126 protein-coding genes, 1 tRNA gene and 1 riboswitch (2 of these 128 only partly in view) are annotated in these 115,343 nt (G+C 30.4%); of the genes, 68 read left to right on the top strand and 59 right to left on the bottom strand.

The genetic code is table 11. From position 1 onward, the window contains the following. A protein-coding gene (locus MHN29_RS13970; protein ID WP_235275168.1) for a DUF5916 domain-containing protein crosses the window boundary here: on the top strand, positions 1-612 show its 3' end. It extends 1,563 nt beyond the left edge of the window; only the last 612 of its 2,175 coding nucleotides appear in the window; its start codon lies beyond the left edge, outside the window; its stop codon occupies positions 610-612. A 72-nt stretch (positions 613-684) separates the two neighbouring features. On the opposite strand, the gene MHN29_RS13965 is transcribed toward MHN29_RS13970, so the two are convergent. The 6 genes from MHN29_RS13965 to MHN29_RS13940 all read right to left on the bottom strand — a co-directional run bounded on the left by MHN29_RS13965 (position 685) and on the right by MHN29_RS13940 (position 5,966). Next, a complete protein-coding gene (locus MHN29_RS13965) occupies positions 685-3,030 on the bottom strand; it encodes a TonB-dependent receptor (protein WP_235275167.1) in 2,346 nt (781 codons plus the stop codon). Positions 3,031-3,192: 162 nt separating this feature from the next. After that, positions 3,193-3,285, bottom strand: a riboswitch (TPP riboswitch). Positions 3,286-3,372: 87 nt separating this feature from the next. Further along, positions 3,373-3,777 carry an alternative ribosome rescue aminoacyl-tRNA hydrolase ArfB gene (gene arfB, locus MHN29_RS13960; RefSeq protein ID WP_235275166.1) on the bottom strand — a complete coding sequence of 135 codons (405 nt, stop codon included), beginning with the start codon at positions 3,775-3,777 and terminating at the stop codon, positions 3,373-3,375. A gap of 1 nt (position 3,778) precedes the next feature. Further along, on the bottom strand, positions 3,779-4,432 hold the full coding sequence (locus MHN29_RS13955; RefSeq protein WP_235275165.1) for an AAA family ATPase: 654 nt from the start codon (positions 4,430-4,432) through the stop codon (positions 3,779-3,781). Next, positions 4,393-5,025: a nicotinamide riboside transporter PnuC gene (gene pnuC / locus MHN29_RS13950; protein WP_235275164.1), complete on the bottom strand. Its 633-nt coding sequence runs from the start codon at positions 5,023-5,025 to the stop codon at positions 4,393-4,395. The genes MHN29_RS13955 and pnuC overlap by 40 nt, the downstream gene beginning before the upstream one ends. Beyond that, the gene (locus MHN29_RS13945) at positions 5,009-5,269 is read right to left on the bottom strand and encodes a thiamine-binding protein (protein ID WP_235275163.1); all 261 of its coding nucleotides are present in this window, start codon (positions 5,267-5,269) and stop codon (positions 5,009-5,011) included. Before MHN29_RS13945 ends, pnuC begins: the two co-directional genes overlap by 17 nt. Positions 5,270-5,339: 70 nt before the next feature. Then, positions 5,340-5,966, bottom strand: a complete 627-nt coding sequence (locus MHN29_RS13940) for a 4'-phosphopantetheinyl transferase superfamily protein (protein WP_235275162.1) — start codon at positions 5,964-5,966, stop codon at positions 5,340-5,342. A gap of 63 nt (positions 5,967-6,029) precedes the next feature. Here MHN29_RS13940 and ahcY point away from each other — a divergent pair, with 63 nt between their 5' ends. Further along, positions 6,030-7,346: an adenosylhomocysteinase gene (ahcY, locus tag MHN29_RS13935; protein WP_150901290.1), complete on the top strand. Its 1,317-nt coding sequence runs from the start codon at positions 6,030-6,032 to the stop codon at positions 7,344-7,346. 82 nt (positions 7,347-7,428) lie between these two features. On the opposite strand, the gene MHN29_RS13930 is transcribed toward ahcY, so the two are convergent. Both MHN29_RS13930 and MHN29_RS13925 read right to left on the bottom strand, forming a co-directional pair. Further along, complete coding sequence (locus tag MHN29_RS13930; RefSeq protein WP_150901288.1) at positions 7,429-7,935, bottom strand: ferritin; 507 nt, start codon at positions 7,933-7,935, stop codon at positions 7,429-7,431. Positions 7,936-8,043: 108 nt separating this feature from the next. Then, on the bottom strand, positions 8,044-8,322 hold the full coding sequence (locus MHN29_RS13925) for a hypothetical protein (protein ID WP_235275161.1): 279 nt from the start codon (positions 8,320-8,322) through the stop codon (positions 8,044-8,046). Positions 8,323-8,510: 188 nt separating this feature from the next. On the opposite strand from MHN29_RS13925, the gene MHN29_RS13920 reads away from it, so the two are divergent. Further along, entirely contained in the window at positions 8,511-10,505 is a 1,995-nt protein-coding gene (locus MHN29_RS13920; protein ID WP_235275160.1) for a hypothetical protein, read from the top strand. 51 nt (positions 10,506-10,556) lie between these two features. On the opposite strand, the gene MHN29_RS13915 is transcribed toward MHN29_RS13920, so the two are convergent. Both MHN29_RS13915 and MHN29_RS13910 read right to left on the bottom strand, forming a co-directional pair. Further along, positions 10,557-11,564, bottom strand: coding sequence for a TlpA disulfide reductase family protein (locus MHN29_RS13915; RefSeq protein WP_235275159.1), 1,008 nt, complete (start codon positions 11,562-11,564; stop codon positions 10,557-10,559). 77 nt (positions 11,565-11,641) lie between these two features. Further along, positions 11,642-13,180 carry a YifB family Mg chelatase-like AAA ATPase gene (locus MHN29_RS13910; protein WP_235275158.1) on the bottom strand — a complete coding sequence of 513 codons (1,539 nt, stop codon included), beginning with the start codon at positions 13,178-13,180 and terminating at the stop codon, positions 11,642-11,644. Between the two features lie 173 nt (positions 13,181-13,353). On the opposite strand from MHN29_RS13910, the gene MHN29_RS13905 reads away from it, so the two are divergent. From MHN29_RS13905 to MHN29_RS13800, 22 genes are all read left to right on the top strand, one after another. Beyond that, positions 13,354-14,034, top strand: coding sequence for a DNA-binding response regulator (locus MHN29_RS13905; RefSeq protein ID WP_235275157.1), 681 nt, complete (start codon positions 13,354-13,356; stop codon positions 14,032-14,034). A gap of 116 nt (positions 14,035-14,150) precedes the next feature. Beyond that, positions 14,151-15,749: a vitamin K epoxide reductase family protein gene (locus MHN29_RS13900; RefSeq protein ID WP_235275156.1), complete on the top strand. Its 1,599-nt coding sequence runs from the start codon at positions 14,151-14,153 to the stop codon at positions 15,747-15,749. 128 nt (positions 15,750-15,877) lie between these two features. Then, on the top strand, positions 15,878-16,036 hold the full coding sequence (locus MHN29_RS13895) for a hypothetical protein (RefSeq protein WP_235275155.1): 159 nt from the start codon (positions 15,878-15,880) through the stop codon (positions 16,034-16,036). A gap of 2 nt (positions 16,037-16,038) precedes the next feature. Next, the gene (locus MHN29_RS13890; RefSeq protein ID WP_235275154.1) at positions 16,039-16,230 is read left to right on the top strand and encodes a hypothetical protein; all 192 of its coding nucleotides are present in this window, start codon (positions 16,039-16,041) and stop codon (positions 16,228-16,230) included. Positions 16,231-16,246: 16 nt separating this feature from the next. Continuing rightward, positions 16,247-16,501 (top strand): hypothetical protein, encoded by a 255-nt coding sequence (locus tag MHN29_RS13885; RefSeq protein ID WP_235275153.1) that lies wholly within the window; start codon positions 16,247-16,249, stop codon positions 16,499-16,501. A 41-nt stretch (positions 16,502-16,542) separates the two neighbouring features. Further along, positions 16,543-16,761, top strand: a complete 219-nt coding sequence (locus MHN29_RS13880) for a hypothetical protein (RefSeq protein WP_235275152.1) — start codon at positions 16,543-16,545, stop codon at positions 16,759-16,761. A gap of 18 nt (positions 16,762-16,779) precedes the next feature. After that, entirely contained in the window at positions 16,780-16,989 is a 210-nt protein-coding gene (locus tag MHN29_RS13875) for a hypothetical protein (protein ID WP_235275151.1), read from the top strand. Between the two features lie 35 nt (positions 16,990-17,024). After that, positions 17,025-17,195 (top strand): hypothetical protein, encoded by a 171-nt coding sequence (locus tag MHN29_RS13870; RefSeq protein WP_235275150.1) that lies wholly within the window; start codon positions 17,025-17,027, stop codon positions 17,193-17,195. A 54-nt stretch (positions 17,196-17,249) separates the two neighbouring features. Next, positions 17,250-19,436: a peptidase domain-containing ABC transporter gene (locus tag MHN29_RS13865; protein WP_235275149.1), complete on the top strand. Its 2,187-nt coding sequence runs from the start codon at positions 17,250-17,252 to the stop codon at positions 19,434-19,436. 94 nt (positions 19,437-19,530) lie between these two features. Beyond that, the gene (locus MHN29_RS13860) at positions 19,531-19,740 is read left to right on the top strand and encodes a hypothetical protein (protein WP_235275148.1); all 210 of its coding nucleotides are present in this window, start codon (positions 19,531-19,533) and stop codon (positions 19,738-19,740) included. 158 nt (positions 19,741-19,898) lie between these two features. Further along, the gene (locus MHN29_RS13855; RefSeq protein WP_235275147.1) at positions 19,899-20,108 is read left to right on the top strand and encodes a hypothetical protein; all 210 of its coding nucleotides are present in this window, start codon (positions 19,899-19,901) and stop codon (positions 20,106-20,108) included. An 89-nt stretch (positions 20,109-20,197) separates the two neighbouring features. Then, positions 20,198-20,431, top strand: coding sequence for a hypothetical protein (locus tag MHN29_RS13850; RefSeq protein WP_235275146.1), 234 nt, complete (start codon positions 20,198-20,200; stop codon positions 20,429-20,431). Positions 20,432-20,582: 151 nt separating this feature from the next. Further along, positions 20,583-20,768, top strand: a complete 186-nt coding sequence (locus MHN29_RS13845) for a hypothetical protein (RefSeq protein WP_235275145.1) — start codon at positions 20,583-20,585, stop codon at positions 20,766-20,768. Positions 20,769-21,048: 280 nt separating this feature from the next. Next, entirely contained in the window at positions 21,049-21,219 is a 171-nt protein-coding gene (locus MHN29_RS13840; protein WP_235275144.1) for a hypothetical protein, read from the top strand. 143 nt (positions 21,220-21,362) lie between these two features. After that, positions 21,363-21,587 carry a hypothetical protein gene (locus tag MHN29_RS13835; protein WP_235275143.1) on the top strand — a complete coding sequence of 75 codons (225 nt, stop codon included), beginning with the start codon at positions 21,363-21,365 and terminating at the stop codon, positions 21,585-21,587. A 27-nt stretch (positions 21,588-21,614) separates the two neighbouring features. Further along, on the top strand, positions 21,615-21,833 hold the full coding sequence (locus tag MHN29_RS13830) for a hypothetical protein (protein ID WP_235275142.1): 219 nt from the start codon (positions 21,615-21,617) through the stop codon (positions 21,831-21,833). Positions 21,834-21,851: 18 nt separating this feature from the next. Continuing rightward, positions 21,852-22,055 carry a hypothetical protein gene (locus MHN29_RS13825; protein ID WP_235275141.1) on the top strand — a complete coding sequence of 68 codons (204 nt, stop codon included), beginning with the start codon at positions 21,852-21,854 and terminating at the stop codon, positions 22,053-22,055. 69 nt (positions 22,056-22,124) lie between these two features. After that, entirely contained in the window at positions 22,125-23,414 is a 1,290-nt protein-coding gene (locus tag MHN29_RS13820; protein ID WP_235275140.1) for an HlyD family secretion protein, read from the top strand. Positions 23,415-23,497: 83 nt separating this feature from the next. Beyond that, positions 23,498-23,704, top strand: a complete 207-nt coding sequence (locus tag MHN29_RS13815) for a hypothetical protein (RefSeq protein WP_235275139.1) — start codon at positions 23,498-23,500, stop codon at positions 23,702-23,704. A gap of 85 nt (positions 23,705-23,789) precedes the next feature. Continuing rightward, positions 23,790-24,029 (top strand): hypothetical protein, encoded by a 240-nt coding sequence (locus MHN29_RS13810; protein WP_235275138.1) that lies wholly within the window; start codon positions 23,790-23,792, stop codon positions 24,027-24,029. A 14-nt stretch (positions 24,030-24,043) separates the two neighbouring features. Beyond that, positions 24,044-24,208 carry a hypothetical protein gene (locus MHN29_RS13805; RefSeq protein ID WP_235275137.1) on the top strand — a complete coding sequence of 55 codons (165 nt, stop codon included), beginning with the start codon at positions 24,044-24,046 and terminating at the stop codon, positions 24,206-24,208. Between the two features lie 6 nt (positions 24,209-24,214). Beyond that, positions 24,215-24,391: a hypothetical protein gene (locus MHN29_RS13800; RefSeq protein ID WP_235275136.1), complete on the top strand. Its 177-nt coding sequence runs from the start codon at positions 24,215-24,217 to the stop codon at positions 24,389-24,391. Between the two features lie 121 nt (positions 24,392-24,512). On the opposite strand, the gene MHN29_RS13795 is transcribed toward MHN29_RS13800, so the two are convergent. The 7 genes from MHN29_RS13795 to MHN29_RS13765 all read right to left on the bottom strand — a co-directional run bounded on the left by MHN29_RS13795 (position 24,513) and on the right by MHN29_RS13765 (position 32,285). Continuing rightward, the gene (locus MHN29_RS13795; protein ID WP_235275135.1) at positions 24,513-26,477 is read right to left on the bottom strand and encodes a cytochrome c biogenesis protein CcdA; all 1,965 of its coding nucleotides are present in this window, start codon (positions 26,475-26,477) and stop codon (positions 24,513-24,515) included. Between the two features lie 26 nt (positions 26,478-26,503). Further along, entirely contained in the window at positions 26,504-27,814 is a 1,311-nt protein-coding gene (gene tilS / locus MHN29_RS13790) for a tRNA lysidine(34) synthetase TilS (RefSeq protein WP_255689446.1), read from the bottom strand. A 57-nt stretch (positions 27,815-27,871) separates the two neighbouring features. Further along, a complete protein-coding gene (locus MHN29_RS13785; protein WP_235275134.1) occupies positions 27,872-29,230 on the bottom strand; it encodes a TlpA disulfide reductase family protein in 1,359 nt (452 codons plus the stop codon). 55 nt (positions 29,231-29,285) lie between these two features. After that, positions 29,286-30,110, bottom strand: a complete 825-nt coding sequence (locus MHN29_RS13780) for an alpha/beta hydrolase (RefSeq protein ID WP_235275133.1) — start codon at positions 30,108-30,110, stop codon at positions 29,286-29,288. Positions 30,111-30,113: 3 nt separating this feature from the next. Continuing rightward, positions 30,114-30,347, bottom strand: coding sequence for a hypothetical protein (locus MHN29_RS13775; protein ID WP_150901119.1), 234 nt, complete (start codon positions 30,345-30,347; stop codon positions 30,114-30,116). Between the two features lie 81 nt (positions 30,348-30,428). Next, complete coding sequence (locus MHN29_RS13770) at positions 30,429-30,941, bottom strand: hypothetical protein (protein ID WP_235275132.1); 513 nt, start codon at positions 30,939-30,941, stop codon at positions 30,429-30,431. A gap of 24 nt (positions 30,942-30,965) precedes the next feature. Beyond that, entirely contained in the window at positions 30,966-32,285 is a 1,320-nt protein-coding gene (locus tag MHN29_RS13765; RefSeq protein ID WP_235275131.1) for an anthranilate synthase component I family protein, read from the bottom strand. 76 nt (positions 32,286-32,361) lie between these two features. Between MHN29_RS13765 and MHN29_RS13760 the strand changes: the two genes are divergently transcribed. The 6 genes from MHN29_RS13760 (at position 32,362) to MHN29_RS13735 (ending at position 37,889) form a co-directional block, all read left to right on the top strand. After that, the gene (locus MHN29_RS13760; RefSeq protein ID WP_235275130.1) at positions 32,362-33,465 is read left to right on the top strand and encodes a DUF2891 domain-containing protein; all 1,104 of its coding nucleotides are present in this window, start codon (positions 32,362-32,364) and stop codon (positions 33,463-33,465) included. Then, positions 33,458-34,684 carry an Nramp family divalent metal transporter gene (locus tag MHN29_RS13755; RefSeq protein ID WP_235275129.1) on the top strand — a complete coding sequence of 409 codons (1,227 nt, stop codon included), beginning with the start codon at positions 33,458-33,460 and terminating at the stop codon, positions 34,682-34,684. The genes MHN29_RS13760 and MHN29_RS13755 overlap by 8 nt, the downstream gene beginning before the upstream one ends. Then, complete coding sequence (pxpA, locus tag MHN29_RS13750) at positions 34,674-35,414, top strand: 5-oxoprolinase subunit PxpA (protein WP_235275128.1); 741 nt, start codon at positions 34,674-34,676, stop codon at positions 35,412-35,414. The genes MHN29_RS13755 and pxpA overlap by 11 nt, the downstream gene beginning before the upstream one ends. Continuing rightward, positions 35,407-36,126, top strand: a complete 720-nt coding sequence (gene pxpB, locus MHN29_RS13745) for a 5-oxoprolinase subunit PxpB (RefSeq protein ID WP_235275127.1) — start codon at positions 35,407-35,409, stop codon at positions 36,124-36,126. The genes pxpA and pxpB overlap by 8 nt, the downstream gene beginning before the upstream one ends. Next, positions 36,119-36,964, top strand: coding sequence for a biotin-dependent carboxyltransferase family protein (locus MHN29_RS13740; protein ID WP_235275126.1), 846 nt, complete (start codon positions 36,119-36,121; stop codon positions 36,962-36,964). The genes pxpB and MHN29_RS13740 overlap by 8 nt, the downstream gene beginning before the upstream one ends. A gap of 127 nt (positions 36,965-37,091) precedes the next feature. Then, positions 37,092-37,889 carry a hypothetical protein gene (locus MHN29_RS13735; RefSeq protein ID WP_235275125.1) on the top strand — a complete coding sequence of 266 codons (798 nt, stop codon included), beginning with the start codon at positions 37,092-37,094 and terminating at the stop codon, positions 37,887-37,889. 75 nt (positions 37,890-37,964) lie between these two features. Here the strand turns inward: MHN29_RS13735 and MHN29_RS13730 are convergent, their stop codons facing one another. The 4 genes from MHN29_RS13730 to MHN29_RS13715 all read right to left on the bottom strand — a co-directional run bounded on the left by MHN29_RS13730 (position 37,965) and on the right by MHN29_RS13715 (position 44,664). Next, on the bottom strand, positions 37,965-40,355 hold the full coding sequence (locus MHN29_RS13730) for a sodium-translocating pyrophosphatase (protein WP_235275124.1): 2,391 nt from the start codon (positions 40,353-40,355) through the stop codon (positions 37,965-37,967). A 114-nt stretch (positions 40,356-40,469) separates the two neighbouring features. Then, entirely contained in the window at positions 40,470-40,997 is a 528-nt protein-coding gene (locus MHN29_RS13725; protein ID WP_150901109.1) for an inorganic diphosphatase, read from the bottom strand. 101 nt (positions 40,998-41,098) lie between these two features. Next, positions 41,099-43,603: a DUF5686 family protein gene (locus MHN29_RS13720; protein ID WP_235275123.1), complete on the bottom strand. Its 2,505-nt coding sequence runs from the start codon at positions 43,601-43,603 to the stop codon at positions 41,099-41,101. A gap of 77 nt (positions 43,604-43,680) precedes the next feature. Continuing rightward, positions 43,681-44,664 (bottom strand): pyruvate dehydrogenase complex E1 component subunit beta, encoded by a 984-nt coding sequence (locus tag MHN29_RS13715; RefSeq protein ID WP_150901107.1) that lies wholly within the window; start codon positions 44,662-44,664, stop codon positions 43,681-43,683. Between the two features lie 210 nt (positions 44,665-44,874). On the opposite strand from MHN29_RS13715, the gene MHN29_RS13710 reads away from it, so the two are divergent. The 10 genes from MHN29_RS13710 to MHN29_RS13665 all read left to right on the top strand — a co-directional run bounded on the left by MHN29_RS13710 (position 44,875) and on the right by MHN29_RS13665 (position 52,953). Continuing rightward, on the top strand, positions 44,875-45,615 hold the full coding sequence (locus MHN29_RS13710; protein ID WP_150901106.1) for an electron transfer flavoprotein subunit beta/FixA family protein: 741 nt from the start codon (positions 44,875-44,877) through the stop codon (positions 45,613-45,615). 91 nt (positions 45,616-45,706) lie between these two features. Continuing rightward, a complete protein-coding gene (locus tag MHN29_RS13705) occupies positions 45,707-46,660 on the top strand; it encodes an electron transfer flavoprotein subunit alpha/FixB family protein (protein WP_235275122.1) in 954 nt (317 codons plus the stop codon). A 143-nt stretch (positions 46,661-46,803) separates the two neighbouring features. Further along, positions 46,804-47,415: a bifunctional nuclease family protein gene (locus MHN29_RS13700; RefSeq protein ID WP_235275121.1), complete on the top strand. Its 612-nt coding sequence runs from the start codon at positions 46,804-46,806 to the stop codon at positions 47,413-47,415. A 14-nt stretch (positions 47,416-47,429) separates the two neighbouring features. Further along, positions 47,430-49,148 carry a NupC/NupG family nucleoside CNT transporter gene (locus MHN29_RS13695; protein ID WP_150901103.1) on the top strand — a complete coding sequence of 573 codons (1,719 nt, stop codon included), beginning with the start codon at positions 47,430-47,432 and terminating at the stop codon, positions 49,146-49,148. 199 nt (positions 49,149-49,347) lie between these two features. Continuing rightward, on the top strand, positions 49,348-49,527 hold the full coding sequence (locus tag MHN29_RS13690; protein WP_235275120.1) for a hypothetical protein: 180 nt from the start codon (positions 49,348-49,350) through the stop codon (positions 49,525-49,527). Positions 49,528-49,627: 100 nt separating this feature from the next. After that, the gene (locus tag MHN29_RS13685) at positions 49,628-50,452 is read left to right on the top strand and encodes a thymidylate synthase (RefSeq protein WP_235275119.1); all 825 of its coding nucleotides are present in this window, start codon (positions 49,628-49,630) and stop codon (positions 50,450-50,452) included. Positions 50,453-50,514: 62 nt separating this feature from the next. Then, the gene (locus MHN29_RS13680; RefSeq protein WP_175578758.1) at positions 50,515-50,691 is read left to right on the top strand and encodes a hypothetical protein; all 177 of its coding nucleotides are present in this window, start codon (positions 50,515-50,517) and stop codon (positions 50,689-50,691) included. Between the two features lie 19 nt (positions 50,692-50,710). Beyond that, on the top strand, positions 50,711-51,199 hold the full coding sequence (locus MHN29_RS13675; protein ID WP_235275118.1) for a dihydrofolate reductase: 489 nt from the start codon (positions 50,711-50,713) through the stop codon (positions 51,197-51,199). 3 nt (positions 51,200-51,202) lie between these two features. Further along, positions 51,203-52,096, top strand: coding sequence for a gliding motility-associated ABC transporter ATP-binding subunit GldA (gldA, locus tag MHN29_RS13670; protein WP_150901099.1), 894 nt, complete (start codon positions 51,203-51,205; stop codon positions 52,094-52,096). Positions 52,097-52,110: 14 nt separating this feature from the next. Next, a complete protein-coding gene (locus MHN29_RS13665; RefSeq protein WP_235275117.1) occupies positions 52,111-52,953 on the top strand; it encodes a S9 family peptidase in 843 nt (280 codons plus the stop codon). Positions 52,954-53,086: 133 nt separating this feature from the next. On the opposite strand, the gene MHN29_RS13660 is transcribed toward MHN29_RS13665, so the two are convergent. Beyond that, entirely contained in the window at positions 53,087-53,800 is a 714-nt protein-coding gene (locus tag MHN29_RS13660) for a DUF6261 family protein (RefSeq protein WP_235275116.1), read from the bottom strand. A gap of 554 nt (positions 53,801-54,354) precedes the next feature. Here MHN29_RS13660 and MHN29_RS13655 point away from each other — a divergent pair. The 4 genes from MHN29_RS13655 (at position 54,355) to MHN29_RS13640 (ending at position 58,271) form a co-directional block, all read left to right on the top strand. Beyond that, positions 54,355-55,419, top strand: a complete 1,065-nt coding sequence (locus tag MHN29_RS13655) for an alpha/beta hydrolase (protein ID WP_235275115.1) — start codon at positions 54,355-54,357, stop codon at positions 55,417-55,419. Between the two features lie 154 nt (positions 55,420-55,573). Continuing rightward, positions 55,574-56,140: a hypothetical protein gene (locus MHN29_RS13650; protein WP_235275114.1), complete on the top strand. Its 567-nt coding sequence runs from the start codon at positions 55,574-55,576 to the stop codon at positions 56,138-56,140. A gap of 56 nt (positions 56,141-56,196) precedes the next feature. Beyond that, positions 56,197-56,799: a hypothetical protein gene (locus MHN29_RS13645; RefSeq protein ID WP_235275113.1), complete on the top strand. Its 603-nt coding sequence runs from the start codon at positions 56,197-56,199 to the stop codon at positions 56,797-56,799. Between the two features lie 80 nt (positions 56,800-56,879). Next, complete coding sequence (locus MHN29_RS13640; RefSeq protein WP_235275112.1) at positions 56,880-58,271, top strand: hypothetical protein; 1,392 nt, start codon at positions 56,880-56,882, stop codon at positions 58,269-58,271. Between the two features lie 127 nt (positions 58,272-58,398). Here the strand turns inward: MHN29_RS13640 and MHN29_RS13635 are convergent, their stop codons facing one another. Further along, positions 58,399-58,755: a hypothetical protein gene (locus MHN29_RS13635; protein ID WP_235275111.1), complete on the bottom strand. Its 357-nt coding sequence runs from the start codon at positions 58,753-58,755 to the stop codon at positions 58,399-58,401. Continuing rightward, complete coding sequence (gene dnaE / locus MHN29_RS13630; RefSeq protein ID WP_235275110.1) at positions 58,756-63,129, bottom strand: DNA polymerase III subunit alpha; 4,374 nt, start codon at positions 63,127-63,129, stop codon at positions 58,756-58,758. A gap of 243 nt (positions 63,130-63,372) precedes the next feature. On the opposite strand from dnaE, the gene MHN29_RS13625 reads away from it, so the two are divergent. The 3 genes from MHN29_RS13625 (at position 63,373) to rimM (ending at position 64,786) form a co-directional block, all read left to right on the top strand. Continuing rightward, a complete protein-coding gene (locus MHN29_RS13625; RefSeq protein ID WP_150901082.1) occupies positions 63,373-63,564 on the top strand; it encodes a cold-shock protein in 192 nt (63 codons plus the stop codon). 174 nt (positions 63,565-63,738) lie between these two features. Next, positions 63,739-64,239: a 30S ribosomal protein S16 gene (locus MHN29_RS13620; RefSeq protein WP_150901081.1), complete on the top strand. Its 501-nt coding sequence runs from the start codon at positions 63,739-63,741 to the stop codon at positions 64,237-64,239. Between the two features lie 16 nt (positions 64,240-64,255). Continuing rightward, positions 64,256-64,786, top strand: coding sequence for a ribosome maturation factor RimM (gene rimM, locus MHN29_RS13615; protein WP_235275205.1), 531 nt, complete (start codon positions 64,256-64,258; stop codon positions 64,784-64,786). A gap of 370 nt (positions 64,787-65,156) precedes the next feature. On the opposite strand, the gene MHN29_RS13610 is transcribed toward rimM, so the two are convergent. Then, a complete protein-coding gene (locus MHN29_RS13610) occupies positions 65,157-65,660 on the bottom strand; it encodes a GNAT family N-acetyltransferase (RefSeq protein ID WP_235275109.1) in 504 nt (167 codons plus the stop codon). 54 nt (positions 65,661-65,714) lie between these two features. Between MHN29_RS13610 and MHN29_RS13605 the strand changes: the two genes are divergently transcribed. The 3 genes from MHN29_RS13605 (at position 65,715) to MHN29_RS13595 (ending at position 69,283) form a co-directional block, all read left to right on the top strand. After that, positions 65,715-66,305, top strand: a complete 591-nt coding sequence (locus MHN29_RS13605) for an alkylphosphonate utilization protein (RefSeq protein WP_235275108.1) — start codon at positions 65,715-65,717, stop codon at positions 66,303-66,305. Between the two features lie 118 nt (positions 66,306-66,423). After that, on the top strand, positions 66,424-67,818 hold the full coding sequence (locus MHN29_RS13600; protein WP_235275107.1) for a hypothetical protein: 1,395 nt from the start codon (positions 66,424-66,426) through the stop codon (positions 67,816-67,818). A gap of 1 nt (position 67,819) precedes the next feature. Beyond that, a complete protein-coding gene (locus MHN29_RS13595; RefSeq protein ID WP_235275106.1) occupies positions 67,820-69,283 on the top strand; it encodes a hypothetical protein in 1,464 nt (487 codons plus the stop codon). A 77-nt stretch (positions 69,284-69,360) separates the two neighbouring features. Here MHN29_RS13595 and MHN29_RS13590 read toward each other — a convergent pair whose 3' ends face one another. Together MHN29_RS13590 and MHN29_RS13585 are read right to left on the bottom strand one after the other, a co-directional pair. After that, entirely contained in the window at positions 69,361-70,416 is a 1,056-nt protein-coding gene (locus MHN29_RS13590) for a nucleoid-associated protein (protein WP_150901078.1), read from the bottom strand. Positions 70,417-70,449: 33 nt separating this feature from the next. After that, entirely contained in the window at positions 70,450-71,049 is a 600-nt protein-coding gene (locus tag MHN29_RS13585; RefSeq protein ID WP_235275105.1) for a ribonuclease HII, read from the bottom strand. A 70-nt stretch (positions 71,050-71,119) separates the two neighbouring features. Here MHN29_RS13585 and MHN29_RS13580 point away from each other — a divergent pair, with 70 nt between their 5' ends. Further along, the gene (locus tag MHN29_RS13580; RefSeq protein WP_235275104.1) at positions 71,120-73,078 is read left to right on the top strand and encodes a putative porin; all 1,959 of its coding nucleotides are present in this window, start codon (positions 71,120-71,122) and stop codon (positions 73,076-73,078) included. A 5-nt stretch (positions 73,079-73,083) separates the two neighbouring features. After that, positions 73,084-73,338 carry a hypothetical protein gene (locus MHN29_RS13575; RefSeq protein WP_235275103.1) on the top strand — a complete coding sequence of 85 codons (255 nt, stop codon included), beginning with the start codon at positions 73,084-73,086 and terminating at the stop codon, positions 73,336-73,338. Here the strand turns inward: MHN29_RS13575 and MHN29_RS13570 are convergent. Further along, on the bottom strand, positions 73,292-73,741 hold the full coding sequence (locus MHN29_RS13570) for a GNAT family N-acetyltransferase (protein WP_235275102.1): 450 nt from the start codon (positions 73,739-73,741) through the stop codon (positions 73,292-73,294). The two genes, MHN29_RS13575 and MHN29_RS13570, sit on opposite strands and share 47 nt — an antisense overlap. A gap of 36 nt (positions 73,742-73,777) precedes the next feature. Beyond that, positions 73,778-75,262, bottom strand: coding sequence for a Na+/H+ antiporter NhaC (gene nhaC, locus MHN29_RS13565; RefSeq protein WP_235275101.1), 1,485 nt, complete (start codon positions 75,260-75,262; stop codon positions 73,778-73,780). Between the two features lie 81 nt (positions 75,263-75,343). Between nhaC and MHN29_RS13560 the strand changes: the two genes are divergently transcribed. Next, complete coding sequence (locus MHN29_RS13560; protein ID WP_235275100.1) at positions 75,344-76,366, top strand: metal-dependent hydrolase; 1,023 nt, start codon at positions 75,344-75,346, stop codon at positions 76,364-76,366. Positions 76,367-76,426: 60 nt separating this feature from the next. Here the strand turns inward: MHN29_RS13560 and MHN29_RS13555 are convergent, their stop codons facing one another. Further along, the gene (locus tag MHN29_RS13555; RefSeq protein WP_235275099.1) at positions 76,427-77,644 is read right to left on the bottom strand and encodes an aminotransferase class I/II-fold pyridoxal phosphate-dependent enzyme; all 1,218 of its coding nucleotides are present in this window, start codon (positions 77,642-77,644) and stop codon (positions 76,427-76,429) included. A 164-nt stretch (positions 77,645-77,808) separates the two neighbouring features. On the opposite strand from MHN29_RS13555, the gene MHN29_RS13550 reads away from it, so the two are divergent. After that, positions 77,809-78,270, top strand: coding sequence for an Lrp/AsnC family transcriptional regulator (locus MHN29_RS13550; RefSeq protein ID WP_235275098.1), 462 nt, complete (start codon positions 77,809-77,811; stop codon positions 78,268-78,270). A 13-nt stretch (positions 78,271-78,283) separates the two neighbouring features. Here MHN29_RS13550 and MHN29_RS13545 read toward each other — a convergent pair whose 3' ends face one another. The 6 genes from MHN29_RS13545 to MHN29_RS13520 all read right to left on the bottom strand — a co-directional run bounded on the left by MHN29_RS13545 (position 78,284) and on the right by MHN29_RS13520 (position 88,825). Next, on the bottom strand, positions 78,284-80,236 hold the full coding sequence (locus MHN29_RS13545; RefSeq protein ID WP_235275097.1) for a DUF3857 domain-containing protein: 1,953 nt from the start codon (positions 80,234-80,236) through the stop codon (positions 78,284-78,286). Next, a complete protein-coding gene (locus MHN29_RS13540; protein WP_235275096.1) occupies positions 80,236-82,200 on the bottom strand; it encodes a DUF3857 domain-containing protein in 1,965 nt (654 codons plus the stop codon). Before MHN29_RS13540 ends, MHN29_RS13545 begins: the two co-directional genes overlap by 1 nt. A gap of 7 nt (positions 82,201-82,207) precedes the next feature. Beyond that, positions 82,208-84,118 carry a DUF3857 domain-containing protein gene (locus MHN29_RS13535; RefSeq protein WP_235275095.1) on the bottom strand — a complete coding sequence of 637 codons (1,911 nt, stop codon included), beginning with the start codon at positions 84,116-84,118 and terminating at the stop codon, positions 82,208-82,210. 68 nt (positions 84,119-84,186) lie between these two features. After that, positions 84,187-85,287: a DUF4407 domain-containing protein gene (locus MHN29_RS13530; protein ID WP_235275094.1), complete on the bottom strand. Its 1,101-nt coding sequence runs from the start codon at positions 85,285-85,287 to the stop codon at positions 84,187-84,189. An 83-nt stretch (positions 85,288-85,370) separates the two neighbouring features. Further along, a complete protein-coding gene (locus tag MHN29_RS13525) occupies positions 85,371-88,457 on the bottom strand; it encodes a M56 family metallopeptidase (protein ID WP_235275093.1) in 3,087 nt (1,028 codons plus the stop codon). Next, positions 88,457-88,825 (bottom strand): BlaI/MecI/CopY family transcriptional regulator, encoded by a 369-nt coding sequence (locus tag MHN29_RS13520; protein WP_235275092.1) that lies wholly within the window; start codon positions 88,823-88,825, stop codon positions 88,457-88,459. Before MHN29_RS13520 ends, MHN29_RS13525 begins: the two co-directional genes overlap by 1 nt. 82 nt (positions 88,826-88,907) lie before the next feature. Here MHN29_RS13520 and MHN29_RS13515 point away from each other — a divergent pair, with 82 nt between their 5' ends. The 3 genes from MHN29_RS13515 (at position 88,908) to MHN29_RS13505 (ending at position 91,701) form a co-directional block, all read left to right on the top strand. Then, positions 88,908-90,347, top strand: coding sequence for a sensor histidine kinase KdpD (locus MHN29_RS13515; RefSeq protein ID WP_235275091.1), 1,440 nt, complete (start codon positions 88,908-88,910; stop codon positions 90,345-90,347). Position 90,348: 1 nt separating this feature from the next. Beyond that, positions 90,349-91,047, top strand: coding sequence for a response regulator transcription factor (locus MHN29_RS13510; protein ID WP_235275090.1), 699 nt, complete (start codon positions 90,349-90,351; stop codon positions 91,045-91,047). A gap of 102 nt (positions 91,048-91,149) precedes the next feature. Further along, entirely contained in the window at positions 91,150-91,701 is a 552-nt protein-coding gene (locus tag MHN29_RS13505; protein ID WP_235275089.1) for a hypothetical protein, read from the top strand. 44 nt (positions 91,702-91,745) lie between these two features. On the opposite strand, the gene MHN29_RS13500 is transcribed toward MHN29_RS13505, so the two are convergent. Further along, positions 91,746-93,134 (bottom strand): dipeptidase, encoded by a 1,389-nt coding sequence (locus tag MHN29_RS13500; protein ID WP_235275088.1) that lies wholly within the window; start codon positions 93,132-93,134, stop codon positions 91,746-91,748. 100 nt (positions 93,135-93,234) lie between these two features. Here MHN29_RS13500 and MHN29_RS13495 point away from each other — a divergent pair. The 6 genes from MHN29_RS13495 (at position 93,235) to MHN29_RS13470 (ending at position 97,894) form a co-directional block, all read left to right on the top strand. Then, positions 93,235-93,316: transfer RNA gene (locus tag MHN29_RS13495), tRNA-Leu, on the top strand. A 56-nt stretch (positions 93,317-93,372) separates the two neighbouring features. After that, complete coding sequence (locus MHN29_RS13490; protein ID WP_235275087.1) at positions 93,373-94,662, top strand: tyrosine-type recombinase/integrase; 1,290 nt, start codon at positions 93,373-93,375, stop codon at positions 94,660-94,662. 173 nt (positions 94,663-94,835) lie between these two features. Continuing rightward, a complete protein-coding gene (locus MHN29_RS13485; RefSeq protein WP_235275086.1) occupies positions 94,836-95,333 on the top strand; it encodes a hypothetical protein in 498 nt (165 codons plus the stop codon). 2 nt (positions 95,334-95,335) lie between these two features. Then, positions 95,336-95,767, top strand: a complete 432-nt coding sequence (locus tag MHN29_RS13480) for a helix-turn-helix transcriptional regulator (protein ID WP_235275085.1) — start codon at positions 95,336-95,338, stop codon at positions 95,765-95,767. Beyond that, positions 95,757-96,230 (top strand): hypothetical protein, encoded by a 474-nt coding sequence (locus tag MHN29_RS13475; RefSeq protein WP_235275084.1) that lies wholly within the window; start codon positions 95,757-95,759, stop codon positions 96,228-96,230. The genes MHN29_RS13480 and MHN29_RS13475 overlap by 11 nt, the downstream gene beginning before the upstream one ends. Positions 96,231-96,979: 749 nt before the next feature. Continuing rightward, complete coding sequence (locus MHN29_RS13470; RefSeq protein WP_235275083.1) at positions 96,980-97,894, top strand: DUF2971 domain-containing protein; 915 nt, start codon at positions 96,980-96,982, stop codon at positions 97,892-97,894. Between the two features lie 307 nt (positions 97,895-98,201). Here MHN29_RS13470 and MHN29_RS13465 read toward each other — a convergent pair whose 3' ends face one another. Next, entirely contained in the window at positions 98,202-98,507 is a 306-nt protein-coding gene (locus MHN29_RS13465) for a hypothetical protein (RefSeq protein WP_235275082.1), read from the bottom strand. A gap of 338 nt (positions 98,508-98,845) precedes the next feature. Between MHN29_RS13465 and MHN29_RS13460 the strand changes: the two genes are divergently transcribed. After that, positions 98,846-99,340 (top strand): hypothetical protein, encoded by a 495-nt coding sequence (locus MHN29_RS13460; protein ID WP_235275081.1) that lies wholly within the window; start codon positions 98,846-98,848, stop codon positions 99,338-99,340. 279 nt (positions 99,341-99,619) lie between these two features. On the opposite strand, the gene MHN29_RS13455 is transcribed toward MHN29_RS13460, so the two are convergent. The 3 genes from MHN29_RS13455 to MHN29_RS13445 form a co-directional block, all read right to left on the bottom strand. Beyond that, positions 99,620-100,597 carry a hypothetical protein gene (locus tag MHN29_RS13455; protein ID WP_235275080.1) on the bottom strand — a complete coding sequence of 326 codons (978 nt, stop codon included), beginning with the start codon at positions 100,595-100,597 and terminating at the stop codon, positions 99,620-99,622. A gap of 99 nt (positions 100,598-100,696) precedes the next feature. Beyond that, on the bottom strand, positions 100,697-101,731 hold the full coding sequence (locus MHN29_RS13450; protein WP_235275079.1) for a DUF4365 domain-containing protein: 1,035 nt from the start codon (positions 101,729-101,731) through the stop codon (positions 100,697-100,699). Positions 101,732-102,020: 289 nt separating this feature from the next. Then, on the bottom strand, positions 102,021-102,233 hold the full coding sequence (locus MHN29_RS13445; RefSeq protein ID WP_235275078.1) for a hypothetical protein: 213 nt from the start codon (positions 102,231-102,233) through the stop codon (positions 102,021-102,023). 380 nt (positions 102,234-102,613) lie between these two features. Here MHN29_RS13445 and MHN29_RS13440 point away from each other — a divergent pair, with 380 nt between their 5' ends. Both MHN29_RS13440 and MHN29_RS13435 read left to right on the top strand, forming a co-directional pair. Continuing rightward, complete coding sequence (locus MHN29_RS13440) at positions 102,614-102,859, top strand: hypothetical protein (protein WP_235275077.1); 246 nt, start codon at positions 102,614-102,616, stop codon at positions 102,857-102,859. A gap of 102 nt (positions 102,860-102,961) precedes the next feature. Continuing rightward, on the top strand, positions 102,962-103,552 hold the full coding sequence (locus MHN29_RS13435; RefSeq protein ID WP_235275076.1) for a hypothetical protein: 591 nt from the start codon (positions 102,962-102,964) through the stop codon (positions 103,550-103,552). A 39-nt stretch (positions 103,553-103,591) separates the two neighbouring features. Here the strand turns inward: MHN29_RS13435 and MHN29_RS13430 are convergent, their stop codons facing one another. Further along, positions 103,592-103,819 carry a hypothetical protein gene (locus MHN29_RS13430; protein WP_235275075.1) on the bottom strand — a complete coding sequence of 76 codons (228 nt, stop codon included), beginning with the start codon at positions 103,817-103,819 and terminating at the stop codon, positions 103,592-103,594. Positions 103,820-104,082: 263 nt separating this feature from the next. Between MHN29_RS13430 and MHN29_RS13425 the strand changes: the two genes are divergently transcribed. Further along, positions 104,083-104,928 carry a hypothetical protein gene (locus MHN29_RS13425; RefSeq protein WP_235275074.1) on the top strand — a complete coding sequence of 282 codons (846 nt, stop codon included), beginning with the start codon at positions 104,083-104,085 and terminating at the stop codon, positions 104,926-104,928. Positions 104,929-105,183: 255 nt separating this feature from the next. Here MHN29_RS13425 and MHN29_RS13420 read toward each other — a convergent pair whose 3' ends face one another. The 17 genes from MHN29_RS13420 to MHN29_RS13340 all read right to left on the bottom strand — a co-directional run. Beyond that, positions 105,184-107,565, bottom strand: a complete 2,382-nt coding sequence (locus MHN29_RS13420) for a zincin-like metallopeptidase domain-containing protein (RefSeq protein ID WP_235275073.1) — start codon at positions 107,563-107,565, stop codon at positions 105,184-105,186. A gap of 7 nt (positions 107,566-107,572) precedes the next feature. Next, on the bottom strand, positions 107,573-108,028 hold the full coding sequence (locus tag MHN29_RS13415; protein WP_235275072.1) for a hypothetical protein: 456 nt from the start codon (positions 108,026-108,028) through the stop codon (positions 107,573-107,575). Positions 108,029-108,032: 4 nt separating this feature from the next. Next, positions 108,033-108,665 carry a hypothetical protein gene (locus tag MHN29_RS13410; RefSeq protein WP_235275071.1) on the bottom strand — a complete coding sequence of 211 codons (633 nt, stop codon included), beginning with the start codon at positions 108,663-108,665 and terminating at the stop codon, positions 108,033-108,035. Positions 108,666-108,683: 18 nt separating this feature from the next. Further along, positions 108,684-109,166 (bottom strand): hypothetical protein, encoded by a 483-nt coding sequence (locus MHN29_RS13405; protein WP_235275070.1) that lies wholly within the window; start codon positions 109,164-109,166, stop codon positions 108,684-108,686. Further along, positions 109,166-109,699 carry a hypothetical protein gene (locus tag MHN29_RS13400; protein ID WP_235275069.1) on the bottom strand — a complete coding sequence of 178 codons (534 nt, stop codon included), beginning with the start codon at positions 109,697-109,699 and terminating at the stop codon, positions 109,166-109,168. Before MHN29_RS13400 ends, MHN29_RS13405 begins: the two co-directional genes overlap by 1 nt. Before the next feature lie 5 nt (positions 109,700-109,704). Next, positions 109,705-110,304 (bottom strand): hypothetical protein, encoded by a 600-nt coding sequence (locus MHN29_RS13395; protein WP_235275068.1) that lies wholly within the window; start codon positions 110,302-110,304, stop codon positions 109,705-109,707. Continuing rightward, positions 110,301-110,618, bottom strand: coding sequence for a hypothetical protein (locus MHN29_RS13390; protein ID WP_235275067.1), 318 nt, complete (start codon positions 110,616-110,618; stop codon positions 110,301-110,303). The genes MHN29_RS13395 and MHN29_RS13390 overlap by 4 nt, the downstream gene beginning before the upstream one ends. A gap of 63 nt (positions 110,619-110,681) precedes the next feature. After that, positions 110,682-111,248, bottom strand: a complete 567-nt coding sequence (locus MHN29_RS13385) for a glycoside hydrolase family 108 protein (protein ID WP_235275066.1) — start codon at positions 111,246-111,248, stop codon at positions 110,682-110,684. Further along, positions 111,248-111,640, bottom strand: a complete 393-nt coding sequence (locus tag MHN29_RS13380) for a carboxypeptidase-like regulatory domain-containing protein (protein ID WP_235275065.1) — start codon at positions 111,638-111,640, stop codon at positions 111,248-111,250. The genes MHN29_RS13385 and MHN29_RS13380 overlap by 1 nt, the downstream gene beginning before the upstream one ends. Before the next feature lie 2 nt (positions 111,641-111,642). Then, on the bottom strand, positions 111,643-112,401 hold the full coding sequence (locus MHN29_RS13375) for a hypothetical protein (protein WP_235275064.1): 759 nt from the start codon (positions 112,399-112,401) through the stop codon (positions 111,643-111,645). Between the two features lie 33 nt (positions 112,402-112,434). After that, on the bottom strand, positions 112,435-112,626 hold the full coding sequence (locus MHN29_RS13370; RefSeq protein ID WP_235275063.1) for a hypothetical protein: 192 nt from the start codon (positions 112,624-112,626) through the stop codon (positions 112,435-112,437). A gap of 2 nt (positions 112,627-112,628) precedes the next feature. Then, entirely contained in the window at positions 112,629-113,540 is a 912-nt protein-coding gene (locus MHN29_RS13365; RefSeq protein WP_235275062.1) for a hypothetical protein, read from the bottom strand. A 21-nt stretch (positions 113,541-113,561) separates the two neighbouring features. Next, a complete protein-coding gene (locus MHN29_RS13360; RefSeq protein ID WP_235275061.1) occupies positions 113,562-113,831 on the bottom strand; it encodes a hypothetical protein in 270 nt (89 codons plus the stop codon). Beyond that, positions 113,832-114,185 carry a TRAM domain-containing protein gene (locus MHN29_RS13355; RefSeq protein WP_235275060.1) on the bottom strand — a complete coding sequence of 118 codons (354 nt, stop codon included), beginning with the start codon at positions 114,183-114,185 and terminating at the stop codon, positions 113,832-113,834. It lies immediately after the preceding gene. 71 nt (positions 114,186-114,256) lie between these two features. After that, a complete protein-coding gene (locus MHN29_RS13350; RefSeq protein ID WP_235275059.1) occupies positions 114,257-114,847 on the bottom strand; it encodes a hypothetical protein in 591 nt (196 codons plus the stop codon). A gap of 2 nt (positions 114,848-114,849) precedes the next feature. Continuing rightward, on the bottom strand, positions 114,850-115,296 hold the full coding sequence (locus MHN29_RS13345) for a hypothetical protein (RefSeq protein WP_235275058.1): 447 nt from the start codon (positions 115,294-115,296) through the stop codon (positions 114,850-114,852). An 8-nt stretch (positions 115,297-115,304) separates the two neighbouring features. Continuing rightward, a protein-coding gene (locus tag MHN29_RS13340) for a transglutaminase-like domain-containing protein (RefSeq protein WP_235275057.1) crosses the window boundary here: on the bottom strand, positions 115,305-115,343 show its final stretch. It continues 1,437 nt past the right edge of the window; only the last 39 of its 1,476 coding nucleotides appear in the window; the start codon falls outside the window, past its right edge — the gene reads right to left on this strand; its stop codon occupies positions 115,305-115,307.

Below are 115,343 nucleotides of genomic sequence, written 5' to 3'. Positions count from 1 at the left end.
AACAATACCTATTTTGATGAGGAAGGAGTAGTATCTCAATCTTCAACGAATATTAATAACGATTTATTATTTAATGATAGCTCCCTAATTTATGGAGGAGTTGAGCATAATTATGTTAACCTAAAGTATGCTTTTGATCCTTTAAGAAATGGAAATTATATACAACCAGGTATTTATAACTATTATCGATTTTCTGCTGGGTATCGAACTACAAGAAATAGAAAGTTAGAATTTGATGGAAGTTATGAATTGGGTAGTTATTATGGAGGTTCTAGAGATCGTTTAATAGCGAGGGTAGATTATAAATTAATGCCTTTAGCAAGATTGTATGTAAGATACGAACGTAATGATATTGATTTAAATGAGTTGGGAAGCGATACTTTCCACTTAGCTAGATTCTCAGGTGAAGTATTCTTTTCTAACCGATTAAATTGGACAACTTATGTGCAGTACAATACACAGTTTGATAATTTCAATGTAAACTCACGATTGCAATGGGAGTACAAACCATTGTCTTATATCTATTTGGTAATTTCAGATAATTTTAATCAAGAAATATCAAGGCAAAATTGGGGAGTAGCTTTTAAAATGAATTATAGGTTCGATTTTTAGTACATAACAAAAAAGAGCCATACAATTGTATGGCTCTTAGGTTTCATAGTTTATTCAAAGCAATTTTCCCATTTAAAATTTTAAGGTTGCACCTATTAAAAAGTTTCTAGTTGCTTGAGGATAGTATCCAGAACCATCTACGGTTGTAGTAGTACCAGGGTTTGTCCAAGTATCGTCATACGTAAAGTAATAACCTCTGTCTACATACTCTTTGTTGAAAATATTGTTTACTAAAGCAGTAAAAACAATCGATTTAAATATTTTGTTTGTTTGAATTTCGTAAACAAGATTTAAATCACTTGTAAAGAATCCTTCTAATACATCTAAATCAGAAACTCTACTATCTAAATTACTCATAAACTGTTTTCCAACATATTTAGATAAGAAAGCTAATTGCAAGTTTTTTACTGGTTTATATACAAGTGCATTTCCGAAAACAATATCTGGAGAAAAAGTAATTGTAGTGTTTCCTAAGTTTTGTAAAACTCCGTCAATTTTAGCGTGATAATCTCTATTGATGTTTTTACTAAAAGCAATATTTGGACGCATGGAAACTTGCTCAGATAATTTAAGATCAGCATCTATTTCTATACCTAATCTATAACTGCTACCACTAGAAGCTCTTAAAGGTTCTCCTGTGTTAGGGTCAATAGCTCCTGTTAAAATTAATTGGTTTTGGTAATCCATATAATATATATTGGTATTTATCTTAGCTACAGGAGTAGATAAACGCCAACCTAATTCGTAATCGTCTAAGCTTTCATGTTTAGAGTTTCCTCCTTCAAAGTCATTTCTATTAGGCTCTCTATTTGCTTTTGCATATGAAACATATAAACTATGCTCGTCATTCACTTTATAAGTTAAACCAGCTTTAGGGTTAAAGAAGTTATAATCTTTATCTACATTAATAGGATCTCTATCAGAAGTTAAACCAGAAGTTTTATAGTTAACAAACCTTCCTTGAATATCTACAAAAGCTTTTAAGTTATCGGTAACATTAAAAGTAGCTTTAGAAAAAATACTTAAATCTGTTTTTTTCGAAGCACTATCATAATAGTGATCTCTGATATTTGCATTTGGAGCTAAATCGCTTCCCCAAATAACTTCTCCATAATGATCGTTGTCATATTTACTATAAGAACCACCAGTAATAATTTCTAAGTTATCTTTTTTATATGTTACGTTTCCGTTTGCAACATAGAAATGATTATCTAACCATCTTCTTACAATAACATCACTTCCATCAACAATTAAATTGTTATAATCAGCAGCATCTCTACCAGCTTTGTATTGTTCAAAATAACCTTTACCACGTGTATAGTTTAAACCAATATTAGTAGACCAGTTTTTATTAATCTTTTCATTCCAGTGTAATTGGTAGTGGTCTTGTTGATAGTTATCAGTTTCGTTATCGTAGGTATAAGGATTGAATCTTCTGTTTGTTTGTAATTGTTTAAGATCAATTCCTGCCCAAGCTTGGAAAGTTTTTTCTTTACCTCCAAAAACTAAAGCTTTAATTAACGTATTATCATCTGTATAACTCCCTTGTAAGAAGTACGATTTTAAATCGGTAAAAGCTTTATCAATATATCCATCAGAATAGATATTAGATAAACGTCCAGCAAATTCGAAATGCTCGTTTACTTTACCAGTAGTAAATTTTACAGTGTGTTTTCTAGTTCCATAAGAACCAAAAGAGTTAGAAATTTCTCCACCAGCTTCTTCAGCAACAGCATCAGTTAATATATTTAAACTAGCACCAAATGCACCAGAACCGTTTGTTGAGGTACCCACACCACGTTGTAATTGTAAACTTTGAGTAGAAGAAGCAAAGTCTCCCATATTTACCCAGAATGTTCCTTGACTTTCTGCATCGTTATATGGAATACCATTTACAGTAACATTTACACGAGAAGCATCAGAACCACGAACTCGAATGTAAGTATAACCAATACCAGCACCTGCATCAGAAGAAGAAACAACGTTTGGTAAATAATTCATTAAAATAGGAATGTCTTGTCCTAAGTTACGTTTTGCAATTTCTTTCTTAGTTAAATTAGAATGCGTTACAGGAGCGTCAGCCTTTACACGTACTGCTGATACTAATACTTCATCTAAAACATTTGCATCAGATGTTAATTGAAAGTTTACTGTTTGATTAGCTGTGATATCAACTTTTTGAGTTATGGTTTTAAAACCAACATACGAAACGGTAACATTATAGGTTCCTTTGGCAAGGCTTAATTTAAAACCTCCTTCAAAATCGGAAGAAGTTCCTTTTTTTAAGCTTTTTACAGCAACAGTTGCCCCTACAAGAGGTTCTTGTTGGCTATTCACTACTTTACCAGATAGGATAAAGTTTTGAGAATTTGCAGTAAACGCTGCAAATAATAGCATTAGAGAAGATAAAATCTTCATTTTTTTAATAAAAGACATCGGTCTCATTTTTTATAAAATAAAATTGAATAAAAAGAGGTAATTATTCGTTGTTTTGGTTTGAATAATTGTTTTGTTACTACAAGATGCTTTCAATGAATATGTTACTTCATTAGTATCAATTACAAGGTAAATTTACCTCTCTTTGTAATAACAATTAAATCCCTAAACAGCATTACCTGTTCTAGGTTCATTGGGTATGATCTCAGCCTATATTGGGCACCCCTTTACGAGAACAGTGCAAAGGTAAAGCTGTTTTTTATAATAGCATACAAACAATTGAGAATTTTTCTAAATAACCAGTTATTTGATAGAAGTAAAAAGCTAATCAAGTCGAGGTTTCTTTCTAAGTGCTTTTTTTAAAGAATGTTGCTTTTTGTTTTCTGCCTTTTTTAAGATTGAACTTCTACTAGGTTTGGTAGCTTTCCTAACCTTAGGTTTCTTTAAACCTTGTTTTATGATTTCAAGAAAACGTTTTGTAGCAAGTTCTTTATTAGTGTGTTGACTTCTAGTTTCATCACAAAAAAGAACAAGGGTATGTTCTTTCGTTAAACGATTAGAGATATTCTTAATCAATAATTGTTTTTCTTCAGAAGATAAAAATTTAGAGTTTTCTAAATCGAAAGTTAATTCAATTTTAGAAGAGACTTTATTTACATGCTGACCACCAGCACCAGAACTACGAATAGCTTTAAAGTTTAATTCTTTTAGCAGTTCTGGGATATACATATTATAAGGAATAATCGGTAGTATCTATGTTCTGATGCATAAAATGCATATCTAAATCTGTTAAAGTATCAGAAAAAGAATATAGGTTTTCTTTCTTGGAAAGGATTTCATCAATAATTTGAACAGCCTTTTTAAAACGTGTTTCTTTATCTCCTTTCAATAAAACATAAGGACGATTGTATTTCTTTAAAGTGTTTTCAAAAGCAGTAAACATTTCTAAACGTTGCTCTGGTCTGTCGCGTAAATCGTCGGCTTCCCAAGGAGTATCAATATAAGTTAAGAAATAAATATCATAAGTATTTTCAACAGCGGCTTCATCAAGAATTGGGTCTACAAAACCTCCATAATATTCTTCAGAGTATACTTTAGTTTCTAATAAATCGGTATCGCAAATTAAAATTTTATCGGCTTTTTTAGCTAAATCGTTTTCTAGTTTTATTTGACCTTCTGCAATAGGAATAATATCTTTTTGTTCACAAACTTTACGTTCATTGTTCCATTTGTCTTGTAAATAATCACGTGCAAATTCAGGAGCCCAAACGGTATTATAATGACGCGCTAATTGTCCTGAAAGTGTAGTTTTTCCAGTGCTTTCTGGTCCGAATAAAACAACCTTTACAAGGTTGATGTTTTGTTGTCTAAGTGCTTTTTCCATGATAAATAACCAGAAACGGCAATAAAGGTGAAAATTAAATATTGAAAACTAGTAAAAGTGAATCCTTTGTATAGATATAGTGGTATAGAAATTAAATCACCAATAATCCAATAGATCCAGTTTTCTATTTTTCTTCTTGCCATTAACCACATTCCAACAAAAAATACGGCAGTGGTAACGGTGTCAATATATGCTGTCCAGTTATTCCATTTGTCGAAATAAGTATACACACCATACACAAAAACTAGTGTTGCTAAAAAAATAATAATACTTGTTTTCTTTTCTTTAGTAGTGGTTCTTGAAATAGGAGTAACATGAGTTTCATCAACTCTACGAGTCCAAATATACCAACCATAAACGCTCATGATAAAATAGTATCCATTTATCATCATGTCGCCTAGTAGTTGCCATTTCAATAGTAAATAAACAAATATAGAGGTGCTAATCATTCCAGTAGGAAAAACCCAAATCTTATTTTGTTTAGAATACCAAACAGATAAGAAACCGAAAATTACAGCAATAATTTCTAGCCAAACATCTAAAGGATCATAAGTTGCATATTGGCCAAAGAGGAAATCAAAAATTTGGTTCATAATCGCTGCGGTCAGATTTTACAATTTTCATTAATAAGATTCCGTTATCTATCAATTCAAATGAATTTTTTAATTCGGAAGTAATCAATTGCATTACTTTATCATAGTCACCATACACCTGAGTGCTTAAAGGATTTTCACGAATGGTTAATCCAGATGCTCTTAACTTTTTTATAAAGTCGATAATAGGCTGTTCAAACTCATTTTGAAGAGGAGTCAAAGTCAATTCAACAGATATTTTCATTGTAAAAATAAATTAGGAGAACAAATATAGTGTAGTATGCTATAATATAGGTTTTTAAAAACCCTAAATTTTAACTAGCATACACACAAGTAAACCCTTCCGTTTCTAAGAAGTGAATATTGTATTCAGAAGTTACACCTTCATATAAAATTTTACCGGTAGTTTGATTGGTATCAAAAGAGAAGTCTTCTATATAAATGTTTTCTAAGAAGAGTAATTTTTTCTTACCATAAATTTTGTACAAACTTTCTTTAGCACCCCAAACAATAGTTAGCTTACTCACCAAAGCATCGTGGTTGGCTATCGATTTATATTCTTCAATAGGAGTGAATTTATGTGCAATTTTTACAATTTTGTCGCGTTGCTTCTCAATATCTATTCCTACAGGCTTTTTACTTGAAATGATAATACCTGAAAAAGTGAAAGAATGCGTAATAGAAATAAAGTTTCCGTCCTTTAAATGTGGTTTACCATACTCATCATACACTAAATCGGCATCAGTATAACCTACTTCTTTTAGCAATTGACGAACACTTAAAAAGCCTCTTCTGTGTAAATCAGACTTCATATTATTAACACGTTCGCTACTACTTTTCGTAAGTTCAATGTCTTTAGATAAATCTTCAAAAGACTCTTCAATCTTCCAAATCAATACTTTAGAAGTGTCGTTTACCGTTAATGTTTTGTGAATAGGCATATTTTAGAAAGTTATTTCGTAATTTTGCAACTCAAAATTTTAGATACATAAATATACAAAAATATGAGCACAAAAACCGCTACATACGTTCCTTACAAAGTTAAAGATATTTCTTTAGCTGATTGGGGAAGAAAAGAAATTGAATTGGCAGAGGCTGAAATGCCTGGGTTAATGAGTTTACGTGAAGAGTATAAAGATGAGCAACCTTTAAAGGGAGCAAGAATTGCAGGATGTTTACACATGACGATTCAAACTGCGGTTTTAATTGAAACTTTACAAGCTTTAGGAGCTGAGGTTACTTGGAGTTCTTGTAACATCTTTTCTACACAAGATCAAGCTGCTGCTGCTATTGCTGCTGCTGGTACTCCAGTATATGCTTGGAAAGGTATGAACGAAGAAGAGTTTGACTGGTGTATAGAACAAACTTTATTCTTTGGTGAAGATCGTAAGCCATTAAACATGATTTTAGATGATGGTGGAGATTTGACAAACATGGTATTAGATAAATACCCTGAGTTAGCAGAAGGAATCAATGGATTATCTGAAGAAACTACTACAGGAGTTCACCGTTTATACGAAAGAGTAAAGAATGGAACTTTACCAATGCCAGCAATTAACGTTAACGATTCTGTTACTAAATCTAAATTTGATAACAAATATGGATGTAAAGAATCTGCTGTTGATGCTATTCGTAGAGCAACAGATGTAATGTTAGCAGGTAAGAGAGTTGTAGTTTGTGGATATGGAGATGTAGGTAAAGGTACTGCTGCTTCTTTCCGTGGAGCTGGTTCTATTGTTACTGTTACTGAAATTGATCCAATTTGTGCTTTACAAGCAGCTATGGACGGTTTTGAAGTTAAGAAATTAGAAACTGTTGTTGGAAATGCAGATATCGTAATTACTACTACAGGAAACAAAGATATCGTTAGAGGAGAGCACTTCGAAGCAATGAAAGATAAGACTATTGTTTGTAATATTGGTCACTTTGATAACGAAATTGACATGGCTTGGTTAAATGGAACTTATGGAGATTCTAAAGTTGAAATTAAGCCTCAAGTTGATAAGTATACAGTAAAAGGAAATGATATTATCATTTTAGCAGAAGGACGTTTAGTAAACTTAGGATGTGCTACAGGTCACCCAAGTTTTGTAATGTCTAATTCATTTACAAACCAAACATTAGCTCAAATCGAGTTATGGAACAATGCTGATGCATATAAGAATGAAGTATATATGTTACCAAAGCACTTAGATGAGAAAGTAGCAAAATTACACTTAGCTAAGATTGGTGTTGAGTTAACTGAATTACGTGAAGATCAAGCATCTTATATTGGAGTAACTGTTGAAGGTCCATATAAACCAGAACACTACAGATACTAAGATATATAGTATAGAGATAGAAAAAGGTTCGTATGAAAATACGAACCTTTTTTATTTTTGTTTTCTTTAATTAATATGCTTTTTAAGCAGTTGGAATACGTTCATCAACCATTTTTAAAGGCATATCATCCATTAGGTCTATCATATCTAAAATATCTCTTACTTTTTCTTCCTCTTCAGCTTGTTCGGTAACAAACCACTGTAAAAAGATTTCAGAAGTAAAATCACCTACTTTTCTTGCAGTTTTAAATGCATGGTGAATAGATTTTGTAACTTCAATTTCGGCATCTAAAGAAGCTTCAAAAACAGCTCGTAAGCTTTCATATTCGTGAGTAATAGTGTCTACTGTTGGAGATAAAGCACTACCACCGTTATCATTAACAAATTTGAATATTTTCATCATATGTGCTCTTTCTTCTTCTGCTTGATTATAAAAGTAAGTAGCACTATTTCTAAGTTCTCTTTGATCGCACCATGATGCCATGGCTAAATATTTAGAAGAGGCTTTTTGCTCCATCATTATTTGATGGTTTAGCAAATCCACTACTTCTACATCTAAAATCATATCTCTTCTTATTGCTGTTTCCATATTATCTTATTTTTAGTGTTGCTGGTAACTAGGATAAAGATACAGAATAAATAGCCTTAAAAAAGGAGCGGAGCTTAATTTAAAAATAGTCTTAGTAAAGGTCTGAATTTATTTAAAAGCAGATAATACAGTTTCTCTTAATTCTAAAATTTGAGGTACATCTAGTAATAAAAGGTGTTTGTTATCGGCAGCAAAAAGAAGTATATAATTATCACCTTCAATAATATTTTCTATAGATTCATAAGAAGAATAGTGAAGTATCTTTTTTCGAAATGCTAGTAATTGACAAAAAGTAAAATCAATTACTTTATAACCCAAATCTAATTGGTAGCAGTTGCGATCTTCACAAGAGATTTTATATAAGGTTTCTTTTACTGAAAAATTCATGTGGCAAAGATAATTGTTTTTAATGAATCTAAAGAAAAATAGTTTAAGATTAAAACTTTAGAAAGGAAGTCTCTTTTTTTGAGTAAGTTTGCTGTTGAAAAAGTGCTATGATTTTCTACTACATAATTTTTTAGATTATTTACAATCTGGCCTTATTTCTATACATTTTATTAATCAAAATAATTACAATGAAAAGAGTAGTTTTTGCAATTGCTATGTTTCTGGGGGGAACAGAGATACAAGCTCAAGATCCTAACGTATTAGTGGGGTTAAATGCCCCAGCAAATGGAATAAAAATTAAAGCGAATTGGCCAGGGCTTAATGGAGGTTGGGCTAGAAGCTTTCAGCTGGTAAATCAAAATGATACGGAGAAATTTATATCGTTTGGAGCTTTAGGAGACATCAATAATGGAGTTTCTTCTTTTGTTTATGGATATATTGGAAAAAATTATGATGATACTTTTATGACGTTTAAACCAAATGGTCATGTAGGTATAGGTACTACTAATCCATCATCAATTTTTCATATATCAAGTAATGCTCCAGTAGTTAAAATTCAAAATAAAAATGAAGAAGGTACTAGTGATAGTTTTTATGGCTGGATTGGAGGTTATGATAAAAACGGTGCTGAAATGTGGTGGTTAGGTGAAGGAAGCACATCTTCTAAACAATTAGGTCTTTTTACCAACAGAGTAGGTTATGATTTAAAAGTTTTTAATAAAGGACAAGGAATTACTGTTAAAGGAGATGGGAAAATAGGTATTGGTACAGAAACTCCTTCTGGAAAGTTAGAAGTAATGGGAGATGGGGTTTTTAGAGCTACAGATAATACTCATGGTTTGGCATTGCATGTAAGAAATACAAGTGGAACCAATTCTTTTACCTTAAGAGGATTTACAACTAAAGGGCAATTAAAAGCGCAAAATGGATTGCATTTTGAAATGGAAGATGAACTAGGAAATACTTGGTTTCATGGGCAAAATGGAGGTAGAGTAGGAATTGGGACAAAAACACCTGGAGCAAAATTAGATGTAAATGGAAATATTAATTTTACCGCATCTCAAGGTGTTTGGCTTACAGGGAAAACAGATACAGGAGGGATTAATTCTTCTACACAATTAAAAACAGGGCATTATCAATCATTGATTAGACAAAAAACAGCGAGTAATCATGTTGTTAATTTAGGAGGAATAGGAAATGTTTTTGGTTTTTTTGGTTTTGATAAAAACAGAACAAGTAATGGTTTTGATCATTCATTGATTATGAATGTTGATAATGGATTTATAGGAGTAGGAACTATTATACCAACGGCAAAATTAGATGTAAATGGAAATATTAATTTTGCTTCATCTCAAGGTATTTGGCTTACAGGGAAAACAGATACAGGAGGGATTAATTCTTCTACTCAGTTGAAAGCTGGTACTTATCAATCATTAATTAGACAAAAAACAGCGAGTAATAATGTAGTTAATATAGGAGGAATAGGAGATGTTTTTGGTTTTTTTGGTTTTGATAAAAATAGAACAATTAATGGAGTTGATCATTCTTTAGTAATGAATACGAATTCAGGAAATATAGGAGCAGGTATTGTTGAACCAAGAGAGAAATTAGACGTAAATGGAAGTATTATAGTAAAAGATGGACATAACCTTTCTTGGGGAAATAAGTACGGTGCTGGTATTCCAACTATTGCAGCTAATACAGCTTCTGGAATTTATTTTTATCCAAATGGAAGTACATTAGGAGCAACCATGAAAATTGATAAAGCAGGAAATGTAGGAATAGGAACATCAACTACAGGAACTCATAAATTAGCTGTAGAAGGATCTATAGGAGCTAGAAAAATTAAAGTAGAAGCATTTCCTAATTGGTCAGATTTTGTATTTGAAAAAGAGTACAAACTACCAACTTTAAAAGAAGTTGAAAATCATATTAAAGAAAAAGGACATTTGAAAGATATACCAAGTGCAGTTGAAGTAAAAAAAGACGGTTTCTACTTGGGAGAAATGGATGCTAAATTATTACAAAAGATTGAAGAGTTAACTCTATATACTATTCAACAAGAAAAAGAAATAGAGACTTTAAAAAATCAAAAATTAGAAATTGAAAAGGTTAAGAAAGAGAATAAAAATCTTAAGAAGAGATTGGAAAAACTAGAAAAATTAGTTAATAAGTTACTATAAAAATAAAAAGCTCGTCAATTGACGAGCTTTTTATTTTTATATAATCTTGAATTAAATATTTAAAGATGTAAATAATTCAATTAATTTAGGATTAGATGGTCTAGGAGCATTTGCAGTTACAATCTTTCCTTGAGGATCAATTAAAATAAAACGAGGAATACTATTCACTCTGTAAGCGTTAGCAAAAGATTTGTCTTTTTTTGCGTATAATTGAATACCTGATAGGTTTTTATCAGCAACCATGTTTTTCCATGTTTGATAATCTTTTTCACTATCAACAGAAATACTTACAAATTGAATATTTTTATTATGATATTGTTTTTCAACTTTTTGTAAGAAAGGTATTTCTTTTTTACAAGGAGGGCACCAAGTAGCCCACATATCTATATAAACATATTTTCCTTTTAAATCATCTAAAGAAGTAGTACCTCCTTTGTAGTTTTCATAGTCTACAAATTTAGGAGAATCAGCCCCTTTGGCTAATTTAGTCGCTACATACATATTATTAGCATGAGTTTTGTTTACATATTGAGTTAAACCTTTGATGTTTTTCTCTTGAGCTGCAACAAAAGCAGAATCTAATTTAGTTTCTTTAATTCTCTTATTGAAAGCGTCAACAAAAGCATTTATTTTAGTGTCAAATTCTTCTTGAGGTAAATTAAAAAGTGCTTGATTTTTAAAAAGCTCTTGTTCTAATAAAGTAGATTTAGCTAAAAAACTACTTTCTGATGCTCCTTCACCTGTATAAGCAATACTTTCATAAAACTCATTACCATTTAAAGTCATGTTAATTACAGCTCCATTTTTTAAATATAAAGCAGTAGCTTTTTTTCCATCAAAAAGGCGGTAAAATCCATCTTCAACATTCATAGTGTCTTTAAATATTCCTTGATCATCAACTTTAATAGTGCGATTAAATTTTAATTGAGGATTAGAAATTAATATAGAATCAGAGTTTTTATTAGTGATTTTTCCTGAAAAAGTAACAAAATTGTTTGGTTCTTTTTTACAAGAAATCATAGCTACTGTCATAGCTATTAAAAAAACTATTTTTTTCATTAGTTGTTAAGTTTAATTTAAGGTTTGTAGCGCACTAAATTACTAATTTTAAATTTAGAGTAACCGTAAATACTAAATTATCCTAACCAACCTTCTCTATCTAAGCTTCTATATTGGATAGCTTCTGAAATATGATGTGATTGAATATCATTGGATAAAGCCAAATCGGCAATAGTGCGAGAAACTTTTAAAATTCTATCATAAGCTCTAGCGGAAAGATTTAGTTTTTCCATAGCTCTTTTTAGTAGTTCATTACTTTCGTCTGATAATTTACAAAATTTACGAATTTGCTTTGCATTCATTTGAGCATTGTAATGGATGGTGTCAAAAGAAGAAAATCGTTTAGTTTGAATTTCTCTAGCTCTAACAACTCTTTTTCTAATTTCAATACTTGTCTCACTCTTTGTATCTTCTGATAGTTTTTTAAAAGGTACAGGGGTTACTTCAATATGAATATCAATTCGATCTAATAAAGGCCCAGAAATTTTACTTAAATAACGTTGCATTTCTGCAGGAGATGAGTTTGCAGGAGAATTTCCATCATTGAAATATCCGGAAGGACTAGGGTTCATACTAGCAACAAGCATAAAACTACTAGGGTAATTTACAGTAAATCGAGCTCTAGATATGGTTACTTCTCTATCTTCTAGTGGTTGTCTCATTACTTCTAAAACACCACGTTTAAATTCAGGTAATTCATCTAAAAACAGAACACCATTATGTGCTAACGATATTTCTCCTGGTTGCGGTAAATTATTTCCACCACCGATAAGAGCAATATCAGAGCAACTATGATGAGGTGACCTAAATGGGCGATTATATTGAAGTCCAGAATTCTTTATTTTACCAACTACAGAATGAATTTTTGTTGTTTCTAATGCTTCCTGTAAAGTCATGGGTGGTAATATGGATGGAAGCCTTTTAGCTAACATTGTTTTTCCAGCTCCTGGAGGTCCAATTAAAATAATATTATGCCCACCAGCTGCTGCAATTTCCATACATCTTTTAATACTTTCTTGTCCTTTTACATCAGAAAAATCAAATTCAGAAGTATCTGCTCGATTATCAAACTCAGCTTGAGTATTAATGCAAGTAGTTTTTAACTGTTCAATACCGTTGAAGTGATGAATCACTTCCATGATATTATTTACACCAAAAACTTCAATGCCATCAACAATAGCAGCTTCCTTTGCATTTTCTTGAGGTAAAATAAAATATTTAAAACCTTCTTCTCTAGCTTTAATTGCAATTGGTAAGGCTCCTTTTATAGGTTGTAAACTTCCGTCTAAAGAAAGTTCTCCCATAATAACATACTTATCTATATCTTCAAATTGTATTTGGTTTGAAGCAGCTAGTATTCCTATAGCTAAAGTTAAATCGTAGGCAGCACCTTCTTTTCGAATATCAGCAGGAGCCATGTTAACTATAATTTTTTTACCAGGAAATTTATAACCATTATTATGAAGTGCAGCTGAAATTCGATAAGAACTTTCGCGTACAGCATTATCAGGTAGGCCAACTAGATGATAACCAATTCCTTTGTCAATATTTACTTCAACAATTATCATTGTAGCATCAATGCCAAAAACAGCACTTCCATAGACTTTTACTAACATAGCTTTTTCTTTTTTTGTTAAATATAAAGAATTTTTTTGAAGGTTTATTTTATGCTTTTTTGTATAAGTGAAATTCTTTCTATAACTTTCAAGTCGTAAAATTAAAGTTATGAGTTAGTTAATAGAATATTATTAGTCTATTATGAAATTAGATCCCCCGAAACTATATTATTATGGAAAAAGAGAAAAAATCTACACTGATTGTAGATAGTTGTCCGCTTATATGTGAAAAGTACAAAGAAATATTAACTCCTTTTAAAGATACCGAGATTTACTTGTTCAATATCGATGTAGCCTATAATTATGAAGGAGCGTTTGATGTTGTTAAAAGAATAATAGAAACAGAGTCATATTTAGACTTTATTATCTTAGAGTTAAAACTTCCACCTACAGAAGATAAAAGAATATTATCGGGTTTAGATTTTGGAATTTTAGTTAGAAAACTACTACCCACAACTAAATTGATTGTATCAACTTCATGTAACGATAATTACATGGTGCATAGTATTTTTAAAAATTTAAACCCAGAAGGGTTTTTAATAAAAAAAGATTTAACTTCTGATAGTTTCCAAGAGGCTATAGCCTCTGTGGTAAGTGAAACACCTTATTACAGTAGGACTGTTTTAAAATTGTTGAGAAAAAAGATTTCAAATGAATATTTATTAGATTCTATGGATAGGAAAATATTGTATGAATTGTCCATAGGTTCAAGAATGAAAGACTTACCAAACTATATACCTCTTTCTGTTGCAAGCATTGAAAAGAGAAAGCGTCAATTGCGTAAGGTTTTTGGTGTTAAAAACAAGGGAGACAGAGAGTTAATATTGAAGGCGAGAGAGATAGGAGTTATATAAAATAATAAAAAGTAAGGTAAAACCTTACTTTTTTTATGGTTTTTTAGAGGTTTTTTTGAAGGTTTAAAAATAGCTTTGGAGAGAACTAAAAATAGCTACTCTAAAAAATTTAACTTTTGAAAGACACATTAATCAATTTAGTACAGAGATTATTACAAAAAAATCGCATATCATTTGATAAAGAAGAATTATCATTTCAAATCCAAAGTCATCCTTCTTATCCAAGTTTACATGCTATAACTGGTGTTTTAGATCACTTCAATATAGAAAATGTTGCTGCCGATGTACCTGTTAATACAGAAACCTTATTACAATTACCCGATTGCTTTATAGCACAAGTAACTACAGAAAAAGGTAAAGACTTAATTGTTGTTGAAAGAAAAAAACTGGATTATACCTTGTATGATTCAGATAATAAAAAAGAAAAACTTTCAGAAAGTGATTTTCTTCAAAAGTTTACAGGAATTATTGTTGCTGTTGAAAAAACAGAAGAAAGTACTTCTGCTAAAACATCTTCAAATATAACAAGCGTTCTTGCACTAGGAGCTTTATCATTGTTAGCACTGTTTATGGTTTATCAAAGTACACCTTCTTTATATACAGTTGCTTATTTATTACTTTCTGTTGTAGGATTGGTAACTAGTATTGCTATTGTAAAACAAGAGCTAGGTTTAAAAACCTCTATTGGTGATGCTTTTTGTTCTGGAGCTGATGACAAAAAGGACTGTGATGCTGTTTTAACTTCTAAAGGAGCTGAGATTATTAAAGGATATAAATTAAGTGATTTTAGTATTCTATATTTTATTGGGTTAACGAGTTTAACATTCCTTCAAATAACAAATCCTGTTATTTCATATACTATAAGTTTAATAGCTATTCCAGTTACATTATATTCAATATACTATCAATATGCAGTAGTAAAAAAATGGTGTTTATTATGTTTAACTATAGTTGGAGTGCTATGGTTACAAGCTTTGGCTCCTGTGTTAACTAATACTTACATCAGTAATTTTATACTTACAGACCTTGTACTATTTGGTTTTGTAGCGGTAGCTACTTGGTTAACTTGGTTCTACATAAAGCCTTTAATCACTGATGTGAATCAATTAAAAAAGGAGAAGATTGAAAATGTAAAGTTCAAAAGAAACTATACCTTATTTGAGAGTTTATTACAAAAAGCACCACAATTAAACACCCGATTAAACGATAGCAAAGAAATTGTTTTTGGAAACCCAAATTCAAGATTAGAAATCGTAATTGTTACCAATCCTTTTTGTGGACATTGTAAGCCTGTACATGAACATGTAGATGCTATTTTAAACAGGTATCAAAATAATGTAAAAATAATCATCCGTTTCAATATCAGTACTAAAGACAACACTAGTGATGTGGTAAAAATCACAAGTCGTTTACTTGAAATTTATAATATACAAGGAGCACCACAGTGTTTACAAGCAATGGACGAGATTTACAGTGGAGAAAAGCCTTCTGTATGGATTCAAAAATGGGGAACGTGTACAGATGCTACAACCTATATTGCTGAATTAGAAAAAGAGAATGTTTGGTGTAAGGAGAATGCAATCAATTTTACTCCAGAAATTTTAATCAATGGAAAATCGTTTCCAAAAGAATACAACAGAACAGATTTAATCTTCTTTATAGAAGACTTAGAAGAAAATAGTCAAGTTGTTATACCATTGAAAACGGTATCATAGAAACAACTTAAAAAAGCAAAGCCCTAAAAAAGGGCTTTGAATTAGAACAAAATTCTCTCGCGAAGAATAGACACAAAGGTGAGTGTCTTTAAATGTTCGCCGCAAAAGTAATTCTTTAAATATTAATTATGAAAAAATCAATCTTAAATCTAGGGAAAGCTTTAAATAAAGCGGAACAACAAACTATTAATGGAGGTAGAAAACAATGTGATAGAAACCATGATGGTATATGCGAAGATTCAGGTAGGCATTGTTCTGAATTTTATTGTCAGTTAATACCTTTTTAATAATGAAAAACTCAATTTTAAATATCGGTAAGGCTCTAGACAAAGAAGCCCAAAAGAAAATTAATGGAGGATTTGGACAATCATGTAACGGTTTTGCAATGTACTATGTAAGTAATTGTGGAGCTTGTGTGAATACTATTTTACCGGGAGCACCAACTTTTTGTAGAAATAATTGCTGTGTAATGGCTTACTAATAAAAAATTAAAATAAATGAAAAAATCAATTTTAAATATCGGAAAAGCTTTAGGTAAAGAAGCTCAAAAGAAGATTAATGGAGGAAATGGACCTTTAGGTTTCTGTGACGCAAATGGAGATTGCCCAGCAGGAACTCATTGTCAGGGTTATGTTTGTGTAAGTAGTGGTTCTACTGGAGGTGGAAATACTGGAGGAGGAAATAACGGAGGAGGAAATTGTGTTCCAGATAGATTTTGTGTTAATGAGTTTGATACTTGTTGTATAGGCTAAAGTTTTAAACTATATAATTAATGAATAAAAAATTAAGATAAATGAAAAAATCAGTTTTAAATATAGGAAAGGCTTTAAACAAAGAAAGTCAAAAAGAAATCTTCGGAGGTAATCCAATTATTTCACCAATTAAGTTTAAATGTTTGGTGAATTCTGGAGATAAAAGATGTTGTACACCAAGTGAATGTGGTGATACAGGAGGTATATGGAGACCTAATGCTTGGGGTTATGGAACTTCAGCTAACTGCATTTGCTTTTAAATTTAAAACACACTAACCATGAAAAAACAAATTTTAAATTTAGGGAAAGCTTTAAATAAAAGTGAACAAAAGAGTATAGAAGGTGGATGGAAAATAAAACCATTTAAATGCTGTGATCCAGCAATGCAATGTTGTACTACAAGTCATTTAGCCCAAAATAACGCAAGTTGTGGCGGTACTTATATTTCTGGATGTCAATACCACCCCGCGAGTGGATGTTGTATATAAACAAAAAATATTATTAATCTTAAAAACACTTAGTTATGAAAAAACAAATTTTAAATTTAGGAAAGACTTTAAATAAAGCGGAACAACAAATTATTAAAGGAGGTAATGGAGAATTAGATCCTTGTAATAGCGCTTCAGATTGCAACGTTTTTCCTGGTCCTTCAGAATGCGTAAATGGAGTATGTATTTATGCTTGGAACCAATAATGTAAAGAAGAGATAAGAACTATTCTTATCTCTTTTTAATTAAAATATTTTTGCTTGAAAAAATTTCCAAACTATAAACAAACCGAGGCCAAGGATTGTGGGCCAACATGTATTAAAATCATAGCTAAACACTATGGTAAAACAATTAACACACAACAGTTAAGAAGCTTAAGCGAAACCACTAGAGAAGGTAGTAGTTTATTAGGTTTAAGTGAAGCTGTTGAATCTATAGGTTTTAAATCTTTAGGGGTAAAACTTGCTTATAATAAATTATTAGAAGCACCATTACCTTGTATTGTACATTGGAATAAAAACCATTATGTAGTACTTTATAAAATAAAAAAAGATACCGTTTATATATCCGATCCTGCCCATGGACTCATTACTTTTACTAAAGAAGAGTTCATACAACATTGGATAGGTAATAATGCTGATGAAAACACTGAAGAAGGAATTGTTCTACTAGTAGAACCTACTCCTAAGTTTTATAGCGAAGAATTTGAGGAAGACGAAAAATTTGGATTCTCTTTCATATTCAAATACTTGTTCAAATACAAAAAATTTATTGTACAGCTAATTATAGGATTGTTAGCTGGAAGTTTATTACAATTAATCCTACCGTTTTTAACACAAAGTATTGTTGATGTTGGTATTGAAAATCAAGATTTAAATTTTGTTTACCTTATTCTATTTGCTCAACTATTCCTATTCATAGGAAAGGCCTCTTTAGAAATTATTCGAAGTTGGATTTTACTACACTTAAGTACCAGAATCAATATCTCTTTGATATCCGATTTCTTTATCAAACTAATGAAATTACCTATTTCTTATTTTGATGTAAGAATGACTGGGGATTTATTACAAAGAATCAACGATCATAAACGTATTGAGAGAATCTTAACTACATCGTCATTAACCGTATTATTCTCTTTTTTCAACCTAATTATATTCAGTTTAGTACTTGGATATTATAGCTTGCAAATATTTGGAGTTTTTGTACTAGGAAGTGTTTTATATTTTGGATGGGTACTTTTCTTTTTCAAAAAACGAAAAGAATTAGACTACAAACGTTTTTCACAAGTAAGTCAGGAACAAAGTAAAGTGATTGAACTTATCAATGGAATGCAGGAGATTAAACTTCATAATGCTGAAAGACGTATGCGTTGGAATTGGGAATATGTACAAGCTCGTTTATTTAAAGTAGCTACCAAGAGTTTAGCCTTAGAGCAAACACAAAGTGTGGGGTCTAACTTTATCAACGAACTTAAAAATATGTTCATCACAGTTTTATCAGCAAAACTAGTAATCGATGGTCAAATAAGTTTGGGTATGATGATGGCCATTAGTTATATCGTAGGACAATTAAATGGACCAATTACTCAACTAATTAACTTTATGAGGGATGTACAAGATGCACAAATATCAGTTGATCGATTAGGAGAAATTCACAACATGGAAGATGAAGAAAATCCAAATGATGAGAAAGTAACTAATATTCCAAACAATGCAGCTATTACATTAAAAAATATCTCTTTCAGATATACAGGCGGATTAGAACCTGTACTTAAAGATTTATCACTAGAAATACCAGCGAATAAAACCACCGCTATTGTTGGAGTTAGTGGAAGTGGGAAAACAACACTAATGAAATTATTACTTGGGTTTTATCAAGTAGACAAAGGAGATATTATGATTAATAACTTCAATCTAAAGAACATCTCACAAAAGGAATGGAGAAGAAATTCAGGAGTGGTTATGCAAGAAGGATACATTTTTAATGATTCTATTGCCAAAAACATTGCTGTAGGAGAAGATTATGTAGATAAAGAAAAGTTAGCTCACGCCATTGATGTAGCCAATATTTCAGATTATATAGAAGGACTTCCTTTAGGATACAATACCAAAATAGGTAGTGAAGGAAATGGATTAAGTACAGGGCAAAAGCAACGTTTATTAATTGCACGATCGGTATACAAAAATCCGAAGTTTTTATTCTTTGATGAAGCAACTTCAGCTTTAGATGCTAATAATGAAAAAGTGATTATGGAAAAGTTAAACACCTTCTTTGCTAATAAAACAGCTGTAGTAATTGCTCACAGATTAAGTACAGTAAAAAATGCACATCAAATAGTTGTATTAGACAAAGGAAATATTATAGAAAAAGGTTCACATGAAGAACTTATCAAATTAAAAGGAAGCTATTACCACTTAGTTAAAAACCAACTAGACTTAGGTAAATAACATTATATAAAGATATTCTCTCGCGAGGAATAGACACAAACCTTGAGTGTCTTTAAATGATCAAGGATTTAATCAATTTTTTAATTATTTAAAAATGAAAAAATCAATTTTAAACTTAGGAAAAGCTTTAAATAAAGCTGATCAAAAAGCAATTAACGGAGGAATGTTTGGAAATGAATGTCCTTGTTCATCTGATTATATAGTGTACTCTGATGGTTCTTGTTCATATGTTTCTAATAACCCTGGATTTCCTTTTAGATGTTTTTCACAAGCCGGTCCTATCAATGGTTTGTGTTGCGAATAATTTAAAAAGGATAAAAGTTTTTTAAGGTTAACTTTTATATGAACTTAGTTAAAGTTTACTCTGAATTATAAATCAACCAGCGTTTTCTCGCGAGAAATAGACATACTCCTTGGTGTCTATAAATGATCAAGGGTTTAATTAATTTAAATCATTATAAAATGAAAAAGAATCTTTTAAAAGTGGGAGTAATTCTCGGAAAAGTAGAACAACAATTAATTAAAGGAGGTAATAGCAATTGCGATTATTATGCAAGAATCAATCTTTGTTTTGCTGATAACGATCCTTATTGTAAACCATGTAACCAAATAGGAAATTATCCAGGAGCAGCATCTTGCGTGAATCTTGATAATGGTTGTTTTGAACTTTAAAAAATATTCTCTCGCAAAGAATAAAAGACATAGTCTTTGAATGTCTATAAATGATCAAAGGTTTAATCAATTTTTTAAATTATTTAAAAATGAAAAAATCAATTTTAAACTTAGGAAAAGCCTTAAGTAAAGCAAATCAAAAATTAATTAACGGAGGAAATGGAACTGCATCACAAGGAGATTGCATGATTTCAGATCCTACTGATCCTTGGGGAGCTCCAATCCTAGTTGGACATGCTCCTTGTGATGGAGTAAGTATGTGTCCAGGGTACCCAGGTTTTCTAGGAGGATTACCATATCCACCTTTATGCTATTCTTTATAATTATTAAAAGAAGTATAACTTCTTTAAGAGGGTTTGTATAATTGAATAGAGAAGAAAGAATATTGTGAAATATTCTATTTAAAATTAATATGCAAACAGGTTACTTATATGTTTGTTATAATCCATAATTAATACTATTAAATTATAAAAAATGAAAAACTCAATATTAAACTTAGGGAAAGCTTTAAATAAATTAGAGCAAAAAATGATCAATGGAGGAGTGGCAATTGCTTGTTTTAGTCATTCAGATTGCCCCCGAGAAATGGGATGTTGTAAAAATGCTCCATATGTAGGTTTATGTATGTTAGGAAGCGATTATAGAAAGTTCTGTAATTAATAAACTAGCATAGTAATAACAGTAAAATTTTAGCAAAGAAAAATCTATAAAAAATGAAAAACTCAATATTAAGTTTAGGAAAATCTTTGTGTAAAACAGAGCTTAAAAGAATAAAGGGAAGTGAAGGAACACAGTGTGTAGAATGGTGTAGCGATGGCACTTGCAATTGCTGGTCTAACTTTAAATTTTGTCCTTACGAAACAGATCCCTGTCCTTTCTAGATAAAAAACTCCTAGTATTTCAATAGCTAGGAGTTAATCAAATTAAAATCAGAATTATAATGAAAAACTCAATAGTAAACTTAGGTAAACTTTTAGATAAAAAAGAACAGAAAGAAATTAATGGAGGTGTTAATTGTTTTGACTGTCAAAGTTATTGTATAGCAAATAGTGGAGGTGATAGAATGGTATATGGTGTTTGTATGGGAGAGTGTATTGCTCAATATTGTTAATTAATAGTAAGTTTTAGGTTTTATTATTTCAACATAGTTTAAACCTAAAATAGCTATAAATATTCTTTCGCGAAGAGTAGACATAAACCTTGAGTGTCTTTAAATGATCAAGGGTTTTAATCAATTTTATAAATTATTTTAAAATGAAAAACTCAATTTTAAATGTTGGTAAAGCTTTAAATAGAGCAGAGCAGAAATCTATCAATGGAGGACAACAATTTTATGGACCATGTTTTGAATGGTGTGCAGATCCTTATATACAACAAAACTATTGGAAACCACTTAATTGTAGCTGTAATACAGGAGGAGGAAATACCGGAGGAGGTAGTAATGGAGGTGGAGATCAAGGACCAGTAGATCCAGTATAAATTGTTGCTTAATCATAGAAGATAATTATGAAAAAAACAATTTTAAATTTAGGTAAATCTTTAAATAAAATAGAACAAAAACGAATTAATGGAGGAGGATTTGTTGATTGCAATCAATTTCCAAGAAGTCTTTGTTTTGGACCTGTACCTGGTTGTTTGCCATGTGATCAATTAATTAATTATCCTGGCGCTATGGGGTGTGTTAGAGTTCATATTGGTTGTATAAGTGACGATATACTTTTATAAATTATTAATAAAATAAATATGAAAAAATCAATTTTAAAAATAGGAGTAGCTTTAAATAAAGCTGAACAAAAATTAGTTAGTGGAGGTTTCAAAACTCAAAGATGTAATACAGATAGTGATTGTTGCAATTTTCCACATAATTCATCTTATGGATATGTATGTAATGCAGGTGCAGGTGTTTGTGTCCCTGGAATTTTTTGGGAAAACCCTTGTGGATTATAATCCCATTAATTGAATAAATTTATGAGAGGTGTTTTTTTAAACACCTCTTTAAAAAATAAATAATAAAATATGCCAAGAGAAATAGAAGACATAGAAATTCGTAGTGAAGAAGTACAAGAAATATTAAGCCAAGTCCCCAATTGGATGATACGTTGGGGAAACACTTTGTTTTTAACATTAATTCTTATGCTTTTATTCATCTCATGGTTTGTAAAATACCCTGATGTAATTACCTCAGAGGTTATGGTTACTACATCATTTCCTCCTGAAAAAATATATGCTAAATCAACAGGACAATTTGAAGTGTTTTTAGCTAATGAAGGAAAAAATGTTTCTAAAAATGAAGTGCTAGCTGTAATCGAAAATAGCGCTTCTTATAAAGATGTTTTATTATTAAAAAACACTGTAGATACTATTAATAGAGACAAGGACAAATTTTCTTTTCCTATTGAAGATCTTCCTCCTCTACTATTAGGTGACATTACAAGTAGCTTTTCTCAATTTCAAAACGATTATACAGAATATCTTTTAAATGAAAAACTAACACCTTTCAAATCTGAAAGTTTTGCCAATACAACTTCATTAATAGAAGCAAAAGGTAGATTAGCAACTTTAATATCTCAAAAGAAAATAGATCAAAAGAAATTAGAAATCCAAAAAAAAGACCTTGAAAGAAGTAAAGGTTTATACGAAGAAGGAGTAATTTCTGCTAAAGAAAAAGAACAAAAAGAAGTAGATTATTTACTATCAGAAAAAGCTTATAAAGGTTTAGAGACTTCCATATCACAAATTAGAGAATTGATTAGTAATTCGGCAAAAAACTTACAAGGAACCTCTATAAAGAAAACACAAAACGACATCCGTTTAAAGAACAAGGCAATTCAATCATTCTTGCATTTAAAAAAGGCTATAAGAGATTGGGAGAAACAATATGCATTAACTTCTTCTATCAATGGAAAAGTATCTTTTTTATCATTTTGGAATAAAAATCAAACAGTAAAAACAGGAGAATTAATTTTTATTGTAATTCCTACAGAAGACAACTCGTTTATAGGAAAGATAAAAGCTCCTGCTGCGAATTCAGGAAAAATAAAAAAAGGTCAAAAGGTTCAAATCAAACTATTAAACTATCCATCGGATGAGTTTGGAGAATTAAATGGAACTATCAATTCAATATCTCCAATACCTGACGAACAAGGAAACTATTTAATAGATGTAAACTTACCTCAGGACTTAAAAACAACTTATGATAAAAAAATAGCTTTCAGACAAGAAATGAAAGGAACTGCAAATATTGTAACCGAAGATTTACGTTTGATAGAGCGCTTTTTCTATCAACTTAGAAATATTGTCAAATAAAATATTCTTTCGCGAAGAATAGACACAAACCTTGAGTGTCTTTAAATGATCGAGGATTTAATCAATTTTATACATTATTTAAAATGAAAAAATCAATTTTAAATTTAGGTAAAGCTCTGAATAAAGTCGAGCAAAAATCAATTAATGGAGGAACGGAAGGTGAGGAAGATAATGGCCCAAATGGACAGGGATGTTATAAATATAGAACGACAGCAGTAAATTGTATAAGTCCATGGATTTATGCTCCAGGATGTGGATGGGTTTGTATGGTTGCACCAGAAGGACCTTAAAATAATATTTAAAAATATTATAATGACAGTGTTTCTAATACTGTTTTATCACCTAAAAATTTATTAAATCTAAAAATCACAAATTATGAAAAAATCAATTTTAAATTTAGGACAAGCTTTAAATAAAGCAGAACAAAAATCAATTGCAGGAGGAGGAATTACTTTTATAGGAAGTAGTTGTTATACATCTATGAGTAGATGTAATAGTGCTATGGCTGCAGCTATATCTCATGGAGCTGATCCAGCTCAAACAAGATGTGAGCCTTGCACATTGCATTGGGGAGCTTCAGGATTTGAAGTTAGAATTTATGGAACTTTATTTTAAAATATAATTGAGTTATGAAAAAATCAATTTTAAGCTTAGGAAAAGTTTTAGATAAATCAGAACAGAGAGAAATTAACGGAGGGAAAGTTATTAATTGTTATAGCAATCCACTTTGTCCACCATACAACGAAGTTGCATGTGTAGTTATAGCTAATAAATTTTGTCACTATTTAGGATAATAAAAAATGAAAAAGTCAATTTTAAACTTAGGGATAGCTTTAAATAAATTAGAGCAAATATCAATTAATGGAGGTAAGCACGAAAGTTGTTTAACACATAAAGACTGTCCAGCTGGACAAGGATGTTGCCCTCAATTAGAACTATGCTTTAGAGATGATTATCCAGGATGTCATTTAATTTAATAGCTTAATAGTGTAAGATAAAAATAAATCTAGCCAAGATTACTGTTACTGACTAGATTGTAAAAAAAAGCCTCTTAATTAAAATTAAGAGGCTTTTTATTTTTTATTTAATAACTTATAATTAGTTGTTGTTAAAACGGTCTAAACCTGTTTTTAACCACTTATAATAAGTTGAGTGATCTGTATATTGTTGAGGAGAGTTAAGTACCTCTAAACTTGGACTCATTAACACATAGAATGGTTGTGAAGCAGTTTTAAAGTTTGCTGCTTGTAAAGTAGCCCATTTATCACCATAAGTTCTAATTCTTTTTACTTTACCATTTGGTTTAATAAAATCAAATTGTTGTTCTTCTGGTAATTTTCTTTCATGATCATCTACGTATAATGAAATTAATACATAATCATCATTGATTAATGAATAGATATCTGGTTGACTCCAAATATTTTCTTCCATCTTACGACAGTTAACACATGCCCAACCTGTAAAGTCTAATAAAACAGGTTTGTTTACAGATTTAGCATAAGCAATTCCTTCTTCAAAATCTTTGAAACAATTTAAATTAAGAGGACATTGGTTGTCTGTTTTATAAATACTATGAAATTTAGGTGGTGCGAATCCACTTAATAATTTTCCTTGATTCCATGCTGGTTTTTCCATAACACCTGGAGCTAAGTATACAGCAGCTGCTAAAGCAGTTAACCCAAGTAAAACTCTAAAGAAAGAAATCTTACCATACTTTTTTCCAATGATACCAAATAAATAAAGAGCCATTAAGAAAGCAATTAATGCCCATATACCAATGAAAACTTCTCTTTTTAATACTCCCCAGTGACCAACTAAATCTGCGTTAGATAAGAATTTAAATGCAAATGCTAACTCTAAGAAACCTAAAACAACTTTTACTGTATTTAGCCATCCTCCAGATTTTGGTAAAGAATTTAACCATCCTGGGAACATTGCAAATAAAGCGAAAGGTAAAGCTAATGCTGTACCAAAACCTATCATACCAGCAGATAATTGCATAGCTCCTCCATTAGTACCTAAAGATCCAGCTAATAAAGATCCTAAGATAGGTCCTGTACAAGAGAATGATACGATAGCTAAAGTTAACGCCATGAAGAAAGTACCAATAATACCTCCAATGTTAGAAGCACTATCCGCCTTGTTACTCCAAGAGCTTGGTAATGTTAATTCGTAGAAACCAAAGAATGATCCTGCGAAGAATATAAGTACCACAAAGAAAAATACATTTAACCAAATGTTAGTTGAAATAGTATTTAAAATTTCTGGGTCTAAAGTATCTAAATAGTGGAATGGTAAACTTAAAAGTCCATAAATTAAAACAATAAAGAAACCATATAATAAAGCGCTACCTATTCCTTTTCCTTTTTTCTCAGAACGCTTAGTGAAAAATGATACAGTTAAAGGTACCATTGGGAAAACACAAGGAGTTAAAAAAGCTAATAAACCTCCTACAAATCCTAATAAGAAAATGTTAAATAAAGTATCACCTTCTTCATCATTAGTTTTTTCAGTAGAACTCTTTAATAAAATTGTGTTTTTTAAGTTTAAGTTCAATGTTTGAGATAAAGACTGACTTTTATCATCAACTTCAGCAACAGTTTGAACTACTTCTTCACCAGTTAATGAGAAAGTAAAATCTTCATCAAAAGGTAAACAGTATTCCTTACATATTTGAGCGTCTAAATTAAGTGTAATCTGAGTTAAACTTGGATCAGAAACAGTAATACGTTGAATTAATCTAGCTTCATCAACAAAAAAGATTTCATCTTTTCCCCAAATTTCACTGAATTCAGTTTCAGTTTCACTTTCCTTAGCTTTACCATTAAGAGTATAACCAGTTTGTCCTTCAGCAGGAGCAATAGTCATTGGTAAAGAAGCATCTTCTGGATTGTATTGCGAGTATAAGTGCCAATCTTCAGCAATTTCTACTTCGAAAATTAAGTCGTATTCGGTGTCCGAAATTTTTTCAACGGTAGGAGTTACAACAATAGGATTGTCATCTGATTGAGAGTAAACCGTAAAACCTATGAACAATAAAAATAGAGTAAAGAATTTTTTCATTCGAGTTAGTTTATAAGGGGTTGTTTTTATATAGTTATTCTTAATAATTGGGTTGTATTGTCAGAAGATAAAAAACGCCTGTCTTGTCGTTTTCCGATAATCCAAATAATTTCATTATCACCTGAACAAAGTAACCAAATGTTTTTTTTGTCAAAAACAGATATCTTTTCGTCTTTAAAATATTTACTTAATTTTTTTTTACCCATCATTCCTGTAGGATAAAAATAATCACCCTTTTCCCATTTTCTTAGGATGAGGGGGTAATTTAATAAATTTTTATCGACATAAATAGTATTTATATCTGTAGATGTCTTTTTTTGAACGTTTTTAAATAATAAGTTAATGGGACTTACTATTTGGGTGTTTTCTTTATAAATGATAACTCGTTCATTTTCAGACGAGCTGTTTTTATTAGTGCGTAAAAGTAATAAAAAATCTCTGTCTTTCAATAAAGTATAGAAATTTGTTGATACTTTCTTACCCGATTGAGCATAAATTAAATTGTAAACATCATCCCATTCAGTAAATTTATACTGCTTTAAAATCTGATATAGATAAGCTTTTGGATTGGAAAAAGATAAAATTTTTTCAATGTCTATTTTTATAATATTCCCTTTGTTAATAAGGACTTCAGGAGATATTTCTTTTATTTTGTCGTCTACAATTTGTTGGGATTGTTTTAAAAATTCGTTCGTTTTGATAAATGAATTTAATAAGCTAGGATTAAGCTCTTTTAAAGTGGGAATAATTTGATGCCTTATTTTATTTCTAAGGTATTTTATTTCAGAATTACTAGCATCTTCTCGCCACTGAATTGCATTTGTTGTGGCAAAATTCTTAATTTCTTCTCTAGAAAAAACCAATAAAGGACGTACTATATTACCATTTACAACAGGGATTCCTGTTAAACCTTCTAAACCAGTACCTCTTGTTAAATTGATTAAAAATGTTTCTAAATTATCATCAGCATGATGAGCTGTTAAGATGTAATCGAAATCATGCTCTTTAGCTAATTGATTAAACCAATTATAACGGAGTTTCCTAGCAGCTAACTGAGTTGATAATTTATGTTTTTTAGCATACTCATCTGTTTTAAATTGAATTGTATGAGTATTTAAGGAAAGTTTTTTTCCTAGATCGTTAATAAAAACTTCATCTAAATCACTCTCTTTACCTCGTAATTGAAAGTTACAATGTGCTAATGAAATATTAAACTTTAACTGATGTAATAAGTGGGTTAAAACAACACTGTCTACTCCACCTGAAATAGCAATTAAAAGCTTTTTTTCTTTTAAAAAAGGAAGGTTGTTATTAATATGTTCAGCTAATCTAAGCAATATAAATAGATAATTTAAAGCCTTTTTAGTTAACTAAAAAGGCTTTGTGTTTTTACTTTAAATTTTTAATTCATCAAATAGATCAATTAAAGCTTTATTAGATGGTCTAGGAGCACTAGCACTAACAATTTTTCCTTCTGGGTTAATTAATATAAAACGCGGAATACCGTTAATACCATAATCTTTAATAAATTTAGAGTTCCAATCATTATCAGCAAATAATTGAACACCACCAAGTTCCTTATCTTTAATCATTTGTTCCCAAAGACCATGGTCTTTTTTAGGGTCAATAGAAATACTAACGAACTCAATGTTTTTATCGTGGTATTGTTTTTCAACTTTTTTTAATGATGGTATTTCAGCTTTACATGGTCCACACCAAGTAGCCCAAACATCAATATATACATATTTACCTCTAAAGTCTTTTAATGAAGATGTACCACCAGCATAGTTTTCAAAGTTTTCAAACGCAGGAGAATCTGAACCACGACCAAGTTTTTTGATTAATTCATATTTTTGAGTTAATCCTTTTTTGAAATCTTCATCAGTAGAAAGTTCCATGATAGCATTGTAAATTCCTTCTGGATTTGGGTTTTCAAAAGAAACTTCATATGCTACACTTTTTAATAAACCATTTTGAATAACCTTACTTTTCACTTTTTTAATAAAGTCAACAGCAGCTTTGTCAAAAGCAACGCTATCTTTTTTTACAGCTTCATCAACTTTAGCATAAAAATTTCTTCCTACTAAATTCTTATAGGCAGCAAAGGTTTTATAGTCTTCTTCATTGTCATAATTTAAATCTTTTGCTAAATCAGGAAAATCTTTAGATACTTTAAAATCTCTGTTTTTAGTAAAATAAGCATGTGCACGTTCATATTGCTTTGCAGTCATAATATGATCATAATTAATGCTTGTTTTTTCTAATTCAACAAATTTTTTGTCTAAGTTGTCAGCAAAAGAATTTAATAATTCTGATTTTTGATCATTTAATTTCTTTAAAAAGTCAGCTTCTTCTGAAGAGAATAAATCTTTAGAAGATAGTTTTTCTTTAGTTAAGAATTTTTGTGCTATAAAATTATTTTCGTTACTACCTTCACCTTTGTAAGTGATGGTTTCATCGAATTTTTTAGCATCCATGTTTAAGGTAATATTGTACCCATCTTGTAAGTAAATAGAAGAACTCTCTTTTCCATCAGAAAATTTAAAGTATCCATTGGCATCAAAAATGGTGTCAGAAAAAGTACCTGTTTCCGAAACATCTATTTCTTTTACCTTTTTGTTTTCGCTATTTATAATAGCTAATAAACCACTGTTTGGATTTTCAATTTTACCAGAAAATAAAACATAGTTCTTTTTTTCTTGTTTACAAGAAATAATAGTTAAAACTATTACTAGTAATAGTAGTCTTCTCATAGTTACTGTTTGTATTAAAGTTTACGCAATATAGTATTTTCAATAACAAGTTTATTTACTTAGTTTTTGAATTTAACCAATTTACAATATCATTAAGCATTTCTTCAGCGCATAAATCATTATGTAATTCATGATAGCCTCCTTGATAAAGTTTTAAAGTTGCGTTGTCGGTATTATTAGCAAATGCTTCGGTTCCTTTATAATCAATAATTTTATCGTCTGTTCCGTGTAATAAAAACATTGGAGTTTTTAAAGAGGCGGCATTTTTTATAGCCCAATCTGCTGAATCGAAGAAAGATAATGAGAAGTTAGGACTTATTTTATCATGTACTAAAGAATCATTTACATATTTATCTACTTCTTCTTGAATACGAGAAATATGAGAAGTTTCTAATTCACTAGGTAAAGTAATAGAAGGAGCAATTTTTTGCATTAATTTTCCAATAGATAATTTCCAAGCTGGTGGTTGAAATGCTAATTTTAGCATTGGACTGGTTGCTATAGTTCCTACTAAATTATGTTTATTACGAAGTGTATAATTAATCACAGTATTTCCTCCCATAGAATGCCCGTATAGAAACATTGGTTTGTTTCCGAAAACGCTTTTAGCTTGTTCTATTAATTTTGAAACACTTTCTAAAACAGCATCAAAACTAGGGTTATGTCCACGTTTACCAGAAGTTTTTCCATGTCCAAAATGATCAAAAGCTATAACTCCAAAATTATTATCTGTAAGTTTTTTAGCCACATGTTGATAGCGACCAGAGTGTTCTCCCATTCCATGAACAAGAATTACCACAGCTTTTACAGTTTCAGGCTGCCAGTATTGGCCAAAAAAAGTTGTTTTATGATAATTAAAATTGAATTCCTGATGTGTCATAATTTATTGTTTTTTTAACCAAACTCTAATTTCTTTTTTTAAAGAAACTTCAGGCTTAGGCAAGGGGATAGTTTTACCAAATTGTTTGCTCCTTTTAAATTTAGAGAATGCAATTTTATGTTGCTTCCAGGCTTCAGGATATAACTCTAAAAACTTATTAAAAAAGCTTTGCTCATTTACTATTCCTTCTATTTTTGAAAGTACTTGTGTGAATTTTTCTTCTTGATCTATAATCATTATTCAGTAAATATAAATAATCTACCTCTTAAACTTAGTAGAGGTTTTTAATTTTGCTTCTAAAGTTTCAGTAGAGGTTATTTATTCTCTAGTGATATCTCCTTTATCTGAAATTTTAAAATAAAGAGTAGAAGGGTTTTCAGAAACATATTCTGTTAACTCAATTCTATTTTTATCAATTTTTGAAGTTGTTTTTAAGATACCATCAGCAATTTCATCATAAGCCAAAACTTGACTGTTAATAATGGTAAAATCTTTATCGTAGTTTACTAACATTGAAATAACTTCACTATTGTTTGGGTAGAAATAGAAAACAACCGATTGAAAATTATCTGATATTTTAGGTAAATATGAAATTCCAATTTTAGCTTTTTCATCATCTAATTGGTCTTCAAAAATAGAAGGTAATTTCAATAGTTTCTGTTCTTCTTTACTTAAAAGTTTCCCTTCTACATGATTGTTAAAGTTTGTGCTATCAATCAGAGGAAGTTGTTTTATAGGGTAATTATTTACAAAAGAATATTTATTGGATTTACAAGCTATTCCACCAATTAATAGAGCTATAAGTGTTAAGGTTTTTAAAATGTTTTTCATAGGGATAAATATAATTAAGTTTAATTAGTTGTTTAATAGAACATATTTCATGGCTTTAGCTTTTAAAAGACATTCTTCATATTCTTTTTCTGGAGTAGACTTGGCAGTAATGGCGCCACCTACTGAATAAGAAACGTATTTTTCGTCACTATTGTATAAAATACTTCTGATTACTACATTAAAATCAAAATTTCCATCAGGAGTAAAGTAACCTACTGTACCAGAATATAGCCCGCGTTTAGTTTCTTCTAATTCTTCAATAATTTTCATGGCTGAAATTTTAGGAGCTCCAGTCATACTTCCCATAGGAAATGTGTCTTTTATTACATCTACAGGATGTGTAGTAATTGCTACTTCTGAAGTTACAGTAGAAATCATTTGATGTACTTGCTTAAAAGAATATACTTTACATAATTCTTCCACTTGAACACTTCCTTTTAAAGCAGTTCTAGATAGGTCGTTTCTAACTAAGTCAACAATCATAATATTTTCCGAACGCTCTTTTTCATCACGAGCTAAATCGAAAGCAATTTTTTCATCTTCAATTTGACTAATTAAACGTTTTGCTGTTCCTTTTATAGGTTGGGAAATAATTTTAGTTCCTTCTTTTTTAATATATCTTTCAGGAGTAGCTGACAAAAGATGTAAATTCTCGTGCTTGAAAAAAGTAGCAAAAGGAGGTTCGGAAATTTCATTTAAATGTGTGTAAACTTCGTAAGGGTTTATGATTGTGTTTTCAGCATAAAATTCTTGACAAAAGTTAGCTTCATAAATATCACCTCTATGAATATGTTCTAAAACTTTAGTGACTTTTTCGTGGTATTCGTCCTTATGAATTCTAAGTTTAATTTTAATATCACTTTCTTCAGGTGAATTATTTTCTTCAATTCTATTATAAATAGGAATAGCCTCGATAATTTCTTCAAAATCTTCTTCTAGTTCATCATCAATCATTTGTAAATAATGAAATTCAACAGTGTTTCCTTTGATGAAAATTAGTTTTTGAGGCTGAAAGAAATACAAGTCAGGAAAATGAAGTCCATCAAAATTATTAGAACTTAGTTTTTCTGTATCGTTTTTAACATCGTAACTGATATACCCGAAAATATAATCTTTGGTATAAGATTGGTATTCTTTTAATTTATCAAAGGCATTATGGTAATCTGTTTTTATAGAAGTAAATTCATCAACAGCAATTGCACAATCAAAAGATGAATATTTTTGTTCGTAATTATTTGAATCTAGCCAAATAGCAGTTTCAAATTGTTGCATCCATGAAAATACTTTTTGCTTAAATATTTTAGGATCTTCTATTTTAAAATTACGTTGAGTTCTTTTAGACATCGTACAAAAATAAGAATACGAAAATACTTTTGTTTTCTTTTTCCTACTTTTATAAAAATCTAATTAATTAAACAGAATGAAAAAAACAGTATTCTTTTTTTTACTTGTTTCTATAATAGCATGTAATACGGCAGAAAAGAAAAAGAAAGTAGCGGAAATAAAAAAAGAACCAGTACCAACTTTAAATTTAGAGCAAGCTAAACGTTTAGTTTCATTACCAATAAATTGTATTGAAGTAGAATATCCTAATAAATTAAATCAGGTAATAGGTGATTCGTTAGATTTACAATCACCAAAAGAATTACACCCAGCATTTTATGGTTGTTTCGATTGGCATTCATCTGTACATGGGCATTGGAGTTTGGTTTCTTTATTAAAACAATTTCCAAGTCTTGATAATTCTGCAGAAATAGAGCAAAAACTACTGAATAATATTTCAAAAGAAAACATTGAAAAAGAAGTAGCTTATTTTCATGGAAAGCATAATAAAAGTTATGAACGAACTTATGGATGGGCTTGGTTATTAAAGTTAGCTGAAGAATTACATACATGGGATAGTCCAACTGCTAGACAACTAGAAGAAAACTTACAGCCATTAACAGACTTAATTGTAGAGAAATATTTTGATTTTTTACCAAAATTAAAATATCCAATTAGAGTAGGAGAACATACCAACACCGCTTTCGGATTAACCTTTGCATGGGATTATGCAAAAACAGTAGGGAATTCTAAGCTGCAAGATTTAATTAAAAAACGAGCAAGAGACTTTTATTTAAAAGATGCACATTGTCCGTTGTCATGGGAGCCTAGTGGTTACGATTTCTTGTCGCCTTGTTTACAAGAAGCAGCAATTATGAAACGTATTATGTCACCAGCTGAATTTAGATTATGGTTTGCCGATTTTCTTCCACAATTAAAAGATAAGAATTTTACATTCCCAGTAGGAGAAGTGTCGGATAGAAAAGATGGAAAGTTAGTTCATTTAGATGGAGTAAACTTTTCAAGAGCTTGGGCATTGAATAGAATTATTAAAGGAATGCCAAATTATAAGCACTTAAAAAATATAGCTAATCAACATATAAATTATTCGTTACCAAATATTGTAGGTGATAGTTATGAAGGAGGTCATTGGTTAGGAAGTTTTGCTATTTATGCATTAAACTCTATCGATAATGATTAAAAAACTATTTCAAAATATAGGTCCTGGAACTTTAGTAGCCGCAGCTTTTATTGGACCAGGAACTGTAACATTGTGTACACTCGCAGGAGTTAATTTTGGAATGAATTTATTATGGGCAATGTTATTGTCCATTATTGCTACCATGGTGTTACAAGAAATGGCAGCAAGGTTGGGGATAATTTCTCAAAAAGGATTATCGGAAGTAATTAGAGAAGAAATAAAATCGCCTTTTTTTAAACAATTTATTACGGTTTTAATACTGTCAGCTATTGTTGTTGGGAATGCATCTTACGAAGCTGGAAATATAAGTGGTGGAATTTTAGGTTTAGAAACAGTATTTGGTAGTTGGTTGTTTTCTTTTGGAGGTTTTACAGTAAATGTAATGAGTTTAATCATTGGAATCATTGCTTTTATTCTTTTATACATAGGAAATTATAAGTTTTTAGAACGAGCTTTAGTTACTTTGGTTATTTTAATGAGTGTTTCTTTTTTAATAACAGCAATTGTAACAAAGCCAAACTTTTTAGAGATTATAAAAGGAATGTTGATTCCTAAATTCCCAGAGAAAAGTTTGTTAACCATAATAGGGTTAATAGGAACTACGGTAGTGCCATATAATTTGTTTTTACACGCTTCTTTAGTAAAAGAAAAATGGAAAACTTCGGAAGATTTATCGTTTGCAAAAAAAGATACAATAGTTTCTATTGTGCTGGGAGGATTGGTTTCTATGGCAATTATAATTTCAGCAGGAGCTATCAATTCATCAGAAATAAATAATGCAGCCGACTTAGCTAAAGGATTAGAACCATTATACGGAAGTTTTTCTAAATACTTTTTAGCATTAGGATTGTTTGCAGCTGGAATTACATCAGCAATAACAGCACCTTTAGCGGCGGCATATGTAGCAAAAGGATGTTTAGGATGGAAAGAAGGATTAAAATCTAAAAAGTTTAGAGCAGTTTGGATTTTTATTTTATTGATAGGAGTAGTGTTTTCTTCTATAGGAATAAAACCAATTGAAATTATCAAGTTTGCACAAATAGCTAATGGAATGCTGTTGCCAATTATAGCAGGAATTCTATTGTGGATTATGAATAAAAAATCATTACTAGGAAAGTATAGTAATACAAAAACTCAAAATATTATTGGGGTTTTAATTTTAGGAATTAGTATATTCTTAGGACTAAAAAGTATTTTAAAGGTATTTAATGTATTCTAAATTATCTATAGATATTAATTGTGATGTAGGCGAAGGTATTGGAAACGAAGCAACTTTGATGCCTTATATATCTTCCTGCAATATTGCATGTGGAGCTCATGCTGGTAGTGTAAAAATTATTGACCAGGTAATAAGTCTAGCGAAAAAACACAAAGTAAAAATTGGAGCACATCCTTCATTTCCAGATAGAGAAAACTTCGGAAGAGTGGTATTAGATATTTCAGAAAAAGAACTTCAATACAGTATAGAAAATCAAATTAATTTACTGAAAGAAAGAGCTGCGTTACAAGGAGAAAAACTACACCATATAAAACCACATGGTGCTTTGTATAATTTAATAGCTAAGAGTAGAGGAGTGGCGCAATTGGTTATAAAAGCAATACAAAATACAAGTCCAGAAGTATATTTATATGTTCCGTATAATTCAGTAATAGCAGAAGAAGCTTTAAAAAATAATTTGCAAATACAATACGAAGCTTTTGCTGATAGAAATTATAATGGAGACTTAACATTGGTGTCGAGAAGTCAAGAGAATGCTATGATTACTGATAGAGAAGCAGTGTTTTTGCATATACAAAGGATGATTGTAAACAAAAAAGTAGCTACAATTACAGGAGTTAAGGAAATATTAGCCGATACTATTTGTGTACATGGAGATACAGAAAATGCGGTAGAATTAGTAAAGTATATTCATACAAAGCTTACAGAAAATAATATCAACGTTGTTTAAAAAGCCAACATATACGTTTTTTGGAGAACGAACCATTTTAATAGAATGGAGAGCAATAATATCAGAAGAGATTATTCGAGATATTACACGGTTTGAGCAGTTTGTAAATTCGGAGAAATCAGAACTTATAGAAGATAGTATTGTAGGCTATCATTCGTTAATGCTTGTTTATAAGGAAGAACCTAAAAAGCAAGAAATAACATCACTACAAGAATTATATGAAGACAGTAGTGTAATTGCAGAAGTGTCAAATTATTTATGGGAAATACCAGTATGTTATGAGTCGCAATTAGGAATAGATTTACAAGAACTAGCAAAAAACTTAGAGTTAACATCAGAAGAGCTTGTACAAAAGCATAGTGCACCTCAGTATAGTGTGTATTTTATAGGTTTCTTACCAGGCTTTTTATATTTAGGAGGTTTAGAAAAATGTTTGCATTTTCCTAGAAAAGCCACACCAAGATTAAAAGTAGCCAAAGGATCGGTAGCAATAGGAGGAGGTCAAACAGGGATTTATCCGCAGGAGAGTGCAGGAGGATGGAACATTATAGGGCAAACACCAATATCATTGTTTGATATTACAAAAGAAACACCATGTTTTGCAAAGTCAGGAGACAAAATTCAGTTTGTACCAATAACACTCTCAGAATACGAAAAGATAGTAGAGCAAAAGGAAAAATATCAATTAACAAAAACACTGTTAGATGATTAAAGTATTAGCTTCTGGAATTTATAGTTCTATACAAGATACTGGTAGAAAAGGATATCGGAAAATTGGAGTGCCAGTTTCTGGAGTAATGGATGCTTATTCGGCACAATTAGCTAATCATTTATTACATAATAACGAAGATGCAGCGCTTATAGAAGTTACTTTTGGAGGTTGTAAACTAGAGTTTTTAACAGATACTTTTATTTGTATTACTGGAGCTGACTTTTCTCCCAAGTTAAATGATGTATCTATTAAACTAAACTCAGTACAAAGAGTTGTAAAAGGAACAATATTATCTTTTGGAAAAAGAAACCATGGGGTACGAACGTATATAGGAGTTTTGGGAGGGGTAAAAACAGCGCAATTTCTTAATAGCCGAAGCTTTTATAAAGGAATCACTCCAAATTTTATATTAAAAAAAGGAGCAGTTCTACCAATTGAAACTGTAAAAAATCAATTGGAAAGAAGTTTTGCTACGGTTAAAGTACAATTAAAACATTTTACTTCTGAAAAGATTTTGTGTTTTAAAGGTCCAGAGTTTAACATGCTCTCTTCTGAACAAATAAAACTACTTCAAGAAACTCTATTTACCATTTCATCAGATAATAGTCGTATGGGATATCGACTTAATGAGATTGTTCCTAATAATTTTGATTCGATGTTAACTTCAGGAGTGTTGCCAGGTATAGTACAATTAACGCCTTCTGGAAAATTGATTGTATTAATGAGGGATTGTCAGGTTACAGGAGGCTATCCTCGTGTATTACAACTTTCAGAAAATGCGATTAATATACTTGCTCAAAAAACTACAGGAGATCAATTGAGGTTTGTTGTTGAGTAAGAGAATTGTTTTAAATTTTATACTTTTAGAGAGCTATAAATAAAGTTGTAATGAAGAGTTATTGAAAGCAATTACCAATTAAATTATCATAAAGAGTAATTCGCTTTCTTTTAAATACGGGGGAAATATGAAAAAATTAATCTTACTATTATCGATTAGTTTATTTTGGAATTGTCAAAAAGGGGGAAGGTTAAAAATTGAAGATTTAAAATTTTCAAATTTAGACCAACAGGCAGTTTTAAAAAATAGCATAAAGAAAACATACTTAATATCAGGTTTTGAATCTGGAAGGTATAAAGAGCAAGATACCATAGGGATTTTAAAGTATAATCAGAATGGAGGTTTAATGGAGAAAAAGATGAAAGGTCTTTTCGGGTCTCAAACATTATATAAATATGACTCGTTGAATTTAGTTAGTAGTAAAGAGTATTCAACGGATTTTGTCGCTGAATTTAAATTCAATTATGAATTTAATTCAGATAGTCTTATTTTATATAAAAAATATAAGGATCCAAAGCATGAGAATCTTAATGGGGAAAAACCTATAGTATCAGGTAAATTTAAATTTAATAAACTTGGTTTTTTAATTGAAAGTTCAGATTATCAAAATAACGATTTAGGGGCAGGGGCAAAGTTTGTTACCAAATATGGATATGATTCTTTAAATCAATTACGTTCTAAAAGAGTTTTTGTTGATTTAAGTAAAGTAATCGATACTACAGCTACATGGCATAGTTTTTACAGAAGTGTTACAGCATTTTATTATACAAATAAAAAAATAGATTCATCAATTACAATCTATGACACAGGTGTTAGGGAAAAAAGAAAAAGATATGATAATAAAACTGTATATGATAAAAATGGCTTAATAGAAAAAACAATACTATCGGACTCTATAGTTACTTTGTATAAACACGAAAGGTAAACCAACTGGTTTAAGATGATAAAAAACCTCACAGTTATTTTACTGTGAGGTTTTATTGTTTATATAGTGTAAAAACTATTCTTTCTTTTCAGTTTTTTGTTTTTCAACTTCTTTTTTATAAATAGTTTCAGCTATTTTTTTAGCATCTTCTTCAGTTATTGAGTTTTTTTCAACTGCTTGTTTTACTTTTTTAAAAGAATTTTTAATAGCTTCTTCATTGTTTTCAGTTGATGTAACCATTGCAGTTTCACCTTCAGTAGATTTCATTTCTACTTTGATTTCTTTTTTAACTTCGTTGGTAGCATGAGAATCTGAAGTGTGTCCACCTAAAATTGGCGCAATTACCAATCCAACTAAACAAGTAAGTTTAATTAAAATATTCATAGAGGGTCCAGAAGTATCTTTAAAAGGATCTCCTACTGTATCTCCAGTAACAGCAGCTTTGTGTGCATCAGAACCTTTGTATGTCATTTCTCCGTTAATTTCAACACCAGCTTCGAACGATTTTTTAGCATTGTCCCAAGCACCTCCGGCATTGTTTTGGAAAATAGCCCACATTACACCAGATACACAAACTCCAGCCATATAACCACCTAATGGTTCAGCACCAAAAACAACTCCAATAATAATTGGTGTAATAATGGTAATTAATCCTGGTAAAATCATTTCTTTTAAGGCTGCTTTTGTAGAAATATCTACACATTTAGCATATTCAGGAGTTCCAGTTCCTTCCATAATACCCGGAATTTCTCTAAACTGACGACGTACCTCGTGTACCATTTCCATAGCAGCTTTTCCCACTGATTGCATTGCTAATGCTGAGAATATTACAGGAATCATTCCTCCAACAAACAGCATAGCTAATACATCGGCTTTAAAAATGTTAATTCCATCAATACCAGTAAAAGTTACATAGGCAGCAAATAAAGCTAAGGCAGTTAATGCAGCAGAAGCAATAGCAAAACCTTTTCCAACGGCTGCAGTGGTATTACCAACAGAATCTAATATATCAGTACGCTCACGTACGTGTTCTTCTAATTCGCTCATTTCAGCAACACCACCAGCATTATCGGCAATAGGTCCAAATGCATCAATAGCTAATTGCATTGCGGTAGTTGCCATCATTGCAGAAGCAGCTAAAGCTACACCATAAAATCCAGCAAAGAAATAAGAACCATAAATAGCAGCTGCAAATAAAATAACCGATAAGAAAGTAGATTTCATTCCTACAGCTAAACCAGCAATAATATTTGTCCCAGCACCCGTAGCACTATTTTGTACAATATCTAATACGGGTTTTTTACCTAAACTAGTATAGTGTGAAGTAACCATAGAAATTAATGCTCCTACAGCCAATCCAATACAAGCAGCCCAGAATACATTCATTGACGAAACGTCTCTTAAACCTTCTCCAAAGAAGTTCATTTGCATTGTTTCTGGTAACATCCATTTAATTAAAAAGAAACTCGCAGCTAACGTGATTAAAATTGAAGCCCAGTTTCCTGTATCTAGTGCTTTCTGTACTTCTGCTTCTTTTGCAGTGTTATCTTTAATTCCAACTAAGAAAGTTCCAATGATAGATGCTACAACACCAACACCTGCTATTACCAATGGTAATAATATAGGTCCCATATTGTTAAATTCATCAGTAAAAGGAGTTGAGGTAGACATGTCTCTAATAACATAATTACCTAATACCATTGCTGCTAAAACGGTAGCAACATACGAACCAAATAAGTCGGCACCCATTCCGGCAACATCACCTACATTATCACCAACGTTATCTGCAATAGTTGCAGGGTTACGAGGATCATCTTCAGGAATACCAGCTTCTACTTTTCCTACTAAATCAGCACCAACATCCGCAGCTTTAGTATAAATACCTCCACCAACACGGGCAAATAAAGCAATAGATTCAGCTCCAAGAGAAAAACCAGCTAAGGCTTCTAAAACAATGGTCATTTCATTGTAAAAGTTTCCTCCTGTAGTTAAAAACTGTCCAATAAATATTAAAAAGAATAAACTTAATCCTAAAACGGCTAATCCTGCTACACCAAGTCCCATTACAGTTCCACCTCCAAAAGATACTTTTAAGGCTTGTGGTAAACTTGTTTTGGCAGCTTCAGCAGTTCTAGCATTGGCGTCGGTTGCAATACGCATTCCAATGTTTCCTGCTAAGGCAGAAAATATAGCTCCTATAACAAAAGCGGGAACAATCATGATACTTGTGGTATCGACTAATTGAGAAATTCCGAACAGTGCCGCGGAGGCAATAATTACAAAAATTAGTAGAAGTCGATATTCGGCGGCTAAAAAAGCAAGAGCTCCTTCTTTAATACTTTTGGAAATGGATTTCATCTTGTCATTTCCCGCATCTTGTTTTTTTACCCAGACCATTTTTATGTACATAAAAATAAGCCCTAAAATTGCCAATGCTATTGGCAAATAGATCATGTTTTGTTTCATGTTTAGTAATTTGATTAGTTATAAGTGTTGTAAATATAACAAAATCAGCGACTAAACAAAAAACCTCTCAGATGCTTCTGAGAGGTTTTTTATAATTTTTATTGAAAACTTTTATTAAATAGTGAAGTTTCCGTTAGCTTTATGCTCACTGTTTTCGTAGCGCTCAAGACACTTATCTAAGATTTCATAAGCCTCATCAGCATTACCCCAATCACCAATATCAACTTTCTTTTTTTCTAAGTCTTTATAAACTTGGAAGAAGTGAGTGATTTCTTTTTGACGGTGTGGATTTAAGTCTGAAATATCATTGTAGTTATTCCAAATTGGATCAGAAACAGGTACACAAACTATCTTCTCATCTGGACCTTTTTCATCAGCCATGTGAAAAACACCAATAGGTTTAACTTCCATTACACACATAGGAAAAGTTGGCTCAGCACCTAAAACTAATACGTCTAACGGATCTCCATCTAAAGCTAAAGTTTGTGGAATGAAACCGTAATCTCCAGGGTACATCATTGATGAAAATAACATTCTATCAAAGCGGATTTTCCCTAAATCAAAATCATATTCGTATTTATTTCTACTTCCTTTTGGAATTTCAATTAAAACATCTACTGTCTTTCTTTCTTTTGCAGTCATATATCTTGCTTTTCTTCGTTTCTAAAATCGGACAGCAAAAGTACTAATTAATTACCGTTTTTAAAGGGTAAATTACTGTTATTTTATGGTTAAAAGAATGATTATAAGCCAGGTCTAATTCCAATACGAATTGCAAACTTTGGAGTTGGAGCAATTGTAGAGCCTGCAGGTAAAGCATAATCAGACCTCCAAATAGCGTCAACTCTTAAGAAACGAAGGTTTCCATATCCAATATTTTCAATACCAAATCCGTATTCATAATACAGTTTTTCAGGAGTATTATAACTAATGTCTGATCGGTTTATAGCTCTGTTTGCATCTGATATGGTTCCGTAAGCTGCTCTAAAAGTAACCAAACTTCTTAGTTTTAATTTCTTGATTAAAGGAATTCTGTTTAAAATGAATCCGTTAAAGTGGTGTTCTAAGTGAGTGGCTGTATAGGTGTCTGTTACAAAATCATAAAAGTTTAACAAACTGAATGTGTTTCTAACTAAAGAGAAAGACTGGTTGGCTGGTATAGGATTTAATAAACTTAAAGGCACAGTTCCAAAAGTTTTACCAGCTTCAAATGTAGCGTCTAAAACTCCAAATTTCCCCAGTAATAGAGGTTGGTTATACTGAAACTGTAACTTGTGATAGTTGTGAGTTCCATCTAAAATTCCACTATGTCCTTTTTTGTAATTTAATATTAGCCTTGGGTAAATGTTTCTTCCAAAACGTCTTTCTACACCATAACCATATACAAATCTTCCAGGAGTATAAGATACATATACATCTGAAGAAACGTCTACAACTCTATCTCTTAAAGCTCCATTTTCATCTAAATAATTAATAGAAAATAAACTTGGAGCAGCAGAAACAATATTAGACCTTGTTAAATTGAAACCTACATGAAGGTTGTTTTTAATTTGAAAATCAACATTAATAGCTACTTTTTTAACTCTTGAAAGAAAACGGTTATTACCACGTGTAAATAGGGCAGAGGTACCAAAACTATTTCCTAAAAGTTGAGTTGTGTTAAAAAGTACACTTCCTAATTGTTCAATGTCATCTTGGTAAGCTAAACCACCAGCAATTCTAGGTTTGTAAGATAAAAGATAACGAGCCTCGGCACCGTACTTAAACTTTTTGTCTTTAAAACCATAAGCGACATGACCGTTCAATCTAAATCTATCGTCTTTAGTTTTAAATGTCCTAAAACCAACACGCGTTCTAAATCCTTCTATTTCGTTTTTAGCAAACGCAGTCCAAAAAGGTCCAAATTGTACACCAAATTTTGTGTTTATATACCCGCTAGCTACAGTATTAATAACACCCGTTAGGTTCTTAATTTGTTTTTTCTGTTTAACTTTTTCTATAAGTTGATATGTCGATTTAGTTTCTTGAGAATCGGTTGAAGCCCAATAAGTACTATCTTTTTCAAATTGATCTGGTCTTATCTTAACGATTTCTTCTTTGTAAAAATTTTCAGCCAAAGGTTTGTCTAGTACATAGTCTTTGAACATGATTGTTTTTTTGATGGTTAAACCTTTGTTGGTTTCACTTTTATCTATAAAGGTAAAATCACCATCATAGGCATTTTTAGTAGGAAGATAAATAGAATCGTTTTGAACTTCGAATTCTTTATCAAATGAAAGTCCTCTTACAAAGTTTAAGTTAATTTCTTTACGAACTTTCATTTTTATTCTTTTGATAGAGAAGTTTTTATCGGCTACCCAAAAGTTTCCTTCAAAAGCTAAATCACCTTCTCTAATAGGGAAGAAGTAAATGTTGTAAAGTTTTTTATCGTTTTTGGTAATACTATCGTATAGCACATAGTCGTATGTAGCGAAACCATCCGTAGATAATGGACTTACAAAAGATCTTTGTAGTAAGGTAATGTTGTTTTTAAATACATCAATATTCTGAAAAGTATTCGACATTCTATCAAAAACAAATCCTTGAGCACCCAATCCTTCAGATTTTTCTGCTTCAATATCATTTCTAACTTCTTTAGTAATATTATTACCATATACATTAGAAACTTCTTCGTTTAAGAATATAGGAATGTAATAGTTTACACCATCATCATCATATTTTACTTCTTGTATAGCTTGCTTGTATTCTTTTTTAAATATTCTCTTCAAAAAAGCGGTATCTAAGTTGTTTATACCTATTTCAATAGCTTTATGCTTTTTAAATTGATAGTAATCAACTAAATCTAAACCATTCTTTCTTTTTCGTTTCCAAATTTCTTGTAAAATTCGGTAAGCAGGATTTTCTTTCTTTTTTAGCCTCTTCTTAGGTCTTGTAACTACAACAACTTCATCTAATTGATTACTCTCTTCTTTTAGTACAATATTTAAAAACCTTGTTTTTTCACTTACACTAAATGTTTGTGTTTGAAATCCAAGAAAAGAGACTTCTACAGTACCTCTATATTTTTTTGTTTTTAAAAAGAATCGACCATCATCATCTGTGGTAGTTCCATAAATAGTATTTTTCATAACTACATTTACATATGGTAGAGGATTGTCGAATTCATCAACAACTTTACCTTTTAATGTAAGTTGAGAGTATAACACACTGGTTATGAATACTAATAATGTTGTAAGTCTTAGTCTCATTTTTTTTATTACTATAAAATCCTTTTGACATGGGTCAAAAGGATTTTAATTTCTTTTCAATTTCTTTTTTTCTTTTCTTATTTGTTAAGGTACATAACGTCCTTAACAGCTTTTACAACATCCTTAGCATTAGGTAACCATTCCTCTAATAATACTGGAGAATATGGTGCTGGTGTATCAGCTGTTGTGATTCTTTTGATAGGAGCATCTAAATAATCAAATGCCTCATCTTGTATTCTAAAAGTAATTTCTGAAGAAACACTTCCAAATGGCCAAGCCTCTTCTAAGATTACTAATCTATTTGTTTTCTTAACAGATTCTAAAATTGCGTTATGATCCATTGGACGAACTGTACGTAAGTCGATAATTTCAACAGAAATACCTTCTTTCGCTAATTCTTCAGCAGCTTTGTAGGCTTCTTTAATAATTTTTCCAAAAGAAACTACAGTTACATCTGTTCCTTCTCTTTTAATGTCAGCAACACCAATTGGGATGATGTATTCTCCTTCTGGAATTTCCATCTTATCACCATACATTTGCTCAGACTCCATAAAAATTACTGGATCGTCATCACGGATAGCCGCTTTTAATAATCCTTTAGCGTCATATGGGTTAGAAGGTACAATTACTTTTAATCCAGGACAGTTAGCATACCAGCTCTCAAAAGCTTGTGAGTGTGTAGCTGCTAATTGACCAGCAGAAGCAGTAGGACCTCTAAATACGATAGGACAATTGAATTGACCACCACTCATTTGACGAATCTTAGCTGCATTATTAATAATTTGATCGATACCAACTAAAGAGAAGTTAAAGGTCATGTACTCAACGATTGGACGATTTCCATTCATTGCTGAACCAACTGCAATACCACCGAAACCTAATTCAGCAATTGGAGTATCAATTACTCTCTTATCACCAAATTCATCTAACATTCCTTTAGAAGCCTTATAAGCTCCATTATATTCAGCTACTTCCTCACCCATTAAGTAAATGCTTTCATCTCTGCGCATTTCCTCACTCATAGCTTCGCAAATAGCTTCTCTAAATTGTACTGTTTTCATACGTTTTATAAGTAGTTGTTTATCAAGAGTGCAAAAATAGTAAAAATAGAACTAAAAAATAGTTTTTTAACTTAAACAAATCATTACCTACATTTGTAGTGATTTCTAGAGAATTAAATAGAAGTAAAAAATTTACTATGCGCGCATAATAAATTAAAAAAAAGACGTAACTTCGTCACTCAAAATTAAGTTTCTTAAAAACAGCAATATATGAAAATATTAGTTTGTATCAGTCACGTACCTGATACTACATCAAAAATTAACTTCACGGAGAACGATACAAAGTTTGATACGAATGGAGTTCAGTTTGTAATTAATCCTTACGATGAGTTCAGTTTAACTCGTGCAATGTGGTTTAAGGAAAAACAGGGGGCAAGCGTAACTGTAGTAAATGTTGGAGGTGCTTCAACGGAGCCTACTTTACGTAAAGCATTAGCTATTGGAGCGGATGATGCAATTAGAGTAAATGCTGAGCCAACTGATGGTTTTATGGTAGCTAAAGAATTAGCTGAAGTTGTTAAAAACGGAGGGTACGATTTAGTTTTAGCAGGAAAAGAATCTGCAGATTACAATGGTCAAATGGTACCGGGAATGTTAGCTGCTTTATTAGATTATAACTTTGTTAACGGATGTGTTGGTATTGAGGTAGATGGAACGAATGCTACATTAGATAGAGAAATTGATGGAGGAGAAGAAAAAGTTTCTTCAACTTTACCAATGATTGTTGCAGGACAAAAAGGAATTGTAGAGGAAAAAGATTTACGTATTCCTAACATGCGTGGAATTATGATGGCACGTAAAAAGCCATTATCTGTGGTGGAACCAACTGGAGCAGCTGCTAGTTCAGCTACGAAAACGTTTGAGAGACCAGCAGAAAAAGGAGCAGTGAAGTTAGTAGATAATGTTGATGAATTAATCGACTTATTACACAACGAAGCAAAAGCAATTTAGTAGTAAAATTTAAAAACTCATTATTAATAAGAATAAGAAGCAACCATTAATTAGCCTTTCTTTCTTATTAGTGATATAAAAAATATAAAATATGTCTGTATTAGTTTTTGCCGATTCATCGGAAGGAAAATTTAAAAAAACTGCTTTTGAAGTAGTTTCATACGGAAAAAAAGTAGCAGAGCAGTTAGGGAGTAGCATGGTAGTAGTAACTATCAATGGAGGAGATGCTTCTGAATTATATGCATACGGTGCTGAAAAAGTAGTGGAAGTAAAAAACGACTTAGCTTCTTTTAATGCAAAAGCATATGCGTCAATCATTAAACAAGTAGCGGAAACTCAAGGAGCAAGCACTGTAGTTATCGATTCTAGTGTTGATGGTTTAACAGTTGCTCCATTAGTAGCAGTAGCTTTAGAGGCTGGATTAGCATCTAACGTAGTTGCTTTACCAAGTAGCACAAGTCCATTTGTTGTAAAGAGAAAAGCTTTTTCAAACAAAGGATTTAACAATACTGAGGTTACTACAGAGAAAAGAGTAATTGGTGTAGCAAAGAATTCTTACGGAGCGCATGAAAACGCAGTAAGCGGTTCAGCTGAGTCATTTGATGCTTCATTACCAGAATTAGGAGTAAAGTCTGAAAGCATTAACAAAGCATCAGGTACTGTTACAATTGCAGACGCAGATGTTGTTGTATCTGGAGGTAGAGGATTAAAAGGACCAGAAAACTGGGGAATGGTTGAAGAATTAGCTGGAGTTTTAGGTGCTGCAACTGCATGTTCTAAGCCAGTTTCAGATTTAGGATGGCGTCCTCATAGCGAGCACGTTGGACAAACTGGTAAGCCAGTAGCTTCAAATTTATACATCGCTATCGGTATTTCTGGAGCAATTCAGCACTTAGCAGGGGTAAATGCATCTAAGGTAAAAGTAGTAATCAACACCGATCCTGAAGCACCTTTCTTTAAGGCTGCAGATTACGGTATTGTTGGTGATGCTTTTGAAGTTGTTCCACAATTAATTGAGAAATTAAAAGCGTTCAAACAAGCATAAATTAATTGGGTAAATTTTCTTTTTACTTAAATTTGAGGTGAACTCATTATTTTTAGTAAATTGTGCCCTCTTAAAAGGCTGTCTAAATTTTAAGCAAAGAGCCTAAAATTAGACAGCTTTTTTGTTATTACGATAATTGATAAATGAGTTTAATTAAGCTGACTATTAAAGGAATTTCGTACAGTCAAACCCAAAGTGGAGCTTATGCGTTAGTATTAAGTGAAATGGAAGGAACAAGAACGTTACCTATTATTATAGGAGCATTCGAAGCACAATCTATTGCGATAGCATTAGAAAAAGAAATTCGTCCCCCAAGGCCACTTACACACGATTTATTTAAAACATTTGCCGATAGGTTTACTATTGCGGTCAAACAGGTTATTATACATAAACTGGTTGATGGTGTGTTTTATTCTAGTTTAGTCTGTGAAAAAGATGGCGAAGAAGAAGTAATTGACACACGAACATCCGATGCGATAGCATTAGCCGTCCGTTTTAATGCACCAATTTACACCTATGAAAACATTTTAGATAAAGCAGGTATTTATCTAAAACTGGATGAGGAACTAATTATTGAAGAAGATTTAGAGTCTGAAGAAATAGAGTTCTCATTAGAAGAGGAAGAAGCGACTGCAAAAGACCGATACGCGAGTTTATCACTACAGGAACTACACGATCAACTAAACGAAGCTGTAGCAAACGAAGATTATGAAATGGCCGCGAAAATTCGCGATGAAATCAGCAAACGTTCTTAAATTAAATATATAAAATGAAGAAATTATTTACTTTCATAATGCTTTGTGCATCAATAGTAACTTTTGGGCAAAGCATAGAGAAAAAGTGGAATTTTTCGTCTATAACTACTACCGATGGAAACTCGGTGGTTACAATAAATCCTTCTGATGTTTTACATTTAACAAAAGGAGATTTTAAGTACTCATTAGTAGCAAAAGATAGTTTACAAGCAGGAGGAAACTATATTCATCAAAACAACTTATTAATTTTTAACTACAAACAACCTAACGACACGGTTCGTTACTATAACGTTGTAGAACTTACAGAGGACGCGTTAACATTATCTGAAAAAAACGTACTGTATAAGTTTACTTCAACACCAGAGAAGGTAGCGGTTGTAGAAAAAGTAGTTGAAGAGAAAAAAGCAACAAGCGCTATTATTCCTAGTCAAGGATTTTCTATGAATAGTTTGTTTAGAGGAGCTATTGGAATGCTTGCTTTATTAGTTATTGCTTTTTTATTCAGTTCAAACAGAAAGAACATCGATTGGAAAACTGTTGGTTTAGGATTGGCTTTCCAATTATTAATTGCTATTGGAGTATTAAAAATACCATTTGTTCAAAAGGCTTTTGAATGGGTAGGTAGTTTATTTGTAAGTGTATTAGATTTTACAAGAGCAGGTAGTGAATTCTTATTTAGCGGTTTAGTATCGGATATGAGTTCATTCGGATTCATTTTCGCATTCCAAGTATTACCAACCATCATTTTCTTTTCGGCATTAACTTCATTATTATTCTACTTAGGATTAATTCAAAAGGTAGTAAAAGGATTGGCTTGGTTACTTTCTAAAGTATTAAAAATATCGGGAGCAGAGAGTTTATCGGTAGCAGGAAACATTTTCTTAGGACAAACAGAAGCACCTTTGTTAATTAAGGCATATTTAGAAAAAATGAATAAGTCAGAAATCTTATTAGTAATGATAGGAGGAATGGCAACGGTAGCAGGAGCGGTATTAGCAGCTTATATTGGTTTCTTAGGAGGTGATGATGAAGCTTTACGTTTATTATATGCAAAGCACTTATTAGCAGCTTCAGTAATGGCAGCACCAGGAGCTATTATTATTTCTAAAATCTTATATCCTCAAACTGAGGAGGTAAATACAGATGTACAAGTTTCTTCAGAAAAAATTGGTTCAAACATTTTAGATGCGATTGCCAACGGAACTACAGAAGGTTTAAACTTAGCCATGAACGTAGCAGCAATGCTATTAGTATTTATTGCATTTATTGCAATGATTAACGGAATCTTAGGATGGGTAGGAGACATTACCAATTTAAATACTTGGATGGCAGAAAATACATCGTATGCTAAGTTTTCATTAGAAGCAATTCTTGGATATGTATTTGCACCATTAATGTGGTTAATAGGTGTAGCAAAAGAAGATATGGCTTTAATGGGGCAGTTATTAGGAATTAAGTTAGCAGCGAGTGAGTTTGTTGGATACATTCAGTTAGCTGAACTTAAAAATGTAGCAAGCGCAACACATTTAACATACAACAAGTCAATTATTATGGCAACGTATATGTTATGTGGATTTGCCAACTTTGCTTCGATTGGAATCCAAATTGGAGGAATTGGTTCTTTAGCACCAGGACAACGTAAAACCTTATCGGAATTTGGAATGAAAGCATTAATCGGAGGTACTATCGCTTCGTTAATGTCGGCAACCATTGCAGGTATGATTATCGGATAAAAAATAACGATATATAAAATATAAAAAAGCTTCAATAGTAATTATTGAAGCTTTTTTATTGACTGATTTTTGATCCCCCTAGTGTTTTCAAGGTGTGCGAGTTAGGACTAAAAATAAATGACTTTAATTTATGTAATTCGCTCATTTTTAACACTTTTTTTGATATATTTATATCACCCGAAATCTTAAATCATAAATTATGAAAAACTTAAAAAATCTAAACGGTTTTAAAGCATTGTCAAAACAAGAACAAGTTCAAATCAACGGAGGTGGAAGAACCTATTGTAAAGGTAGCAACATGTGTTGTTCAAGATTACCTAACGGAGTTGAATTTTGCGACTATGGTTACTGTTTTGGAAACAGGTGTGTATGGGCTTAATAAAAGTTCATAGTTAATAACTTCCTGAAAACAATTTTTTAGGCATCGATATTTTTTATCGATGCTTTTTTATTTTTATACCCAAATTAAAGGGAGAATAATGCAACAATACTTAGACTTAGTAAAGCACGTTTTAGAAAACGGAAATGAGAAAGGCGATAGAACTGGAACTGGAACCAAAAGTGTGTTTGGATACCAAATGCGTTTTGATTTAAGTGAAGGTTTTCCGATGGTAACTACTAAGAAGTTACATTTAAAATCGATTATTTACGAACTTCTTTGGTTTGTAAAAGGCGATACCAATGTTAAGTATTTGCAAGAAAACGGCGTGCGAATTTGGAATGAGTGGGCTGATGAAAATGGCGATTTAGGACCCGTATACGGACACCAATGGCGTAACTGGAACAGTGATGAAATAGATCAGTTAAAAGAGGTAATTGAAACGCTTAAAAAGAATCCGAATAGTAGAAGAATGTTAGTTTCTGCATGGAATCCTTCGGTATTACCGGATACAACAAAATCATTTTCAGAAAATGTAGCCAACGGTAAGGCAGCATTACCACCATGTCATGCATTTTTTCAGTTTTATGTAGCGGACGGAAAGTTATCGTGTCAGTTATACCAACGAAGTGCCGATATCTTTTTAGGAGTACCGTTTAACATAGCATCGTATGCTTTGTTTACCATGATGATGGCACAAGTATGCGGATATGAAGCAGGAGAGTTTATTCACACCTTTGGCGATGCTCATATATATAACAATCATATGGAGCAATTGGAGTTGCAATTATCGCGCGATCCAAGACCATTGCCAACCATGAAAATTAATCCAGAAATTACCAATATAGAAGATTTTACCTTTGACGATTTTGAGCTAGTAGGATACGATCCACACCCTCATATTAAAGGTGTTGTAGCCGTGTAATTTAACTTTATTTTAAAAGGTTTCTTTAGTAAATTTGTAAGAGGAACCAAAAAAGTAATAAAATGACTACAAATATTGATGTTTTAAAGGACGATCTGTACGAAAAAATAGCAGAAATAAATGATGAGGAAATTTTAGTCGCAATAAAGACTTTAATAGATAATGTAAGAACGGACGAGGCTGTTACAACTAAGAGAGATTTAACCGGTTATATTAAGGAATGGGCTAAGAGCATGTAAGGCTCATTAAATTATATTTATGATTACAATTATTGCTGCAATAGCAAAAAACAATGCTTTAGGAAAAGATAATGACTTAATATGGCATCTTCCAGCAGACTTAAAGCGCTTTAAAAAAGTAACGTCGGGACACCATATTTTAATGGGGCGCAATACTTTTGAAAGCATAGGAAAACCTTTGCCTAATAGAACTTCCGTTATCATTACTAGAAATAACGATTATTTTAAAGACGGTTGTCTTATAGCCAATTCAATAGAAGAAGCTTTAAACATGGCAAAAGAAGATTCTGATATCTTTATTATTGGAGGTGCGCAAATTTACCAACAAGCCATAGAAAAAGGATTGGTAGATAAACTAGACATTACCCTAGTACACCACGAGTTTGAAGCCGATGTTTTCTTTCCAACAATAGATCCTACAATTTGGGAAGAGGTTTCGAGAGAAAATTTTAAAGCAGACGATAAAAATAAATACGATTATAGTTTCGTTTCTTACGTAAGAAAATAATTTATGTCAATACAACTTACATCTATAACTAAAACATACGGTACACAAAAAGCTGTTAACGGAATTAGCCTAGAAGCTAAAAAAGGAGATATTGTTGGTTTTTTAGGACCTAACGGGGCAGGGAAATCAACTACCATGAAAATCTTAACAGGATTTATTCAGCCTACAGAAGGTACTGTAATGGTAAGCGATATTGATGTGATTCAAAACCCTATAGAAGCTCAAAAGAAAATAGGATACCTTCCAGAGCACAATCCCTTGTATTTAGACATGTATGTACGCGAGTATTTACAGTTTCAAGCGTCTATACATCAAGTAGCCAAAACCAAAGTAGCGGAAGTAATAGAGCAAGTAGGTTTGGGAGTAGAAGCGCATAAAAAAATAGGACAATTATCTAAAGGATACCGTCAAAGAGTTGGATTGGCAGCAGCTATTTTGCACAATCCAGAAGTGTTGATTTTAGATGAGCCAACTACAGGATTGGATCCGAATCAGTTGGTAGAAATTCGAGAATTAATCAAAGAATTAGGAAAAGACAAAACAGTTTTATTGTCTACACACATTATGCAGGAAGTAGAAGCTATGTGCGACCGTGTGGTGATTATAAACAAAGGTGAATTGGTAATTGATAAACCAATTTCTGAACTAAAAACTAGTAATGAGCAAGTAATTAGAGTAACCTTTGATTATAAATTGGAAGAACAGTTTATAAAGCGATTACCGAATATTACTTCATTTAAAAATACGACAGAAAATAACTGGATTTTATCTTTTGAATCTACTGAAGATATGCGTCCAGTAATATTTGATTTTGCTCAAGAAAACGGATTAAAAATTCTAGGGTTGAATACCGAAAACAAAAATCTAGAAAGCTTATTTAGAGAGTTAACCGCTTAGTTTGTTGGAACTGTATGGAAATTGTAAAAAATATAGTTTTAGAAAGAACCGATAAGAAACCAATTTTGCTGGATGCCTTTTTTTCAAAAGAAACGAGGCAGCAACCTGTGGTAGTTTTTTGCCATGGCTACAAAGGATTTAAAGATTGGGGAGCTTGGGATTTGATGGCAGAATCGATAGCGAAATCGGGATATTGCTTTGTCAAGTTCAACTTTTCTCATAATGGAGGAACCGTTGAAAACCCTATTGATTTTCCTGATTTAGAAGCTTTCGGAAATAATAATTATACCAAGGAGTTGGATGACTTACACGATGTGTTAGATTGGGTTGAAGCTTATTTTTCAGGAAATACTCATATCAATACGAACAATATTCATTTAATAGGTCATAGTAGAGGAGGTGGTATTTCCATTATAAAAGCTTCTGAAGATAATCGAATTCAAAAACTCATTACTTTGGCGAGTATTAGTGATTTTGGAAAACGTACAGCTACCGTTGGTAATTTAAAGGAATGGAAAGAAACTGGAGTAAAATATGTTGTTAATGGAAGAACCAAACAGCAAATGCCACATTACTATCAGTTTTATACAGACTTTAAAGAGAACGAGGCACGATTAAATATAAAAGCTGCTGAAGAAAAATTAGAAATTCCACATTTAATTATTCATGGGGATCATGATACTTCTATTTCAATAAGCGAAGCAAAAGAGCTTAACGAGTGGAATTCAAAAAATGAACTGGCTGTTATAAAAGGAGCAGATCATGTGTTTAATGTAAGACATCCTTGGAATAGTGCTGAGTTGTCTAAGGAATTAGAAGAAGTAGTAGCAGAGATTACTGCTTTTTTGAAAGGTTAATAGTCTAGGTAAAATAGACAACGCCATTACGAAGCAATATTTTATAAAGAACCTTTTTAATGTGGAGCAGGCTACTCTACAAACATTCCAAACGCAATGGCGTAACAATCATTGTTTAAGAAGGGCATTCTTCTTATAGGGGTTGATTGTTCTGAGAATTACTCTCACTGTCCTTCGTCGCAGGCGTGACATCGTTAGGGGTGTTACTTCTGTTGTCTAACACCAAATTGTATTGTTTGGTTAAAACATCTATTTCTTCCAAAAGAGTTGCATAACTTGTATTGTTACCCAATACATTGTGTGCTTGAATATGGCTGATTAAAGTTCTGTAGGCTGCACTTGTAGTAGCTCTTAGCTCGGTAATATTGGTAATAGGATTGGCGGCAGTTTCTCCTACACGTTCAATGTATTTAGAACCAAAGGCTTGGTTAGAGGTTTTTAACTCGTTAACCCAATCGGAAATGTTTATTGCGTTGATAGCAGCAATTAACTCGGGTTTGGTTTCTAAATCGTTGATTAAACTATTAATAATAGCGGTTTCTTCCTGATAGCTTTTTCGGGTAATGTCTTTACCGTAAATATCAATACTAAGTAGAATATTTTTAGCGTGGTCTTGTTGTGTAGTATCATAATGATAGGTATAGCCACTAAGTAGGGTTTTAATCCCTATAAAAGCTTTGTCTCTACGTTCGTCAAACAAAATAATTTCTTGGGTTAAAGCACTGCCTAAACTTTGTAAGAAAGCCTCGTCTATTTGATTGGTTAAAGAGTTTAAAGTATCTCGCTGCTCGGTTAACTCTAAAAGAGCAACATCTTGAAGATTTACTAATACGAGAACGTCTTTCATGTATTGCAGATATTCTCCATTTCGATAGCGCGTAAGATAAGCTGTCGTCATAATAACAAATTTTTAAATTCAATAAATAGGGAGTGGAGAGTACTAGCAATGAATGTTGTCATAGCTAGGACAAAGAAAAGTCAAATATTTGACAAATAAAAGGTTGATTTTTAACAAGATGAATAAAAATTCAACGAAAGTATCAGCGGACTTCGCTGATCCAATAAAAAGCTTGCGAAACCATCAGCGAGCTTCGCTGACGCTTTCGAAACTCTGCAAAAGCTTCCCCGAGCTTCGCTGACGCTCCTGAAATTGTACGAAACCATCAGCGAGCTTCGCTGAAAGAAAAAAAATGAAAAATTGCTGTTTGTGGATTATAGATAAAGAGAAGAAATAGGGTAAAACCTTACTTTGTTTACGGGTCTTCGAAGCTTAATCAAAAAAGTAAATAGTAATTTAGAGATTGTATAACAGTACTTTTATGAGTATATAAATAAATTACGGTAATTAAACCTTTGTGAAAAAACACAGTCCAAGAAAGAAATGTAATTAATGTGTTGGTTATGAATAAAATAGCTTACTTAACAATTTTCGCGGTATTATTATTAACTGCTTGTAGTAAAAATGAACCAATTTTACCAGTAAATGGAATGCCAGTAGTAAAGGCTGAATCCTCTTACACGGTTTTAAAAGAAGAAGATATCACTTATGCTGATGGACTTAGTCATAATGCAACAAGCAATTCCTCTTTTGCAATTCCTCTAAAATTAGATTTGTACTATCCTGATAATAATTATAGCAATAGACCTGTTTTTATGTTTATTCATGGGGGTGGATTTAAAGGAGGAACAAAGACGAAGCCTGAAATTGTAGAGATGGCAAACTATTATGCTTCAAGAGGGTGGGTCTTTGCATCTATAGATTATAGAACGGTAGAAGAACTTGGTATAATACAAGGAATGACTCCAGAACAATTATATACGTATTATAGTGGAATTGCACCTCAAGAATGGATTGAAAATGCTTTGCAAGGAGCAAAGAATGCAGATGAAGTTCAGCAAGCTACTGCTATGTATCTTGCCCAAAGGGATGCAAAAGCAGCTCTTCGTTGGATAGTTGCTAACGCAAACACCTATAACATAAATAAAGATTTTATTACAGTAGGTGGAGCTTCTGCAGGGGCTATCACTACAATTGCTTTGGGAATTTCAAATCAAGAAGACTTTAGAGACGAAATTACCATTAGCGATGATCCAACACTTTCTACTACAAACCTAAATGAATCTTACAAAGTGAGAAGTATGGTTTATTTCTGGGGTTCGAATATAAAATTAGATGTATTTGAAGCGGTTTATGATTTGAATCAATACGACAGGTATGACGGTACCGATCCTGAATTGTTCATGGGGCACGGTACTGCACAGGATCTTGTTACGCCTTATGAAGAAGCACTTGAACTACAAGAGATTTACAATTCTTTGGGTATTTACAACAGATTGGTAACTCTACTACTACCGAATGGCAACCCCGCAGGACATGGAGCTTGGAATGCAGTAGTAGATGGAAAAGGCTTATTCGAATTAACTTTTGACTTTCTAGTTGAGAGACAGAACTTAAAAGTGGAATAAATAACTACCGCTAACAAGATGTATAATGCATATCCCGCTCCCGCTAGTCTCTGACTAGTGGTGAATAGCCTTGCTTTTGAAAATTGCTATATTTACCACTAAAATTTAATTATATAAACTTTAGCTGTTTGTATAAAGAAGTTTGCTGTAACTTATGAAAAAGATATTTCCAATACTGCTATTTTTATTCATTCCTAAAGTTTTAGTTTCTCAAAATTTTAGAGAAATAAAGTTTGAAACAAACTTTACAAATATAGTTCTTGTCCAGAAAGCAATACAAAACAATATAATTTTTAATAAGAAAGAAGCAAAAGGTATTATTGATTCTTTAAAAGTTATTGATCGTAAAAACTTAATGCATAAAATAATCGGGAAGTGGGAGTATGTTTCCTCACGTTGTGAGGATTGCATTCCTTTAAAAGAGGATAGTAGTAAACCGATTAAAAGATATGTTGTAATTACAAAGAATAAAATAGATTTCTACAATCATAAGATTAAGAGAAAGAACTTAACTCAACAACAAAAGATAAAATTTACAGAACAGTTTACTTACTTTACAGACTTAACAGGAGTTGTGTTTTCTGATAAAACTATCTGGTCGTTAAAAACAGATAAAAACAAAGAATATCTTATGATGTATAAAACAGGAAATGAAAGAAAGGATGATAGAACTGTTATTACAAGTGGTTTATCAATTACTTATTATAAAAAGATAGAGTAACTGAGAAAGAATGATGATGAGTTGAAAAAGAATGGCTTTGAAAATATTAAATAACTATGAAAAAGATATTAGTATCACTTCTTATACTTTTCTCAAGTTTAAGTTGTGCTAGTGATTGTAATTGGGGAGGGAATTTTATAAAGGCTTCCAAATATTCCGAGCTTATTGTAAAAGTAAGAGTGCTTGAAAAGTATTATCATTTTGAAGATAATAAAACTATTAATCAGAAAGATAAGGCAGAGTTTGAAGATTATCTTTTTGAAAAAAATCAAGACTTTTATGAATCAATAACAGTGGAGATAATTGAAGTGATTAAAGGAAGAGAGAAACGAAAAATTGTTGAAGTTTTTGGAAGTAATGGTAATGATTTTAAATTAAGTGTTTCAGGATTTAAAAAAGGGAAGTATTATATATTTTCATTGTATAAAACAGTAGAGTCGTCGTATAATTTACCAAATGAAGGAAAAGATGATTATCATATTGACGGATGTTCTGAAAATTATTTGGAGTATTTTCCTGAATCAAATGAAGTTTATGGTTTTATAAAAGGCAGGTCAGATAGAAAAAAGAAGCGTAAATATTCTTACAAAAAACTGAAAAAGAAAATAAAGCAACGTAGCAAAATATATAATGCAGTAAATAAGGGAGGTATACCATAGTATAATACCTACTTATAGGTATTAAAACAAGGTGTATTTCAATATAATTTTGACAGTAACTAATCTAAAAAGCTATTGTCATGAATAAAATTATACTTTTTGTATTACTTTTTTTAGCGGTATCACTTTATTCTCAAAAAAAAGATACCATCATAACTATCAATCCTTTTGGTCTTAATACCTACCCACAAAAAAAGTATAGGTATGGAAATACTGTAAAGTTTAAAATAACCAATGTTAATGTATTTAAACTTAATGGTAGTATTGAAGGAAAAGGAGAAACTCCTGTTTTTGAAATACCTCAAATTTTTAAAGATGTAGAAGGGGGAGGAGCAACTGGAGGTGAAGGGGATATTCAACCAGAAAGAGAGTCAGATCAGCCTATTGAAAGTAAAGATTTAACGAGCTTGAAAAAAAGTCTGTTAGAAAATAAGCAAAAGTTTATTGCAAATCTTTACAAAATAAATAACTATTTGTCTTTTAAAGATCGATTGAATATTGAATTAAAAGATTCTATTTTTATTAGAGATTTAAAGGTGTTAAAAGCTAATGTAGCTTCTTATTATGCAGGGACATTTGACACCAATATTACTGAAGATTTGGAAGAAATAGATAATACTATAGGTGAGTTGTTGGAAAGTTATAGTGCAATAAAACTTGACTACGATTCTATTAATAAAACACTAAAGGCAGAAAACTTCCAGCTGTCTGGAGAGTTAAAAGCAGGTGATAAAAAAACGGTTTTTAAAGTAGAGAAAGCATCGGTAAGTGTTGAAAGGAAAAAGTATTTTGAAAAAGAAATGGCTTATGTAAATAAGCTAAGAGATTCTTTAGTTAAACCAGAAACCCAAAAAATGATTAAAGAGAAAGTGGTTGAAGGCTTAAGTTTGTATAGAAAAATTAAAGAAGAAAGTTTTGCAGTATATACTGATTCATATCAGTTGTTAGATGATATAGTTACTTTAACGCCAAAATTAAAAGATGCCAAAGGCAAGGTTGTACATTCTTTTGAGTCTATTCAATTAAAAACTAGGTATAAATGGAAGGTGAATTTTAGTTCTGGTTATTTGTTAAGTTTTATAGGAGATGAGAACTTTTCATATAAAACAGATATGGGGAAACAAGGAGTACAGAAAGCAGAAACGAGTAAAGTAACGCATGCTTTAGGTGGAATGCTACATGTATATAAAAGTTTTTCGGATGGTTTTCAGCCAGCGCTTTCAACGGGGTTGAGTATGAATTCTAATGGAACTTTAGGTTTTTATGGAGGACTTTCCTTTTTGTTTACAGAAAAGAATAGAATGGTGTTTACATTGGGATATTCACTTACTAATGTAAAAGTACTGGATAGAGGAAATTTAGATAAGAATAATTTGTTTGTAAATACAAATGATTTAGAAATAAGGTATAATGATGTTTATAAAGGAGCCTTTTTTATAGGAGTAACTTATAACTTATCTAAACCAAAATAGTTAATAGTTTAATTATAAGCTGAGTTTTATATTCAGCTTATAATGTATTCAGAGTTTATTGAATAGTTCTAATAACTGATAACGAATTTTATATAATATGAGTAAAGTTGTGTGCTAAAAATTAAGGCTAGCTAGAAAATTTGTTTTTATAATATACCTTTTGCCAAATCCTTTTTAAAATCAAAAAAGTAACAGCTTCTGTATAATCCTCAATAGTTGAGGTACTGATGCTTTTTAAAGTAGTTTCTGAAATATCAATACGATAGAGTAGGTTGTAATATCCATCGGTATTATTCAAGAGTAAGTCTTTTACAGTTTCTTGAAGTTTGTTTTTTAGCTCAACAGGACTGCTTTGGGTGTTGAAAACAATATCTAAACTAACGAGTTCAAAATCTTTATTTAGTTGCTGTACCAATTGTATATATAAAGCCTTATCAACCACGTTGGTTAATAAGGCTATACTATTTTGATACTCTTGAAGCATTTAATTTAACTTGTAATTAATGTGCTGTTCGTCTAGTGTTTTGAGGAACTCACTAGAAATTTTAATCTTGGTGGTTCTACTAGGTAAATTCAGTTCAATTTTTTCTTCGGCATCCCAAATGGTAAAGTGCAAACTTTGCGAACCTCTGTTGATGGCGAATAGATGCTGTAAGTCTTTAATTTTCTCTTCTTTTACTTCGTGTAAAGGCATTTTAATAGTTACCTTTTTACACATTTTATCCATAATGTCGTGCAGTAATAAGAATTCATTAAAGCCAACTCTAGGATCACCTTTTACACCTTCCTTGTTTACCCAACCAGGTTTAATAGTTGATTTTACGTATAAGAAAGAATTCGGAACTAGGAAGTGCTTGAATTTTAGATAATCCTCACCAAAAATTCTAAACTCGAAACTATCATTATAATCTTCCATAGTAAAAGCAGCCCATCCTTTACCTGCTTTAGAAACTCGATGCTGTACATCGGTTACAATTCCAGCAAAAGAAAGTCCCATACCTTCATATCTGGCAATGTCTTTAAAATGTGAAAGAGAAGCGTTACAAAACTTCATTTCGTTTTTGAAGTCATCAAGTGGGTGAGCAGAAATATACATTCCTACTACTTCTTTTTCTCTAGCTAATAGTTCCATGGTTCCCCAAGTTTCACATTCAGGGATAATAGGCTCAGGTAAATCTACATCAGATGCTTCACCAAATAAAGATACCTGAGATGAATTTAAATTCTCTTGGTATTTATTACCAAAACGCAAGGCTTTTTCTATAAACTTCTGGCTTTTTTCGTCTTCTACAAAATATTGTGCTCTATGGGTTTGGGTGAAAGAATCAAATCCCCCCGCTAAAATTAAACCTTCAAAAGCTTTTTTGTTAGCTACACGTAAATCTACACGTTTCGCTACATCGAATACAGAAGTAAAGTTTCCGTTTTCTGTACGTTCGTCAATAATAGCTTTAACGGCAGAAGCTCCCACACCTTTAATCGCTGCCATTCCAAAACGAACAGCGCCTTCTTTGTTTACGGAGAATTTAGAAAAGGATTCGTTTACGTCTGGACCTAATACTTCAAGTCCCATACGTTTACATTCTTCCATAAAGAAGGATACGGTTTTAATATCGTTCATGTTATTCGATAATACCGCAGCCATATATTCGGCAGGATAATGTGCTTTTAAGTATGCAGTTTGGTAAGCAATCCAAGCATAACAAGTAGAGTGTGACTTATTGAAGGCATAAGATGCAAAGGCTTCCCAGTCTTTCCAAATCTTTTCTAAGGCTTTTTCGTCATGTCCATTCGCCATTGCTTGTTTTACAAACTTAGGCTTCATTTTCGCTAGTACCGCAATTTGCTTTTTACCCATTGCCTTACGAAGTACATCGGCCTCACCTTTGGTAAAGTCTGCTAACTTCTGTGAAAGTAGCATTACTTGCTCCTGATATACTGTAATACCATAGGTTTCAGCTAAGTATTCTTCTAGTGCAGGTAAATCGTAAGTAATTTCTTCGTCACCATGTTTTCTTCGAATAAACGAAGGAATATATTCTAACGGACCTGGACGATACAGGGCGTTCATGGCAATTAAATCTGCAAAAACTGTTGGTTTTAGTTCTCGCATGTATTTTTGCATTCCAGGAGATTCGTATTGGAATATACCTACTGTTTCTCCTCGTTGGAATAAAGCATATGTTTCTTCGTCATCAATAGGGAAATTCTCTGGATCAAGCTCCACACCATGACGTGCTTTTACAATCTTTACAGTATCCTTAATAAGGGTTAATGTTTTTAACCCTAAGAAATCCATTTTTAGTAGTCCCGCACTTTCCACAACCGAGTTGTCAAACTGTGTAACGTACATGTCGGAATCTTTAGCCAACGATACTGGTACGAACTTGGTAATATCGTCTGGAGTAATAATTACTCCACAGGCATGAATTCCTGTATTACGAACAGAACCTTCTAGGATTCGTGCTTTATTAATGGTTTCAGCTTCTAATCCATTACCATTGGCAATAGATTTTAACTCGTTAACCATTTCAATTTCCTCAGAACGAAGTTTTTCTTTCAATCCTTTCTCATCAAGAGAGAAGATTTTTTTAAGTTTCATTCCTGGAATTAACTTGGCAATTCTATCGGCCTCAAATAATGGTAAGTCTAGTACACGGGCAGTATCACGTATAGAAGACTTTGCAGCCATGGTACCGTACGTAATAATTTGTGCTACCTGATTGGCACCGTATTTATCAATTACATAATCCATTACACGGCTTCTTCCTTCATCATCAAAATCGATATCGATATCGGGCATGGATACACGCTCAGGATTTAAGAAACGCTCAAAAAGTAAGTCGTATTTAATAGGGTCTATATTGGTAATCCATAAACAGTAAGCTACCACCGATCCTGCTGCCGAACCACGACCAGGTCCTACGGAAACTCCTATATTTCTTGCTTCTCTAATAAAGTCCTCTACAATAAGGAAGTAACCAGGATATCCTGTTTTTTCAATTACTTCTAACTCAAAGTCTAAACGTTCTCTAATGAGTTCAGTAATTTCACCATAACGTTTTTTGGCTCCTTCGTAAGTTAAGTGACGTAAAAAGTTGTTCTCACCTCGTTTTCCTCCATCTTCATTGTCTTTAGCATCTGTAAATTCTTCAGGAATATCAAAGGCAGGTAATAATACGTCTCTGGCTAAGGTAAAAGGTTCTACTTTGTCTACAATTTCTTGAATGTTGATAATTGCTTCGGGAAGATCTGCAAACAAAGTTTTCATTTCTTCCGTAGACTTGAAGTAATATTCGTCGTTTGGTAAACCGTAACGATATCCTCTTCCTCTACCTTTTGGAGTTGCTTGTTTTTCACCATCTTTTACACATAATAAAATATCGTGTGCATTGGCATCTTCCTTACCTAAATAAAAGGTATTGTTAGAAGCAACTACTTTTATATCGTGCTTTTTAGAAAATTCTAAAAGTGTTTTATTTACTACTTTTTCATCTTCTTGTCCATGGCGCATTAACTCAATATATAAGTCATCGCCAAATTGTTCTTTCCACCAAAGTAAAGCTTCTTCAGCTTGTGTTTCTCCTACATTTAATATTTTACTAGGTACTTCACCATAAAGGTTACCTGTTAAAACAATAACATCTTCTTTGTATTGTTTGATAACTTCTTTGTCGATACGAGGTACATAGTAGAATCCATCAACAAAGGCAATAGAAGACATCTTTGCAATGTTATGATATCCTTTTTTGTTTTTAGCTAATAAAACTACTTGGTATCCGTTGTCTTTTTGACTTTTGTTTGTATGGTCTGAACAGACAAAAAACTCACAACCTACAATAGGTTTTAATGGTTTTTGTGTAGGCTCTTCTCCTTTTTCAATAGCTTCTTGATTGGCTGCTTCTACGGATTTGTTGTGTCCAAAGACCGCTTGCACAAAATGGAAAGCTGCCATCATATTACCAGTATCGGTCATCGCTACGGCAGACATGTTATCTTCTCCAGCTGCCTTTACAATATTTCCAATCTGAATAGTCGATTGTAATACCGAATACTGTGTGTGATTATGTAAGTGCGCAAATTGTACATCTTTAAGCGCTGCTAAACCTTCAGAAGTAGAAACAGTAGCTACTTCGCCACTTTCAGCTTCTTTACGCTTACGTATTTTTTCACTTTCCTTTTTAAGGTTTAAGTGTTTTAAACCAATAACCTGAATTGGCATTGGATTAGCTTCCGAGTAACGTTGGAAATAATCAGCAGGAACATCTAATTGTTCTTCTGTATACTGACGTAAACGTATTAACTCTAAGAAACAACGGGTAGTTGCCTCCACATCGGCAGTTGCGTTGTGTGCTTCACCAAATCCAGTTCCGAATAAATGATTGTGTAATTCGGTAAGTGTTGGTAATTTAAATTTACCACCACGTCCACCAGGAATTTGACATAATTGTGCTGTGTGTTCGGTACAGGTGTCTAAAACAGGAAGTTCTGTTAAGTTATTTTCAACACCTAAACGATGAAATTCACATCCCATGATATTGACATCGAATCCAACATTTTGACCAACAACAAATTTTGTTTTGCCTAGTGCTTCATTAAATAACCTTAAACCTTCATCTAAAGAAATTCCTTGCTCAAGAGCTAAATCGGTAGAAATACCGTGAATACGTTCTGCATCATAAGGAATGTTGAAACCATCTGGTTGAATAAGGAAATCGTTATGCTCTATTACATTCCCCAATTCGTCATGTAATTGCCATGCGATTTGTATGGCTCTAGGCCAGTTATCGGTATCAGTTATTGGGGCATTCCAACTCTTAGGTAATCCAGTAGTTTCTGTATCGAAAATTAAATACATCTATCAGCTTAATTTAATGAAGTGTTCTTTGTAAAAAAACAGTGTGTAAAAATACGAAGAATTTATGGTGTAATCTTTAGAAGTTATTAACGATAAAATTTAATAAAAGGTAAAATGTTGAAATACTGGATGGTGCTTATTTTTAATGTTATCTAGGTGTTAAGTTTTTAAAATAGCTAATAAAAAGTGTTTGATAATCAATTAATAAAGGTATCTTTAGTATTTAATATAATATTTTTTACAATGAAAGAAGGAACAGTAAAGTTCTTCAATGAATCTAAAGGCTTTGGGTTTATTACAGAAACAGGATCAAACAAAGAACATTTTGTACATGTATCAGGATTAATCGATGAGATTAGAGAAGGTGATACTGTAGAGTTTGAACTTAAAGAAGGAAGAAAAGGATTAAACGCAGTTAGCGTTAGAGTGCTATAAAAATGTCTCCGAAACTTATTTTTTCTTAAGAGCTTGTTTTTCAGGCTCTTTTTTGTTGTAATAATATTTGTTTTTTTCTTTTTAATGAAAAAAAAGTCATATTTTTGCGCCCACTTATCACGAGATGGTAAGATTTATTAATAATCAAGGTCGCGTACCTTAAAAATTAAAATTATGCCTGTAAAAATTAGATTACAAAGACACGGTAAAAAAGGAAAACCATTTTATTGGGTAGTAGCTGCTGATTCAAGAGCTAAAAGAGACGGACGTTTTTTAGAAAAAATCGGAACTTACAATCCAAACACTAACCCTGCAACTATTGATTTAGATGTTGATGGTGCTGTAAAGTGGTTACAAAATGGTGCTCAACCAACTGATACTGCTAGAGCAATTTTATCTTATAAAGGTGCTTTATTAAAGAATCACTTAGCTGGTGGAGTACGTAAAGGTGCTTTAACTGAAGAGCAAGCTGAAGCTAAATTCAACGCTTGGTTAGAGGAAAAAGCTGGAAAAGTAGCTGGAAAAGCTGATGGTTTAGCAAAAGCTCAAGCTGATGCTAAAGCTAAAGCATTAGAAGCTGAAAAAGCTGTAAACGAAGCTCGTATTGCTGCTAAAGCTCCTGTTGTAGATAGTGAAGATGCTGCTACTGAAGGTGGTGCTGATAGCGAAGAATAAAACTGTATAGACGATGCTGCAAAAAAAGGATTGCTTTTATCTTGGCAAAATCGTTAAAAAACATAGTTTTAAGGGAGAAGTTGTAATCAAATTAGATACAGACGAACCCGATCTTTATAGAAATTTGGAATCAGTTTTTGTCGATTTAGGCAATAATCTGGTTCCTTTTTTTATTGAAAAATCTTCTTTAAGTAAGAGTACTATGTTTCGCGTCAAATTTGAAGACGTAGATTCTGAGCAAGATGCAGACGCTATTATGCGTTCTGATATATATTTACCATTAGATTTATTGCCAAAACTTTCTGGAAATAAATTTTATTATCACGAGGTTATTGGCTTTAAAGTAATAGATGCTTCTCATGGAGAGGTAGGGGATATTGTTAGTATTAACGATTCTTCAGCTCAACCTTTGTTTGAAATAGAAGGTACTAATGGTGATGAAATTTTTATCCCTATGATTGATGAGTTTATCAAAAAGGTAGATAAAGAAAATAAAATTGTTGAAGTTGCTACCCCTGAAGGGTTAATTGATTTGTATTTAGAGTAAAATTTCTGGAGTGAAGTTTTATAAAAAAAAGGGGACTTTTTAATAAGACAAAAAAAGGGGAATTTTTGAATTTTTAAGATTAAATGTTTTTTAATCTTTGAACATCGGTGATTTGATAAGAGATACCGTTGAAGTTTTTCTTGATAATCACACTCTCTAGCCAGAACATAGAACCACTATGAAATAAAGGTAGAATAAGAAATTTCTTTAATTTCTTTTTGCTAAAACGAGTAGATTTTTCTCTTGATAAATTGATTTTCATATAAGTAAGGTTTTATAAAGGTTATCTTTTATGGGGAAAAAATCTATGGCAAATATGAGTATTTTTTTAAAGAAATAAAAAAATGAACAATTAAAAAATAGTATAATTTTAAAAAGTATATTCAAATACTTTGTCTTCACAATTATCGAATACTTTTTTTAATCCAATATATTTAAAACCTAGTCGTTTTAATAGCTTTTGTGAAGCTTCATTATGAGGCATTGTAAAGGCGTATACTTTTTCTTGTCGAAACTTATTTTTAACATATTCCATAAATAGTTGAGTTGCTTCGGTAGCGTAACCCTTTCCTCTGGCCTTCGGTAAAAAGGCATAACCAATATCAATAAATTCCAATTTTTCTCGCTGTAAAGCGGTAGAGGTACCTATTGGCTCGTTAGTGTCTTTTAAAATTACGGTAAAGAAACCCAAGCCATCTAATTTTGAGTTTTTTAAGAGGGTGTCTTTTAAATAAATTTCAGTTTCCTCAACTGTTTTTAAGTTTTTGTCGCTTATAAATTGAATCCAATCAGGGTCGTTAAAAAGCTCAAAATAAAAAGGAGCATCGCTTACTTTAGCTTCACGGATAATAAGTCTTTTACTTTCTAAATGCATCTGATAAAGATAAAATAAAAATGTACTTTTACACACCTTAATTTAGAGTATAAAATGAGTTTACTACAGGAGTTAGAAGAAAGAAGTGGAAAGCAATGCGAATTATGTGCTGCAAAAGATAATTTATCAATTTATGAAGTGCCTCCAGTATCTACTGGTGGAGTAGATGGGAGCTTGTTAGCATGTGCTACTTGCATTGAGCAAATAAATGATGTTGAGAAAACAGATGCTAACCATTGGCGTTGTTTAAATGATTCTATGTGGAGCGAATTTAGAGCAGTAAAAATTGTTGCTTGGCGAATGTTATCTAGACTTCGTAATGAAGGCTGGCCGCAGGATTTATTAGATATGTTGTATTTAGAAAATGATGATTTACGTTTTGCTAAAGAAAGCGGTGATCATTTAGATGAAAGTGAAAAGATAATTCATAGAGATGCTAATGGGGCTATTTTACAAGCAGGAGATTCTGTGGTTTTAATTAAGGACTTAAAAGTGAAAGGATCTAGTATGGTTGCAAAACAAGGTACGGCAGTACGTAGAATTTCTTTAGATCGTGAAAATGCTAAATATATTGAAGGTAAAGTTGGGGCTACTCAAATAGTAATTGTAACAGATTACGTGAAAAAAATGACTGAAAAAGAATAGGTTTAGTAAAACTAAGCCTATATTTTTTACCTTTGCATTACAATAAATTGAAAAAGCTGAGAAAATAAATTGCTATAATCTCAATCAAAAATACTTATTAAATAAATCATAAATTATTATGAGAAAGACAATTTTTACAATTGCTATGCTTTGCATTGCAATTAATAGTACTGCTCAAACATCTGAAATTAAAGAAGAAAATGGAAATGTAGGAATAGGGACTTCTACACCTGCTACAAAATTAGAGGTAAAAAGCAACGAGTTTAAACAATTATTATTATCAAATCATGGAACTGAAAAGTTTTATTTGGGATCAGTTTGGAATTCGGTAGGAAGCTTTATGTCTAATAATTCATATTATTTTTCTAGTCACCTTTATACTGCTTTGGATGATGTATCTAATGGAATCCAGTTTAGAGAAACAGGAGATATTAATTTCTTTAGTAATACAGGACTTACTCCAAACACCAATTTTTTACCTACTTCTCGATTGTCTATAAAGTCAAATGGGAATGTAGCTATTGGTATACAAACCGCTAAAGCAAGATTACATGTAGCTAGTAATAATACTGGGCAAGGAGATTCTAAGACTAATATGGATAAATACTCAGTATTTACATTAAAACCACATGCTACCAATTCAACCAATATGCAGTTTGCTCAGGTGAATAATGGTAATGGAATGGGAATTCAGGTTACAAATTCAGGTAGTACAGCTAATTGGGATATTGCGTTAAATCCTTATGGAGGAAAAGTAGGTATAGGAACAACCTTGCCAAACGGAGCTCTAGAAGTAAAAGGGAATTCAGCTGTATATAGTGATTTTGTAGGGTATGAAGGAATAACTAATAATAGTACTACACCAAAAGGTAAGAAGCCTACTATTGTAATTTCAGAAACTCGATCAGGAACTTTTGTGCCTGGTACTGGTGGACAGGTAACTTATAAAGGAGGTTTGAGTTTTGGTAAAGGTGGTCCAGGAATATATTCTATTAACCCTAATCCTGCTGGGAGTGGTTATTATGGAGAAATTAGATTTCATACAACAGCTTGGAACTCTAGCACATCAAGTTATTATAACGCAGATAGAATGGTTATAAAACTTAATGGAGATGTAGGTATAGGAACAACAGAAACAAAAGGGTTTAAGTTGGGGGTGAATGGTAAAATTGCAGCTACTGAAGTAAAAGTAGCTACTTATGCAAATTGGGCAGATTTTGTATTTGAAAAGGAATATAAATTACCAACTTTAAAAGAAGTAGAAAATCATATTAAAGAAAAAGGGCATTTAAAAGATATTCCAAGTGCTGTAGAAGTAAAAAAGGATGGTTTCTATTTAGGTGAAATGGATGCTAAGCTATTGCAAAAGATAGAAGAATTGACCCTTTATACAATTCAGCAAGAAAAAGAATTGAAAAATCAAAAAGAAGAAATAGCTCAACTTAAAAAACAAAATAAAGAATTATTAAAGTTAGCAAAAGAGATAGAATTAATTAAGCAAAAGTTAAAATAATATGAAGAAAATAGTTTTTATAGTTTTTGTTTTGTTGCTTTCTGAAGTAACATTTTCACAAATTACTTTTACACATAATAAGAATCCAGTAGGAATGGAGCATAATATGCTTTTTAATGCAACTACTAGATCTAGGTTTCAGGTAACACAAACAGGTGCTGCTGCATTAAGTTTGGATTATTTATTTGACGGTAAGTTTATTCCTTCTTATACGTCTACACCGCCTACATTAGCCGAACCTACAGTTGTTTTAATAAAAGGTTTAGTGAATTGGCATAGTCAACGAGGAGCTTGGGTGGGTTGGTCTACTCGATATTGGGGAGCAAAACGATTTAAAATTGAAGGATATAATGTTCATGTTCAAAGTGAATGGAGAACAATAGCAGATTATTCAACACAAGATTATACTGGAGGAGGTCAATTTTTAGTTGAGGTGCCTAGTGGTTCGTATACAGAATTACGTTTTACCTTTTATGAAGGAACTGGTCCAAATGGAAATTTAGGGGTGTCAGAATTATTTTACTTACATCCGGAAGCGGTTAGACCTTACGAAGGTTTGTTAGGAGGGACAAATGATAAATGGAGTGAAAATGCAAACAATTTATTTACTAATAAAAGGATAGGGATTGGAACAGATACACCATCTCATATGTTGGAAGTTAAAAATGGAGTATACCAAACGTATTTTACAGGGAATGCAGTTACTTTTAAGAACACTAATGAGTCTTCATATATAGATAAAAAAGATTCAGGATCTTTAAATTTTAGAATGGGTGAAGGTTACAGTACGGTGTTAACTATGGCTAATAATTTACATGTAGGTATAGGAAAAACAACACCAACTGAAAAATTACATATAGAAGGAAACCTTTTGATAGATGCATTTGAAAAAGGAAATGAGTCTGGTATTTTCTTTAGAGAAGGTTTTAGTCAGTCAAATAAGTATAATTTATCAATTTTAGCATATAATCATAATGGTTCTAGTGCAGATGGTTTAAGTATAAATGGTTTTGATGGAATTAGTTTTTCTACTGGTGCAGGTACACGAAATGAAAGAATGAGAATAAAACAAAATGGAAACGTAGGAATAGGAACAATAGAGACAGGAAGTCATAAATTAGCTGTTGAAGGATCAATAGGAGCAAGAGAAATTAAAGTAGAGGCTTTCCCTAATTGGTCAGATTTTGTATTCAAGAAAGAATATAAACTACCAACTTTAAAAGAAGTGGAAAATCATATTAAAGAAAAAGGGCATTTGAAAGATATTCCAAGTGAAGCTGAAGTACTAAAAAATGGTTTTTATTTAGGAGAAATGGACTCTAAATTATTACAAAAAATTGAAGAGTTAACTTTATATACAATTCAGCAAGAGAAACAATTAAAAGAGCAGGCTAAGAATATTAAGAGATTAGAAGCTTTAGTTGAAAAATTATTAGAAAGCAAAAAGCAAAATACAGCTAAATAGAATTTTGTTAGTTGCAAAATATAAAAAGGTCAAAACAATTTAAGTTTTGACCTTTTTATATTCGTTGAGATTGATATTTATTTCTCAGTATTATAGTATACCTTATAAAACTTCATTTTTTTATCTTCATCATATCCTTGTTCTAAATATTCTGAAGAAGCATCAGGAGCATCAACATCAATTTTAATTTGAATGTTAGTGTCTAGTTTTATTTCAGTTTTAAACTTACTTTTTTCCTTTTTTAATACTGCATCTGATACGTCAAAATTATTACGAATTAATACATCATTTAGTTTTTCGAAATGCTTTTTATAGTCTTCAAACATATCTTTATGCTTGTCTTCTTCAAAAATCTCATCTTTAAAACCATGATAATCTACACTTTCGTGTTCTTTAAAATAATCAACAGTATTCGCTAAGAAATTACTTTGTTCTTGTTTTCCAAATTCTGGTTTTATAACTTCTTCAGAAAACTCTTTACACATTTCTAAATAGTTTTGAGTGTGTAAATTACGATCGTCAGCATATTTTACGCTTAAGAAATTCTTAATCCAATATTGAGCATCGTAATTATTGTTGTCGACAGATAAAACAACCGTTCCTTCCGTATCAGAAGAGTTTAAAATTAAACAACCTTTATCAAGTTTTTTAGTAGAAATACCTTTTTGAACAACAACGTCAAAACTTTCATCATCTAAATAAGTTTGGAAAAAATCTACTTTACTTTCAATTTTAAAAATTCCAACAGCTTCTGTTAAAACATCTTTATATTCGATACCTTCAAAATAAGCAACAATTACATCACCTGTTTTTATATTTGCAGAATTAGACTGTTCGTATAAGTGGTTTACGATGTTCTTAGAGTTTTCGATAAACACTTCATTACTATCGTCTTCAAAAATGTCAGAAGAGTATTTATTCAATTCATTTAATCGAACATCAGCATGATGGCTAAAACGATAACTTTGCGTAACATTTCCAAAGTTCTTTAGTAAAAAAGGCATTAATAACTCATAACTTTCTTCATCAAATCGAACTAAGCTTTCTGATAAAGCATTTTGTCCGCTATTGTACTTATTAGCAACTTTATGAATAATACATTTGTTAATCTCTGCACGTGTTCTTTTTATCATCTTCTAAAAAATTGGAAGACAAAAATAGAAAAACTAAAGTTTTAATTTAAGCTGTTCGGGTAACAATTTGAACGATTTACGATGATAAGGAGTAGCTCCGTGTTCTCTAATGGCATTTCTATGTTCTTTAGTAGGATATCCTTTATTCTTTTTCCAATTGTATTGTGGGAATTCTTGATGAATTTTTTCCATAAATTCATCTCTGTATGTTTTTGCTAAAACAGAAGCTGCTGCAATACTCATAAATTTAGCATCCCCTTTTACAATAGTTTGATGTGGTACTTCTTTATAAGGCTTAAATTTATTTCCGTCAATTATGATAAATTCAGGTTGAGGTAAAAGTTGTTCAATAGATCTATGCATTCCAGTTATAGAAGCTTGTAACACATTTAATTCATCAACTTCATCTTGATGAATAAAAGATATGGCATAAGCTAAAGCGTGTTCTTCAATATATGGACGAAGTTCTTGACGTTTTTTTTCAGAAAGTTGCTTTGAATCATTTAAAAACTTATGTTGAAAATTTTCAGGTAAAATAACAGCTGCTGCGACAACAGGGCCAGATAAACAGCCTCTTCCTGCTTCGTCTGTTCCGGCTTCAAGACTAACTCCACTATAATTTAATTTCAACATGCTACAAATTAACAGTTTTCAAAGAAATTATTCACAATTTTTGTCGTTTAATTATTTTACTTTTGTGCTTATGAAGAAAAATTTTTTAGTATTTTTTTGTCTAATTTGTGTACAAGTACTTTTTTCACAGATTAGAACTATCAGAGGGGGATTTGGAGGAACGACTGGAGGCTTTAATCAAAGTACTGATTCATTACCTAATAATGAAATAAATGTAAAGCTTAGTGGGAAAACAAAGTATACAGATTATAAAATAATATCATTTAAAAATGATACTACTATTGTTGATACTACATTAACAATAAAAAAACACTACAAATTTAACTTTTTAAGAAAAGATAATTTTGAATTATTAGAGTTCCATAATCAAGGGCAAACGTTTACAAATCTAGCTTATAATTTTGATAATATTTCTCGATTTCCTGATATTGGTTTCAGAGCAAAACAATTTAACTACTTTAATATTGAGGATGTAGATTATTACCATGTTCCAACACCTACTACAGAGATTATGTATAGAACAGGGTTAGAGCAGGGGCAAGTTTTAGATGCTTTGTTTACAATTAACTTTTCTAAACGATTTAATGTAGGAATTGCTTATAAGGGACTTCGTTCTCTAGGAGCCTATCGTAGGTCTTTAGCTAGTTCGGGAAATTTTAGATTAAGTTTCAGGTATGAAAGTCCAAAAGACCAATATGCTATAAGAGGGCAACTTGTAAATCAAGATTTTTTAAATCAAGAAAGTGGAGGTTTAACAGCTACTGCTTTAGCTTCTTTTCTTAGTGATGATCCTAATTTTAGTAATAGAGGAAGATTAGATGTAAATTTAGATAATGCTGAGAATAATTTTGAAGGTAGACGCTTATATTTTGAACATACTTTTAAAGTGTTGTCTTCTAAAGATAGTGCAAAAACGAAAGATTTTTCAAATTTAAAAGTAGGACATTCTTTTACAAGGGAGTCTAAATTCTATCGATTCAATCAAAGTGCAGCAACGACTACTTTCTTTGGTAATGCAGGTACGTTTGGAGCTGTTAATAATAAAACTAATTTTTTACTTTACAATAATCAAGTGTTTTTAGATTTTAATTCTAAATATGTGTTGGGTAAATTTAGAGTTAAAGCTGATTATACTACCTATAGTTATGGCTACGAGAATTTGCAGAATAATTTAGTAGGAATGACTAAAAATAAATTAAAAGGAGATGCTGTTTCGTTTGGAGCAGATTGGAATGGTAAAATAAAAAACTTCTATGTAAATGCTTCTGCGAATTTAACACCGGGTAGTGGTAGATTATCTGGAAATAACTTAAAAGCTGAAGCTTTGTATAAAAAGGACAGTTTATTTACTGTAAAAGCTAAATTAGGAATTAGTAATAAGTTGCCTAATTTCAATTTTTTATTACATCAAAGTAACTATGATGCATACAATTGGGAAAATAATTTTGCGTCAATTGGTACACAAACATTGGGCGGAGTTATAGAGTCTAAATGGGGAAATGCTTCTTTAGATATTACTAATATTGATAATTATACATATTTTGATGAAAATAACTTGCCAAAACAATTTTCTGGAAATGTAAATTATTTGAAAGCGAAAGCATCTAAAGAGTTTAAGTTTGGAAAGTTTGCTCTAGATAATACTTTTATGTATCAAAAGGTGGCAAGTGGAAGCGATGTTTTCAGAGTTCCTGAATTTGTAACAAGAAATACTTTGTATTATACAGATCACTGGTTTAAAGGAAATCCTTTATTAGTACAAATAGGGGCAACTTTTAACTATTTTTCAAAATACAAAGCAAACGCATATAATCCGTTATTGGCTGAGTTTACTTTACAGAATACTACGGAGATTGGTTATCCAACAGTCGACTTATTTTTTAATGGAAGAGTGCGTAGAACCCGTATATATTTTAAAGCAGATAACATAAGTTCTTTTTTCTTAAAGAAAGATTATTTATCAGCTCCTAATTATCCGTATAGAGATTTTGTAATACGTTTTGGAGTTGTTTGGAACTGGTTTATATAGATGAGATGGAGCAAAAGTTAAAACAAAATTGGAAACTATTTTTAATTGCTAGTTTAACTTTAGGTTTAGCACCTTTTAAACCGCCTCATATTGTTGGGAAATTAAAATGGATTGCAGGAGGTAATGCTTTTTCAGGTGAACATGCAATGCAATTTAAAGATTGGTTTGATGTTTTGTTGCATGGAAGTCCTTGGGTTCTTTTATTAGTCTCGGTTATTTTAAATTTATCTTCATTAGCGGTAAAAACCGATTCGGAATAGAACTTTCTTTTTTTTCTGTTGAAATAAAACCTTGACTTTCATAAAAAGGTTGTGCATTGGGGTCAGCTAATAATGTCATCGTTTCAATATTCAAATTATTAGATTTTTCAATGGCATGTGACAGTAGTTGTTTCCCAATTTTTTGACCAATAGCATCTGGATGTACGAATAAAAATTCGAGTTCTATGCTGTTGTTTTTAGGCTGATTTAAAATATAAAATCCAATAGTTTTTTGATTTGAAATAAATTTATAAACCATCATTTCCTCAATCATTTTAGGGGTAACAGTTAAATCATCTTTCCAACTATTAATAAGTTCTTCATTATAACCCCAGTATGCTTTTGAAATCAGTGCAATGTTGGTTAATAATTTAGCATCTTTAATATTAGCTTTTTCTATCATAAAAAAGAAGCCTCACTATCTAAGTGAGGCTTGGTATTATTTTTTAATTATTTCTCTAATCTTTATTCTAAACGCAGCAAATAATAATGTCATAAAAGGACTTAACCAATTAAAAACAGCATAAAAAGCGTAGTCTATTACTGGAACTCCTAATACTCCTGAATGATATGCTCCACAAGTGTTCCAAGGAATTAAAACAGAGGTTACGGTTCCAGAGTCTTCTAAAGTTCTACTTAAGTTTTCTGGAGCTAGTCCTTTATCTTGATAAGCTTTTGCATACATTTTACCTGGTACTACTAAAGCTAAGTATTGATCTGAAGCGGTAAAGTTTAAACCAATACATGTTGCTACTGTACTAGCAAATAAACCGAAAACAGAATCAAATAAATTTAATAAGAAACTACTAATTTTTGCTAAAGCACCAATAGCATCCATCACACCCCCAAAAATCATGGCACAAAGAATTAACCATATAGTTCCTAACATTTTTTCCATACCACCAGCGGTGAATAAATCTTTTAAAACCTCATTATCAGTAGCTACAGAAGTTTTTACTGTAATAGCATTCATTACTCCTTTGTAAGCAGAGTTAAAATCTAAATTTTTAACACCAGCAACTTGAGCAACAACTTGAGGTTGGAAAATTAATGCAAAAATCCCACCTAATAATGTTCCTGCTAATAAAGCAATTAAAGGAGGTGTTTTTTTCATAATTAAAATAACAACTGCTATTGGGACTAAAAATAAAAATGGATTAATATTAAAAGCTTTATTTATGTCATTCAACATTTGTTGAGTATCTGCAGTTCCTGTAGTATTTTGTGTAAACCCTAAAATGATAAAGAAGATTAAGGTAACAACAATAGTTGGTACAGTGGTATAAGCCATGTACTTGATATGAGTAAATAAATCCGTGCCAGCCATTGCAGGAGCTAAATTTGTTGTATCTGACATTGGAGACATCTTATCGCCAAAATAAGCGCCAGATAAAACAGCACCCGCTGTCATTCCTAAAGAAATTCCTAAGGCCTCACCAATACCAATTAAGGCAATACCTACAGTTGCAGCAGTTGTCCAAGAACTACCTGTAGCTATAGAAATTACTGCACAAATAATTAAACAAGCAGCTAAGAATATTGTAGGATTTAAAATTTGCAATCCATAATAAATCATTGAAGGAATTATTCCACTAATAAGCCAAGTTCCTGCTAATGCACCTACCATAAGTAATATTAAAATAGCTCCAGCTGTAGATTTAATGTTTTCGGCAACTTCATCAATCATAACTTTGTATGAAACTTTATTTCTAAATCCAACAATGGCAGCAGTTGCACCACCAAGGATTAAAATGAATTGATTACTTCCACTTAAAGCATTATCACCAAAAACAAAAACATTGTAAGCGAGCATTCCTATTAATGCTATTACAGGAATTAAAGCTTCCCATATACTTAGTTCTTTATTAGCTATAATTTTTTGACCTTCGATATCGATTTCGGATAAGTTTTTATCGTCTTGCATTGTGTGGTTTTTTTCGGTTTGTAATGTTACGATTTTGTAAAGAATTATACAAGTAGAATCAGTTTAGTACATTTGTTATCTATGGATTCATTAACTCAAATTGTTTTAGGTGCTGCTTGTGGAGAAATAGCACTAGGAAAAAAGATAGGAAATAAAGCCTTATTGTTTGGTGCAATAGGAGGTACAATACCGGATTTAGATGTGTTTATTGGCGGATGGTTGTATGGAAATGAAATAGATGCGATGGCTTTTCATCGCGGATTTATGCATTCGATTTTATTTTCCATTTTTGGTTCTTTTCTATTTGGATGGATCACTTTTAAACTATACGATAAAGGAAAACGTGAAGGAACTACTAGGTTAAAAAACTGGATTTGGTTATTTTTTCTATCCATTTTTACGCATCCTTTATTAGATAGTTTTACACCTTATGGTACCCAGCTATTTTTGCCTTTTTCCGACTATAGAGTAGCGTTTAATAACATTTCTGTAGTAGATCCTTTATATACACTTCCTTTTTTATTGTGTTTGATTGTGGCTATGTTTTATAATAGAAAACAAACAAGAAGAAGAGTTTGGGTTAAAGCTGGAATTTATATTAGTTCAGCATATATGTTATTTACTATTGGAAATAAGATTTATATGGATTCTGTGTTTAAAAAATCGTTTGATAAAGCCGATATTTCTTATAGTAGGTTTTCTACTCAACCTACTATTATGAATAATATTTTGTGGTATGGAATTGCTGAAACTGAAAATGATTATAAAGTTGGGTTTTATTCTTTATTAGATAAGAAATCAGAGTTAGATACGATTTTAACAATTCCTAAGAATCGTGATTTATTAGATGTGAATCATAAAGATATTAAAGTCTTAACTTGGTTTAGTAATGGCTATTATAATTTAGTACCTATGGATTCATCTAAAAATATTCAATATTTAGATTTAAGATATCCTTTGTTGAATCCAAATAATGCAGAAACATCTATGTTTAGATTTGAATTGATGAAAGAAAACAATAGATGGGATATGGTGCCATTTTCAGGTAAACCACCGTCAAAAGATGATTTAAAAGAATTTACCAAGCGTTTTTATGGTAAATAAAAAATGGCAAACAGATTTGAAACCATTCTGTTTGCCATTTTTTTAGAATTTAGTTAAGTTTTATGCTAAGGCTTCTTCTTTTAAAACACCTATTTCTAACATACAGTCTTTCATCATTTCAAAAGTACGCTCAATATCATTATCTAATCCAATAGAAAAACGAATTAAACCATCGGTTAGTCCCATTTCAGCTTGCTCTTCCTCTGGGATTTCTGAAGAGGTTGACGTTCCTGGAGCTGAAAATAAAGTTTTATAAAACCCTAAACTTACAGCTAAATATCCTAAGTTTTTTTCTTGCATTAACTCCATTAAAGCATTGGCTTTGTCTAAAGAACCAGCATCAATAGTTAACATTCCTCCAAAACCGTATTCATTATTCATCATTGATTTGTATACTTCATGAGATGGATGTGATTTTAAACCAGGGTATACTGTTTTGATACCAAGAGCTTCGAATTTTTCAGCTAAAAAAGCTGCATTTTTACTGTGTTGCTTCATTCGAATATGTAAAGTTCTCATGTTCTTTAATATTGACGATGAACGTAAAGAATCCATAGAAGAGCCTAATAGCATACTTGCACCATCGATAACACTTTTTTGAGCGTTGATAAAATCAGAACTAGCACAAACAACCCCTCCCATCGTATCAGATGAACCATTGATGAATTTAGTTAAACTATGAATAACAATATCTGCCCCAAGTTGCGCTGGTGAAATAGATAACGGAGAGAAAGTATTATCAACAACAAGTTTTAAATTGTATTTTTTAGCTAAGGCAACCAAAGCTTTAATATCTGCCACTTCTAGTAAAGGGTTGCTAACAGATTCGCAATAAATCATTTTTGTATTACTGTTAATAGCAGCTTCTATTACATCTAGTTTTGTAATATCAACAAAAGATGTTTCAATATTCATTCTAGGTGTAAAGTTCTTTAAAAAAGCGTAAGTACCACCATATATAGTTCTACTTGAAACAATATGATCTCCAGCTCCACAAATTTGTAAAATAGTTGCTGTTATAGCTCCCATTCCTGAACCAGCTACATTTGCAGTTTCTGTTCCTTCCATTGCTGCTAAAGCTTCACCTAAATATAAATTAGAAGGAGAAGTATGACGTGAGTATAAGTAGCAACCATCTGTATTCCCTTCAAAAGTATCAAACATTGTTTTTGCTTTTATGAAAGTATAGGTTGAGGAATCAGAAATAGAAGGATTTACTCCTCCAAATTCTCCAAAGTATTGTAAGTCTTGAATATTGTTTGCTGGTTTAAAGTCCATTATATAAATGTTTAGTTGTTTATAGAACTATAAAAGACTTGTTTTTTTGATTAAAAATCAATTAAAATTAATGTTTGTAGTTTTTTATTCTTTATTTTGTTAAATAATTAGTTTTTATAATGGTTTTTTAAAATTGATGAGTTTAAAAAACGTAAATTTTTCAGATGAAATTAGATGAAATTGATAAAAAGCTTTTAGAATTACTTCAAAAAGATAGTAAGCAAACTACTAAACAGCTTTCGTTAGAATTAGGATTATCGGTAACCGCAGTATACGAGCGTATAAAAAAACTAGAAAGAAGCGAAATAATTACTCAATATGTAGCTTTAATTAATAAAAACAAAGTAGGGAAATCATTCTTAGTTTTTTGTCATATTAAATTAGAAAAACATGCTAAGGAGTATATTGCTGCTTTTGAAAGAGAAATTAATAAACTAGATGAAGTAGCTGAGTGTTTTCATGTAAGTGGAGACTATGACTACATTTTAAAAATTTATGTCAAAGATATGGATGAATATCGAGAGTTTATGGTAAATAAACTTACTGCCTTAAAACACATTGGGAGTACTCATAGTACGTTTACTATTGGCGAAGTTAAAAGCTCTAATGTAATATCATTATTATAAAAAAAACGAACGATTAATCGTTCGTTTTTTCAATTTCAATAAAGACATCTTGAGTTTTAATTGCTTGATTGTAAAACTCTTTTAAATGATAATATTCGTTATTAGTATAAGTTCTTTTATTAATACTTAATTTGAAATAGACATTAATAGTATTGTTTATATTTTTAATGTTTAAAACATATTTTCCACCTTTATTAGGTAAGGCAAGAGCTTTGTTTTTGGGCAGTTTTTTTAATTGATAACCTTGAGGTAGTTTTAATGTTAATAGGTATGTATAGCTTCTAGGGAATCCATAATCTATTGGGTAATCTCGATTGTTAAGTTTAAATGGGTTTTTGGTAAATTTATTTATTAAAAATGGAGAAATTCTGATTTTATTTTCGAGATCAAAATCTTCAAAAGTAATATCATAAACTTGTTGCAGAGTTTTTTCGTTTTTATCTAAATTTATAAACTCTAGGTTCTCAACTTCTATACTTGAATAGTTAGATTCAAAATTTTCAATATAATTTTCTTTACTGTTTTCGCTAATTTCTTCTCTATCATTTACAGCGAAATAACCATTAGAAGCAATCATCAAACTACCGTTTAATTCATTTTCGTCATTAAAAGATAGAATAGCTTTGGTTGTTTTGTAAGTTTTTTTACTCAAATTGATAGTTTCCCAGTAACTCCCTTTTTTAAAGTCCATTACCCTTCCATCTCCATTTAAAGCCATATAGCGAATTAAGCCAAATGGTAATTTTTTATTTGTAGCGTCTAAAAAATACGTTTTATTGTTAATTACAGCCTTAACCAATAAGTAATTGAAATCATTAATAACAGGGTGTAATTTTGTTGGAACAGCTTTGTTTCTTGTTGATGTAAGTACTAGATAACTTTTTATGTTGGCTGCTTGAAGAGCATTATAAAGTGATAAATTAATGTCAAAGATATTTCCAGTTTTATTTTTATAAGCTTTTTTTATTCTAACTTTTCTAGAAGGCCAGTACTTTTCATTCCAAGAAAAATGATTTTGTATGGCTTTATAAATTTCTTTAGCTTTTTGTAATTCATCTTCGATGTTAAATAAACTAGCTTTTAATTCATTTTTAAAAAAGCTTTTTTTGGAAATTTGATTGTCTAGAAAATTATATTTCAAGTTTTTATCAGCGTCTTTCCATGTTTTAGTAAATTTTTTAACGCTTCCTGATAAGTTTGTGTAGGATTCGAGTTCGAAAGCTAACTTGGAAATAAAGTTTTCTTTACTAAGCATATGACTTTCTTCTTTAAAAGCAGGGATATCATCCATTCCAAAGTTTAGGATTAAACAATCACCATTATTAAAACTAGGTGTGTCAATACAGTTCTTTTTTACAGAAGTTTTATCTCTATTAAGTTTCAAAAAACCAATCATTCGAATCTTGTATTTCCAGTTTCCCAAAATAGCAGCCGTAAAATCACTTTTAATTTTTGGGATATCTGACTGAAAATACCAATCATCAATTCCAGAATAAGGAGAAGTAACTGAGTATTTATACTCAATAACGCTTCCTGGTTTAATATTAGGAAGGGTAAAAGTTATTTCTTTCCATTTACTATATAAATCAACTGTATAAATTTCATTTTCTTCTAAATGAGTTTTTAAAATTTTATTTTGATCAGAAAGATTATAAGTAATCCCTTTTATTGAGTGAACTTTTTCATCTCCATAAAAAGGAATTTTAATTGTAGCTTTATCTTCACCACCTTTTTTTAAAACTTTTATTCTAAAATAATAATCAGTGGTTTTATTATAGTTTCTTTTTTTATCTAAGAAATAATTAGCATGTTCATAAAGAACAACCGCATTAGCGGTTGTGTCTTTTTCATATTCTTTCATGGTTAATTCAAGAATATTTATATTTCCTATTCTGGTAGATTTACTTTCTTGAGCAAAGCAGTTAAGTGCTAATAAGTAAAATGAAATTAAGAATATTTTTTTCATTATTTTTTTGCTAATACAATTTTTTCGGTATGTTTTTCAACAAGTTGTTTATAAAACGATCTAAAAGAACTATAATATTGGGGCGAAATCATATTAGAGTTTATTTGTATTAGTGAAGAAAGTTTTATTTTGTTACCAAGTACAGAAATTTTGTATTTAAATACACCTAGATTTTCTGGTAAACCTATAGCTAGTTCTTTGGGATAAGATTCTATAGTATATCCTTCAGGTATTGTAATAGATGTAGTAAAATTATCTTGCCAAGGCATTCCGTAATCTACAGGGAAATTTCTGTCTTTAGTTTTAAAAGGGTTTTCTGTAGTTGCTAAGAAAAATAAAGGAGAAAAATATAACTTATTATTTATTTCTTCTATTTGACTATCACTGGTAAACTTTATAGATTGTGTAATAGGTTTGTTTAGATTCTCTTTATTTAAAACTTTAAAATCATCAATTTCTATATTATACTTTTCTTCTAAAGAAGTTATCAGGTTTTCTTCTTTTTTTAAATCATTTTTTTGTCTATAAAACATCGCAGCATGACCTGTTAGAGCTTTTCTAAGTACTCCCTCAATAGTTCCAGTATCATCTATTTTTAAGTATAAAATATTATTCTCTTTAGTAAGAGATGAAGGTACAAGGTTTACATCTTTAGAAATACCATCTTTTAAAATCTCTTTTCCTGTCCAGTTTAAGGTTCTATACGGTAAGATATTTATGTAAGAATATTTTTCAGTAGCATCTAAAAGTAAGTGTTTACCATTAGGAAAGTTTACTTTTGAAATAACATAATTAAAACCTTCTCTAGTAGGGAATAAAGGAATTCCGTTGCTTTTAGTACTTACCAAAACTGGATTAGCATTTAAACCAGCTTGGCGTAGCATTGATGTAAGCATAAGATTTATTTCTGCAGAGTTTCCAACTCCATCTTTAAAAGCTTTTTTTACTCCTACGTCTGTATATTTACTTTGATATTCGTTCCACTTTACTTTAGATTTTATGTATTGAAGTATTAATGAAACTTTTTCTAATTCGTTTTTAGCAGGGCTGATAAGATTCGCTAATTCATCTTTATAGTAGTTCTTTTTTTCTAATTCATTTCCAAAGCTAGAAGATTTGTAAATTGTTTTACATACATCTTTCCAGGTAGTTGCATAATTTTTATAAAAAGAATTTGGAAATCTTGTTCCGGATAATTCAAATTTTACACCACCTCTATAATTATTTATATAACCAGAGTAAGGTTCGTTATCATTTATAGCAGGAATATTTTCTTGTGTAAAAGAATAAATTGTGGAATTGAAATCAATTTTGTCTCTACCTCCAAGGTTTATTTGACCTCTTTTTTGAGTTTCTACTAACGGAACACTATAATAACCTTTAGACATTTTATTGAAAATAAAATACTCAGGTATTCTAACATTTAGGTCTAAGTTTTTAATAGGAATACTGTATTGAAAATTTAAAGTTCTAATATCCCAATGAGGAGACGTTAATGTATATTTTAATTCAATAATAGAACCTTCTTTAATGTTAGGAAAAGCTATTTTCTTTTGACTTCGATATTTATTTAATCGTTCATCGAAAATTTCTTTTTTTGGTAACTTATGTTTTACAACTTTACCATTTTCAATGTTAAATGTGTATGCTTTTAAAGAACTAATAACTTCTTTATCTCCAGATTCAGGCTTGTAATAAACTATTCTTTTGTTTGCATAGTCAAAACCATCTTTAGAGTATATTTTTATTCTTTCATGATACTCTGTTACTACTTTAAATCCATTATTTGCATCATATGCAAAAAAAGTTCTTCTTTTTTTATAAAGGTATGAGGCATCAGCTGTAGAATCATTAGGGTAAAACTTTTCTTCTAATTCTTCTTTGGAAACTTTTCCAAATTTTACATTTTGAGCTACCGTTGTCAGCGATAGTGTTAATGTTAAGATTAACAATATTTTTTTCATAGTATTTTTATTTTTTTATTAATTCAGTTCTTAAATTGTCGAGTTTAGTGACTTTTTTTCTAAATTTTCTATAGGCTTTATAATCTTCTTTTGGATGAACTCCTTTTTTAAGAGAAAACTCTCTGGTGTATTTAAAAGAAGTTTCATCAATTTTTTCTAATGTTAATTTGTAGGTACCAAACTTATTGTCAATACTTTTATTGTCGGGTAAATTTATGATAGAGTAACCTTCAGGAATCTTAAATGTGAATTCATCTTTATCGGTAAAACCTCTTTCTATGTTTAAAGGTCTTTGTCTTTTTCTGTATTTTTTTGGTACTCCAGTAATTCTATTGAAAACATTAAGTTTAAATAAATAACTGCTATCTCTTAAGGTTGCAAACTTTTCGATTTTAATATTTACTTTTTCTGTAAATTCAATTTTGTCTTTATCATTTGTATGTTTTATACTTTCAATTTCTAAATTGTTGTTATAGTCCCATACATTAGAAGTGTAGTATTTATTTAGTTTTTTAGGTGGATAATTCTCAATATGGTATTTATCGCTATACTGAGTTCCATAAGATTTTCTTATTACAGAAGCGTTTACATTTCCATTATCTAATAAATTAATATTAGCATTAATCGTTTGTAGATTATTTTCGTTAATATAAGCAGGGGTTCTTTTTATGATACCACCTTGAGGGGTAACTACCAAAACATCTCTATCATCAGTAAAATCACCTAAAAACCCAAAAGGATTTGTTTGACTAGTGCATTCTAACCATATGTCGTTTCCTTCATTAGGAATATTTAATATCATATGATTTCCTTGGAGAGCTGTGAAATCCTTATCTATATTTTTATAATTTTGAGCATATACAATTGTATGGTATGACTTAACGCCTACGGCATCTAAAAGAGCTTTTGTATAGTTTGTTAAACCTTTACAATCTCCATAACTTACTTCATCAACTTTATTTGCAGCAATAGGTTCCCAGCCTCCAATATCTACCTGTACACTTATATATCTAGTTTTGTTTTGAACATAATCATAAATGATTTTTGCTTTTTCAATAGGAGAATCTACACCTTTAACTAAATTTTTTGCTTTCTCAATTGTAGCTGGTGATAATTGATTTCTGTTGATTAGTAGTTTGTTGTACATCCAGCTACCAAATTCTTTCCAGTTTTTTGCTTTACCAGTTATACCTTTTAAACTGAATTGATTGAATGAAACGGAAAGGTTTGGTGAAAAATCGTCAAAATTAACGGTATACCTTTCGTGTTTTATAGGTTTTTGGTTGGTTAATGTATATTTTAAATTAAATTCACTTGAAGTATTTTCAATAGGATATCCGTCAAAGTTTTTTTCTCTTTTTCTAAAAGGAATGTTTTTAGGATTATTTAATTGATAAATGTTTTTTTCAACAGACAAATTATAACTTTCAATAGGGTACCATCTAGGAATAAATCCTGTTGAAGAGTTTTTATATTCAGATTCAAAAACTACTGTATAAGGATAAGATGTAGGCGTATATTCTAAAAATTTTACTCTTGAATCAGAATATAAGGTTCCTCCATCAATGGCGCTAACATCTTGGAAATCATTTTTAGAATATTTCTTAACCTTATTTCCTAAGGCATCATAAATGATAGCTGTTAGCTTAGATATCTTGGTGTCTTCATTATAGTTTTTATAGGCATCTACATGTATTTTACCAAATTTATTAAGAACGGTAACTATTCTTTTTTCTTTAACTACCATTTCATCAACAGCCAAGACATCTACCGTAATTTCATTATGTCTAATTACAGCATTGGCATTTTCTTTTAACTCAATAGGGATAAGAAGGGAAGAGAGTTGTGTGTTTTGAGATAGGAGGTTAGTACATAGTAATAGCGCCATCATTACGATAGCGTAACCTGTTTTTTTCATGCAATTGTTTTTTGATTAACTAGTAAACAAAGGTAGAAAAAAGCATTAAAAATTAAATAACAAATTAATTATAATATTTCTTGTTGGTTTTTATAAAAAGAATCAGCTTGTAGTTTTAGTAAATTACGAGCCATTTTTTGTTTGTAATTATAAATTTCTTCTTCGGTTTTTAAATCAGAGTATACCTTGTTGTTAAGATCTACATCGGTTTGTAAAACGGATTCACGTTGATGCACTTGTTGTTGAATCCAAGTTCTGACAAGCGATTCTTGATTTTCTAATTTAAAATCATATTCTCCTTTTGGGCTTATTAGTTTTGAAAATATAGGAGCAGTTTCAATTGCTAAGAATAATAAGAAAATAAAAAAAGAAGGTAACCAAGGTAATTTATTTAAAGCATTTATCCTTGCCATTAAACCATCAAAACTAGAAATAATAGGTTGTGTTTGCGTTTCTGTTAGTTTCTGTTTTTCAAGTAAATCTGAAATATCATTTTCTTTTAGGCTAATTTTTTCAGAATTTACTTTTTTCAATTCGTTTAGTTCGGCTAAAGAAGCATCGTGTTTCTCTCTTTTTTCTTTATAAACAGGACCTTTTCCTAGAAGTTTAGTACCTTTTCTTCCTTCAGCTTCTGCTATATAGATTTCATACAAAGTATCAGTTTCTTTTTGTTTGTTAGTGATCTCAGTTTTTAAAAGTTCTATTTCTCCTTTTATTTTATCAATTTCAGGAGTAAACTGTTGCGCTATTTGAGTTTTGTTCTCCAAAGTCATTTGATTTTTTTCAGTTAACAAAACTTGATTGATTTCCTTTTCAAATATTTTTAACTCTAGAGGTTTAGAAATAACCATAGCAATAATGAGTGCTAACAATAAGCGAGGAATTACTTGTAGAATTTCTTGACGCTTAGAGTCTCTCTTTTTTATGGTAGAGACAATGAAACGATCTAAATTAAAAATTAACAGTCCCCAAAGAAAACCAAAGAAGATAGAAGAATATATATTGTCAAAAACAGTATATAGGGCATAGCTACAAGCTATGGTAGCCATTAGGGCTGTAAAAAAAACAGTAGCACCAATACCGGCGTATTTATTTTGCTCTCCATTGGAACAGTCATTAATTAAATTCTGATCCACACCAGAGCATAAGAGGAAAAAATCTTTGATCATGAATATAAGCTTATACAATAAGAACGATAGTTTGAAAAGAATGTTACAAAAAAGCCTCACATTGTGAGGCTTTTAACATAATTTTATTTTCTACTAGTAGCATAAATAGCCTTAGAGTTGTCTTTTGCTTTTACCACATAAATGCTTTCTATTTTATTAGGGACTAATTTTTCTATGTCTTCCTTAGCAACTAATTGTTTATTTAGATAGTATTTATCAATTGAAGAGCTATTCTTAAAAATAGAATTAATTTTCCTTTCTGTAGCAAATTGCTTACTTGTAGCATATATAGAGTTAGGCTTACCTTTTTCTCTTTTTACATAAATGCTTTCTATTTTATTTGAAGGAATTTTATCTAATTGAGCTTTAGTAATAGGTTTATTATTTAAATAATAACGAGTATTTTTAGAAGATCCTTTCGGAAGTTGTAAAATTTCCTCATTAGTCAACTTATCTATTTTGTCAATACTAACTTTTTTTTGTGAAGAAGCATATTTTTTAGTAGTAAACTTTATTACTTTTTTATTGTTAACGTCTTTTGTTACAACTCTCAAATCTTTAGTATTCTTCGTTATTTTAATTACCTCTTCATGACTTACTTTCTTATTATTGAAAAAGTAGGTAGCTTTTGGATATCTAAAAACAAACTCTTTAGCAGTCATTGGAGCTGGCGGAGGAGGTATCATTGAAGTTTCTCCTTTTTTTACAAAATTAGAAGGTGCTGACGTTGGTGTGCTTGCTGAATGTTCTTTTTTAACTTTAATCGATACTGGTTTTGGTGGAGGAGGCGGTAGAAGTTTTTTATCCTCTTCAGTCAATTCATTTCTTAATTTATAATAAGTTGAATTGTTTTTTGTAATTGCTACATATGGATCAATTGGATTTATTGCTCTTCTAACCCTTTTTTTATCAGTTCTAGATAGTTTAAAGTACAAAGACCCAAGCTTTGAGAATGTATTATCTAATTGTGCTTTCCTCTTTTTTGAACTGTTAATATAATGAGGCTTTTGATTTCTTAGTTTTTCATATGAATTATTTAATGAGTGATATTTTTTTACAGATTCACTATTTTGTTGTTTCCAGTTGTCATAATTTTTAACAGCTTTTTTATTTTGAGCATCAAAATAAGTATGAGTACTTAATGAATATTGGTACGACTGAGGAAACTTTTTACTGCGTGCATTATTGTACACAAAACTTCCTGAAAATGTAGCAAAATCGTTGTTGTTATATTTATTTAAAACGTCATTATTAACGTGTTTTCCATCAATCCAAATAGCATACTCTTTTCCATTTTTTAATTTTTCTAGTAAATTTTTGGAAACTTTTTTCTTTTTTAAAGTTAAAGGCGGTGGAGGTGGAAGTTGTCTTTTTTCTTCATCCGTTAACTCATGATACTTTCTCGTTATTAGTTTTCCATTTTTATCCTTCTTACGTACAATCATATTACGATACCTATATTCTTTATATGACTTTTCAGTTAAAGTATCGTTTTTTATAGTTTTTGTATTTGAAACAGTATTTTTATTGTAAGCTATTTCTAAGTCAACTGGACTTATATTGTCTGTAATACTTTGTTTAGAAGTTTTTCTTTGTTGTTGAAGTTCCTTAAGTAAATTATAACTATTAAAACCTTCTTTTGTCAATAAGTTATAATGATATTGTTGTTTTAACTTAGCATACTTTGAAATTTTTCTTGAAGAAAAAGTAACAAAATCGTTAGTCTTGTATTTATTTAAATCACTATTGTTAACAATAACACCATTAATTCTTACTACATAAACGTCTGCATTTTTAAGATTGTTAAATTCAGATTTAGACAATGCTTTAAAGCTTTCTGGGTTGGTAGGGAAAAGCAACCACTTCTTTTTATAGTAATCAGATAGTTCATGGTATTTTTTAGAAACCTTTTTACCACTTTTATCCTTTATCCAAAAGGTTTGTTTTAAATAATGATACTCTGGTGTAGATTTATAATCTGAATTATTTTTTGTTTCAAGACTTACTGAGCTGGTGTCTCCTAAAATATATTTGTTATCAGTAATGTGTATTTCACTTAAATATTTTTTAGTCAGTATTTTAGTAATGTCTTTTATTAAGGACATTACTACAAGATCCTCATCCGTTTCTATTTTTAAATCCGATTTTTTACCGTTGGTTTCTAGTAAAAACTCCTTTTTTAAATCATCTAATTTAATTAAGCGATTATTTAAATAGTACTTATTGGTTTTTGAATCTATTTTTAAAATAGGTGTTTTAAAATCTTTAGAAATTTCAGCCTCTAAAAGTGCTGAGTTATCTATTTTTTCATAGATTTCTACTCTTTCTGCAAACGCGTAGATACTTCCAGTTAATAGCGGAATTACCGCCAGTTTTTTAAGCCAATTATTGACTTTTGATGTTTTAGTGCTCATCATAACTAATCGTTTTTTTGTTAATGAATAATTCAAATTACTGGCCAAGTAATAGTCGTTGTTCCAAGTAGCTTTATTCAGTAATAAATATTGATACTCAGAAATATTTTTATAGTTATTTATCACCTCTCCGTCGGCAATAAATTCATGATTCAATTGAATTGATTTTTTTAAGAAATAAAATAAAGGGTTAAACCAAAAGACAATTCTTAGTATTTCAATAAGTAATACATCTATAGTGTGTCTTTGGGTTACATGTGTTAATTCGTGTGTAAATAATTCGTCTTCTATTTTTTGAGAATTGTATTCTTCTTTATTTATAAAAATGTAATTCCAAAAAGTATATGGGCTTATAAGATCATCAACTAAAATAAGGTGTGCTTTATCTATTGTAACTTTTATATTAGAGGTTATCTTTTTATATATTCTATATAGATTATACCCGAATCGAATGGTTAAAAGAAGTGAAATAAAAACTGAAAAACCTAAGGCTATATTCCAATAATTAATAGGTGATTCTTGTGAAGTTTCTGGTTCCATATCAACAATTGTATAATTCAGCATTGCTGGAGCTTCAGTAACCTCAATAGAAACTTGTGTATAAATAACAAATAAAGGGGCTACAAAAGAAAATACGATACTTCCTAGTAAATAGAACCGATTAAATTGATGTATTTTTTCGCGCTCTAGTACTAAATGATAAAAGAGTAGCAATACTGCTAAACAAATACCAGATTTAATTAAATAGCTAGCCATTATTGTTGTTTTTTAATTTGATTATCAATAATGTTTTTTAATTCCTCCAATTCGGTAATCGATAAATCTGTTTCAGCAGTAAAAAACGATGCAAACTGACTTGCAGAATTATTAAAGAAGTTTTTAATTAACCCATTAACATGTTTAGAAAAGTAATCTGATTTTTTAACCTTAGGATAGTACTCTCTAGATTTCCCAAAAAGTTTATAATCAATAAAGCCTTTGTCCTTCATTCTTTTTAATAAAGTAGCTACAGTTGTGGTAGCTGGTTTAGGCTCTGGAAATTCTGCTAGCAAATCTTTCATAAAAGCTTTGTCTAGTTTCCATAATAATTGCATTACTTGTTCTTCAGTTTTTGATAATTGCATCTCTACATGTTTAGAATTAACTCTACAAATGTAGAGATAAAATTTAATTCTACAAGTGTAGAGTTAAAATATTTTTATGTTAATGAGATTTCTGTTAACGGTTAATGCAAGGTTAACGGTCTATAAACATGCGTTTTTACAAGAAGTTTACACTATTTTTGGAGTAATGAAAGGAAGAATAAACATATTAATAATTGTATCAATAATAGCTATTGTAACCTTATCTACAATACAATATTCATTAATAAAAAACACTTTTACGTTGCAACGTGACTTGTTTTTTAATGAAGTAAAAAAGGATTTAGCATTTATAGAAACAGATGATAGCCCTGATTGGGATACCAAATATTTAGTAAAACTTAAAAAAGATGCTCAAAACTATAAAGAAGGAAAAATTACAAAGGGAGAATTGCTTGAAAGCTTTTCTCTTCATAGAGATAGTATAAATAAAGAGTTTGTAACTTACTTTGAAGAGAAAATAAGAACAAAGAAATTACTATTCCCTGTAGATTTTCAAAAAGAAATTACTTCAGTTATTCTATTGGGTAAAGTAAATGATACAATACTAAATAATGAATCGGTTTTATTATATGGTAAAGAGCTAAATCCAAAAACACGTTTCTTTTATAATAAAAGTGACTGGGAAACTGTGAGTAAAACAGTTAATGAAGGCAGTGAAAAAAATAATATTGGTTTTAAAATAAAAACCAGAAGCTATATAGATATTATAAATTGGAAGAGCGAAATCTTTAAACGTATGTTTTGGGTGCTTTTGCTAAGTTTTTTGTCAATAATAGCAGTAATTGGGTTGTTTACTTATGCGTTGTATAGCTTGGTAAAACAGAAAAAGAATGCTGATATTAAAACCGATTTTGTAAATAATATTACACACGAATTAAAGACGCCTTTAGCTACTTTAAGTATTGCAACAAAAACATTGCAGCAGAAAAATATAGCGGAGAATAAAGAAATATTTCAATCGGTGATTAGTACAATTAATAGGCAGCGTGTTCGATTGCAAAATTTAATAGATCAAGTGGTGAATAACTCACTGGGATTTGAACAAATAAATCTGCATAAGGAAAACATAGTTCTTCAATATCATTTAAAAAACTTGATTGACGATTATAAAACTCAAAAGGAGGAACTAACTATCTCGTTTGAATGTTCTAAACCTGAGATAAATTTAAACTTAGATGTTTTTCATTTTAATACAGCTATTTTAAATTTATTAGACAATGCTGTTAAATATGGAGGAGTAACAATAGATATTAGGCTGAAAAAAGAAAACAACCATGGTGTGTTAATAATAAAAGATAATGGTATTGGGATTGCGAAAAGGAATCACAAAAAAATATTTGATAAATTTTATAGAGTAAACAATACAACCATACATAATGTAAAGGGTTTAGGCTTAGGGTTGTATTATGTAAAGCAAATTGTAAAAGCACATCAAGGAGCTATTCAAATAGATAGTGAGCTAGAAAAAGGTACAACCATAACAATTAAAATTCCTGTGTAAGATGAAAAAAGTATTATTGGCTGAAGATGATATCGATTTTGGAAATATTTTAAAGCAGTATTTAACGTTGCATAACTTCAATGTTACTTGGGCAAAGAATGGAGAAGAGGCATTGCAGATAGCTATGGATGAAACATTTGATATTTGTGTTTTTGATGTGATGATGCCTAAGTTAGACGGTTTTTCATTGGCAGAAAAGGTAATAGAAAAGCATCCAGAAGTTCCATTTATCTTTTTAACGGCACGTAACCAAAAGGAGGATAAAATTAAAGGACTGAAACTAGGTGCAGACGATTATATCATTAAACCTTTTGAAGCTGACGAACTTATTCTCAGGCTACAAAATATTATAAAAAGGAGTCAACAAAGCAATACGAATATAGTTATAACAGATAGCTTTAAAATTGGAAATTACGATTTTAATCCACAAAAGCTAACATTAAAATTGCAGGACAATACACAAAGATTAACTGAAAAAGAAGCCGAATTAATTCAGTTCTTGTTTACTCATAAAAATCAATTATTAAAAAGAGATGAAATACTGAATGCAGTATGGAATACTGACGATTTTTTCTCAGGGAGAAGTATGGATGTTTTTATAAGCAGACTACGGAAATACTTTAAAGATGATGCGGATATAAAAATTGAAAGCATAAGAGGAGTAGGGTTAGAATTTAAGATAGCTTCTCCAGAAAAATAAACACAATTACATATAAAAATAATAGAATTTCTATAACTCAAAATTATAGAGACAGTCATTTTATTGACTAAAAACAAGGTTTAATTTTAAAAATAAATACACATGAAAACTTTAGTAACAGTAACAATCACAGCAATTTTCTTAACAGCGTTTACATTAAGTGCTCAAACACCACCAACGCCACCTACACCACCGTCAACATCAACAACGCATAGTGTAACACAGAGTACTACTTACACAAATTCATCAAGTAATCATAGTAGTGGTTCAAGTTCCATTTCTGTAAAGAAAACCAATTCAACGTTTAAATTTAGAGCCTCTTATAAAGATGAACTAACAAATAATGTATCGAGATACTTACAAGACAATCTTAAGGGAATGAAGTTTACCAAGACAAATGATTCTACTTTTTGGAAAATTGAAAAAAATGACGAGGAAGCATTTAAATGTAAAGTTTCAGAAGGAGGTGTTAGAATTTTTGTAGATAGAGAATTGACTTCTAAAAAGTTTCAAAACAAGATTGAAAAAATAGTAGAAAACTTAAAATACATTGTAAATAACGAAGATCCTACGAAAGCAAAGGAAAAGCGAGTTAAAGAAGCAGAGAAAGCTTTAGAATTAGCAAAAGAAGCTTACAAGAGAGCAACGAGATAGTATCAAAAGAAAAATCCCACATGTTAGCATGTGGGATTTTTAATTTATTTAGATAACTCTGTAAAGTATTGATAAAAATAAGGAATGGTTTCAATTCCTTTTAAGTAGTTCCAAACACCAAAATGTTCGTTTGGAGAGTGAATCGCATCAGAGTTTAATCCGAATCCCATTAAAATGGTTTTACTTTTTAATTCTTGCTCAAATAAAGCTACAATAGGAATACTTCCTCCGCTACGTTGTGGAATTGGAGTTACACCAAACGTTTCTTGATACGCTTTACTAGCAGCTTGATAACCAATATTGTCTATAGGAGTTACATATCCTTGTCCACCGTGGTGAGGAGTAACAACTACTTTTACCGATTTTGGAGCAATGCTTTCAAAGTGTTTCTTAAACAATTCAGTAATTTCTTCCCAATCTTGCCCAGGAACCAAACGCATAGAAATTTTAGCGTAAGCTTTAGAAGCAATTACAGTTTTGGCACCTTCACCAGTATAACCACCCCAAATTCCGTTTACATCTAAAGTAGGACGAATAGAGTTACGTTCGTTGGTTGTGTAACCAGCTTCCCCATGTACATCATCAATATCTAAGGCATCTTTGTATTCTTGTAAAGAAAAAGGAGCTTTCGCCATTTCGTCGCGCTCTTCTCTAGATAATTCTTCTACTTTATCGTAAAAACCAGGAATGGTAATATGGTTGTTCTGATCGTGTAAAGAAGCAATCATATTCGTTAAAATGTTTATAGGATTTGCTACAGCACCTCCATATAAACCAGAATGTAAGTCACGGTTAGGACCTGTAACTTCAACTTCTACATAACTTAAACCACGTAAACCAGTAGTAATAGATGGAATGTCGTTAGCAATCATTCCGGTATCAGAAATTAAAATAACGTCGTTAGCTAATTTCTCTTTATTTCTAGGTACAAACCAAGCTAAACTTTCAGAACCTACTTCTTCTTCACCTTCAATCATGAACTTTACATTACAAGGTAAATTTCCAGTTGAGGTCATGTATTCTAATGCTTTTACATGCATGTACATTTGTCCTTTGTCGTCGCAAGCACCACGTGCAAAAATAGCCCCTTCAGGATGAATGTCTGTTTTTTTAATTACAGGTTCAAAAGCAGGAGAATCCCATAATTCAATTGGGTCTGCAGGTTGTACATCGTAATGCCCGTAAACTAAAACAGTTGGTAAGTTCGGATCTATAATTTTTTCTCCATAAACAATAGGGTAACCAGGAGTTTCACATATTTCTACGTTATCACATCCAGCTTTTTCTAAGCTATCTTTCACAGCATCAGCTGTATTTAATACATCTTGGTTATAGGCAGGGTCTGCACTTACCGAAGGTATTTTTAATAATTCGATTAGCTCATTGATAAATCTATCTTTATGTTGAGCAATATATTCTTTAACGTTTTGCATGTGTTGTAAATTAGTAAGCATCAAAAATAATAAAAATATTGTGCATGTTCTTTGTAGTTTAGAAGTATTGTTTATATTTGCACCCACAAATTCAAAGTATGCGGGCGTGGTGGAATTGGTAGACACGCTAGACTTAGGATCTAGTGCCGTGAGGTGTGAGAGTTCGAGTCTCTCCGCCCGTACTTAGTCAGAATAATCAATGCTTATAGAGAACATTAACTCTTTAAGCATTTTTTTTATGCCTAATAATAATTTTAAAGTACATGTAAAAGGACATGTAAAGGAGAAAAAAAAAGTATCTTTAAATTCTCGTTTAAAAATTTTAGATACGTTGTTTTCAGACCCAAAAATTTATAAATACCATGAAATTAAAAATGGTAAAAAAGTAGTTAGCACAAAAAAACCATGGCATGTTTATTATTATTTTAGAAATCCGAGTACCGGATTGATGGAAAAATTCATGAAAAAAAGTGGAATTAATAAAGAAACATCAATTAGTAGGAGGAATGCTGCTGCCAAAAATTTACAACGTGCTATAAAAAGATATTTACAAGAAGGTTATAGTCCTTTTGAAGAAATTCAATTTAATAATGATGTTGTTTCTGAAAATTATACTACTATTGAAGCAATAAAAATAGCATTTGAGCATAAAAAAAATAGTTGGAAAGAATCCTCAAAAGATGTGAATACAGTTTATTACAATTCTTTTGTAAAATGGTTAAAAGAAAAAAAAATAGATAAAAAACCAATAAATTATTTAACAAAAAAACATATTTCTTTTTACCTCGGTGATTTGTCTAAACGTTTGAGTAATGTTAGTAGAAATAATCATAAAAGAGTATTGTCAGGTTTATTTAGTGAATTAGTTGAAAAAGATATAATTAAACAAAATTTTATATTAAAAATTAACGATCTTAAGAGTAATGCTAAAAAAAACAAGCCTTTTAATCATAAACAATTAGATGATATTTTGAAGTACATTAAAGAAAATGATCCATATTTATATGATTTTATTAAAGTAATGTGGTATTCTTTTTTAAGGCCTATAGAGATTATTAGGCTTAAAGTCAAAAATGTCGATTTAATCAATAATACAATTGAGGTTGAAAGTAAAACAGAAGATAGAACTTACATAAGATTGGTTAAACCATTACAAAAATATTTCAAAGAATTAGAAATGCAGAATTATACTAGTGATATGTTGATTTACACTAGAGATAATAAAATTGGTTATTGGGAAACTAAAAAAGAAAAATCAAGAGAGGATTGGTTTGGAAGAAAATTCAAAAAGGTAAAAAACCACTTTAATCTTGGTGATGAATATGGTATTTATTCATTTCGCCATACAAGCGCGTTAAGTGTATATTATAATTTTAGGAATGAAGGATTTAGTGAGTTTGAATCTGTTTTAAAGTTACAAGAAATAATGAGGCATAAAGATCAACAGGTAACGAGAAAATATCTAAGAGAAATTGGAGGGCAGTTACCAGAAGATTGGTCAAAAGATTATAATTATGAGGTTTTATAGTCATAGAACTAAGGAAAAACCTTACTAAAAGTAAGGTTTTTCATGAAAACTATTTAATGAAAAACACTACGTTTGCTTAAAGTTATTTTCAAATTAATTCACTTATAAGTTAATTTAATTTAATTTTAACTTGGTATATAAACATAAAGTAATAAATTTGCCTTAACTTAAAAGTGAATAAAAGAAAAGAAGTCATACTAGAATTGTTTGAAGAATATGACAAAGTAAATTATTATACTCTAAAATTTAAAAATAACGAATTATCAGAAGCTGAAACTTTTTTTAGTAATTTTTCAGACACTTCAAAATATGATGATGAAATAATTGAAGATTTACAAATTATGATTACCTTAATTGAGAAAATAGGTAACAATGGAGCTCATGAAAGGTATTTTAGAAGAGCAGGTAAAATAAAAGATAATTTAGCTGAGCTTCCACAAAACATGATAAGTAATAATTTAAGATTATATTGTATTAGACTAAATGAAAACATAGTAATTTTAGGTAACGGAGGAATAAAAAACACCAGAACTTATAATGAAGACCCAACTTTAAATAATTACGTAGAAACCCTACGATTAATAGATCGTTTTTTGTATTCGAGATTAATCTCTAATAGTATTGAAATTAGAGGTAAAAAATTAAAAGGTGGATTAAAATTTTATATTTAGAAATGAAAAAAAGCAGTATTTTAAATAAAATAAGAAAAACTAGAAACAGATATGTTGAAATATTTGTTGGTTATACATTTGATCTTTCTGAAAGAATTCATTTCTTATTAGATCAGAATAATATGGATCAAAAAACTTTAGCTAAAAAATTAGGTAAAAATGAATCTGAAGTAAGCAAATGGTTAGCTGGGTCACATAATTTTACTCTTAAAACCATCGCTAGAATAGAAGATATTTTAGAGGCCAAACTTTTAGAAATACCCAAAGAGGAAAAAAAACTTGTGGAAAAAGAAAAATTCAAAATGTTCTATTTACCACTTAGTCATAATCATAAATATTTTCCTGAAACTGAGATTAAAGAAGTTGATTTTTATTCTATCAAATCAAAAAAAACCAATAAAATAAAAGCTTATTTAACTTATAATGAATGCTAAAAAAAACAAAAATGATGTTATAGTAAGAATTGTAGAAATTAAAGAAATTTCTTTTTCTAATAAATTAAATGATGAAATAATTAATAATTTTTCTGAGAAAGAAATTGGCCTTACACTTGCATTTAAGTTTAATTACTTAAGTGATAAAGATTTATTATCAATAAGTTTTTCTGTTGTTTTTAAACATCTTTCACTCGATATTGAATTTATTCATTTAGAAACCGATACTATATTTGATATTATAAATTACACAGATAAAGAATTTAAATTTGATAAAGAAAACAAAATTATTGATATTGATGATCGATTAACAACTTTTCTTTTATCACAAACTATTGGGTCTACTAGAGGAATGCTTGCTTATAAAATGGCAAGTTTACCTATTAACTTAGTACTGCCTATAATTGACCCTAAGGAAATAATGTCTGAATCTGACAATATAATTACAGAGGAAAAAAAATAATTTTTATTCAAAAAATTTCCATCCATTTAAAAACACTTCAGATGAAGTGTTTTTTTTATATAAAACATTTAACAAATAAGTAAAATAAATTATATGTTGATAAGTTTAAGGAATTTGTTAATAATCAATGCTTTATAATTATGGAAATTCAGAGTATATTTGTGTTAGTACCTCTCTAACTTTTTACAGCCCTATTACCCTATAAATTTTGATTTAAAAAAAAGGATACTCTGCCAAGTATCCTTAAAGAAGATTTGGAAAGTCCAAATCCATTTAATTAAATAAGTATTTAAGATGTCTAAAATAACAAAAACATCAACAAAAACAATTAGAGTAAAAGTTAAAACTTCAAAAGGAACTAAATACGTGCCTTTAAAGGTTAAAACTAAAACTACTTTATATCGATAGTTAAAGTAGTTTTAGTTACAAAAAAAGAATTAAAAAATTATTTTTAATCAACAGTCAATATGATTTTCATATTGACTGTATTTTTATAAATTAAACTATAAGTTTTAAAAATGTTGATAAGTTAGAGTATACAAGAGGATTTTAATCCAAATAAAAATAGGGTAAAAACCTTACTTTTAGTATGGTTTTACGTAGAAATAAAATTCATTTTTGCTTTACATTCGAAAACTCAAAATTATAACGAATACTATATTTGGATAACCGCCATAATTAAAAGAAAAATAACCGCAATGCCTATATTTGGGCGTTAGCTGTAATCATATACAGAAATATCCCAAAAAATGAATTACTTCAAATACACAACATTTGACACTACAAAACTCATTATTGAAAACAAAACCATTAGATGGTCAAGTCCTTTAAAATTTAATGATATCGAAGAATGTCAATTTGTTCCTTATTCTAAAGAAAGTTTTGAAAAGGCGAATCGTGAATATTTGGAAATTCTTGAAAAGATTGCAAAAGATGAAAATGTAGATATAGATTATGAAAAATTAAAACCTATATCTCATATGCTTATCGCAATGATTCGATTATCTATTGAGCGAAATACTTTTAATTCATCGAATATAGTAGATGATGTTCTTAATTTAGTAAGTAATCCTGAAGCCGACTATAGGGAATATATTAATAAGGGATTAATAAGAGTATTTAGAATACTTTGTGTTACAGCTAAGTTTGATAATAAATTAATGTGGGCTCATTATGGAGATCAACATTATGGTTGTGTTATAGAATTATCTAATTTATACATTAATAAGCCACATGGTTTAAGAGAAGGAAGAGTTGATTATCATGAGAATTTATATCCAAAGACAAATTCGTTAGACGTACTTTTATATGGAGAAACTCCAGAAATTAGAGATTTGATGATTCAAGATGTAATTTTTTCTAAAAGGTCAATTTGGAATTATGAAGAAGAGTATAGATTAATGTATTCAGAAAATTTCGGGAACATAAAATTTGAACATAATTTTCAAACTAAAGAGAAATCTTTAATAGCATCTAATCAAACAGATCAACTTTTTACGGATGTACCTATTAGCGAAGATTTTATTAAGTCAATAACCTTTGGTACAAGAGTTACAGATGAAAAAATAATGGAAATGAAAGAACATCTTGAATCTAATAATGTCAATTGTAAATTATTCAAAATGATGTTGATTGGTGAATTATTAGAAAGAATCCCATTGTAAAAAAGACTACAGCTAACAATGTATAAAAAACATAGGGCAGTTTACGCTTAAATTGAAAGTCTCTGCTTATTTATATTTGGCTTAGTACCAATTCGAAGCATATCGCTTATCATCTACCCTACGTTTCTTATACTAATCGTTGATAGTTAGTTCTAAAATGAAATCAAAAACTATAGATTTTCCTTACTTATTTTACGAGTTTCCTTACTAGTCTCAAGCTCTAGTTTTATAAATTGCAATTAAAACTTAAGAACTTTTGAACTCATTCTTAGAGTGTTTTTTATTTTAAACTTGAAAAATTAAAGTTTTATTCTATGTTATCATAATTAAAAGTGTCATATTCGCTATCAGATTTAAACAATCCATTTTTAGGATCAGGAGTTAAATCTATCATTATTTTTTGAGTCAAAATTGTTTTTTCTTCATTGGTCCAAACACCTTGGGTTATATCAATAACTTTCCACCAATTCCTTTTTTCTGAATAATTAGGATTTTCCCAACTCATAATTGCTATTGATTGTCCAATTGTTGGAAGTAACAATGGTAATTCAGAAGTTTTTGAATCAATTACTTCTCCATTATTCCAGAATTCAAAAATATATTTATTTTTCATAATATTTTTTCTTATAATTTTTTAATTATAAATGTGATTTAAAGTTATTATTTTCTAAATCTAACTCGACGTATCTCTACAAATATATTGTTTATTCAATAGATTTTTAATACAAATTTCATCAGCGAAATTTAACCTTAATAAAATATGGTAAAACATTACTTTTAGTACGGTTTTCCGTAGAGTTAAGTTTTAATTTTAGTTTACCTTCGTAAGATTGAAAACTCTATCGTTATTCAATCTACTAAAAATAAAAAGTGTCTTCGATATATTGTCTTAAAATACATTTTTTAATCAATATATTTAAATAATAATTTATGCATTTTAATTCAATATTTATGATTAAGAAAATATTCATTATTTTTTTTCTATTATGTACAGTTGCTCATAGTCAAGAGAACTTAAAAATTAATAATCTAGGAGCTGAAATAAATTTATTAAATGACAAAATCCTAGAATTAAAAGAGCAAATTAATACTGAAATTAGAAATGAAGGCTTTATTTTAACAGTAAAAAAAAGAAGTAAATATTCAAAACTTCATTTAAAGAAGAAAAAATTTGGAGAGACAATTGATACTATAAAAGAAGGACAAAAAATAAAAATTATAGGAAAAGAAATAGGGGCTTATAAAGTTAAATATAAAAATAAAATAGGGTATTTGGATAGTTTTGTGTTAAAACTGGAGGACTCATCAGCTCTTAATTATTTAAAATATAAAAGCGAAAATAAAGGGTATTCTGGTTCTACGAAATCTAATTATGTTAAAGGTTACTTTAGAAAAACAAAATCAGGAAAAAGAGTATACGTAAAGGGACATTATAGGAAAAATTAGAAGTAAATAAACCTATCAATAATTTTTACTTTCCACAGATCAACACCTAACAAGTGTTGATTTTTTTATTTTAAATACTATAGTTTTCGATTTCATTTTATGACTGTCAATGTTTAGTGTAAGAAACGTAGGGCAGTTGATAAGCGATACGTTTCGGATTGGTACTAAACCAAATATAAATATTTTGCTTTTATCATTTTCGTAAACGCCAAATTTTATATTTGGTGATTTTGTAAATAAACACAGATCTTACGGAAAGCCTAAATTGCCTTATGTTTTTTATACCTTGTTAGCACCTGTCTTTTTATTTTCAGTTTCGAATTTTTCGATTTCAAGATTTATTTTATCCAACCATTTGTCTACTTCCTTTTTTTGGGGTAGAACTATTGTTGAGACTCCTCCGTGATACATTCCAAAGTCATCTACTATTAAAAACTTCCCTCTTTTAAGATGAAATAAAGGGTTAAAATCTTTTCTCACATTTTTTACAAAAGCGTTAAGCTTAATAATGTAGTCGGACAATAAGAAAAAATTCTTTTTTGCCCACAACATATTTCTTTGAGATATAAAATGATAATTAGGATTGGGAAAGATTTGTTTGTAACTGGTATCTTCCTTGTAAAATTCAAAATCTGGAGCTGAATTTGTAGCGTGTTTAAGAAAATGATGAATATATTTAGAAAAGGATTCCATCATATCTTTTATAGATTCTTCTAATTCTTTATTTGCTTCAGGCCAATCAGTTGCTAATAATCTTTCTTCTATATAATCTCCCGCATCTATTAAATCATTATGAATTATATTCCGAACAGCATTGCCTATATACCAATTATATTGGTCTAACTTTAAATAAGAATTTAAATTATCAATAATATTAGAGTACACTAAATTTTCAGGTGTTACGGAAGTTGAAGTTAATGATTCTTCAACCCATAGTTCGTGTTCATCCTTTATTTGATGAAGTATTTCAATTGGCCAATTATCTTCGTCTTTATCAATAATTTTATGATGATGAGAACAGAGTAAAATTAAATTAGAGTATTTATTTCTTTCCTCAATCGGCAATTTGCTTATTCCTCTAGGCGATTTTGCATTGTTTTTTTCGCCAACAATGTGACACATTTCACCAAGTGTAACAGAATCAGTAACATCGGATTTATCAAAAGTAAGTTTTCTACGACAATCCGACATTGAGCATCTGGCAGCAGCTCTTCCCCAAAGTATTTTTTGCTCTTTTGAATTTATTGTACTACTCATTTTTTTTGATTGGTGCTAATGGTCTCGGCTAAACGCAGTAGCGACCGAATGGGAGCTATTGCCGTTTTAGCCATTGTTGCATACTGCCTTTTTTCTTTTTCACCCATACGGGTTTATCCATTTATATTCCTTTATTTGATTTACAATCTCTGGTATAAACCAAGATTCTTTTATTTCCAATTTGCTCAAAAAATATGAACTCTTTTCTGCTTTATAATAAGCATAAATCAAAGCGGAACTATGTTTAATAGACAGTTCGATGTTTTCATCAAGCATTATACTTTCTAATATTGTATTAATGTTCCCCACTTTAGATATTATTGCTTCTACTGATTGACCAATAGTACCTCTTGTTATTCCTGTTTCTTCGTCAATTAGTGAAAGAAGCTTGACTACCATTTCTTTATCAAATTGGTTAATTTCACTTAATGCATATTCTTTAATTTCCTCACTTATTGTGTCTCCTCTATACCAAATATCGGGATGCCAAGGAATATGAGCTAAATAATAAATCAAGCTATTCGGAATTTCTTCAGCTTGTTTTTGTTTCACCAGTTTTATGAATAATTCCCATACTTTTCTTTCGTTCACATATTTGCGAAATAGAACAACCATTCCCAAAGTGAATTCGGCATTATGTTCAGATTCAAAGAATGAAAGAGCTTCTTCAAATGGAATAACAGGTACTTCATTTAGATTAAAAGGGAGAAAGATTCTATTAAAATTTAGTAAATCGAATTCATTAGTTCTATTTGCTGGATATTTAATTATTGAAACTTTCCCATTTGCTTCAAAGTACTTTTTTATATCTACCCAATATCCTTTTTTTAATTCATGAATATAAACCAGTCCAAAAACTGGCAATGGATATTTACTCCAGTATTCAAAATGGCTTTTTACTGGAATTATACATTCTTTATTCTTCTCGTTGAAATATGATAATCCTGATTTTATTTGAAGAGCAATGCTTTTGTTTGCTGGTTTTTCATCTCTTATGAATTCAATTATTCCGTCAATTCCTAAATCATTTTCTTGCTCTATTTTATGAAAAATACAACCTGATTCTTCAACAATGTTTTTTACATAGTTGACTCCAAGTTTTGCTGTAATATTTGTCTTTTTATATTTCGGCATTTATTTTTTTCTTCTTGGTTGCATGCAACGCCCAAATATAGGCATTGCGGTTATTTTTCTTTTAATTATGGCGGTTATCCAAATATAGTATAAATACATAAAAAACTATAGTTTTCATATTTTAAGAACTAAAAAAAGAAAAGAAGTAATCTACCCCTAGGATACTTCTTTTCTTTTTAGATATAATATATAACCCCTATTTATTATATGTCCATAAAATTAAAGATGAATAGTATTAATCAAGTAAAATAAAGGTTAAAGAAAAATTAAATTATTAACTATATTAGAGTTAAGGTATTTTAAATTTATCTATTTTATTAATTAAATGAGTGAAGTTTTCAAGAAGAACAGTATCATTTTTGAAACGAAGTTTAAAAACTACTCTATATACATCAACAGTTACCGGATAAACTTGCAAATAAATTTTTGATGAATATGGATGATTTTCAAAAAACTCGTAAAAATCATTTAAACGTTTTTTTTCAATAAAAATAAAATTCATGTAACTAAAATACAAATAATTATGAGTAATTAATAATATAAAAAGCCATGTTTAAAACATGGCAATATTATAAAATAATTAATTCAAATCTCTTTGTAATAATAAACACGAGATAAAACTATAAACTTTACTCGTTAAATAAGTAAATAAAAGATTAATTAGATGTTAAGATTTATATTACAAATTCCAGTATTTGAAAAACTTATTTGATGATATAAATAGCTATGAAGTTGATTTAAAATTATTTTCACTGAATAATACCTATTTAATTATAAAGTAAAATTCAAGATAAAGGTTTGTTATCTTAATAAAATAGGTTCTTAAAGGTTTAAAAGTTTGAAGTTTATTATAAATAATTATTGTAAATTTAAAATAAAAACATGAGTTTAAATGAAATCAATGAATTATATAGTAAAGCTCAAAATAGTTTAGCATATTTAACCTCTAAGGTTATAAGAAGTCGACATTCAAAGAAAGAAAGAATGTTTTTTTTATATAATTTGAAAGAGCCACTTACTAAAGGTACTTTAATTAGAATTAAGAAAATTGCTTTGGAAAACGAGGACTATGAAACTTGTGAGGTAATTAAAATATATGCAAGAGATAATAATATAGTAATTGATTAAATAGTTGAGATAAGTTAAAAAAGTATTACATGTGACCGTAACATTTTATATATTATTACATCTAATATTTTTAGATTAAACAATCTAGTTAAAAAATATTGTATGGTTAATAAATTAATTAATTTAAAAGGTTCATTTACTAAGACGTTACTATTGGAGGATAATTCATTATGGTTTAGTTCAGAAAAATTTACAGATGAAATTTCATTGAAATCTATAATAGATAAGAATACAAGTAAACCCCTTAATGGTAATATTCATTATGCTTTGATAGAAAAAATTGAAATGAATGAAGACTCCAAGAAGATAAAATTAAAGTATAAAGGGGAAGATGATGAAACAATCAGTTTTATTTTTGAGAGCATAGAGTTAGCACATAAAATAGGTGAATTCATAGCAGGCAAAACATTATTAAAAAAAAGTATTAAAATTGAGAGTAGTTTAAAAAAATTGCTTTATGAAAATAATATTATTTGGGTTCTAATTACAATTTTAATAACTTTTTTGGTCTATTTTAAATTTTTTATGATTGGATTTTATGAAAAAGGAAAATTGTTTAGAATTTTAACCCTTATGCATGATTCTATAGGTACTAAAGGGATACTTATTGTAGGTTTTCTAATAACAAGTTATTTTGTGATTAAGATTTTTAGAAGGTTTTCAAAAACAGTAAACGATATTATCTTTCAATAGATTAATATTCTGAATCGTATTTATGTCTACAAATTAGAATTAAGAATCAAGAGATTTAATCCAGTCAGATAATTGATAAAGGTCATCAAATGATTCTATTAATTCATTATTAGAGTTGTAAATTTCTAATGGAGGGTGTAATTTATGTGATTTAGCTCTATATGTTATAGTTCTTTTTTTAAAATCATAATGTAAAATATCTTTAGGAACCTCAATATCTGGTCTATATCTGAACCCTAAGCTTAATAAAAAAGAATGGAAAATCATAAAACAAAAGTAGAAAAATATGGTTGTAAAAAAAAGCCATACTTGAGTATGGCAATTTCATAATGAAGGGTCTAAGGATATATATAAACAACTAGTTGAAAATCAAAAATATAAAAAAGGAATGAATAGAATGATTTTTTGATAAACTATAGTTAATAAGTTAAATTAAAAGGCTAGAAAAAGTTCATTAACATAAAATCATAATGAAAATTATCAATATATTTGAGTGAGAAAAATGGAAAATATTCATACTTAAAACTTTTATGAGCGGTAAAAAAATTGAAGTAATTAGAGAGAACATTACATTAATTTATTTTGGTTTAGTTTGTGTTGGTTATGCAAGCAAATTTCATTTTTACGATTATTTTAATATTGATATAGAGAATTATTTAACTCTACAAGAAATTATATTTAGTTTTTTACCAATAACTTCATTTGTTTTAACTTTGGTTTTAATAATTGTTTTATTAGGATCGATAAATGTTTATGACGAATCTTTAAATGAAAATAAGGAATCAACTAAAGGTTTACTTTTTAAATTCAATAGGAAAAACAAGTTTTTTAAAATTTCAATTCTCCTTTCTGCCTTTTTTTTAGGTTTACCAATTTATTCAACCCATACAGGCTATTATTTACCTAATTGGATTGTCATTATTATAATGTTATTGTCATTATTAGTTCATGTTGCAATAATCATTCATAACTATAATAATGAGCAAATAAATTCTAAAAACATTAGTTATTATATATTAATAATTATCTCATTATTTTTATTGTATTCGTTTAATGTAAATAGAATTAAAGCAAAAGAGATTTTAAAAGGAAAAGTAAATAAGACAATTGTAATTGAATCAAAAAATGACACAATTAAATCTTCAAAAGATATTGTTTATATTGGAGAAACAAACAATTATTTTTTTTTTAGAAACAGAAAAAGCAGCTTTAATTTAATTATTAAAAAAAGTGATTACAATATTGTAAAAATAAAAAACACCTTGTTCCAACAAAAAAGCAACAGTTTGCAACAAAATCAGCAACAAAAAACACCTTATTGTAACAAAACAGCAACAAAACTCCAACAAAATTGCAACAAAACTCCAACAAAATGAATTTAAGGAGGATACTCCGAAAACCCTATAAACACTGGGTTTTTTGCAAACTGTTGCAACAGACATCAACAAAAATCCAACAAAATTGCAACAAAATTGCAACAAAATTTAGAGCCTGCAACAAAAGTGCAACAGACATTAACAGTTTTGCAACAGTATTAAAAATAAAAAACCCACTCTAAGATTGAGTGGGAAAATTGCTATGAAAAAGAAAGTTTAATGACGTCTCATTTAAACTTAAATACAATATAAGAATTATAATTCTAAAATAATCTCTTTTTCTTCACTTATTAATTGTTGAAAATATGGACTATACTTTAGATCAGAAAGTGGGTTATAATCGTTGTATCTGTTTTTATGGTTATAGATGTAATTGTTTTTAAAATCGTCACGATCTACAACACCTTTTAAAATGATATCACCATCATAAGCAACATTAGATCCACCTCTCATTTTACCATCCTTGGTTCTTTGATTGATAATCATAAAGACTTTTCCATGAAATTTTTTTCGGAAGTCCTTATCTATTTTAGCTCTACTATTTAACTCCAAAACTTTAGCCCAACTATCAACTATAATTAAATCGAAGTAATCAATGTTATCAATGATTAATTTAAAGTTTTCTTCTTTTGTTAAGTCTGCATTATCTTCAACAACTGTAACCAGTTTTTGTGTTTCTTCAGTAAAGTATTTACGCTGCTTTGATTTTGAAAGCTCATTGTTTGCACCTTCTTCAAAACTAAATATTACACCTTTATATCCTGATTCAGCAAAAGCATTGGCAAATTGATAAGCTGTGTGTGTTTTTCCTCCACCTTCTTCAGAATCTAAAGTAATTACTAACGAACCTCTTTTCTTCTTTTCAATTTTCCCTAAGAATTTAGATAAATCTTGATTCTTTAAAGTGAAATATTCAGAAGGAGCTTCTTCAGAGTTTAATAATTCATAAGAGGTTTTAAATGGATTCTTCTTTTGTTGCACTTTTGTTGCAGGCTCTAAATTTTGTTGCAATTTTGTTGCAATTTTGTTGGGTTTTTGTTGCAATTTTGTTGCACTTTTGTTGATGTCTGTTGCAACAGTTTGTAAAAACCCAGTATTTATAGGGGGTTGCGGAGTATCCTGCTTAAATTCATTTTGTTGCAGTTTTGTTGCAATTTTGTTGATGTCTGTTGCAACAAATGTTTCCTTTTTGGGTGGTAAAGTAATAAATACTTCTTTAGCTGGAGGTAAATCAACAATGATTTCAGCAGCATTCATTCCTACAACTTCTTTTTTTCTAGCTGCTTTCTTTTTTGTTGTTCCTGGTGTTTTTTTGGATGCTGTTTTTAATAAACCATGTAAATACTTTGGAACTCCTTCTTCATCACGTTGTAAAATAAAATCAGTTGCTTTTTGTGCTTGTGAACTAGCTCTAAAAATCAATTTATTATCATCTTTTAAATGCTTTAAAGCTCTTTTCCATCCTTTTATGTATTCTGCATGATTTGAATCATTACGCCACATAATACCTGCTTCAGCACTTAAAAAAACAGCTCCAAATTCTGCCACTAATTCTTCCTTTGCATAATCAGGATCTCCAAACTTTGATCCAGGAACAAAACGATTTAATCTCTTTTTATGTCCTGTGCTATGAATAAACTCATGAAATAAAGTTCTATAGTAATCTTCCTTAGTTTCAAAATCATTTAACTTAGGCATTTGTACAAAATCCTTAGTCGGTGTATAATATGCACGGTCTCCACCATGTTTTAAAGGTGGTTTTGGAGTTGGATAAGCTTTTACAATTGCTTCAGCAGTTGTAATTTTTTCTTTATCCGTTTTAGCAAACTCTTTTCGATATTCATCTAACTTAAAATCTATTCCCTCAATATCAGCTCCATTAAATACTCGGTAATATTTTAATAATGGTACGATTGAGTTATTTATAAAAGAATCTAAACTACCTCCATTTTGAAAGTGTTTAATTTTACTTTGATGTTTTTTGATGTAGGTAACAAATCTTTTTACATCATAAGTACCAATTTTTAACTTATGTTCATCTTGTTGAAAGATGAATAGTTTTGTAAAATAAACTACCTCATGACTTTTTGAACCTTTTTTAATTTTACCTTTAAGTTTTTCTACTTGCTTAAAGGTTAAAAAATAAGGGTTCTCAAAACTTTTCATTCCAAAAGTTGTTAAAAGAGCATGGTTTATCCCTCTATATGGTTTTTTGGAAATAAAATTTACAGGGTACATAAACTCGTTAATTGTTTCCTGCCATCTTTTTACATATCCATGCCCAGTTGCTTCCTCTATTAAATCAATCATTTTATCAGTAATCATCTGATAAATATCTTCAGCATTGATTTTCCCATTCATTCCCAAGGCAACATCTTTTACAGGCTTGGAATATAAAGGTATCCCCATTCCTTGGAGTTGGTTTACATTTACATGTTTTACCTTTTTTGATAGCTCAATAAAAAACTCCTGGTCTGGAAACTCTTTTAATATGTTTTGAATTTTACCATGTATAAAACGAGCTTCTTCAGTAGTATTTTTTACTACTGATAATTTCTTTAAAAAAGATTCCAAGAAAACTCTAGTTACTTTGGTATTATCTAATTCGTTGTATTGCTGTATAAGTGATTCTAACATAAATTTCTTAAGCTATTAATTCAAAGTGTTGTCCTAATGATTCAAATTGAAGTTTAATCAATAATTTTCCTTCAATATTGCCTTGGAATAAATCTAAATTTGAAAGAAGATTTTCAACTGGTAATAGTGTGGGGATATCTTTAATTTCAATGGCCTTTTTTCCTGGTATTTGAATGTTTGAAATATTAACATTTGCAGTACCTAAATAGGCATTATTTCTTTTGTTATAGAACTTAATTTGGTGCAGTTTAAGCAGCTTATAAGTATTGATTCCTATATACTGAGCAGTTGGATTGATTATTTTAAAAGACAAGTTAAAACGGATCTGTTTTATACTTACATCTAAGTTACTTAATCCACTTATTTTTAACTGTAATTTCCCCGCAGATTCTTTGATTTTATTATACTTTACAAGTGAATAAATTCCAATACCTGCAATAGCTCCTAGTATTACTTTTTTCATTGTTTTATAAAGAATTTACTTGAATGTTTTTAGAATAGGCACCGTCTTTCTCTGGTGTAAAGGTGGTAAATCTAGCGTTTGGAGCTGCTCCAATTACTTTATAAACTACATATCCTGCTAAAACAATTTCGTTAGTTTTTTCCAGGATAAAAGCATCAGGAATTTCGTTTTCTTCATCGTAATAATGAATTGAAATTTTATTGCTTTCTTTAAGGTAAATCCAATTAATATTATTTGATGAAACAGCACTACTTACCAATAAGTAATTTCCTGAAACTGATCCGTTATTGTAGTTTTTTAATGTTACAATATTTGAACCATTAGTCCAAGGAAAAGGAGGGATACTAGTTTTATCTTTAAAATTATTAAATGAGACTAAAACACTTCTCCATGAAATAAATGTTTTTAGCTTCTTTACTTCTGATTTTGTAAACTGTCCTTCGTTCCATTTTTCAATTAACTGTGGAGTAATACTTCTTAGTATCGATAAATCAGGGAGATCATTAAATCTTTCATTAATTAAAATTTGAACTAACGTAGTCGGGTCTTGGCTTATATTTACTAAATCTACACCTTGAATTTGTTTACCACCAACTCCGTATTTTCCTTTACCAGTTTTTAATATATATGTATTCATAATCTTTTCTAAAACTTATTATTTTCCTTCTCCTGGTCCTGGTCCTCCTTGAATAAAACGACCAACTTTTACTATTAAAATTTCATCTTCTTTTACGTCTAAATCTGAGTACTCATTTAATTGAGTTGCTAGAGCATCTTCAAAAGAAGTATTTGGAGGTACTATAATACCTGGTAATTCAATTACTTTTATTTTATTATTTTGATTTATGTTTGCACCTGGAGTATTTGAGTTAGCAGCTCCACTAAAAAAACCTCGTGCAGCAAATTCAGCTATTAAACCATCAGCATCTTTTGCCCCAAAAGTATCTTCTAATTCATCTAAAGGAATATAGAAGTTATTGAATTCAGGCTCTTCTGAATTCGGTTCTATTATTACCCCACCTGGTTCTTTTGAAACAACTCTTCGAATTGATGAGTAACTTATTTTTGAATCTCCATTTTCAACTACAGTTACCAGGGTAATATTATTTACTTTACTTATTTTAATTACTCTACTCATTATGAATATTGTTTTTTACAGCTACAAGGCTTTTTTTGTGTATAATTATTAGGTCTTGAAACTTGTGGTAGTTCTACACCAGGTCTTTGTTGATTCTCGTTTCTAATTATTTCAGGTTGATATCCTCTTTTAACTGTATAACCACACAAAGAATAAGTAACAGCCATTATTGGCTGATCTGTATTATTTTGAGCAGTTCTATAAGCTTTAATAGAAATAGGAATCTGAGAATTTGCAACGATTTTTTTATGCAAATCTGATCCTTGAACTTTCCAAATATGATTATCTAAAAACAGTTCAATGTTTTCAATCTTATAAGGAATATTAAGCCCACTCAAAGGACTAATAAATGTTATGATATCACGTTCATTTTTTTGAACTAAAACAATTCTAAATCTTACTGAATCAATAAAATTTATAAACTTTGTGTATTGAGCATATCCAAAAATGGCAATTGCCATTGTTGCTAATATTCCAGTAGGGAATGATCCTTTTTGCTCTTGTTTTTTCTTAGGTAATTTTGCTTTTTCCATTTTCATTAATTTAATGGGATTCCTATTTTTACTTTAAAATATGCAGTTCCTTTTACGCCTATTGGTTCTATATATCCAACTCCTGCACCTATCCGAAATTTGTTTTTAATGGTATAATCAATACTTGCCTCAGCTCCAATTAGTGAACTATTGAAGCTTAGCAATGGATTAACATTTAAAAACAGGGTGTTTTTGGTGTTTTCTGTAAATGTTTCTCGTTCAATAAGCTTAGTTATTATTGAATCGTTAGTAATTACTTTTAGATCGTGTTTTAAAACCTTTCCTTCAGAAAATATGGTAGAATAAACCTTGGCATTAGAAAGATTAAAAGTGTCTTTACTTTTTACAACTTCTTTTAAAACCTCACTTTCTTTAAGTGGCTTTTTAACGTATTCAAGTATTACTTTTCTAATAGTATCATACACTACAAATTCTTTTCTATGAATAATTGTATCATGTGAAACACTATCTATTCTTTGTTTTACCTCTTTGTTAGTTGTAGTTGTTTCTGTGGTTTTTACTTCTTTCTTTTTACAAGTCTTAAAGTTTAAAATCAACATCAAAAACAATAATGTAAAAAGGCTAAATGTTGCTATTTTGTTCATCTTTCTCTAAATATTAACTTTTTTACAAATTCAGTATTGGAACTTAGTTTTAAAAGTAACTGTACTAGGTTCATGGAGATTAAACCAATCAAAAAACCTACACCATACGATGAGTTTTCAGATAGGTTTAAAATGTCTACTAAAAATGGAGTTAAATAAGTTGTTGTTGTTGCTCCTCCAAAAGCACGAAATAGATAATTAAAAAATCCTTTTTTATCTTCTGCTTTTGCTCCAATTATTCCCGAGACTGCTCCAGTTAATAATAACCCTAGTTTTATCCCAAGCATATCAAACATTTCTTGTAGTAAGTTCATTTTCGTTTTGTTTTATTCTATAAATTGTAATACCAATGCCCAGGAAAAGAAGTGATGTAATTATTAGGCTACTTTTTTTTTAATTACGATGTTGAATTTTTCAGATAACAAGCGTAATCTTCTTAGCCAACTTCTTCCATGATGATTAAAATCTGGACGGCTTTCGTAATATGCTTTTCTTGCTAAACCAATTTCAATAAATAACTTTTTATAGTCTACAGAATTAACCGCAGCTAAAGTTTTAGCACCAAAAAGCCCATCTACTTTTAAGTTTTTTCCAAACTCATTATTTAGAACACGTTGAACGATTTTTGTAATTTTATAAGGCTGAGAATTTATTGCATGATCTGCAATAGTTTCAGCCACTTCTTGACTGTCTATGTAATCTCCTAAGACCTTATCCCAAAACTCATTTTTAAAAAGAATATGAGCTTCTTGTTGGGTAATATTAAGCATGTCCTGTTGTGTTGGCGGTCTACCAATTACACGCTCATAAAAACGTGCTGAAACCCCAAAATTTGTACCTACTAATTCATCTTTAGAATTATAGTTTCCCCAATCTGTTGGGATATTCTGATAACCTCCTTCATGACTTTGAATTGAGGCTTTAAAAATCTCATAATTTGCCATTATAAAACTACTTTTTGTACGTTCCTATTTTCTTTTTTTTCTTCATCACTACTTGATAACAAGGCTAAAAAACCTAAAGTTGCTGCTGTAATACCTGCTATTTTCCAACCTAAATAACTTTTCTTTTTTGGTGGAAGTGTTATTTCAACCTCGTCTAGCATTTCAAAATTGGCATCCAATTTTAAAACACTAGGAACTTGAGCAACTGGAATAATTTTAATTCCTTTTCCTAAATGCGAGAAGTTCAATTTTGCTGTACTTCCTACTAATAAAGAATAATTTCCATCTATATCGGTAGTAGTTCCAATAGAAGGGTTTCCTACAACTGATACATGAACATTAGGTATTCCCATACCAGTTTCATCAATTATTTTACCTTGTTTTCTAAACATTTTTAAATCTCTTTATTTGTTACTTGATGCTGTAATACAACCCCTGTTTTTGTAAAAGGAATTGCAAAAAAGTAATCCTCAACGATGTAGTAGTTTTCTTTCCTGTTATCTGAATGAGTAAATACACCGTTTGCTATAACTTTACCGACTTTTTCCCCAAACTTCAACTGATCGTAATACTCATCCGTTCCTTTCCATACTCCATTATCTTTTTCCGCCTTGTTTACGGTAATACCATTTTTATCAGCACAGTATAGCGTTATACCAATTGGGTATAAAGTGCTAACATTTTCATTCTGTGAACTGGAATTAATAATGCCCCAAAACGTTTTTATTTCATCAGTTCCTAGTCCTTTACGGATATCAGTAAATAAATTCCGATCAAATAATATATAGTAGGCATGTGATACCGCTTTTACATTGGAAACTCTAGTTGCGATATCATTTAAAGCGGCTTCATCTGTTGAAATATTAATTGAAGGGATTAGCATACTTAAAAAGCTAGAATCAGGAAAACCAATTCTAGTAAATGATTCGTAAATAATAGCTGCTGCTGTTAAATTTGGATTTCCCGCGTTTTCACGTGCAAAGTTGTTTGCTCGTAGCTTTTTATATTGAATATTTACATATCGTAGCCCTGCTGCTACACCTAAAACAAGGAATACCACTTTTAAAGCATTTACTCCCTGACCGATTGCCTTTTGTCCTTCCTTAGAATTAACTACGCTTGCAGCTACTGGAATTGCTAGAGGGTTTCCCATTCCTTGATTTTTTTTCATTACTACTTATTTTTTTTAGATGAAGCTTTTTAATATTGCTCCATTCTGAACAAACTTTTCACTTGCTCCTGGTTTCTCTTCCATGATCTGAGCTAATAGCATTAATGCATCAGTTGAAGCATGATTATCTATTTTTTCTAAAGCTTCCTGTCTATTCATTTTATCTACTACGTTCTTCCCTGATACTTTTACGTTAAAATTTCCCATAATTATTGTATTAATTCTTTGATATTATGTTTTTTGATTAATTCTTCTAATTCAGTTTTAAATGGTGCTACTCGCATCATAGCTACGGTTAAAAACGATAGCTGATTAGCGAACTCATCACTTATATTGTCCGATTTAATTAAATGAACAAAAGCTTTTTTATTCTCTGATAAACCCTCAGTTATGTCAGGTGCTGCCATACCTACTGGAGCACTTGGATTATTAGGTAAGTATTGACCAAGCATACCAAATGCAGATTTTATAATATCAGGGTCAATGATTGGCTTCTTATTTAGTTTTTCTTTTTCTAAAGCAACCTCTTTTACCTTGTCTGCAATTTCAATTACACCTTTTAATTTTCTGTTTTCAGAATCTAAATCATCAACTTTTTTTTCTTGCTTGTTGTATTTTTCTTTTAAATCATCATATCTTTCTTTTAATGATTCATATTTTGCTTCTACAACATTTAATCTTACAACTTCAGGCATTGACATTCCCATAGGTGCGCTCATTCCTCCTGGTGTATTCATATTATTATGATTTTGTGGGTAATAATTTGAAGAAGAAACAGGAGGTGTAACAGTTGGCTGACTTTCTGATACACCTTGCGCTGTTTCGTGAACCACTTCCTCTGGCATTTTGTTTTGTGTTGAATTGTTAATTCTTATAACAAAGTCAACTTTCCTATTGGATGTACCATTAGGCTTAAATTTTTGTACTCCTAAAACATTAGAAGTGTAGGTGTAATGTAACTGTGAGATTAAATCTTTAAAAGAAAACCCTTCTCTTTGTAAGTCAGCATAAGAAAGCTTTTTGTAGAATTTTTTATTTTGATTTTCATAATCGAAAATATCTACAGAATTGGCTGGGTTGCTTTTTAAAAAAGCTTCTATTTCTTCTAATGTATTTTTCATTTTGATTCGGTGGTAATTAAATTAGTCACATGTACAATCAGGCATTTTTATATAGCTCACATATAAATCTTGTTCATTACCTAAACCTCCAAGAAAATTAATATCTAAACTTGTTTGGTCTAAGGTTGTATTTCCTGTTTTGATGTATCTATCTTGGGCAGGTTTTAAGACAAATAATCCTATTCTTACATCAGTTGCCCCAACATTTTTAAAGTAGATGTTTTGTAAGTTTGCAAGTGAGAAACTATCATCGCTTGTAATCTTACTTTCTACAAATTTTCCTCTTTCCATCTATTGTTGTTCTTGATCTATATAAAACATCATTTGACAAGTGAACTCTTTGGCTAATGGTTTTATAGCTTTGGCAACAACATTAATTCTTCTATTTCCATCAAAATGGATATCCTTTCTACTGTCAAAATGATTCCCATTTGTAGGTTGATATTCTTTGTGAGTAACAAATGGATGAAGCTCTTCATTATTATTTGCATCCTCGATCTTAATATTTACAATTTCACCAGGAGCAGCATCTGTAAATAAAGCACACTTTACAACCTTTCCACTATCAATTTTCAATTCTTTAGAATCAAAATCACCACGTTCTTTAATTGTGATATTTATAACTTTAGTTTTTAATTTTGCCATCTTAAAAGAGTTTAAAAAAAGCCCATACTTAAAAGCATGGGCTTTTATAATTAATAATTACGAATTGCTGCTTATCTAGTAGCTTTAAATCCAGAGAAAACAATTTCTAAGTATTCTTTTTTATCTTTTAAAGGTGCTGCTCCATCAGGATATTCGATTTCGAATTTGATGTTAGAACCTCCAGTTAAAACAAAAGGAACTTTTAAATTGAAGATTTCATCAGCTAGATTTACAAAATCTTTGTTTACATTAATTAATTCAGATAAAGAGGTAGTGTATTTTACATCTTCTTCTTGACGAATTCTTAACACAGCATTTCTAACTGATGCAGGAAAAGCTTCATTATAATTTAAAACAGCTTCTTTTCCTGTTTCTAAATGAGTTGCATAACCGATTCTAATTCCATCTACAATTAAAACTTCAGAATCAGGAAGTACGGTGTCTGTAAAATCTGAAACTCCAACAACCTTTTTGGTATTTGAATCAATTAATTGTTTTTGACCTCCAGAAGGAACAATTTGTTTTCTTAAAATAGAGCTGTTGTTTACAACTCTTACTTTTCCTGATTCTAAATCAGATCTAAATTGAGTACTCAAACTTGATTGAGCTGTTAATAATTCAATTACTGAATTTCTGTGTTCTGTTAAATCGAATGTTTTCATTTTTATGCTTTTAATTTAATTTCACTTGTTTGCTTTACTGTATCAAGTACATCTGTTGTACTCCAATTGTACATTGGTACATTTAATGTTGATTGATACAGGTTTCCTTCAGGAGCATTCATACCTGCAATAGCAGCAACAAATTTTTCTCCTTTAGTTGTTGGAGTGTCTTTAACACTTGGAGAGATTGCCTTTGCAACTGCTCCAATTCCTTGTTCTACTGAAACTCCTAATAAAAATCCTTTTGTAGATTTAGCTAAAGCATCATTCCCTTGAACTCCACTAGCTATTGCAAGTGTTAACAATGAAAGACCTGCTCTTGCAATCGGCTTTTTTAACCCCTCTGGGGCGATTCCCATAAATCCTTTTGACACAACAGCTCCACCCATGGTAGAAACTCCTGTAACTGCAGAATCAATGGCGTTTTTTTGATTTAATTTAAACTTCATTACTCTTTTTATTTATTGGTGTTACTTTCTTTCTTGCTTTTTGTCCC

Source organism: Tenacibaculum sp. Cn5-46, assembly GCF_022347705.1.
Classification (GTDB): Bacteria; Bacteroidota; Bacteroidia; order Flavobacteriales; family Flavobacteriaceae; genus Polaribacter; species Polaribacter aiptasiae.
This window is presented reverse-complemented; position numbering and strand designations above follow the sequence as displayed.

Excerpts from the sequence above, each read along its gene's own strand:
- MHN29_RS13910 (WP_235275158.1), bottom strand. The coding sequence starts at position 13,180 with ATGTTAGTAAAAGTCTATGGAAGTGCTGTTTTTGGCATTGATGCTACA.
- MHN29_RS13455 (WP_235275080.1), bottom strand. The coding sequence starts at position 100,597 with ATGAGTAGTACAATAAATTCAAAAGAGCAAAAAATACTTTGGGGAAGA.
- MHN29_RS13600 (WP_235275107.1), top strand. The coding sequence starts at position 66,424 with ATGAGAAAGACAATTTTTACAATTGCTATGCTTTGCATTGCAATTAAT.
- MHN29_RS13510 (WP_235275090.1), top strand. The coding sequence starts at position 90,349 with ATGAAAAAAGTATTATTGGCTGAAGATGATATCGATTTTGGAAATATT.
- MHN29_RS13890 (WP_235275154.1), top strand. The coding sequence starts at position 16,039 with ATGAAAAACTCAATTTTAAATATCGGTAAGGCTCTAGACAAAGAAGCC.
- MHN29_RS13740 (WP_235275126.1), top strand. The coding sequence starts at position 36,119 with ATGATTAAAGTATTAGCTTCTGGAATTTATAGTTCTATACAAGATACT.
- MHN29_RS13465 (WP_235275082.1), bottom strand. The coding sequence starts at position 98,507 with ATGAAAAATAAATATATTTTTGAATTCTGGAATAATGGAGAAGTAATT.
- MHN29_RS13345 (WP_235275058.1), bottom strand. The coding sequence starts at position 115,296 with ATGAAGTTTAAATTAAATCAAAAAAACGCCATTGATTCTGCAGTTACA.
- MHN29_RS13725 (WP_150901109.1), bottom strand. The coding sequence starts at position 40,997 with ATGACTGCAAAAGAAAGAAAGACAGTAGATGTTTTAATTGAAATTCCA.
- MHN29_RS13705 (WP_235275122.1), top strand. The coding sequence starts at position 45,707 with ATGTCTGTATTAGTTTTTGCCGATTCATCGGAAGGAAAATTTAAAAAA.
- MHN29_RS13375 (WP_235275064.1), bottom strand. The coding sequence starts at position 112,401 with ATGGGAAACCCTCTAGCAATTCCAGTAGCTGCAAGCGTAGTTAATTCT.
- ahcY (WP_150901290.1), top strand. The coding sequence starts at position 6,030 with ATGAGCACAAAAACCGCTACATACGTTCCTTACAAAGTTAAAGATATT.
- MHN29_RS13425 (WP_235275074.1), top strand. The coding sequence starts at position 104,083 with ATGAGCGGTAAAAAAATTGAAGTAATTAGAGAGAACATTACATTAATT.
- MHN29_RS13560 (WP_235275100.1), top strand. The coding sequence starts at position 75,344 with ATGGATTCATTAACTCAAATTGTTTTAGGTGCTGCTTGTGGAGAAATA.
- MHN29_RS13360 (WP_235275061.1), bottom strand. The coding sequence starts at position 113,831 with ATGGAAAGAGGAAAATTTGTAGAAAGTAAGATTACAAGCGATGATAGT.
- MHN29_RS13530 (WP_235275094.1), bottom strand. The coding sequence starts at position 85,287 with ATGATCAAAGATTTTTTCCTCTTATGCTCTGGTGTGGATCAGAATTTA.
- MHN29_RS13730 (WP_235275124.1), bottom strand. The coding sequence starts at position 40,355 with ATGAAACAAAACATGATCTATTTGCCAATAGCATTGGCAATTTTAGGG.
- MHN29_RS13535 (WP_235275095.1), bottom strand. The coding sequence starts at position 84,118 with ATGAAAAAAACAGGTTACGCTATCGTAATGATGGCGCTATTACTATGT.
- MHN29_RS13840 (WP_235275144.1), top strand. The coding sequence starts at position 21,049 with ATGAAAAACTCAATAGTAAACTTAGGTAAACTTTTAGATAAAAAAGAA.
- MHN29_RS13870 (WP_235275150.1), top strand. The coding sequence starts at position 17,025 with ATGAAAAAACAAATTTTAAATTTAGGAAAGACTTTAAATAAAGCGGAA.
- MHN29_RS13805 (WP_235275137.1), top strand. The coding sequence starts at position 24,044 with ATGAAAAAATCAATTTTAAGCTTAGGAAAAGTTTTAGATAAATCAGAA.
- MHN29_RS13395 (WP_235275068.1), bottom strand. The coding sequence starts at position 110,304 with ATGAACAAAATAGCAACATTTAGCCTTTTTACATTATTGTTTTTGATG.
- MHN29_RS13515 (WP_235275091.1), top strand. The coding sequence starts at position 88,908 with ATGAGATTTCTGTTAACGGTTAATGCAAGGTTAACGGTCTATAAACAT.
- pxpA (WP_235275128.1), top strand. The coding sequence starts at position 34,674 with ATGTATTCTAAATTATCTATAGATATTAATTGTGATGTAGGCGAAGGT.
- MHN29_RS13575 (WP_235275103.1), top strand. The coding sequence starts at position 73,084 with ATGGAGCAAAAGTTAAAACAAAATTGGAAACTATTTTTAATTGCTAGT.
- arfB (WP_235275166.1), bottom strand. The coding sequence starts at position 3,777 with ATGTATATCCCAGAACTGCTAAAAGAATTAAACTTTAAAGCTATTCGT.
- MHN29_RS13930 (WP_150901288.1), bottom strand. The coding sequence starts at position 7,935 with ATGGAAACAGCAATAAGAAGAGATATGATTTTAGATGTAGAAGTAGTG.
- MHN29_RS13545 (WP_235275097.1), bottom strand. The coding sequence starts at position 80,236 with ATGAAAAAAATATTCTTAATTTCATTTTACTTATTAGCACTTAACTGC.
- MHN29_RS13430 (WP_235275075.1), bottom strand. The coding sequence starts at position 103,819 with ATGATTTTCCATTCTTTTTTATTAAGCTTAGGGTTCAGATATAGACCA.
- MHN29_RS13920 (WP_235275160.1), top strand. The coding sequence starts at position 8,511 with ATGAAAAGAGTAGTTTTTGCAATTGCTATGTTTCTGGGGGGAACAGAG.
- MHN29_RS13800 (WP_235275136.1), top strand. The coding sequence starts at position 24,215 with ATGAAAAAGTCAATTTTAAACTTAGGGATAGCTTTAAATAAATTAGAG.
- MHN29_RS13610 (WP_235275109.1), bottom strand. The coding sequence starts at position 65,660 with ATGCATTTAGAAAGTAAAAGACTTATTATCCGTGAAGCTAAAGTAAGC.
- dnaE (WP_235275110.1), bottom strand. The coding sequence starts at position 63,129 with ATGTATTTAATTTTCGATACAGAAACTACTGGATTACCTAAGAGTTGG.
- MHN29_RS13940 (WP_235275162.1), bottom strand. The coding sequence starts at position 5,966 with ATGCCTATTCACAAAACATTAACGGTAAACGACACTTCTAAAGTATTG.
- MHN29_RS13895 (WP_235275155.1), top strand. The coding sequence starts at position 15,878 with ATGAAAAAATCAATCTTAAATCTAGGGAAAGCTTTAAATAAAGCGGAA.
- MHN29_RS13605 (WP_235275108.1), top strand. The coding sequence starts at position 65,715 with ATGAGTTTACTACAGGAGTTAGAAGAAAGAAGTGGAAAGCAATGCGAA.
- MHN29_RS13525 (WP_235275093.1), bottom strand. The coding sequence starts at position 88,457 with ATGGCTAGCTATTTAATTAAATCTGGTATTTGTTTAGCAGTATTGCTA.
- MHN29_RS13680 (WP_175578758.1), top strand. The coding sequence starts at position 50,515 with ATGACTACAAATATTGATGTTTTAAAGGACGATCTGTACGAAAAAATA.
- MHN29_RS13350 (WP_235275059.1), bottom strand. The coding sequence starts at position 114,847 with ATGAAAACATTCGATTTAACAGAACACAGAAATTCAGTAATTGAATTA.
- MHN29_RS13415 (WP_235275072.1), bottom strand. The coding sequence starts at position 108,028 with ATGAAAAAAGTAATACTAGGAGCTATTGCAGGTATTGGAATTTATTCA.
- MHN29_RS13470 (WP_235275083.1), top strand. The coding sequence starts at position 96,980 with ATGAATTACTTCAAATACACAACATTTGACACTACAAAACTCATTATT.
- MHN29_RS13700 (WP_235275121.1), top strand. The coding sequence starts at position 46,804 with ATGAGTTTAATTAAGCTGACTATTAAAGGAATTTCGTACAGTCAAACC.
- MHN29_RS13715 (WP_150901107.1), bottom strand. The coding sequence starts at position 44,664 with ATGAAAACAGTACAATTTAGAGAAGCTATTTGCGAAGCTATGAGTGAG.
- MHN29_RS13850 (WP_235275146.1), top strand. The coding sequence starts at position 20,198 with ATGAAAAAATCAATTTTAAACTTAGGAAAAGCCTTAAGTAAAGCAAAT.
- MHN29_RS13655 (WP_235275115.1), top strand. The coding sequence starts at position 54,355 with ATGAATAAAATAGCTTACTTAACAATTTTCGCGGTATTATTATTAACT.
- MHN29_RS13885 (WP_235275153.1), top strand. The coding sequence starts at position 16,247 with ATGAAAAAATCAATTTTAAATATCGGAAAAGCTTTAGGTAAAGAAGCT.
- MHN29_RS13355 (WP_235275060.1), bottom strand. The coding sequence starts at position 114,185 with ATGGCAAAATTAAAAACTAAAGTTATAAATATCACAATTAAAGAACGT.
- MHN29_RS13585 (WP_235275105.1), bottom strand. The coding sequence starts at position 71,049 with ATGTTGAAATTAAATTATAGTGGAGTTAGTCTTGAAGCCGGAACAGAC.
- MHN29_RS13650 (WP_235275114.1), top strand. The coding sequence starts at position 55,574 with ATGAAAAAGATATTTCCAATACTGCTATTTTTATTCATTCCTAAAGTT.
- MHN29_RS13945 (WP_235275163.1), bottom strand. The coding sequence starts at position 5,269 with ATGAAAATATCTGTTGAATTGACTTTGACTCCTCTTCAAAATGAGTTT.
- MHN29_RS13620 (WP_150901081.1), top strand. The coding sequence starts at position 63,739 with ATGCCTGTAAAAATTAGATTACAAAGACACGGTAAAAAAGGAAAACCA.
- MHN29_RS13695 (WP_150901103.1), top strand. The coding sequence starts at position 47,430 with ATGAAGAAATTATTTACTTTCATAATGCTTTGTGCATCAATAGTAACT.
- pnuC (WP_235275164.1), bottom strand. The coding sequence starts at position 5,025 with ATGAACCAAATTTTTGATTTCCTCTTTGGCCAATATGCAACTTATGAT.
- MHN29_RS13855 (WP_235275147.1), top strand. The coding sequence starts at position 19,899 with ATGAAAAAGAATCTTTTAAAAGTGGGAGTAATTCTCGGAAAAGTAGAA.
- MHN29_RS13590 (WP_150901078.1), bottom strand. The coding sequence starts at position 70,416 with ATGATAAAAAGAACACGTGCAGAGATTAACAAATGTATTATTCATAAA.
- MHN29_RS13460 (WP_235275081.1), top strand. The coding sequence starts at position 98,846 with ATGATTAAGAAAATATTCATTATTTTTTTTCTATTATGTACAGTTGCT.
- MHN29_RS13480 (WP_235275085.1), top strand. The coding sequence starts at position 95,336 with ATGAAAAAAAGCAGTATTTTAAATAAAATAAGAAAAACTAGAAACAGA.
- MHN29_RS13660 (WP_235275116.1), bottom strand. The coding sequence starts at position 53,800 with ATGAAAGACGTTCTCGTATTAGTAAATCTTCAAGATGTTGCTCTTTTA.
- gldA (WP_150901099.1), top strand. The coding sequence starts at position 51,203 with ATGTCAATACAACTTACATCTATAACTAAAACATACGGTACACAAAAA.
- MHN29_RS13595 (WP_235275106.1), top strand. The coding sequence starts at position 67,820 with ATGAAGAAAATAGTTTTTATAGTTTTTGTTTTGTTGCTTTCTGAAGTA.
- MHN29_RS13685 (WP_235275119.1), top strand. The coding sequence starts at position 49,628 with ATGCAACAATACTTAGACTTAGTAAAGCACGTTTTAGAAAACGGAAAT.
- MHN29_RS13915 (WP_235275159.1), bottom strand. The coding sequence starts at position 11,564 with ATGAAAAAAATAGTTTTTTTAATAGCTATGACAGTAGCTATGATTTCT.
- MHN29_RS13810 (WP_235275138.1), top strand. The coding sequence starts at position 23,790 with ATGAAAAAATCAATTTTAAATTTAGGACAAGCTTTAAATAAAGCAGAA.
- MHN29_RS13860 (WP_235275148.1), top strand. The coding sequence starts at position 19,531 with ATGAAAAAATCAATTTTAAACTTAGGAAAAGCTTTAAATAAAGCTGAT.
- MHN29_RS13815 (WP_235275139.1), top strand. The coding sequence starts at position 23,498 with ATGAAAAAATCAATTTTAAATTTAGGTAAAGCTCTGAATAAAGTCGAG.
- MHN29_RS13835 (WP_235275143.1), top strand. The coding sequence starts at position 21,363 with ATGAAAAACTCAATTTTAAATGTTGGTAAAGCTTTAAATAGAGCAGAG.
- MHN29_RS13450 (WP_235275079.1), bottom strand. The coding sequence starts at position 101,731 with ATGCCGAAATATAAAAAGACAAATATTACAGCAAAACTTGGAGTCAAC.
- MHN29_RS13440 (WP_235275077.1), top strand. The coding sequence starts at position 102,614 with ATGAGTTTAAATGAAATCAATGAATTATATAGTAAAGCTCAAAATAGT.
- MHN29_RS13410 (WP_235275071.1), bottom strand. The coding sequence starts at position 108,665 with ATGAATACATATATATTAAAAACTGGTAAAGGAAAATACGGAGTTGGT.
- MHN29_RS13765 (WP_235275131.1), bottom strand. The coding sequence starts at position 32,285 with ATGTCTAAAAGAACTCAACGTAATTTTAAAATAGAAGATCCTAAAATA.
- MHN29_RS13570 (WP_235275102.1), bottom strand. The coding sequence starts at position 73,741 with ATGATAGAAAAAGCTAATATTAAAGATGCTAAATTATTAACCAACATT.
- MHN29_RS13550 (WP_235275098.1), top strand. The coding sequence starts at position 77,809 with ATGAAATTAGATGAAATTGATAAAAAGCTTTTAGAATTACTTCAAAAA.
- MHN29_RS13500 (WP_235275088.1), bottom strand. The coding sequence starts at position 93,134 with ATGCAAAACGTTAAAGAATATATTGCTCAACATAAAGATAGATTTATC.
- MHN29_RS13540 (WP_235275096.1), bottom strand. The coding sequence starts at position 82,200 with ATGAAAAAAATATTGTTAATCTTAACATTAACACTATCGCTGACAACG.
- MHN29_RS13365 (WP_235275062.1), bottom strand. The coding sequence starts at position 113,540 with ATGAAAAATACATTAGAAGAAATAGAAGCTTTTTTAAAAAGCAACCCA.
- MHN29_RS13905 (WP_235275157.1), top strand. The coding sequence starts at position 13,354 with ATGGAAAAAGAGAAAAAATCTACACTGATTGTAGATAGTTGTCCGCTT.
- MHN29_RS13710 (WP_150901106.1), top strand. The coding sequence starts at position 44,875 with ATGAAAATATTAGTTTGTATCAGTCACGTACCTGATACTACATCAAAA.
- MHN29_RS13955 (WP_235275165.1), bottom strand. The coding sequence starts at position 4,432 with ATGGAAAAAGCACTTAGACAACAAAACATCAACCTTGTAAAGGTTGTT.
- MHN29_RS13635 (WP_235275111.1), bottom strand. The coding sequence starts at position 58,755 with ATGCTTCAAGAGTATCAAAATAGTATAGCCTTATTAACCAACGTGGTT.
- MHN29_RS13580 (WP_235275104.1), top strand. The coding sequence starts at position 71,120 with ATGAAGAAAAATTTTTTAGTATTTTTTTGTCTAATTTGTGTACAAGTA.
- MHN29_RS13390 (WP_235275067.1), bottom strand. The coding sequence starts at position 110,618 with ATGAACTTACTACAAGAAATGTTTGATATGCTTGGGATAAAACTAGGG.
- MHN29_RS13380 (WP_235275065.1), bottom strand. The coding sequence starts at position 111,640 with ATGTTTAGAAAACAAGGTAAAATAATTGATGAAACTGGTATGGGAATA.
- MHN29_RS13400 (WP_235275069.1), bottom strand. The coding sequence starts at position 109,699 with ATGGAAAAAGCAAAATTACCTAAGAAAAAACAAGAGCAAAAAGGATCA.
- MHN29_RS13875 (WP_235275151.1), top strand. The coding sequence starts at position 16,780 with ATGAAAAAACAAATTTTAAATTTAGGGAAAGCTTTAAATAAAAGTGAA.
- MHN29_RS13775 (WP_150901119.1), bottom strand. The coding sequence starts at position 30,347 with ATGATTATAGATCAAGAAGAAAAATTCACACAAGTACTTTCAAAAATA.
- MHN29_RS13625 (WP_150901082.1), top strand. The coding sequence starts at position 63,373 with ATGAAAGAAGGAACAGTAAAGTTCTTCAATGAATCTAAAGGCTTTGGG.
- MHN29_RS13645 (WP_235275113.1), top strand. The coding sequence starts at position 56,197 with ATGAAAAAGATATTAGTATCACTTCTTATACTTTTCTCAAGTTTAAGT.
- MHN29_RS13675 (WP_235275118.1), top strand. The coding sequence starts at position 50,711 with ATGATTACAATTATTGCTGCAATAGCAAAAAACAATGCTTTAGGAAAA.
- MHN29_RS13780 (WP_235275133.1), bottom strand. The coding sequence starts at position 30,110 with ATGACACATCAGGAATTCAATTTTAATTATCATAAAACAACTTTTTTT.
- MHN29_RS13755 (WP_235275129.1), top strand. The coding sequence starts at position 33,458 with ATGATTAAAAAACTATTTCAAAATATAGGTCCTGGAACTTTAGTAGCC.
- MHN29_RS13820 (WP_235275140.1), top strand. The coding sequence starts at position 22,125 with ATGCCAAGAGAAATAGAAGACATAGAAATTCGTAGTGAAGAAGTACAA.
- MHN29_RS13785 (WP_235275134.1), bottom strand. The coding sequence starts at position 29,230 with ATGAGAAGACTACTATTACTAGTAATAGTTTTAACTATTATTTCTTGT.
- MHN29_RS13490 (WP_235275087.1), top strand. The coding sequence starts at position 93,373 with ATGCCTAATAATAATTTTAAAGTACATGTAAAAGGACATGTAAAGGAG.
- MHN29_RS13880 (WP_235275152.1), top strand. The coding sequence starts at position 16,543 with ATGAAAAAATCAGTTTTAAATATAGGAAAGGCTTTAAACAAAGAAAGT.
- nhaC (WP_235275101.1), bottom strand. The coding sequence starts at position 75,262 with ATGCAAGACGATAAAAACTTATCCGAAATCGATATCGAAGGTCAAAAA.
- MHN29_RS13795 (WP_235275135.1), bottom strand. The coding sequence starts at position 26,477 with ATGAAAAAATTCTTTACTCTATTTTTATTGTTCATAGGTTTTACGGTT.
- MHN29_RS13690 (WP_235275120.1), top strand. The coding sequence starts at position 49,348 with ATGAAAAACTTAAAAAATCTAAACGGTTTTAAAGCATTGTCAAAACAA.
- MHN29_RS13420 (WP_235275073.1), bottom strand. The coding sequence starts at position 107,565 with ATGTTAGAATCACTTATACAGCAATACAACGAATTAGATAATACCAAA.
- MHN29_RS13445 (WP_235275078.1), bottom strand. The coding sequence starts at position 102,233 with ATGAATTTTATTTTTATTGAAAAAAAACGTTTAAATGATTTTTACGAG.
- MHN29_RS13435 (WP_235275076.1), top strand. The coding sequence starts at position 102,962 with ATGGTTAATAAATTAATTAATTTAAAAGGTTCATTTACTAAGACGTTA.
- MHN29_RS13370 (WP_235275063.1), bottom strand. The coding sequence starts at position 112,626 with ATGGGAAATTTTAACGTAAAAGTATCAGGGAAGAACGTAGTAGATAAA.
- MHN29_RS13385 (WP_235275066.1), bottom strand. The coding sequence starts at position 111,248 with ATGGCAAATTATGAGATTTTTAAAGCCTCAATTCAAAGTCATGAAGGA.
- MHN29_RS13830 (WP_235275142.1), top strand. The coding sequence starts at position 21,615 with ATGAAAAAAACAATTTTAAATTTAGGTAAATCTTTAAATAAAATAGAA.
- MHN29_RS13925 (WP_235275161.1), bottom strand. The coding sequence starts at position 8,322 with ATGAATTTTTCAGTAAAAGAAACCTTATATAAAATCTCTTGTGAAGAT.
- MHN29_RS13505 (WP_235275089.1), top strand. The coding sequence starts at position 91,150 with ATGAAAACTTTAGTAACAGTAACAATCACAGCAATTTTCTTAACAGCG.
- MHN29_RS13520 (WP_235275092.1), bottom strand. The coding sequence starts at position 88,825 with ATGCAATTATCAAAAACTGAAGAACAAGTAATGCAATTATTATGGAAA.
- MHN29_RS13405 (WP_235275070.1), bottom strand. The coding sequence starts at position 109,166 with ATGAGTAGAGTAATTAAAATAAGTAAAGTAAATAATATTACCCTGGTA.
- MHN29_RS13735 (WP_235275125.1), top strand. The coding sequence starts at position 37,092 with ATGAAAAAATTAATCTTACTATTATCGATTAGTTTATTTTGGAATTGT.
- MHN29_RS13665 (WP_235275117.1), top strand. The coding sequence starts at position 52,111 with ATGGAAATTGTAAAAAATATAGTTTTAGAAAGAACCGATAAGAAACCA.
- MHN29_RS13770 (WP_235275132.1), bottom strand. The coding sequence starts at position 30,941 with ATGAAAAACATTTTAAAAACCTTAACACTTATAGCTCTATTAATTGGT.
- MHN29_RS13825 (WP_235275141.1), top strand. The coding sequence starts at position 21,852 with ATGAAAAAATCAATTTTAAAAATAGGAGTAGCTTTAAATAAAGCTGAA.
- MHN29_RS13720 (WP_235275123.1), bottom strand. The coding sequence starts at position 43,603 with ATGAGACTAAGACTTACAACATTATTAGTATTCATAACCAGTGTGTTA.
- MHN29_RS13845 (WP_235275145.1), top strand. The coding sequence starts at position 20,583 with ATGAAAAACTCAATATTAAACTTAGGGAAAGCTTTAAATAAATTAGAG.
- MHN29_RS13475 (WP_235275084.1), top strand. The coding sequence starts at position 95,757 with ATGAATGCTAAAAAAAACAAAAATGATGTTATAGTAAGAATTGTAGAA.
- MHN29_RS13640 (WP_235275112.1), top strand. The coding sequence starts at position 56,880 with ATGAATAAAATTATACTTTTTGTATTACTTTTTTTAGCGGTATCACTT.
- MHN29_RS13555 (WP_235275099.1), bottom strand. The coding sequence starts at position 77,644 with ATGGACTTTAAACCAGCAAACAATATTCAAGACTTACAATACTTTGGA.
- MHN29_RS13760 (WP_235275130.1), top strand. The coding sequence starts at position 32,362 with ATGAAAAAAACAGTATTCTTTTTTTTACTTGTTTCTATAATAGCATGT.
- MHN29_RS13965 (WP_235275167.1), bottom strand. The coding sequence starts at position 3,030 with ATGAAGATTTTATCTTCTCTAATGCTATTATTTGCAGCGTTTACTGCA.